Here is a 115343-nt window from a genome sequence, read left to right as displayed (position 1 = left end):
CGAGGTGCTGTCGGGTCGCAGTCCCTCGCGGTCGGCGCCGGCGTCACCCCCGAGGAGGAGGAAGGTGTAGTACCCGTCGACCGGTTCGACCGGTGCGGTCTGGGCGAAGATCGAGCCGATCGTGCCACGTGCGGAGCCCGCCACGACCGCACCATAGCCCGCTGTCCCGGCGACCGCGACGAGTGCCAACGTGGCGAAGAGCGCGACGCCGAGCCGCGCGTTCGGAGAGGCCCGCACGAGGCGGACGAGGCGCAGCGTGTCGAGGGTGAGGACGACCCACAGGACGGCGTAGAGAGCGAGGAGCACCTGCACGGCGGTCAGGGTGAACCAGTTCGTCGCGACGGTGATGACCGGGGCGGGCCAGAGCAGGTAGGCGACGACGGCCACGATCGCCACCACCCAGAGCGACAGGGTGCAGAAGAGTCCGAACCGCCCGAGCTTCCGGTTGCCGGCGAGCACCTGCGCGGAGCCGGGGATCAGGAGGTTGAGGACGACGAGCCACCAGGCACGCTTGGTCATCACCTCGCGTGAACGGGTGTCGGGAAACCGCATCGGCTTCGCGGCGGTGGCTGCACTCGTCATAGCTGCGCTTTGAGGTTCCGGTTCTTCTCCTCGACCGAGTCGGCGAGGGCCTCGGCGTAGGCGACGAGCGCCTGGTGCAGGGCGTCGTCGGCCGTGGCGAGGATCTTGACGGCGATCAGCGCCGCGTTCTTCGCGCCGCCGATCGACACGGTCGCGACCGGCACGCCCGCGGGCATCTGCACGATCGACAGCAGTGAGTCGAGACCGTCGAGGCGTGACAGTGGGACCGGGACGCCGACCACCGGGAGGGTGGTGACGGAGGCGAGCATCCCGGGCAGGTGGGCTGCACCACCGGCACCGGCGATGACCACCTTCACCCCGCGACCGTGGGCGGCTTTGCCGTAGGCGATCATCTTCTCGGGCGTGCGGTGGGCCGACAGCACCTCGACCTCGAACGGCACGCCGAAGTCGCGGAGCACCTGCGCCGCATCGCTCATGACGTTCCAGTCGGAGTCCGAGCCCATCACGACGCCGACGAGCGGCGGGGCGTCAGGGGACGGGGCGGAGTTCTCGGGCATGAGCACCATCGTAGATCGCAGTGTCTGAAGATCGGCTCAGGACGCACCGCAGCTGCTGGACAAGCCCTCGCCCGGCGACCCCAGTCCGGGGACGTCTCCGTGGCGCGCGGCGCACCGGTCGACGGGCGTCTGGGACAATCGGCGGATGAGCGAGTCGACCACGAACGGATCCGCGTCCCGCCAGGAACCACCCAGCCAGCGCGAGCTGCGGCGCTGGCGCGGGTACCTCGCCGACGAACGCGCCGAGGCCGCCGTCTACCGGGATCTCGCTGGCCGGCGGAGCGGTGAGGAGCGCGACATCCTGCTCGCGCTCGCCGAGGCCGAGAAACGCCACGAGTCGCACTGGATCGCCCTGCTCGGCGACGACGCCGGCAAGCCGCAACGCGGTGACCTGCGGACCCGACTGCTGGGCTGGCTCGCGAGGCGGTTCGGATCCGTCTTCGTCCTGGCGCTCGTCCAGCGAGCCGAGTCGCGCTCGCCCTATGCGACCGAACGGGCGGCCACCGAGCGGATGGCCGCCGACGAGCAGATCCACGAGGAGGTCGTCCGGGGCCTGGCCGCCCGTGGACGCAACCGCCTGTCCGGAACCTTCCGGGCGGCCGTGTTCGGAGCGAACGACGGACTCGTCTCGAACCTCGCTCTCGTCATCGGCATGAGCGCCACCGGGGTCGGCAACGGCGTCGTCCTCGCCGCCGGGCTCGCGGGCCTCCTGGCGGGTGCGCTGTCGATGGGTGCCGGTGAGTACGTCTCGGTCCGGTCGCAGCGCGAGCTGCTCGAGGCGTCCAGCCCCAACCCGGCGGCCGACGACGCCCTCCCCCACCTCGACGTCGACGCGAACGAACTCGCGCTCGTCTACCGGGCCCGTGGCATGGAGGTCGGCGAGGCCGAGGCACACGCCGCGGACGTCCTGGCCCGCGTCGGTGCGGGGACCTACGAGCGCGAGGCCCGTGCGGCGATGGAGCACGAGGCCATCGGGACCGGGCTCGGAGCCGCGCTCTCGAGCTTCTGCTTCTTCGCATCGGGCGCCGTGATCCCGGTCCTGCCCTACCTGTTCGGGCTGCAGGGTGTCGCGGCGCTGTTCGTCGCCGCACTCCTGGTCGGGGTGGCCCTGCTCGGAACCGGCGCCGTCGTCGGGCTCCTCTCCGGCGGTCCACCGCTCCGCCGGGCACTGCGACAACTCGCGATCGGATACGGGGCGGCCGCGGCGACCTACGTGCTCGGCCTGCTCTTCGGCGCGAACGTCGGCTGACCCGATCGTCGGCCGTCCGCCGTCGACACCCGAAGCCGAAGCGAACCGGTCATCTGCCGTCCACGAGTGCGTCACCGGCGTTCCCTACGCTGAGCCCGCCGTCCGTCGACCCGGACGGCGGAGGAGACCGCGTGAGGCAGGTGCAGGAGCGGACCGGCGCGTCTCCCCTCCTCGGAGCGGTTCCGCGCACACAACCCGACATCCAGCTGCTCCGCGCAATCGCCGTCCTGTCCGTCGTGGTCTTCCACCTGTCGTCGAGCCTCCTGCCCGGTGGGTACGTCGGCGTCGACGTGTTCTTCGTCGTCAGCGGCTATCTGATCACGAGCCACCTCGCACGCCAGGCCACCGAGACGGGCCGCATCGACCTCCCGGCGTTCTGGGCCCGCCGCATCCGGCGACTCCTGCCGGCCGCGCTGCTCGTCCTCGCCGTCACCGCGATCCTCGTCTGGCGGTTCGCTCCGCCGAGCGCCTGGACGCAGTTCTTCACCGAGACCGTGGCGGCCGGGACCTCCTGGGAGAACTGGTTCCTGGCCGGGAGCTCCGTCGACTACCTCGCGCAGGGAAGCGCCGCGTCGCCGGTCCAGCACTTCTGGTCGCTGTCCGTCGAAGAGCAGTTCTACCTCGCCTGGCCACTCGTCGTCGTGCTGTGCGTGTGGCTCACCCGGCGGCGAGCGTCGGACCTCCGCCGCACCCTCGGTGTGGCGCTCGGGATCATCGGTGCCGCCTCACTCCTGTGCTCGATCCTGTACACGGCGGCGGACCCGGCACCGGCGTACTTCGCCACGCCGACCCGTGCCTGGGAGTTCGCGGCCGGCGGTCTCCTCGCGCTGCTCGGGCCGGTCGTGGTCGTGCACCGCACCCGTTGGCGGACGGCTTCCGGTGTCCTCGGCGTCGTCCTCCTGGCGGTCGCGCTGGTCGCCTTCACCGAGCGGACGGCGTTCCCCGGGATCGCCGCCGCCCTCCCGGTGCTCGGGACGCTCCTCGTGATCGTCGGTGGGTCGTCGACCCACCGGTGGTCCGTGACGACCCTCGCACGGACGCGTGCGTCGCTCCTGCTCGGCGATCTCTCCTATTCGCTGTACCTGTGGCACTGGCCACTCATCGTGGTCGCACCGTGGGTGCTCGGCGTGCCCCTCGCGCTCGACGACCCGCTCGGTTGGGCGATCGCGGCCGCTCTCCTGGTCGTCGCCGTGGTCCTCGCCGCGCTGACGAAACGGTTCGTCGAGGACCCCGTCCGACGAGCCCCCGTCCTCGCGCACGCCCGCCCCGCCCGGACCGTCCTGTCGGCCGGCGCGGCGACCGCACTCGTGCTCTGCATCCCGACGGCGGGGTTGCTGACCGTCGCCGCCGAGGAACGCACCCTCGCGAGCACCGTGGACGCCTACGTCGCAGACGGTGAGCCGTGTTTCGGTGCCGATGCGGCCGTGTCGGGCTGCACCAATCCGGCGTTGGCGGATGAACTCCTGCCGCCGCTGTCGGTGCGGACCGAGGACACGGGCGACACCTTCCGGTGTTCCGCAGCCGCCGACGCGCCGGACTTCCCCGGCTGCACCTTCGGTTCGGATCGCCCGGACGCCACGCGGGTCGCGCTCACCGGGAACTCCCACGCCACGATGCTCATCCCAGGCCTCGTCGACCAGCTCGAGGCACGCAACTGGCGGCTCGACGTGTACGTCGGCAAGGGCTGCGAGTGGCGGGCACCGGGACCCGACGACTCGGCGGCCTGCGACGCCCGGCGGACGCTCATGCAGGAGGCGTTCACGGGTGGGCGGCCGTACGACATCATCCTGGTGACCTCCAAGAGTCCGGACGAGACCTCGGTGGCCGAACAGGCCGCGATCCGAGGCGCGACGCTCGCCGCGTGGACACCGGTGCTCGAGCAGGGGACGTCGATCGTGGTGCTGCGGGACAATCCCCGCGTGCCGACCGAAGCCGCGGCCTGCGTCGACCGCGCGAGCGCCGCAGAGCTCATCGCGGGGGCGTGCGCCTTCCCCGTAGCCGACGCGTACCCGACGTTCGACCTGAACACCGCTACGGCGGCGATGACCGACGGCGCCGTGCCGGTCGTGGATCTCGGCGAGCTGTACTGCGCCGCAGGGACCTGCCCGCTCGCCGTCGGGAACGTGCTCGTCTATCGCGATCTGCACCACATCACGGCCACCTGGTCGCGGACCCTGGGCCCGTTCCTCGTCGACCGGGTCCGAGCCGCCACCTCCCGGGGGTGACCAGTCCGCGATCGGGTGGAGTGCCAGCGCGGTGCGCTGACGTGAGGGTGTCGAACCCGGCGCCGGCGCGGTGCGCTGGCGCGAGCGCGGGGGAACCGGCACGACCGCGAGGCACACGCGTGAGCGCGCCCCTCTGGAGACCCGCGCTCACGTCCCCGACCCGCGGTGACGTCAGCGCACCGCGCTGGCGACCCACCCAAGACAGCCGGGGCGCGGGAGCGGTCAGGCGGAGGTGGGCTCGTACTGCCGGCGGTCGCCGACGATGCCCGCGAAACGGAACGGCGCACCCGTCTCGCGCGGACGGTCGGAGTCGTGGACGTCGGCCGACGCCGCGTCCTCGAGGAGCTGCAGGTAGCGGGCGTCGTCGACGACCGTCCGCGCATCGAGCTGCGCACGGTTCAGGTCGCTCCGCAGAGCCGAGCGGTAGCCCGGACGCACGATGCCGCTGAAGCACTCCGCGACCGCACCCGATCCGTAGCTGAGGAACGCGATGCGCCGACCGGTGAGGTCGTCGTCACCGTCGAGCAGCGCGAGCAGCGCGAGGTACACGGAGGCCGTGTAGCTGTTCCCGATCCGGCGGTTGTACCCGGTCGTCGGCTCGATCTGTGCGTCCAACTCCTCCTGGGTGCGCCCTGCGCCGAGCGACTTGGCCAGGTGCCGGTGCGCCTTGATCGCCATCTTCGTGAACGGCTGGTGGTAGCAGAAGTGGTCGACCTCGGAGAAGTCCGCTCCGCCGCGTGACCGGTAGTCCGCCCAGGCACCCTCGATGGCGTCCTGGTAGGCGGAGATGGACAGCTTGCCGTCGACGATCGCCGTCGCACTGTGGTTCGGGCGCCAGAAGTCCATGACGTCCTGCGTGTAGACGCCGGTCGCGGTCTCGAGCTCGAGGATGGCCGGATCGGCGGCAACGAGCATGGCGACGGCCCCGGCGCCCTGCGTCGGCTCGGCGTTGGAGTGCAGTTCGTACCGCGCGACGTCGCTCGCGATGACGAGCACGGTCTCCTCGGGGTTCCGTGCCACGAGTGCAGCCGCGAACTGCAGCGCCGCGGTGGCCGAGTAGCAGGCCTGCTTGAGCTCGACCACGCGGACCGCCTGCGGCAGGCCGAGCAGCCGGTGCACATAGACGCCCGCGGACTTCGACTGGTCGATCCCGGACTCGGTGGCGAACAGGACGGTCCGGAGCCGGTCGCTGCCGTGCCGTTCGATGATCGGCGCTGCGGCTGCGGCGGCCATCGTCACGATGTCCTCGTCGGCGGCCGGGACGCTCATCTCGCTCTGGCCGAGACCGACGTAGTACTTGGCGGGCTCGACGCCGAAGCGCCCCGCGAGCTCGGCGAGGTCGATGCGGTTCGCACCGGTCGCGAAGGCGATGTCGTCGATGCCGACGGCGGGGCTGGTGGTCTGGCTGGTGTTCACGTGCGGGGTGCTCCGTTCGAGCGTCGACGATGCACCGGTCCCCCGGTGCGGTGGGAGGGTCAGGCGGGCGCGCCGGCCGCGGTCTGCGCGCTACGTTCGAGCTTCAGGTGGGCGGCCATGAGCTCACCGGGGTTGGTCTGCGCGGCGAGGAGTGACAGTTCGCCGCACCAGACGGCGGCAGCACACAGGACGGCGAGTCGCCGGGCGTTGGCGCCGGGTTCACGGTCCTCTCGGCACCCGAGGCGGGTGAGGTTCTCCTCGACGAAGCCGAGCCCCTTGCCGTTGCCGACCGTGCCGACGATGAGGTTCGGCAGGGTGCAGGAGAAGTAGAGGTCGCCGTCGTGGACCTCGGCGTGCGTGACGCCCTGCGAGCCCTCGACGATGTTCGCGGCGTCCTGGCCGGTCGCCAGGTAGAACGCGAGCAACATGTTGGCGTAGTGGGCGTTCGCGCTACGCAGGCCACCGGCGAGGATCGTCCCGACGAGGTTCTTGCGCACGTTCAGCTGCACGATCTGCTCGGGCGTCGTGTGCAGGAACCGCTCGACGATCGCCCGCGGGATCGTCATCTCGGTGACGACGTTCTTGCCACGACCCAGGATGCCGTTGACTGCGGTCGCCTTCTTGTCGGAGCAGAAGTTGCCGGAGATCGAGCCGTACCGGAGCATCGGCCAACGCTCCATGATGTACGGCATGAGACGGTCCGCCGCGAGCGTGACCATGTTGTGCCCGGACGCGTCACCCGTGCGGAACTCGAGGCGCAGGAAGAGCAGGTTGCCGGCGATCTGCGAGTTGATCTCGATGAGTTCTGCGAAGTGGCTCGACTGTGCGACGACGGCCTGCAGCTCGGGGAGGCTGCGCTCGATCTCGCGGAGCGCCTGCAGGGCGTCGCCGGCGGAGTCGACCTCGAACAGGACGGAGCGGCTCATCCGCTCGTCGACGAGCGTCGCGCGGATGCCGCCGGGGACCATGGAGGAGATGCGGGCGCCCCGACGGACCGACGGCCAGAGCGGGCTCTCGTAGGTGGCGAGCGGGACCTCCTGCTCGCCCTCCATGACGTTGCCGCTCAGGTGGAGCGGACCGATCCACTTGAGTGGGACCGGTGCGACGCCGTCGGGTTCGTTGCTCATGCGTGGTGTTCCGTTCCGCCCCGGAGGACGTCGTGCTGCTCGGCGAAGGCACGAGCGTAGGTGGATCTGATGGATTCGACCGCGTCGTCGTCGGTACGGCTGATCTCCGCCGGCCCCCACGGGCTGTGGGCGGCGTCGATGAGTCCGGTCGGCGGATGCACCGTGAGCGGGAGCCGCTCGATGCCGTGCGCCGACCAGTCGTCTTCGAGGGCGGCGGTGGAGACGGACTGGCCGATGAACGCGATCCCGCAGTCGCCACCACCGGCACCGGACGACTTGGCCGCCCCGCCGAGACGCTCGGCGGCGTCGCAGAGCTGAGCAAGCGCGGCGGTCTCGATGTCGACGCCGGCGTCGCGTCCGAGACCGGCGAGCGTCGCGCGCGCGGAGCGGACGGCACCGAGCACGAGGGCCGGGTCCTCGTCGTTCAAGCCGATCGTGAGGGCGTCGACGGCGGCCCGACTGGCCGCGAGGAACGAGGTGTAGTGGGCGGTCTCCGCCCATTTGCGGGACTGCAGTTCGTCGACGAGACGCGTGGTCGAGGCGGGCTCGCCGGTCCAGCCGACGAGGAGCCGGAGCGAGGTCGGCGGCGACAGTCGCTCGAGTCCCAGCTCGGCCCAGGGGTCGCGGAGGGCGGCGAGCACCCCTTCTCGGTGGCGCACCTCGCGCAGCCGAGCCCGATCGGGTGAGGTGTAGCGGAGCCAGCCGCCGAACATGCTCGCCGCGAGGTCGCCGCCGGAGGCTGCCGGCGCGACGTCGATGGTGGCGAGGATCGCGAGCTTGAGCATCTGCGTCCGGGTGAGGTCGAGCTGGTAGAACTCGTCGAGGGCGCGGATGGTGGCGGTCGTCACGGCGGCACTCGAGCCGAGGCCGAACTTCCTGCCGCTCGCATCGTCGAGCTCACTGGTGATGGACAACGCGGAGAACCGCTGCGCCACGCCGAGCTCGGCGACGAGGGTCTCCATCGTGCTCACGGCGGAGAGGACGTGGTCGAGCGGGCGTTCCTCATGCTCGACGACGACCCCGTTGCGGTTGCGACGCCAGATGATGGGCGCTCGGCCGTACTGGTCGGAGAAGATGCGGCCCTCGTGCTCGCTCGCTTCGAGTCGGACGGTGACGCACCGGTCGACCGCGACGAGGATGGAGGGGTGCCCTGGTTCGACGACGGCGTACTCGCCGGCCACGAAGAGCTTGCCGGGCGCCTTGATCTCGATCATCGCGCTCCTTCCGTTGTCTGCTCGCCCACCGATCCGCCGGGCTCCGAGGTGATGAGCCTCGCGCCCCGTCCGGCTCTGGCGGGGATGACGCCGATGTCGGGCTGCGCCTCGAGGATCCGAGTCGCTAGCTCGTCGACCGCGTCGGCTCGACACAGGATCTTCACGTTCGGGCCGGCGTCCATCGTCGCATAGCATTCGAGGCCGTCGCCTCTGAGGTTTGCGACGAGATCGAGCAGTTCCACGCTCGCCGGTCCCCAATACCTGACCGGCGGCTCGGCGCCGAGCATCGTGGCGTGCATCCGCATCGCGTTCCGCTCGGCGATCGTGCCCACCGCGGTGAAGTCGGCGCGGGCGATCGCGGCGAGCATCTCCTCGAGTTCGACGGGGGTGCGTTCGACCCAGGCGGGGTAGTACGGGGAGGTGTCGACCGTGCGGCGCATGCCGTCGCGACTGGAGACCGACTTGGCCCGGGCGTCGAGGACGGTGAGGACCATGCCGAGCTCGAGTCCGCGCGCGGGCACCGCCTCGGCGAAGGAGCTCTCGTCGTCGTGCCCGGCGTGCCAGACGGCGATCCCGTCGAAGATCGAGCGGGAGGCCGATCCCGAGCCACGGCGCGCCAGCCGGGAGAGGGCACGGCGATCGAGGTCGAGTCCGAATGCGGTCGATGCGGCGAGCGCCAGTGCGGCGAAGCCGGAGGCCGAGGAGGCGAGGCCGGCGCCCGTGGGGATCTCGTTGTGGGAGTCGACGGTGACGCGCTCGTCTCGGTCGGCGAGCGCGCGCACGAGGTCGATGAAGCGTGTGACGCGGGAGCGGGCGGTGCCCTCGAGGGCTCGTCCGCCGAGGAGCACGACGTCGTCGGCTGCGTCCGTCAGTCGCACCGTCGTCGTCGTGGGCGCCGCGTCGAGGGTCAGTGAGAGGCTTCCGGTCCACGGGAGGATGAGCGCCTCGTCCCGCTTGCCCCAGTACTTGACGAGGGCGATGTTGGGGTTGGCCAGCGCGGTCGCGGCGCCGTCGGCCGACGCGGTCTCGGCGTGCTGTTGCGGGGTCAGGGTCACGCGTAGTCCTCCGCGTCGATCGTCCAGGTGCCGAGTGCTCCGGCCTCGAGGAGGGCTTGCGAGATGCGTCGGGCTGACGCGGGGTCCGCGGCGAGGGTGATGATGCATCCACCCTGCCCGCCGCCCGTGAGCTTCGCGCCGAGGGCGCCGTTCGCCGTGGCGACCTCGATGAGCGCGGTGATGGCGGGGTGGCCGGCGCCGAGTTCGTCGAGGACGACCTGCGCCGTGTTCATGCGGGTCCCGAGGTCGTCGCGGCGGTCCGCGGCGAGGTCTGAGACGCCCGCCAGGGTCCCGCGTTCGAGCTCGGCCAGGAGCGCCCGGCCGCGCTCGGGGTGCAGCTCGACGAAGGTGCGGACGTCGGCGACCGCCTTCCGGGTCGACCCGCGCGCACCGGTGTCGGCCACGACGAAGCTGCCGCCGAAGCGGATCGGCGGATGCTCGACCCGGCCGGCGGTGAAGAGGATGGGTGTCGAGGCGCTCGTGGCCCGGGCGTCGAGACCGCTGGGCGTCCCGTGGGCGACGCGTTCGCCGCGCTGCACGAGCTCGAACCGGTCGGCGTCGTCGAGCGCCACACCGTGGAGGTCGGCGACGGCGTCCACGATCGCGTTGGCCGCTGCGGCGCTCGAACCGAGGCCCCGTCCGATCGGTAGCGTCCCGCGGACGACGACCTCGACGCCGGCCGGGGCCGCACCGACGTGCGCGAGGGTCTCGAGGACGGTGGTCCCGAGCGGATCGGAGGCGTCGAGCGGGCCGAGCGAGATCTCGGTGTCGAGGACCGAGGCCCCGTCGATGCGCCGGGCGGTCGCCTCGACCCGGAGCGACGGGATGGGCAGGGCGACGGCTGGAGAACCGTAGACGACGGCGTGCTCGCCCAGCAGGATCGCTTTGGCGTGCGCGAAGCCGCGACCGGTCGCAGCCGTGTGCTCTGTCGTCATCTCACCATTCTGGTCCGAAAAACATGCAGCTGGCTGCACATCGGTCGTCCGGTCGCGATCCGATCCACCACGGGCCGGCTCGTGAGCCGCCCCGCAGCGCATCCGGGCGCTGCGCGATGGGCCGTCGACGGGAGCCGCCGGAGCGCTCACGGCGTGTCCCATACGTACCGGAAACACCCAGCCTACGCCGATCGGCCGGGTTCGGCTCGTTACGGTTGAGTGGGCGGGACGGCCCGGTTAGGATCGGAACACCTCCATTCATGCAGACGACGGCCGCCGCACCCAGCGCCCGCGTCGACACGGACCCAGCCTCCAGCGACGTAGATCCGGTCCCGTCATCTCACCGTCTCCGGGCCGTCCAGCGCCCGCATTCCGAGGGGTACCCCGTCGTGATCTCGTCTTCCGTTCCACCGCGCCCGCGCACCGCAGCACCATCGCCCCTGCCCGACCTCGTCGATCGCCAGACCGACAAGAGCGACTGCGGCGTCGGCTTCATCACCCGTAAGGACGGCGTGCAGAGCCACGACGTCATCGCCCTCGGCGACACCGCCCTGTGCGCCATCCCCCACCGCGGCGGCATGTCCTCCGAGGGTGTCGGCGACGGAGCGGGCGTGCAGATCGACCTCTCGGTCGACTTCTTCAGCTCCCTCGTCGGCAAACCGCTCGTCGCCGGGCGGTTCGGCGTCGCGAACGTCTTCCTCCCGGTCGACCACGGTCGGATCGGCGACGCCGAGGCTCTCATCGAACGCTCGCTCGTCGAGGCCGGCTTCACCGTGCTGCTCGCCCGTGCCGTGCCGACGGTCGACGCCGTCCTGCGCCCGAAGGCCGTGCAGTACCAGCTGCCGATCCGGCAGTGGATCTTCGAGCCGTCGGACGACGCCTCCACGGAGGACCTCGACCGGCGCGCGCACGCGGCCCTGCTCGCGATCGAGGCCACCGCCTACACGGACCTCACCCTCGACGGCCTGTACCCGCTGTCGCTCAGCACGCGCACGCAGGTCCTGAAGGGACGCCTCAACTCCGGCGAGGTCATCCCCTACTTCGCCGACCTGGCCGACCCCCTGCACCGGGTGAGGACCCTCGCCTTCCACACCAGGTTCTCGACGAACACCGCTCCCCACCCGTCGATGGCGCAGCCCTTCCGCCTCATGGCGCACAACGGCGAGCTCAACACCGACCGCAAGAACCGCCTGTCCGAGACGGCGCTGGCGGCATCGCGGGGCCGGAAGATCATCCGGGCCAGGGGCCAGTCGGACAGCTCGCGCCTCGACCAGACGCTGCACAGCCGCGTCGTCGAGGACGGCCTCGAACTGCTCGAGGCGGTCGTATCGGTCATGCCCCCGGCCTGGGAGAACGATCGCACGCTGAGCCGCGAGGTTCGGGCGATGCTCGAGTACTTCTCGCTCGTCGAGGAGAAGAACGACGGCCCGGCCGCCCTCATCTTCAACGACGGCACGACCGTCGGCGCCCGGCTCGACCGCCTCGGCCTGCGCCCGCTGCGCAGCGTCGAGACGGCGGACTACCTCTGCGTCACCTCCGAGGCGGGGCAGCTGCCGTTCCCGGACGACGAGGTGGTCCACCGCGGTCGCATCGAGGCCGGCGGCATGCTCGCCTACGACCACCGCACGGGCACGCGCCTCCGAACGGGCGAGGCGCTCGAGCTCCTCGCGGCACGCAAGGACTACCCGGCGATGCTCGCCGCATCGGCCACCGACCTCGACGCGCTCGAGGACCGGGGCGTCCCGGTGTCCGCACCGACGGCCTCGGCGGACGACGCGTTCGCCTACCGCGGTGGGCTGAGCCAGGTGCAGCGCTACGTCGCCTACTCCCTCAACCAGGAGAGCTTCCGGTTCATGACGGACCCGATGCTCGCCTCTGGCAAGGAGCGGATCTCGGCGATGGGCTACGGCAACGCCATCAACGCCCTGTCCGACCAGGAGGGCGGCCTGGCGAAGTACTTCTCCCAGCGCTTCGCCCAGGTGACCAACCCGCCGCTCGACAGCATCCGTGAGGCTGACGGCATGACCCTGCGGGTCGCGCTCGGTCCGAAGCCCGGTAGCGGCACGGTCGGCACGAAGCAGCTCGTCCTCCGATCCCCCATCGTCAGCGAGGACGAACTGCGGCGCCTCAGCGCTCAGCACGAGTCGCCGGTCGCGTGGTTCGACATCCTCTACCGGCCCGAGGTGGACGCGCAGGCGAACGCCGACGCGCTCGAGGCCGCCGTCGAGCGCGTGGCCGCGGAGGTCGCCGGGTTCGCCGCAGAGAACGGCGGCATCGCGATCCTCAGCGACCGCGGCGTCCACGCGGAGGGTGCCGCCCTGCCGCTCATCCTCGTCGTGGCGGCCGTCAACCAGCGACTCATCGACGACGGCCTCCGGCTCCGCGTGTCGCTCGTGGTCGACAGCGGCCAGCTGCCGTCCTCGCACCACGTCGCCTCCGCCCTCGGCTTCGGTGCGTCGGCGGTGCACCCGCTCGCGGTCCGCCTCCGCGCCGAGCAGCAGCACCCCGACGAGGTGGAAGCCGCGTTCCGACGGTTCGCGTACGCCGCCGAGAAGTCGCTCCTGAAGACCATGGGTCGGGTCGGCCTGTGCACCGTCGAGAGCTACATCGGCGGAGAGTTCTTCGAGCCGAACTACCTCGACACGAGCGACCCCGTGCTCGCGCGCGCCTTCCCGCACCTCCGCGCCCCCGTCGGCGGCGTCGGGTTCGCCGGGATCGCCCGGACGGCGAGCGCCTGGCACCAGCGCGCCCTGACGACGTCGAGCGACGCGGACGTCCCGCTCCTCGGCCTGTTCAAGGAACGCGCCGAGGGCGCCGGCCACTCCTACGGGACGACCGCGGTCCGCGGCTTCGTCGACCTCACCGAGGAGCCCGTGCAGCTGCCGCGAGCGGGCACGACCGCCGTCGACCGCGACGGCGGTACGCTCGGCGACGACCCGCTGCGCCTCCACACCATCGGGAACCTCGAGGACGCGTTCGGGATCGACGACGACGCCTACCAGCACACCTCCTTCGACGCCCTCGACGACGACGAGATCGACGCCTTCACCATCACGCCCGGCTACCGCTCCTTCGTCCAGTCGATGACCACCGAGCGGCGCCGTCGCCCGGCCGCCCTCCGCGACGTGCTCGTGCTGCCCGAGGACATCACCCGGCTGACCACCCCGGAGGAGTTCGCGCGCGAGCTCGATCGGCTCGGCCCCGTCGGCAACTCCTCGATCGTCGTCCGCGGCCTGCGCGCGACGCGGACCGAGCAGGGTCGGCACCGGCTGCAGCTCACGGGACCGCTCGCGGGCGACCTCACCCGGGTCTCGGCGCTCGGCGAGTACTACGTCCACCGCTTCGGCGGCGAGGTGACGGGGCACTGGATCTCCGGTGGCGACCTCATCGTGGAGGCGACGGGGTCCGCCGACGACTACTTCTCGATGCTCGTCGAGGGGGCCGAGAGCATCTCGACCGACCTCGTCCAGCCGGCGAGCGAGATCACCCGATCCCTCGCATCCGGGGCGATGAGCCACGGCGCCCTCGTGGCGACCGCCCACGAGGCGGTCGCGCACGGCACCAACATGGTCGGCGGGATGTCGAACAGTGGCGAGGGCGGCGAGCACCTGTCCCGCTACGGCACCATCCGCGGCTCGCGCATCAAGCAGTTCGCCTCCGGGCGCTTCGGCGTCTGGGCCGGCTACCTCGCCGACCCGATGCTGCAGGAACTCGAGATCAAGATCGGCCAGGGCGCGAAGCCCGGCGAGGGCGGTCAGCTCCCGGCTCCCAAGGTGACGGTGGACATCGCCGCCGCCCGGGGTGGCACGCCCGGCATCGAGCTCGTCTCGCCGCCGCCGCACCACGACACCTACTCGATCGAGGACCTCGCGCAGCTCATCCACGACTGCAAGGCGGCACGGGTCCGCGTCGTCGTCAAGCTCGTCTCCTCCGAGGGCATCGGCACGATCGCCGTCGGCGTCGCCAAGGCCGGTGCCGACGTCATCAACGTGGCCGGCAACACCGGTGGGACCGGCGCAGCCGCCGTGACGAGCCTCAAGTACGCCGGACGCAGCGCCGAGATCGGCATCGCCGAGGTCCACCAGGCCCTCAGCGCGAACGGTCTGCGGTCGAAGGTCACCCTGCGCTGCTCCGGCGCGCACCAGACCGGTCGCGACGTCGTCATTTCCGCCCTGCTCGGCGGCGACAGCTTCGAGTTCGGGACCACCGCGCTCATGATGCTCAAGTGCGTCATGGCGAAGAACTGCAACGTGAAGTGCCCGGCCGGTCTCACGACCAACCCGGAGACCTTCGACGGCGACCCGCGCGCGCTCGCGCAGTACCTCCTGAACATCGCACACGACGTCCGCGAGCGGCTCGCCATCCTCGGCCTCCGCTCGCTCCGCGAAGCCCGCGGTCGCACCGACCTCCTCCACCTCGTCGACCACCCGGCCGCCGTCGCGGACCTCGACCTGCGGGCCATGCTCGCGGTCGTCCCCGAGGTCGTCGTCACCGACCCCGTCTACCTGGAGAAGGACTTCACGCTCGACGACGCCCTCATCGAGCGGGTACGGGCAGGACTCTTCGACGACGGCCGGACGACGCTCGACCTCGGAGCCGAGGACGCCGACGGCGGGATCCGCCTCGGCAACCGCTGGCGTTCCGTGGGCGGGCAGCTCGCGATCGACCTCGAGCGCATCCTCAACCACGAGCTCGACGACGCCCAGGCGGCGGCGATCCCGTCCGTCGTCACCGACGACCGCGGCCACCGTTCGCTCGCCGCCGACACCGTGACCATCCGCACCGAGCACTCCGCGGGGCAGTCGTACGCGGCGTTCTGCGTCGACGGCCTGCACTGGCGGCACACCGGCACCTGCAACGACGGCGTCGGGAAGAGCGCCTCCGGTGGCACCATCGCGATCCTCTCCCCCGGCGGAGGCAGCTCGGAGGACGGCGGCAACGTCCTCATCGGCAACTTCGCGCTCTTCGGGGCGACCGGCGGACGCACCTTCGTCCAGGGCGAGGCCGGCGACCGCTTCGCCGTCCGCAACTCGGGCGCAACCGCGGTCGTCGAGGGCGTCGGCGACTACGCCTGCGAGTACATGACCAACGGCGCCGTGCTGAACCTCGGCGGCTTCGGTATCGGCTTCGGCAACGGGATGAGCGGTGGCTTCGTCTACCAGTACGACCCGCGGGGCGAACTGCCGAGCAAGGTCAGCGCGGACTCGCTCCTCCTCGGATCGATCACCGAGGGCGATCAGGCGGCGTTCCACGAGGCCGCCGTGCTCCTGCTGCTGGAGTGGCACGTCGAGGCGACCGGCTCGCCGCTCGCCTCCCGGTTGCTCGCCGAGTGGGACACGGCGAGGCACCAGTTCGTGTTCGGCATGCCCCGCGCACTGCTCCTCTACCAGGACAGCGACGCGATCCTCGCGGCCAAGAGCCGGAAGGAACTCCTCGACGAGCTCGGCGCGGCCCTCGCGGCACAGCAGCTCCGCACCTTCAAGCTCGACTACCGCGACCGCCGGCCGGTCCGCGGCGGTCGTGCCCCCGGACTCGGCGAACCGGCGGCGGACCCGCAGGACGTCTACGCACTCCTCACGAGCTACACGGTGCTGAAGCTCGCCCAGGAGGTCGCGCTGTCCCGCACACCAGGCGTCGACGACCCGTCGCACCCGCTCGTGCAGGCGAGCGTGCGCACGCTCATCCTCACCGAGGACTTCTTCGTCATGCAGCGGGTGCAGCGGGCGGCTCGAGAGCTGCTCGAACGGTACGACGACGGGGCGCTCGCCGCCATGATCGCGTCGAAGCGACTCCACGACTACACGGAGGCCCTGCGGCTGCGGAACGTGCGGTCGATCGACCACCCGGGCACCACGGGGTGGATCATGCACCAGCACGCCAAGAACCGTGCCCGATCCGCAGCGACCGGTGGCACCGAAGCACTCCTTGCATCGGCCGCTCTGGCCGAACTGACGCTGGCGGGTGGCCGATGAACGCGCCCGGCCCGGAGGGGATCATGACCGAGACACGGACACCGACGGCGATCGGATCGAGCCCGGTGCTCTTCGAGGCGCTCGCCGCGCTCGGCAGCAGCGCCGACGACCCGTTCATCCCGGCGGACGCACCGTTCAGCCCCGAGCAGCGTGTCTGGCTCGCCGGTTTCCTGGCCGGTGTCCGCTCCAGCGCGATCGACGCCACCGACGCAGGTGGCCGCACGCCGCAGCTCGCCCTGCACGTGCTCGTCGGGACGCAGACGGGCACCGCGGAGGCCATCGCGGAGGATCTCGGCCGAGCCGCCTCCGGCTACGGCGTGGCGGTGACGACGATCGGGCTCGACGACGTCGAGGTCGACCGGCTCCCGACGATGGGACACGTCGTCGTCATCACCTCCACGTACGGCGAAGGTGAGATGCCCGACAACGCCGGACTGTTCTGGGAGACGCTTCAGGCGAGCACCGCACCACGCCTCGACGGCCTGAAGTTCTCCGTGCTCGCGCTCGGCGACTCCGGATACGACGGGTTCTGCCAGGCGGGCAAGCTCATCGACACGCGCTTGGAGCAGCTCGGCGCGGAACGCATCCTCGCCCGCGTGGACTGCGACGTCGACTACGAGGAGCCCGCCGCGGCGTGGACCACGCAGGCGCTGTCGCTGTTCGGCGCCCTCGCCCCGACGGATGCCGATGCGGCACCCGCTCCCGCGCCGGCGGCCAAACCGGCGAAGAAGCCCGGCCGCACGCGTTCACCGTGGACCCGCAAGACGCCGTACGGCGCGACCCTCGCCGTCAACCGCGTCCTGTCCGGGCCCGCCTCGTCGAAGGAGATCCGGCACTACGAGTTCGACCTTGGCGACAGCGGCATCGAATACGCGGCCGGCGACGCCCTCGGCGTCATGCCGAGCAACGACCCGGCGCTCGTCGACGCCATCATCGCCGAACTGGACGCGACCGCGGACGAGTCGGTCGATGGCTCGACCCTGGCGGACCGGCTCACCAACGGGTTCGAGATCCGCACCCCGTCGAAGGACCTCGTGGCCGAGCTCGCCGACCGCGCGCCGGGCTCGGAGCTGGCGGGGATCCTCGCGCTCGCCCAGGCGGAGACGCTCGACTCCTGGTTGCGCGACCGCGACATCCTCGACCTCCTGCGATCCACCGCGGTCCGGTTCGACGCCGCCTCGCTCCTCGACGTGCTGCGTCCGCTCCAGCACCGCGCGTACTCGATCTCGTCCAGTCCGCTGGCGGCCGACGGGCGCGTGCACCTCACCGTCGCGAGCGTCCGGTACGCGGTCGGCGACCGTCTGCACGGCGGCGTCGCGTCGACGCATCTCGCCGACCGGGTCGCGGAGGGTGCCACGAGCGGGATCTTCGTCTCCGCGAACGCGGGCTTCCGGGTGCCGTCGGACGACGATGCACCGCTCATCATGGTCGGCCCGGGAACCGGGATCGCGCCGTTCCGCTCGTTCCTCCAGGAGCGCCGCGAGCGCGGGGCGACGGGTCGGAACTGGCTGTTCTTCGGCGACCAGCACCGAGCGCACGACTTCATCTACGAGGACGAACTCGGCGAGCTGCTCACCGGAGGGGTGTTGGACCGTCTGGACCTCGCGTTCTCCCGCGACCAGCGCGAGAAGGTGTACGTCCAGACCCGGATGCGCGAGAACGGCAAGGAGCTCTACGCCTGGCTCGAGGAGGGCGGCCACTTCGCCGTCTGCGGTGACGCCTCACGGATGGCGAAGGACGTCGACCAGGCGCTGCACGAGCTCATCGCCGAACACGGCGGGCGTTCGACGGAGGCCGCGGCCGAGTACGTGCACACGCTGAAGCGCGAGAAGCGCTACATCCGCGACGTGTACTGAGGCGCTGCGGGCTCGTGAGCAGGGCCCTTCGACAGGCTCAGGGACCGGTCACCGATCCCCGGGCGGGCCCCGCCCGGTCCCTGGGCTCCCCGGCCCGGTCCCTGAGGCCCTCACCCCGCCCCTGAGGCCCTCACCCGGCCCCTGAGGCCCTCACCCGGCCCCTGAGCTTGTCGAAGGGCGGTCAGGCGTTCTCGGCTCCGAGCAACGCCGCGGCGGCCCGTGCCTCGTACACGACGTCGTCGAGGTCGTCGCCGGCGACGTTGACGTGGCCGACCTTACGCCCGGGGCGCGGGTCCTTGCCGTAGTTGTGCACCTTCGCCAGCGGGTGCGCACCGAGGACCTGCGGGTACCGGTCGTCGAGCGTCCCCTCCGCGGGCCCGCCGAGGACGTTCACCATGACGGTCCAATCGCGGTGGCAGCCCGTCCAGCCGAGGGGCAGGTCGAGGACGGCCCGCAGGTGCTGCTCGAACTGGCTCGTGACGCTGCCGTCCTGCGTCCAGTGCCCGCTGTTGTGCGGACGCATGGCGAGTTCGTTGATGAGCAGGCGGTCGTCGTCGGTCTCGAAGAGTTCGACGGCCAGGACGCCCGTCACCCCGAGCGCGGTCGCGACGGTCATGGCGATCTCCTCCGCGGTGTCGGCGAGCCGACCAGCCGAGCCGGGCGCCGGAGCGATGACCTCGCTGCACACCCCGCCGAGTTGGACGGTCTCGACGACGCGCCACGGCACCACCTCGCCGGACGGGCGCCGGGCGACGAGCTGGGCGAGCTCGCGCCGGAACGACACCAGCTCCTCGACGAGCAGTGCTCCGCCGTTGGCGTCCTCGGAGAGCGCCGTGAACCAGTCGTCGACCTCGTTCGGTCCGTGGACGACGCGGACGCCCTTGCCGTCGTAGCCACCACGTGGCGTCTTCACGACGCCCTTCCCGCCGTGCTCGGCGAGGAAGGCGGCGAGCTCCTCCTGATCGTGCACGCGCGCCCAGTCGGGCACCGGCAGTCCGAGCTCCGTGAGGCGTTCGCGCATGAGCAGCTTGTCCTGGGCGACGGCGAGCGCGTCCGGTCCCGGGTGTACCTGGACACCGGCATCGACGAGCGCCCGCAGGACCTGCTGTGGCACGTGCTCGTGGTCGAAGGTGATGACGTCGACCGTCTCGGCGAAGGCGAGCACCGTGTCGGCGTCGCGGTAGTCGCCCACCTCGACGGTGGCGAGCCGGGCGGACATACCCTCCTGCTCGGCGAGCACCCGGATGTCGAGTCCGAGGTTCACGGCCGCAGGCACCATCATCCTGGCCAGCTGACCGCCGCCGATCACTCCGACGCGAATGCTCATGGGTTCACTCCAGCTCTCCGGCGACCGGCCGGCGGGTCTCGTTTCGGCAGGCGGGACGGGCGGATCCTGAGGCGGATCAACGGGTGCCCCGACTCGAACATCGTACCGGCCGGGCGCGCCCCGCACCGGTCAGCGTCGGACCGGTGGCTGCTGCATCGGAGGCGGTGCTGCCGGGTACGGCGCGGCGATGCTCTGGTTCTCCGCGACGAGCTCGTGCAGGGCGTTCTGGACGAGGACCGCACCGGGCACGTCCCGCAGGACGACGGGCACCTCGCCACCGCTCGTCACCCGGACGTTGCCGCTCCCGAAGGCGCTCTGCACCCAGCTCTTGTGCACCGTGATGCCGTAGCCGCGGGCGTGGTAGAGCTCCTGGCGCGTCCGCACGAAGAACCCGCGACGGACGATCAGTCGCCGGGTCGTGATCACGTAGCGGACCGACAGCCAGGCGATGAACGGCAGGACGCAGGCGACCAGCACGATCACCCCGCCGCCGATGAGGACGGCCCAGTTCTGCCACTCGAGGTCGAACGAGCCGAAGAAGTACGCACCGGCGCCGCTCACCGCGATGAGCAGGAGGGCGGGGAGCAGGAGCCGCCGGGCATGCGGACGCAGGCGTGCGACCACACGTTCGGTCGCCGCCGCGGGAGGAGCCGGCCTGCCCGGCCCCGTCATACCGGGATCAGCCATACTCCCATTCTTAGCAGTCGCGGCAACCCGCCGCCTGCTCCCACCCCGCCCGTCGGCGATCCCGAGCATGCGTGCATCGGCCGCCCGGCTAGCATGAAGGCGTGAAACCGGCCGACAGCACCGCACCGACGGCGCAGCACCCCGGCGTCGTCGGGTCGTTCCTCGAGGGGATCGGCATCCTCTTCGGCGGGTTCCGCCTCTGGGGTACCTCGCCGAAGCGCATGCTGCTCGGCATGGTCCCCGCCGCGATCGTGGGCGTCGTGTTCATCGCGCTGCTCGTCCTCCTCGGCGTCAACGCCGCCACGATCGTCGACTGGGCGACACCGTTCGCCGACACCTGGGACGAGCCGTACCGCTCGTCCATCCGGGTGGCCGCAGCGGTGGCATTGGTGGCCGTCGCCGTCGTGGTGATGCTGTACGCCTACGCCGCAGCGACGCTCCTCGTCGGCGACCCCTTCTACGAGCGGATCTGGGCCGACGTCGAACGCACCCTCGGCGACGCTCCTCCGGAGTCGGGTGAGTCCGCCTGGCGCGGACTCCTCACCGGTGTCACCCGGGCACTCGGCCTGCTCATGCTCACCATCCCGACGGCGGCCGTCCTCTTCCTCCTCGGCTTCGTCCCGGTGGTCGGCCAGACGGTGGTCCCGGTGCTCGGGCTCGCCGTGAGCGGTTGGTTCCTCGCCCTCGAGCTGACGGGCTACGCGTTCGACGCGAGGGGATTGTCGTTGCGCGACCGCCGCCGGACCCTCGCGAGGAGACGCGCCCGCACCCTGGGCTTCGGGATGACGGTCGCGGTCCTCTTCCTCGTGCCGGTCCTGTCCGTGCTGGTCATGCCGGCAGCCGTCTCCGGCGCGACGGTACTCGCACGCCGGTCCCTCACCGAACAGGCGGGAACGCTCAGCGCACGTGCGTGACGTCGCCGGCCGCCACCGCGACCGGCGCACCACCGTCGGTCGGTCGGACGACGAGCCGCCCGTCGGCGTCGATCCGCTCGGCCGTCCCGGTCAGGATGTCGCCGCCGGGGAGTTCCACCCGCACCGAGCTGTCCAACGTCACGCATCGCTCGGTGACCGCAGCTCGGAGCCCGCTGGCCTCGGCGTCACCGCACGCCGCCAGGTAGGCGTCGTACAGTGTGCCGAACGCGCGCAGGTAGCCGACGAGGACGGTGTCCGGGTCAGGATCGACGAGACCGGCGAGCGCGAGCGAGGTGGACCGGTCGGTCGGCAGTTCCTCGGCACGCTGACGGAGGTTGACACCGGTCCCGAGGATCACCGCGTCCCCACTCGGCAGCAGCTCGGCGAGGATGCCGGACACCTTCCGACCGCCGATGAGCACGTCGTTCGGCCACTTCACGTCGGCGGGCACCCCGAGCTCCCGGAGCGACTCCGCGAGCGCCGCACCCGCGAGGAGCGGGAGCCAGCCGTAGGCCTGCAGCGGGAGCGGATCACCCGACGGAGTGACCGGCCGGAGCAGGACCGAGACGGCGAGTGACGTGCCGGGTGGCACCGTCCACACGCGACCGAGGCGGCCTCGTCCCCCGCGCTGGTCGTCGGTGACGACGACCGCGCGGTCCGGCCACGCGGCGCCGCCGTCCTCGCGCACGCGTCGGGCGAGTTCGTCGTTGGTGGAGCCGGCGTAAGCGAGGATCTCGAGGCGTGGGACGAGGGCGGCGGCGAGGGGCAGATCCATGGCACAACCCTACTGAGGCCGGTCGTCGGTGCCCGCGTCGCCCACCGGCATGCTTGGACGATGCCGACAACGGATCAGCGCGCCGCTTGTACCCGATCGTCAACGGGTCGGCCGGGGGACCACCGGGTAAGGTGAAAGCGTGACCGACGAAACCACCTCCGGCCCTGACCTGTACACGACGGCCGGGAAGCTCGCCGACCTCAAGAACCGCTATCACGAGGCCGTGACGGCGAGCGGCGAAGCCGCCATCGAGAAGCAGCACAAGAAGGGCAAGCTCACCGCGCGGGAGCGCATCGAGCAGCTGCTCGACCACGGCAGCTTCGTCGAACTCGACGAGTTCGTGCGGCACCGCACGACCGCCTTCGGCATGGACCGCTCACGGCCGTACGGCGATGCCGTCGTCACCGGCACCGGCACCATCCACGGCCGCCAGGTCGCCGTGTACTCGCAGGACTTCACCATCTTCGGCGGTTCGCTCGGCGAGGTCGCCGGCGACAAGATCATCAAGATCATGGACCTCGCGTTGAAGACGGGCGTCCCGATCATCGGCATGCTCGACTCCGGCGGCGCGCGCATCCAGGAGGGCGTCGTCGCGCTCGGCAAGTACGGCGAGATCTTCCGACGCAACACGCAGGCCTCCGGGGTCATCCCGCAGATCTCCATCATCATGGGTCCGGCGGCCGGCGGTGCCGTCTACTCCCCCGCACTCACCGATTTCGTCATCATGGTCGACAAGACGAGCCAGATGTTCGTCACGGGGCCCGACGTCATCAAGACCGTCACGGGCGAGGACGTCGGCATGGAGGAGCTCGGCGGCGGGTACACGCACAACACCCGCTCGGGCGTCGCCCATTACCTCGCGAGCGACGAGCCGGACGCGCTCGACTACGCCCGGACCCTCGTCGGCTTCCTGCCCGACAACAACCTGTCCGAGGCCACGGTCTTCGACGTCGAGGTGGAGCTGGAGACGACGGACGAGGACCGCCGACTCAACACCCTCATCCCCGACTCGCCGAACCAGCCCTACGACGTGAAGACCGTCATCGAGCACGTCGTCGACGACGCGGACTTCCTCGAGGTCCAGCCGCTCTTCGCGCCGAACATCGTCATCGGTTTCGCGCGCGTCGAGGGACGGTCGGTCGGTGTCATCGCGAACCAGCCCTCCCAGATGGCCGGGACGCTCAACATCGAAGCGGGCGAGAAGGCGAGTCGGTTCGTCCGGTTCTGCGACGCGTTCAGCATCCCGATCCTCACCCTGGTCGACGTCCCCGGCTACCTGCCCGGCACCGACCAGGAGTGGACCGGCGTCATCCGCCGCGGCGCGAAGCTCCTCTACGCCTACGCCGAGGCCACGGTGCCCCTGGTGACCGTCATCCTGCGCAAGGCCTACGGCGGCGCCTACATCGTCATGGGCTCTAAGCAGCTCGGGGCCGACATCAACCTCGCCTGGCCCACGGCCGAGATCGCGGTCATGGGCGGGCAGGGTGCCGTCAACATCCTGTATCGCGGCGAGATCAAGCGGGCCGAGGAGGCCGGCGAGGACGTCGCCGCCGTGCGCACGCGCCTCGCGAACGAGTACACCTACAACGTGGCGAGCCCGTTCCTCGCCGCCGAGCGCGGCGAGCTGGACGGCGTCATCGAGCCGGCTGCCACGCGGGTCTCGGTCATCAAGGCGCTCCGCGCACTCCGGACGAAGCGTGCGAGCCTGCCCGCCAAGAAGCACGGGAACATCCCGCTGTGAGCACCGAGCCGAGCACGACCGAGCCGTCGTCGATCGATCTGCGGATCGTGCGCGGTGCGCCCACAGACGAGGAACTGGCTGCGCTGACCGCGGTGCTGAGCGTCGCGATCGCCGAACAGGCGCTGCGCGACGCCGACACCGCCCCGGCGCCCCGTGTCCCGTCGACGTGGGAGCGGACGAGGCGGAACCTCCGTACGGGGATCACCGCGGGCCCCGGACACTGGCGCGCGTTCACGGGCTGATCCGCCTGGGCGGACGACCACCGGTTGCCCCTCGTGGCGCGCGGTGCTGTCCCCCGTTCGTGTCCTCCATAGTGCCGACTGTCGGGGGTACCCCTGATGGGGGATGATCATTCTCGACAGTTGAGTCTCATCGAGACCACTTCACCAGCTCCTGCTCCATCTAGGGTAAGCGGGCAGGAGTTCGGGGGCGGGTCAGAGCGGTATTCGGGTTACCGCTCTGACCCACGAACGTCACGGAGGGCCAGCATCGGGTGCTGGCCCTCCTTTCGTTTGACCTCTCCCGCCGCCTGCGCGACTTCCCCCGGGTCCCTGAGCATCCTCCCCGGTCCGGAGCACCCCCGGTCCCTGAGCAACCTCCTCCGATCCGGAGCACCCCCGGTCCCTGAGCAACCTCCCCCGGTCCTCTGAAGCATCCTCCCCGGTCCGCTGAGCACCCTCCCCGGTCCCTGAGCTTGTCGAAGGGCGCACGGAGGCACTTCGACAACCGCAGTGACCGGAGGAGGAGGTCCATCCGGTTTCCCTCCGGCTCTGGGCAACCCTTTCCCGGTCCACGAGCGACCCTTCCCCGGTCCCTGAGCCTGTCGAAGGGCACACGAGGAGACTTCCACATCCGAGACGACTTAGCATCTGGAATGTCAGTGGTCCATGGTGGACTTGTCCCATGACCGAGACCACCCTCACCGCGATGCGCGCGAGCGACGAGCACGCCGCACGCCTCGCGGAGTTCTCGGACGAATACGCAGAGATCCAACGGCTGCGGGCAGCCCTCGACGCGCGTGAGGCCCGCCTCCTCGCTCGCTCCGCCGCCTACGCGGACGCCTTCGCCGACGCCACGGTCCCGGCGATCTTCCCGCCGGCGGAACGCCGGACCCTCTTTCGCCGATCCACCTGCGCGGCTCTCGCGATGGCGACGCGCACGCCCGAGCAGACGGTCCAGCGGGCGACAAACGACGCCGAGCGGCTCGTCAACGACGCACCGGCCGTGCTCGCCTCCCTTGAAGCGGGCCGGATCTCGGCCAGGCACGCGCAGACGATCATCGACCAACTCAGTGACGTGCCGACCGCGGGGCGGGCGGTGTTCCTCGCGGAAGTCCTGCCGGTTGCGGAAGCGTCCACCAACGCGAACCTCCGCAGGCACGCCCGAGTGCTCCGGGAGCGGCTCCACCCCGAGTCCATCACCGCTAGAGCGGTCCGCTCCGAGGCCGACCGCCGGGTCGAGTTCGAACCCGCAGCGGACGGCATGGCCTGGGTGCATCTCTTCACCACGGCGCCCATCGCGCAGGGCATCGTCGAGCGGGTCGAGGCGGCCGCGGCCGAGTCACGCTCGGCGGGTGACACCCGCACCTGCGCACAATTGCAGGCTGACGCCCTCGCAGCCCTCGCGCTCACCGGCGACACACCGGACGACGTCATGTCGAGCCCGGTCCTCCCGCACCCGATCGAGGTCCAGGAGCACATCAAACCGACCGTGCAGATCACGGTCCCGGCACTCAGCATGGCCGGTGTGAGCGATGCCCCGGCCGTGCTCGACGGCTACGGGCCCATCGACCCGGAGACCGCAGCACGTATCGCGGTGAACGCCCCCAGCTTCACCCGGATCCTCATTCAGCCAGAGACGGGTGCGATCCTCTCCGTCGGCCGCAACCAGTACCGCGTCCCGGCCGATCTGCAACGGGCGGTGCGCCTGCGGGACGGCACCTGTCGGGCACCTGGCTGCGGGAGGCGTGCTCGGGCGTGCGACCTCGATCATTCGGTCGCGTGGGAGGACGGCGGCACGACGGATGTCGGCAATCTCGCCTGCTTGTGTCGACATCATCACCGGATGAAGCACCTCCCGGGGTGGAACCTCGACCACGGACCCGGCGGAGTGCTCGAGTGGACGACACCCGACGGCAAACACCACCGGACGGCACCCGATCCCGCACCGTTCTGAACCCGCCGGCGAAGGGTTCCTCGTGGGCACTTCGACAAGCTCAGTGACCGGAGGAGGTGTGTCCGCGCCGTTCCGGTCCCTGAGCCTGTCGACGGGCGCTGCCCTCGTCGGAGCGGTTCAGTCCTCGTCGGACACGCCGACCGCACCCACGCCAGCACGGGAGCCGTCGCGCGGGATCTCGAGCCAGACGTCGAGTTCCTCGTCGTCGTCGTCCGGACCCGCAGCCGCGCCCGGTTCCCGGTGCACCGCACGCAGGCCGACCACGGTCACCGCGACGCGTTCGTCGTCCGGGACGCTCCGCACGATGAGGCGCGTCGCGTGCGAGGCGGCGAGCGCTTCGGCGATCTGCTCGTGGATCGCGTCGAGGACGCCGGCGTCCAGCTCCTCGAGGCCACCTTCGTCCAGCATGTTCACGATCGCGCCGCGCCGCCGGGCCGCGAGCACCTCGGACCGGACCGGGTCGCTCAGGAGGTGGCGGCCACGGATCTCGTCGCGGAGACTGGCCTCGAGCGTCCGGCACTCCGTGCGATCGGCCACCGACAGCCTGCCGCCGTTGGCGATGATCGTACGGAGCATCGGGGTCGCCAGTCGGCCCGTCTGGCTGAGGCGTCGTCTCCGCTCGTGCACGTGCGCGTACTGCGCAGCCTGCCAGTCCGAGGTCGCATGCTCCGCCTGTGTCAGGCGCTCGGCGTCATGCTGCGCCCCGGCGATCGATCGGGTGAGCACACTCGCGAGGACGACCCAGATCAGGCTGCCCGTGACACCCATCCCGAGCGCCAGTCCCGGACCCGCCCAGAGGAGCGACTGGACCGTGAGGAAGACGATCCCGATGTAGGCGACCGCCTCCCGCTGCCGGACCACGGTGATCGTCATCAGTGTTCCGATCGACGCGACGTGCCAGGTGGCGTAGCCGTTGTTCCGCGTGGGGTCGAGCTGGCTGGTGACGAGCAACGGGACGACGATCGCGGTCGCGAGGTTGATGCTCGCGAGCCACGACGGCATGCGCGTCGTGCCCATCGGCCAGAGGCTCAGGACGCTCGCGACGGCGTAGACGAGCATCGCGATGAGGACGGGGACGACGTCGCGGGGTGTCTCGAGCGTCAGTGCCGCGCGGAGCAGGTGGTACGCCGAGAACAGGGCGGCGAGGATGACGAGGGCGTACCGCGGTGCCGGGGTCACGAGTCGTGCTCCGGTGACCACTCGATGCGGATCACGGCACCCTCACCTGGACGGGAGATCACCGTCGAGCGTCCGCCGACCGCGGCGACCCGCTCGACGATCGAGACCTTCAGCCCGAGCCGCTCCTCGGCGACCTGCTCGGGGCAGAACCCGACGCCGTCGTCGCCGACGATGACGCAGACGCCGCCGGAGACCGTGCCCTCGATGGACAGGCTCCGCGCCACTCCCGAACCCGCGTGCTCGACGCTGTTGACCATCGCCTGCACCGTCGCCCAGTAGACCGCGTTCGCGACCGTGACGGGCAGGACCCGGCCGGACGCCCCCTCGACCGTGACGGAGAACGGTTCACCGAGCATCGACGCGGCCGCACGCAGCCGTTCGATGAGTTCGGCGAGACCGGTGACCTCGTCCTCGTTCGTCATCGGCGCTCCGACACCCTCGAGCTGTTCGATCGCGACCCGCGCCATCATGACGGCGAGCGCCTCCGACTTCGGGGTCAGCGCCCGATCCGCGGCGAGCAGGGAGGCGAGGACGCTGTCGTGGACGATCGAATCGACCTCGACGCGCTCCACTTCCGTGGCGTGCTGCTTGACGGCCGCGTCGTAGGTGGCGAGGGCAGCCGCCCTTGCGATGTCGACCCGACCGGCCAGCACACGGAACAGCCCGACGAGGACGACGATGAGCCCTCCGATGATCGTCGCGTACGAAGCGTCGAGCGCACCGATCTCGAAGGACGCCGGCGCGAAGTCGGCGTCGATGACGCGGTTGACGCCGTACATGACCGAGGTCACGACGAGGTACACGATGGCCCCCCGCAACTGCAGCGGGATGCAGGCGAACGCGACGGCGATCGTGCAGAGGTACCAGATCCACGGTTCCTGGTTGATGTCCGCCGACGCCTGCGCGTTCACCGCCGGCCAGATGAGGAGGGCCACGAAGAACACGGCGGCGAAGACGCCGGAGGCGATGCGGTGGTGCCACAGGAAGAGGCAGCAGATGATGGCGCCGAACATCGTCCCGAAGACGAGCGAGACGTAGACCACGCCGAACCAGCCGGTGATCTGGACGCCCTGACCGAGCGTGGTGAACGCGGTCTGCAGTCCGAAGACGAGTCCGATGATCGCGACCGACCGGCCGAGGAGGCGTTCGAAGTTCGCGGTGTTCAGCATCCGGCGCTGAACCTGGACATCTCTCGTGGTCGCGGGGATCGCGGGATGCCTGGTCGGTGCCCGGAAGCTAGGAGACATCCGTCCCGCCTTGATCGAGGCCGGGGAGGATCCCGTCCTCGACCGCTCGGCGGAGCAGGTCGACCTTCGTCGGTGCCGGACGCCCCACCTCGACGTACTTCACCCGGATGCGGTCGATGTGCTCTCGGGCCGTGGAGTAGGCGATGCCGAGCTGCATGGCGACGGTCTTCAGCGGCAGGCCGGACGCGTAGAGGTGCAGGACGTCGCGCTCGCGACGACCAAGCTGCGCCCGCGCGAAATCGCTGTCGGCGTCGATCGCACTCGCCCACTCGATGTTGTTCAGGGCCTCGCCACGGGCCACCGTGCCGATGGCGGCGATGACCGTGTCCGTCGGCGACGACTTGGGGATGACCCCGGACGCTCCGGCGGCCAGCGCCTCGCGCACCAGTGCGACCCGATCGGCGATCGAGTGGATGAGGACGTGTGCCCCCACAGCCTGCACCGCGTGGATGTTCGAGGTCGGCGTACTGCCGTCGGAGAGCGAGAGGTCGAGGACGACCACGTCGGGCACCACACCGTTCAACGCGGCGATGCACTCGACGGCGGTCGGGGCACTCGCCACGACCTGATACCCGGCGTGCGCACACACCGCTTCGATCCCGAGCCGCACGGACTCGTGATCATCAATGATTGCGACGGTCACCACGGCACCATCGTAGCGAGTGACGGACCCGCCGGGCGCGACGGCCGGATCGCGAGTCGCCTCCGTCGGCTCGGGCCCGCTCAAGCCGTCCGTGAGAAGCCCGCGACGGCCTCGAGGTGGTGCGTGTTGGGGAAGAGGTCGTAGGCCGCGAGGTGGTCGAGCTCGTAGCCCTGCTCCGCCAGGAGGGCGACGTCGCGGGACAGCGCGATGGGGTCGCAGGCGACGTAGACGATCGACGCGGGCCGCAGCTCGCCGAGCATGGCGACGATCTCCGCGCCGGCGCCCGAGCGGGGCGGGTCGAGCACGACGGTCGCGGTGGCGTACCGGGACCGCTCGATCCGACTGCCCGTCGCGATCTCCGACCGCAGGAAGGCGTCGACCTTCGCGGTGACGGCCTGTGCGCCCACCCACTCGGACAGGTTCTCGCCCGCGTACTCGGTGGCGCGTTCGTCACTCTCCACGGTCGTGATGCGGGTGGTCGCGCCGAAGCGGTCCCCCACGCCCGCGGCCAGGAGGCCGACGCCGCCGTAGAGGTCGAGGTTCGCGGCGCGCGGGTCGAAGCGCGCGTCGTCGATGGCCGCGGATACGGCCTGCTGGAGGGTCGTCGCCGCCTGACGGTGGACCTGCCAGAACCCGTTCGCGTCGACGATGAACTCGCGCTCGCCGACGAGCTCACGGATCGGGTCCGCTGCGGGACGGACCGGCTTCGGTCCCCCGCGTCGACCTCGCCCGCCACCGCGTCGGCGGTCGCCGCCTCCGACCTCGTCCGTACGAGTCAGGACGCGGACCGCCCCGGTCGAGGAGGCGACGATGTCGATGGACGTGGTGCCGTCCGGCAACTCCTCGAGCTTGGCCGCTCCAGCGACCGCTTCGATCGCGAGCGGCAGGTCGTCGACGGGGACGACGTGGTGGGACCGCGAGGCGTAGGGACCGATGTTGCCGTGCTGGTCGACGTGCAGGGAGACCCGCGTCCGCCATCGGGTGCCGTCGGGCGTCTCGCCCTCGACCGCGGCGACCGTGAACTCGGGAGCGACTCCGGCGAACCGCTCGAGCCCCTCGGCGAGGACCTGGTGCTTCAACGCACGCTGGTGGGCGAGCTCGATGTGTCCGAACTCCGCTCCTCCCGCCCGCTCGCTCGGCTCGCGGTCGACGGAGGCCTCGGCCCAGACGTGCGGACGGCGGTGCTCGGACGGCGTGAGGACCTCCAGCGTCTCCGCCCGCCAGAAGCGCTTCTCGTTCTCGTCGACGATGCGCGCCCGCACGCGCTCGCCGGGGAGCGTGTCGGGGACGAAGACCACCCGGCCCTCGTGCCGGGCGACGAAGACACCCCCGTGGGCTACGTTGGTGATGTCCAGTTCCACGGTGCGTGCAGTCGTCGTGCTCATGCGTCGAGCATGTCACACGGGCGGCTGCCGGGAGTCCACCGTCCACTGCAGAAGGAACCGTCATGCGCCTCACGCTCGCCTCCACGTCACCGGCCAGACTCGCCCTGCTGCGGTCGAGTGGCATCGAGCCGATCGTCGTCCCGTCGTCGGTCGACGAGGAACGGGCCGTCGACGACGCGACCCTCGCCGCGGGTGCACCGCTCGCCCCCGACGAGGTGGTGGCACTCCTCGCCCGTGCGAAGGCGGAAGCCGCTCTGGCCGTCGTGCGCGAACGCGGCGAGGCGGCCGACCTCATCCTCGGCGGCGACTCGGTCTTCGTCCTCGACGGCGTCGTCCACGGCAAGCCCCACACACCCGAGCGCGCCCGCGAACGCTGGCACGCCCAGCGCGGGAGGACGGGGACCCTGTACTCCGGTCACTGGCTCATCGACTGCACCGGCGCCTCGCCGGTCGGGATCGGCGCGGTCGCAAGCGCCGAGGTGTCCTTCGCCGACGACCTCGACGACGCCGAGATCGACGCCTACGTCGCATCGGGGGAACCCCTCGCGGTCGCGGGTGCCTTCACGATCGACAGTCTGGGCGCCGCCTTCATCACCCGCATCGAGGGTGATCCGTCGACCGTCGTCGGCCTCTCGCTCCCGACCCTGCGGCGTCTCGTCCGCACGCTGGGACACGACTGGCACGAGCTGCGCAACCGGCGCGGCGCCCTCTGACGACCGGTCCTTGTAGAGGCGACACGTCGTTCCTGCGGCTTTTTTGTGCGTGTGAGCCAAAGGCTCACCCGGGCCTCCCGGTAGGCTCGTGGACTGTGCCACGTATAACCAAGGTCCTCATCGCCAACCGTGGCGAGATCGCCGTCCGCGTCATCCGAGCCGCGAAGGACAGCGGGATCGCCTCCGTCGCCGTCTACGCCGACCAGGATCGCGACGCCATGCACGCCCGTCTCGCCGACGAGGCCTACGCCCTCGACGGGACGACGAGCGCGGAGACGTACCTCGTCATCGACAAGCTCCTGTCCATCGCCCGACGGTCCGGCGCCGACGCCGTCCACCCGGGCTACGGCTTCCTCGCCGAGAACGCGGACTTCGCGCGTGCCGTCATGGCCGCAGGGCTCATCTGGATCGGCCCGTCGCCCGAGGCCATCGAACGGCTCGGCGACAAGGTCTCCGCCCGCCACGTGGCCGAGAAGGTGGGCGCTCCGCTGGCCCCCGGCACGCTCAACCCCGTATCGGGTGCCGAGGAGGTGCTCGACTTCGTCGACGTCCACGGCCTGCCCGTCGCCATCAAGGCGGCGTTCGGCGGCGGCGGTCGCGGCCTGAAGGTCGCCCGTGAGCGCGAGGAGGTCGCCGAGCTCTTCGAGTCGGCCACCCGCGAGGCCATCGCAGCGTTCGGCAGGGGCGAGTGCTTCGTCGAGAAGTACCTCGACCAGCCACGCCATGTCGAGACGCAGTGCCTCGCCGATGCGCACGGCAACGTGGTCGTCGTCTCCACCCGAGACTGCTCGCTGCAGCGTCGCCACCAGAAACTCGTCGAAGAGGCACCGGCGCCCTTCCTCTCGGACGACCAGGTGGCGGAGCTCTACCGCGCGTCGAAGGCGATCCTCAAGGAGGTCGGCTACCTCGGTGCCGGCACCTGCGAGTTCCTCATCGGCAAGGACGGCACCGTCTCCTTCCTCGAGGTCAACACCCGCCTGCAGGTCGAGCACCCGGTCTCCGAGGAGGTCACCGGCATCGACCTCGTCCGCGAGCAGTTCCGTCTCGCCGAAGGCGGCGTCCTCGACTACGACGACCCGCAGCCGAGCGGCCACTCCTTCGAGTTCCGCATCAACGGCGAGGACCCGGGACGCGGCTTCCTCCCGCAGCCGGGCCCGATCCACGTGTTCAAGACCTTCGGCGGCCCCGGTGTCCGGCTCGACTCCGGTGTCACGGCCGGCGACACGATCTCAGGCGCGTTCGACTCGCTGCTCGGCAAGATCATCGTCACGGGACGTACCCGCGAGGAGGCGCTCGAACGGAGCCGTCGCGCACTCGACGAGTTCGAGGTAGCCGGCCTCCCCACCGTCATCCCCTTCCACCGGAAGATCGTCCGCGACCCCGCGTTCACCGCGGAGGACGGCACCTTCGGCGTCTACACCCGATGGATCGAGACGGAGTTCGTCAACGACATCGAGGCCTGGGACGGATCCATCGATGCGCAGCAGGCACCCGCTGCCCGCTCGACGGTGGTCGTCGAGGTCGGCGGCAAGCGTCTCGAGGTCAGCCTTCCGGGCGGACAGCTGGGACTGAACGTCGGTGCGCCGGTCGCCGCTCCCGCTCCGCACCGCCGCGGTGGTGCAGCGGTGGTCTCGGGTGCGACGGGTGACTCCGTCTCGGCGCCCATGCAGGCGACCATCGTGAAGCTCGCGGTCGCCGAGGGCGATGTCGTCGTGAAGGGCGACCTCGTCGTCGTCCTCGAGGCGATGAAGATGGAACAGCCCATCACGGCGCACAAGGACGGCACGGTCGGCGCGATCGACGCGACGGTCGGTGCCACGGTCTCGTCAGGTCACCAGCTCCTCACCATCAGCTGACCCGACCGGCGCCTTCGGGCGTCGCATCGGACCCGGCGACGATACGCTGAGCAGGTGTCAGCAGCCGACCTCCTCGAAGATGCGTTGGATCGTGTGGCGGACTTCGACGCCGCCGGTGCGATCGCACTGCTCGAGGCGGAGCCCGGCGCTGCGTCCGATCCCCGCGTCCTCGCCCTCCTGTCATACGCCCGGTTCACCACCGCCGACTTCGCGGGTTGTCGCCGGGACGCGGTGGACGCGCTCGCCGCCTCGACGGGCTCCGATCGGACGACCCGCCTGCTCGTGCTCGGAGCCGCCGGGCTGGCCCTCGGGTCGGACCGCTCGTCCGGCTCGGAGCTGGAGGGGTGCTTCGCGGAAGCGGACGCCCTCGTCGACGACGGCGGGGACCTCGACCCGACCCTGGCCTGGCTCGTCGGGTACCTGCTCGTCGAGGGTGCCGTCGTCAACGTCCTGATCCACGCCGCCCGGCGCTTCGCCGACGCGTTCGCCGACGACATCGCCGCCACCCCGGGGCGCTTGTACCGGACACTCGTCGACGGGGTCCTCGCCCGCCTCCTGCTCAACGAGGGACGCGTCGCCGAGGCCGAGGCCGCCGCGCTCGCGATGTTCGAGCGGGCCGGGAGCGGACCGACCGCGCTGTACGCGGAGGCCGTGCAGTGCCTCGTCGCCGGGAACCGTGCCGAGCAGGGGGCGACCAGGACGCTCGCCCGCCGCGTCCGTCAGGCCATCCCCGAACCCACGGGCGCCTTCCAGACGACGTGCTACCTCCTCGTCGGCTACGGTCTCGCAGCCCTCGCGGACGACCACGGCGCCGCGGCCCTCGCCCGCAGCGCTTCGGGGAACGACTTCAGCGGCCTGTCCGTCCAGGACCGGGCCCTCGCGATCGAACTGCTGGTCTCGAGCGCGTTCCTCGACCGCGACATCGTCGAATCGGAACGCCTCATCGGCTTCATCGCCGCCGACGTCGACCGCAGGGTCCCCGGGCCGGCCATCCTCCGGATGCAGTGCAAGCTCGAACTCCTCCGTGGGCGCCCCGCCGAGGCGCTGGCGCTCGCGCGCACGGCGACCACCCGCGCGTTGGCCGACGGCCGCATGCTGGAAGCCGGGATCGGCGAGATCCTCGCGACGCGCGCCCTGATCGCCATGTCCGACCGGACGCAGGCCGTCCGCGAGTTGGCCGCGCTCGCCGAGCAGGCGGTCCGCGGCGGACACACCGCCGCGACCCGCTCCGCCGCCCGGGAGCTGAAGGCGATCGGTCGACGTCTCGCGCCGGTCGCGGGATCCGGTTGGGACGGACTGTCGCCGCGCGAACGCGAGGTCGCCCTGCTCTCCGCGGAGGGCAACTCGACGGCGGAGATCGCGTCCGTCCTCCAGCTCTCCTCGCGCACGGTCGACGCGCACGTCACCCGGGTGCTCGCCGCGTTCGGGATCGTGTCCCGCCGCCAGCTCCCCTCACGGCTCCCGGCCACACTGCCGTTGACCGCCGTCCCCGTCCCGACCGCACCGCTCACGCCCCGACAGCGGGACCTCACCGAACTCGTCGCGGACGGACTGTCCAACGACGAGATCGCGACGGCCCTCGGCATCTCCCGCAAGACCGTCGAGAAGCATCTCAGCGCCGTCTTCCACGCCTGGGGCGTGCGCTCGCGGGTCGCCGTCGCGCGCATCGTGCTCGCGGACCGCGATCGGTGACGTCCAGCTCCTCGGCGACGGTTCGACGAGGACGACGTCTATTCGACGATGTGCATGGCGCGCGCCGCGTCGGTGATCGACCCGGTGAGTGACGGGTAGACCGTGAAGGCACGCGCGACCTGGTCGACGTTCAGCCGCTGCTCGACCGCGAGGGCGAGCGGGAAGATGAGCTCGCTGGCCTTCGGGGCGACGATGACCCCGCCGATGACCGTCCCGCTGCCGGTCCGCGCGAACAGCTTGACGAAGCCGTCCTTGATGCCCATCATCTTCGCGCGCGGGTTCTGGGCGAGCGGCAGCTTGTAGATCTCGCCCTGGGCGATGCCGTCCTCGATCTGCTTCTGGGTCCAGCCCACGGTCGCGATCTCGGGCTGCGTGAAGATGTTCGCGGCGACGTTGCGGATCTCGGTCGGGTTCACCGCGTCGCCCATCGCGTGCAGCATCGAGGTGCGACCCTGCATCGACGCGACGGACGCGAGCGGCAGGAAGGTCGTGCAGTCACCGGCTGCGTAGATGTTGGGGACGCTCGTGCGCGCCACCCGGTTGACGCGGATGTGTCCGGAATCGGTCAGCTGCACGCCGGCCTCCTCGAGACCGATCCCGGCGGTGTTGGGCACCGAACCGACCGCCATGAGACAGTGCGACCCCTCGACCGTGCGGCCGTCGGAGAGCGTGGCGACGACGCCGGTCTCGGTCCGCGTGACGGAGTCGGCCCGCGACTTCGACAGGACCGTCATGCCGTTGCGCTTGAAGACGTTCTCGATGACCGCCGCCGCATCGGCGTCCTCACCGGGCAGCACCTGGTCGCGGCTCGAGATGAGCGTGACCTTGGAGCCGAGCGCCGTGTAGGCGGAGGCGAACTCGGCGCCGGTGACGCCCGAGCCGACGACGATGAGGTGCTCGGGGACGGAGGTGAGGTTGTAGAGCTGCGTCCAGGTGAGGATGCGCTCGCCGTCCGGCAGGGCGGAGGGCAACTGGCGTGGGCTCGCGCCGACGGAGACGACGACGGTGTCGGCCTCGATGCGGTCGAAGTCGGTGCCGGCGGACAGATCGGTCGAGACGATGACCTCGTTCGGTCCGTCGAGCCGCCCCTGACCGTTGACGATGCGGACACCGGCACGGATGAGACTCGCCCGCATGTCCTCGGACTGCTGGCGGGCCAGTCCGAGCAGTCGCTTGTTGACGGCGGCGAGGTTCACCGCGACCTCGGGACGGCTGGGCTTGCCGGTGGTCTCCGAACGGACGAAGAACTGCACACCGAGGTCGGCGGCCTCGCCGATGGCCCCGACCGCGTCGGCCGTGGCGATGAGGCTCTTGGACGGGACGACGTCGGTGATGACGGCCGCTCCGCCGACGCCCGAACGCTCCACGAGCGTGACGTCGGCCCCGAGCTGCGCCCCGGCGAGGGCAGCCTCGTACCCGCCGGGTCCGCCTCCGATGATCGCCACTCGCTGCTTGCGTTCGAACTCGTAGGCCATGCCTCCATTCTCGCGCGCCACCAGGGGCGGGACCAAACCCGTTCGGGCCTGCGGCGGCCGGGATCGTGCGCGGATGAGCGGGGTCGCCACGGTTGGGCGGCGGCCCCGCCCCTGTCTAGAGTGAGAGGATGTCCGAAACCTCTGCGAACCCACTCGATCTGTCCGATGTCGATCCCTTCGAGATCGCCCGCGAAGCCGCCGGCCAGATCGCCGAGAAGACCGGCGTCGACCGCCACGACATCGCGCTCACCCTCGGCAGCGGCTGGGGCAAGGCGGCCGATCTGATCGGCGAGACGACGGCGACGATCCCGGCCTCGGAGATCGTCGGCTTCTCGAAGCCGGCGCTCGAGGGCCACGTGGGCACCCTGCGCTCGATCCTGCTCCCGAGCGGCAAGCGTGCGCTCGTCATCGGCGCCCGGACGCACTACTACGAGAACCACGGTGTCCGCCGCGTCGTGCACAGCGTCCGGACGGCTGCGGCTGCCGGTGCCCGCGTCATGGTGCTGACGAACGGCGCCGGCGGCATCAAGGACCACTGGACGCCGGGGACGCCCGTGCTGATCAGCGACCACATCAACCTCACTGCCGACTCACCGCTCGAAGGTGCGACCTTCATCGACCTCACCGACCTCTACGCCAAGCGGCTGCGGGACATCGCGCACAGCGTCGCTCCGGAGCTCGACGAAGGCGTCTACACGCAGTTCCGCGGTCCGCACTACGAGACCCCGGCCGAGGTCCAGATGGCGAAGGCGATCGGTGGTCACATCGTCGGCATGTCGACCGCGCTCGAGGCGATCGCCGCACGTCAGGCCGGCATGGAGGTCCTCGGGATGTCGCTCATCACGAACCTCGCCGCCGGCATCCAGCAGACACCGCTCAGCCATGCCGAGGTCATCGAGGCCGGCCAAGCGGCCGAGCCGGTGATCAGCAAGCTCCTCGCGCAGATCGTCGCGGCCCTGTGAGCGAGGCGACGAGCCTGCTCGCGACCGCCGAGGCCTGGCTCGCCCAGGATCCCGACGACGAGACCCGGGCCGAACTGGCAGGCCTCGTCGAACGCGCCCGCGTGTCCGACGACGTGGCCGTCGCAGAACTGCACGACCGCTTCGACACCCGTCTGCAGTTCGGCACGGCCGGGCTCCGCGGACGCATCGAGGCCGGTTCCAACCGGATGAACCGGGTCCTCGTGTCGCAGGCCGCGGCCGGACTCGCCGCCTACCTGCTCGAGCAGGCACCGGAAGGCGTGACGCCGAGCGTCGTCATCGGCTACGACGGCCGGAAGAACTCCGCCGTGTTCGCCGGGGACACCGCCGAGCTGATGGCCGGTGCCGGCGTCCGCGCCATCCTGCTGCCACGGCTCCTGCCGACGCCCGTCCTCGCGTTCGCCGTGCGATTCTTCGACGCCGCGGCCGGCGTCATGGTGACCGCGAGTCACAATCCGCCCGCCGACAACGGCTACAAGGTGTACCTGGGCGGCGAGCACCACGGGTCCCAGATCGTCTCCCCCGCCGACGCGGCCATCGCCGCCCACATCGGGCGCATCGCCGAGACGGCGCTCGTCCAGGACCTCCCGCGCAGCGACGGGTTCGAGATCGCGGGCGAGGACGTCGTCGACGCCTATGTCGCCGAGACCGCAGCCGTCGCTCCCGCCCCGGCGGGCGGCCAGCTGCGCGTCGTCTACACGGCCATGCACGGCGTGGGTTGGGAGACGACCCGACGCGTCCTCGAGACCGCCGGGTATCCGGCACCGGAACTCGTCACCGAGCAGATCGATCCCGATCCCACCTTCCGGACCGTCAGCTTCCCGAACCCGGAGGAGCCGGGCGCACTCGACCTGTCCTTCGCGACGGCGCGAGCAGTCGGCGCCGACCTCATCATCGCCAACGACCCCGACGCCGACCGCCTGGCGATCGCGATCCCCGACGACGCGGCCCCCTCGGGGTTCCGTCGACTCACCGGCAACGAGGTCGGTCTCCTCCTCGGCTGGCGGGCCGCCCAGGCCGCCAGTGCCGCACTCGACGGCGATGCGGCTCCCGAGGGCACGCTCGCGTGCTCGATCGTCTCCTCCCCCGCCCTGCGCCTCGTCGCCGAGGCGCACGGCCTCGAGTTCCGCGAGACGCTCACCGGGTTCAAGTGGATCTCCCGGACGCCGGGCATGCTCTTCGGTTTCGAGGAGGCCCTCGGCTACCTCGTGAACCCCGGGACCGTGCGCGACAAGGACGGCATCTCGGCCGCCGTCGCGTTCCTCGGTCTCGCGACGGCGTCGGCGCAGGCGGGCGAGAGCGTCGCGGGGCTCCTCGACCGGTTCGCGGACACCTTCGGCTCCTTCGGCAGCGACCAGATCTCCATCCGCTACACCGAACTCAGCCGCATCGGCGAGGTCATGGCCGGGCTGCGGGCGCTCCCGCCGACGGAGCTCGCGGGAGCTCGGGTGACCCGGATCGACGACCTCGCCGACGGGTTCGAGGCGCTCCCGCCGAGCGACGTCCTGCGCGTCTGGCTCGACGACGGCACCAGGGTCATGATCCGGCCGAGCGGCACGGAGCCGAAGCTCAAGGTGTACGTCGACGTCCAGTCCGCCGACGGCGACGCCGCCGAGCGGGCGGCCACGGTCACCGCACGGCTCGCCGCTCTGCGGACGGACCTCACCGCGCTCGTCTCCTAGCCCCTCGACGGGCTCGGCGCCCGGTGGTGTGCGGCCCGGAGACCGGAGCGCACACCACTCAGCCGATGGCGCGTTCGAGCTTCTCGGTGAGTTCGGCGAGGTCGAAGTAGTTGTCGATGACGACGACGTCGGCGAAGGTCTTGCCGATGCGCTCGACGAGCTCCGGCGAGGTCAGGATCACCTGGGCGTCGGCCGCGGTGGTGCCGAGGCTCTCGATGTCGCCGGCGACGACGTCGGCCTCGAGGTCGAGGCGTTCGAGCGCGCGTTCGGCGTTGAGCTTGAGGATGGCCGAGGAGCCGACTCCCGAACCGCAGACGGCGACGATCTTCATGCCTGGCCTCCGCCGGACAGCGGCGACGCACCGAACACGGCTCGCACCTCGTCGAGCGTCGTGGCCGCAGCGAGCCGCGGGATGGCGGTCTCGTCGTTGAAGACGTTGGCGATCTCCGCCACCCAACCCACGTGTGACTCAGCGGTAGTGACCGCGAGGCCGAGGACCACCGAGACGGGGTCGTTGTGGGGGTGGCCGAACCGCACCGGAGCAGCGAGGGTCGCGACGACGAGGGCGTCCTCGTGGACGTCGGCACCCGGTCGGGCGTGCGCGAGCGCCAGGCCCGGCGCGATCACGACGTACGCGCCGAACTCCTCGACGACGTCGATCATCCGTTGCGTGTACGCGACGTCGGTCGCGCGGGTGTCGGACAGCAGCGCTCCGGCTACGCGGATCGCCTCGCGCCAGTCGTCGGCATCGACGTGGAGCGCGACGCTGGCTTCGGACAGTTCTGGGAGTGGCATCGCTTCAATCAGAGGATCGGTCGACCCGAGTGGATCGGAACCATCGTAACGCTCCGAGGCTGGAAGCCTGCCGCGCAGGTGCCGCCCAGGCGGTCGCCGGAACAGCACCTGCCGACATCGTCAGTCCTCGTCGTCGTCGAGGAACTCGTCGAACGCCTCCGAGATGCGGTCCGCCAAGGCCTCGCGGATCTCCAACGGCTGGAACGTCGCGGCGGCGGCGTTCAGCTGGAAGGTCTCCAGGTCGGTCAGGTCGTAGTCGAACGCCTCGGAGAGGAGCGCGAGCTCCTTCGTCAGGCTCGTGTCGCTCATGGTGCGGTTGTCGACGTTGACCGTGACGGCGAAGTCGAGCTGGTAGAGCAGGTCGAACGGGTGGTCCTCGAGCTCCTCGCCCCAGGCCGCGATGGCTCCGGTCTGCAGGTTCGACTGCGGGCTGAGCTCCAAGGGGATCTTGCGGTCGCGGACCCACTCCGCGACGGGACCGAGCGTGGCGTAGAGGGACTCGGCGTCGTCGCGCTCGATGAAGATGTCCTCGGCGATGCGGACACCGTGGCCGAGTCGCAACGCACGGCCGTCGAGCAGGGCGCTCCGGATCGACTCGATGCCGTCGGCCTCCCCCGCGTGGACGGTCACGGGGAACAGCTCGGCCGCCAGGTAGTCGAACGCCAGGCGGTGCTTGCTGGCGGGGAAACCCGCCTCGGCGCCGGCGATGTCGAACCCGACCACGCCGCGCTCGCGATGGCGCACGGCGAGCTCCGCGATCTCGAGCGCGCGGTCGGCGTGCCGCATGGCCGTGACGAGCTGGCCGATCTGGATGTCGGAGCCGGAGTGGGCCGCGTCCTTGACACCGAGCTCGATACCCTCCTGGACGGCCTCGACGACCGCGTCGAGGCTGAGGCCGCGGGTGAGGTGCTGCTCGGGAGCCCAGCGCACCTCGCCGTAGATGACGCCGTCCGCAGCGAGGTCCTGGACGAACTCGCGCGCGATGCGGACGAGCCCCTCCTCCGTCTGCATGACCGCGGTGCTGAGGTCGAAGGTCTTGAGGTACTCGACGAGCGAGCCGGCGTTGCACTGCGTGTAGAACCAGTCGGCCAGGCCGTCGGGGTCCGACACGGGGACGTCGACACCGATTGCCTCGGCCAGCTCGATGATCGTGGCCGGCCGCACACCACCGTCGAGGTGGTCGTGGAGCGAGATCTTCGGGAGCGCGCGGAGGTCGACGCCGGAGAGGGGGGATTCGTCTGCAGAGGTCACGGGGTTCACTGTACCGCTCACGCGCATCCTGCGACATGGCTCAGTCCGTCGCCTCGAGGACCGGGCGACGGACTGAGCGTCTGCGGCTGTCAGGCCTCGATGCGGGCCCGGACGATGGGGCCGCGCGGTGGCGCGGTGTCCTCGATCGTGTAGGCACCCTCGAGAGCCTCGAGCGCCCGCGGGAAGCGGGCGGCGTCGTCGGCGCTCAGCGTGAAGAGCGGCTGTCCGGCCCGGACCTCGTCACCCGGCTTCGCGTGCAGGTCGATGCCCGCCGCGTGGATGACCGGGTCCTGCTGCCTGGCCCGACCGGCACCGAGGCGCCAGGCCGCGATGCCGAACGGCAGTGCCTCCTGCGTCGCCAGCACGCCGTCGCGCGACGCCGTGACGACGTGCGTCTCCTTGGCGACCGGCAGCGGTGCGTCCGGGTCGCCGTCCTGTGCGCGGATCATGCGCTTCCAGACGTCCATGGCCCGACCGTCCGCGAGGGCGCCCTCGACGTCCGCGTCCGGCTGCCCGGCGAGGGTCAGCATCTCCCGCGCGAGGGCGAGCGTCAGCTCGACGACGTCCGCCGGACCACCACCCGCCAGGACCTCGACGGACTCGCGCACCTCGTTCGCGTTGCCGATCGCGAGGCCGAGCGGGACGTTCATGTCCGTCAACAGCGCGGTCGTCGCCACACCGGCGTCCGTCCCGAGCGCGACCATCGTGCGCGCCAGTTCCTCGGCGCGCTCGTAGTCCTGCATGAAGGCGCCGGAGCCGAACTTGACGTCGAGGACGAGCGCCCCGGTGCCTTCGGCGATCTTCTTCGACATGATGCTCGACGCGATGAGCGGGATCGCCTCGACCGTGCCCGTCGTGTCGCGCAGGGCGTACAGGCGCTTGTCCGCCGGGGCGAGACCGGAACCGGCGGCGCAGATGACCGCGCCGACGTCCGCCAGCTGCGCCATCATCTCGTCGTTCGTCAGCGCCGCGCGCCATCCCGGGATGCTCTCGAGCTTGTCGAGCGTCCCACCCGTGTGCCCGAGCCCGCGGCCCGACAGCTGCGGCACCGCGACGCCGAACACGGCGACGAGCGGGGCGAGCGGCAGGGTGATCTTGTCGCCCACGCCGCCGGTCGAGTGCTTGTCCGAGGTCGGCTTGTCGAGCGACGCGAAGCTCATCCGCTCACCGCTCGCGATCATCGCCATCGTGAGGTCGCGGATCTCGCGCCGCTCCATGCCGTTCAGCAGGATCGCCATCGCCAGCGCCGACATCTGCTCGTCGGCGACGTAGCCCCGGGTGAAGGCGTCGATCAGCCAGTCGATCTCCGGCGTCGACAGCTCACCGCGGTCGCGCTTCGTGCGGATGAGGTCGACGACGTCGAATGCTTCTACGGAACTCATGCGTGGTACTCCTCGAGTTGACGTGGTCCGAAAGCGTCCGGCAGGACCTCGTCGATGGTGCGGATGCCGGAGACGGTGTCGAGCAGCATGCCCGCCGTCGAGTGTTCGTACAGCAGCTGTCGGCAACGGCCGCACGGCATGAGGCGTTCGCCCTTGCCGTCGACGCAGGCGAACGCCACGAGGCGTCCTCCGCCCGACATGTGGAGCGCGGAGACGAGCGCGCACTCGGCGCACAGCGTCAGACCGTAGCTGGCGTTCTCGACGTTGCAGCCGGAGATGATCCGGCCGTCGTCCACGAGGGCAGCCGCGCCGACCGGGAAACGGCTGTAGGGCACGTAGGCGTGACCCATCGCCTCCCGGGCCGCGGTGTGCAGCGCCTCCCAGTCGACGGGTGGCGTGGTCGTCGTGTCGCTCACGGTCAGCCCTTCACGTAGGGCTTGCCGGCGGCCGCCGGTCCGCGGGAGATGCCGACGAGTCCGGCGACCGCGAAGATCGTCACGACGTACGGCAGCATGAGCATGAACGCGCTCGGCACCGGGGAGCCGATGGCGCTCAGCGCGAACTGGAGGTTCTGCGTGAAGCCGAACAGCAGCGCGGCGAGGGTCGCCTTGAGCGGGTCCCAGCGTCCGAAGATGACCGCCGCGAGTGCGATGTAGCCGGCACCCGCCGTCATCTCCTTGTTGAACGCACCGACCGAGCCCAGGGTGAAGTAGGCCCCACCGAGGCCGACGATCGCGCCCGCGAGCGCGACGTTCCAGAAGCGCGTCCGGTTCACGTTGATGCCCACGGTGTCGGCCGCCTGCGGGTGCTCCCCCACGGCGCGCAGGCGGAGGCCCCAGCGCGTGTAGAACAGGCAGAAGAACACCACGGCCACGGCGATGTACATCAGGTAGATGATGATCGTCTGGCGGAACAGCACGGGTCCGATGAGCGGGATCTCGCTGAGGATCGGGATGTTGATCCGGGGGAACTTCGGCGGGCTGTTGAAGAGCGCCTCGTTCTTCGTGAGCACCTGCGAGTACAGGAAGCTCGTCAAGCCGACGACGAGGACGTTGAGCACGACACCGACGATGACCTGGTCGACGAGGTACTTGATCGAGAACGCCGCGAGCAGGAAGCTCACGAGCGTCCCGGCGATCATCGCCGCGACGAGCCCGAGGAAGGCGTTCCCCGTCACCGAGGCGACGAAGGCGGACGAGAACGCGCCGGCGAGCAGCTGTCCCTCGATCGCGATGTTCACGACGCCGACCCGCTCGGAGATGACGCCGCCGAGCGCGCCGAAGATGAGCGGGACGCTCAGCGCGACCGTGCCGAGCAGGAGCCCGGTGATCGGGATCGCCTTGCCCGCGGCGGCCCACGACAGGAACCCGACCATGAACAGCACCCCGAACACGGTGATGAGCCAGAGCGGGATCTTCTTGCCCGTCGTGACGAGGTACGCGCTCAGCGCCGCGATGGCGGCCAGGAGGATCGTGACGACGATGCCGGTGACCGTGGACGGGAGCACGACCGTCGGCAGTTGGATGACGTCGCCGTCACTGGAGAGCCGGAACGTGCTGTTGCCGTCGCGGTGCCAGATGACGAACAACAGGAACGCGATGACGGTGAAGATCCCGAACGCGATCGGAGCCTTCCAGCTGCGGACGACGACCGTCTCGAGGACGATCGGGGCGTCGGGAGCCGGCTGCGGCGTCTGCTTGTCGAGCGTGAATCCACTCATGCGGACACCTCCTTCTTGGCGGAGCGACGCGTTCGGCGCGTCGAACCGTCGGGCTTCGGCAGGAAGAAGATCGCCCGCACGAGCGGCGGAGCCGCGATGAACAGCACGATGAGCGCCTGGAGGACGAGCACGATGTCGATCGGCACGTTCACGCCCTGGGTGGCCTGCATGGAGTACCCGCCGGCCTTGAGTGCACCGAACAGGATGCCGGCGATGAGGATGCCGCCCGGCCGACTGCGTCCGAGCAGCGCGACGGTGATGGCGTCGAAGCCGATGCCGGCGTCGATGCCGTTGTCGAACCCGGAGGTCACCGTTCCGAGCACCTGCGAGACGCCGGCGAGACCGATCAGTCCGCCGGAGAGCAGCATGGCGTACACGTAGGTGTTCTTCACGTCGATACCCGCGACGCGCGCGGCGTTCGGGTTCTCACCGACCGCTCGGAAGCGGAACCCGATCGACGACCGGCTGAACAACCACCACACGAACACGACCGCGAGGATCGCGATGAGGAAGCCGGCGTGCAGGTTGTAGCGGTCACCGAGGAGCTTCGGCAACACCGCGTTCGGTGCCATCGCAGCGCTCTTCGGCACGTTCGAGCCGGGAGCCTGCAACAGCCCCTGCGTGGAGAGCATGAAGGTGATGAGGTAGAACGCGACGTAGTTGAGCATGATCGTGATGATCACCTCGTGCGCACCGGTGCGGGCCTTCAGGACACCGACGATGCCGCCCCAGAACGCGCCACCGATGATGCCGGCGGCGATCGCGACGAGCAGGTGCACCACGGGCGGGAGGTCGAGCGTGAAGCCGACCCATCCGGCGCAGGCGGCGGCGATGAGCATCTGACCACGCCCACCGATGTTGAACATGCCGACCCGGAACGCCAGGCCGACACCGAGTCCGGCGAGGATCAGCGGGGTCGCGAAGGTCAGCGTCTCCGTCAGCGGGCGGATGCCGTTCAGGAAGTCCGGGCGCTTGAAGTTGTAGATCGACCCTTGGAAGAGCGCGCCGTACGCACCGGTCGCCGACTGCCAGACCGCCGCGATGGTGTCGCCCGGGCGCGCGAAGAAGTACCCGGCGGCGGTGTGGACCTTCGGATCGGTCAGCGCGATGAGGATCGCACCGACGACCATCGCCAGGATGACGGCGAGGATCGAGATGACGATGCTCGAGTTGAGGATCTCGGCGAGCACCTTGTTCGAGCGCGGCTGGGTCGTGTCGGGCTTCGCCTCACCCGGTGCCACCGGCTGGACCGTTCCGGGCGGGGTGTGGGACGTCTCGCTCATGCTGCTGCTCCTGCCGGGAGTTCGCCGGCCATCATGAGGCCGAGGACCTCTCTGGGGGTCGATGCCGGGACGATCCCGACGATGCCGCCGCGGTACATGACGGCGATGCGGTCGGCGAGCGCGACGACCTCGTCGAGCTCGGTCGACACGACGATGACGGGGATGCCTGCGTCGCGCGTGGCGACGATGCGCTTGTGCACGAACTCGATCGAGCCGACGTCGATGCCGCGGGTCGGCTGTGCGGCGACGAACAGCCGCAGCTCACGGCTGAGCTCACGGGCGAGGACGACCTTCTGCTGGTTGCCGCCGGACAGGGAGCCTGCCGGCGATTCGATGCCCTGCGACCGGACGTCGAACTCCTGCGACTTCTCGCGGGCGAACTCGTCGCGGAACCCCCGCTGGACGTTGCCGCCCTTCACGAAGGGCGCACCGGTCGATCGGTCCAGCATGAGGTTCTCGGCGATCGTGAACTGTTTGACGAGCCCGTCCTCGGACCGGTCCTCGGGCACGAACCCGACGCCGGCGTCGAGCACCTTCCGTGGGGTGGACCCGACGAGTTCGACGCCGTCGAGCTTGATGCTGCCCTTGGTGTGCGGCTGCAGCCCGAGGATCGCCTCGGTGAGCTCGGTCTGTCCGTTGCCCTGCACGCCGGCGATGGCGAGCACCTCGCCCTCGCGCACCTCGAAGCTGACGCCGTTGACGACGAGCTGGCCGAGGTGGTCGACGACGGACAGGTCCTGCACGATGAAGGTGGTGTCGCCGAGGTTCGGCGCCTCCTTGTGGACCGTGAGCTCGACGGGACGCCCGACCATGAGGGACGCCAGCTCGGCGTTCGTCGCGGTGGGCGAGGCCTCGCCGACGACCTTGCCGAGGCGGATGACGGTGATGCGGTCGGCGACTTCGCGGACCTCGCGCAGCTTGTGGGTGATGAAGACGATGGACGTCCCCTCCTCCTTGAGCTGCTTCATGATCGCCATGAGCTCGTCCGTCTCCTGCGGCGTGAGCACGGCGGTGGGCTCGTCGAAGACGAGGACGTTGGCGTTGCGGGACAGCGCCTTGACGATCTCGACGCGCTGCTGCACCCCGACCGGGAGGTCGCCGACGATGGCGTCCGGATCGAGGCTGAAGCCGAACCGCTCGGAGATGTCGATGACGAGCTTGCGGGCCGCGGCGACGTCGAGGCGGCCACCGCCCTTGGTCTGCTCGTGGCCGAGCATGACGTTCTCGGCGACGGTGAAGACGGGGATGAGCATGAAGTGCTGGTGCACCATGCCGATGCCTGCGCCCATGGCGTCGCCAGGGCCCTGGAAGTGCTGGACGACGTCGTCCAGGAGGATCTCGCCCTCGTCGGCCTGATACAGGCCGTACAGGACGTTCATGAGGGTGGACTTGCCGGCACCGTTCTCGCCGAGGAGACAGTGGATCTCCCCCGGTTCGACGGTGAGGTCGATGTGGTCGTTGGCGGTGAGTGCGCCGAACCGTTTGGTGATGCCGCGGAGCTCGAGCTTCATGGGTCCCAATCTAGTCACGTGTCGGATGTCGGCACAGGCGGTCGGGATCGCCGTCCGACCGTGCCGCGGACAAAGCGAGGGGAGGTCGCGGATCGCGACCTCCCCCCGGAGTCCCGGGCGATGGCCCGGGTGAAGAGGGACTACTTGACGGGCGAGGAGACCGAGGTCGCCTTGATGGAACCGTCGATGATCCCCTGCTTGATCGTGTCGAGTTCGTCGGCCAGGGTCGGCGAGACCTTGGACTCGAAGTCGTGGAACGGCGCGATGCCGACGCCCTCGTTCTCGAGGGTGCCGATGTACGCGGCGGCGTCGAACTTGCCGCCACCCGCCTCGGTCACGACGTCGCCGACGCCGGCCTTCATGTCCTTCAGGACGGAGGTGAGGAAGAGGTTGCCGGTGTCCGCGTTCGTGACGAACAGGTCGGCGTCGACACCGACCATCGCGATGTCCTTACCGGTCTCCTGGATCTCGGCGATCGCGCTCAGGAAGATCGGGCCACCGACGGGCATGAGCACATCGGCGTTCTGGTCGATGAGCGTGCGGGCGAGCTGCTTCGCGGTGTCGTTGGCCTCGAAGCCACCGGTGAACGAACCGGTCTGAGCTGCGACGTCCCAACCGACGACCTGGACGCTCTTGCCCTTCTGCTCGTTGTAGTACGCGACGCCCTCGGCGAAGCCGTCCATGAAGATCTGGACGGACGGGAAGGGCTGGCCGCCGAAGGTGCCGACGACGCCGGTCTTCGAGTAGTCGGCCGCTGCGTAGCCGGCGAGGAAGGCGGCCTGGACGGTGTCGAACAGGATCGGCTTGATGTTCGGGGCGTCGACCTTGCCGTCGAAGTCGTTGTCGGCGGCGTCGTCGATGATCGCGTAGTCGATGTCGGGGTTCGCGAGTGCGGCCGTGACGGTGTCGGCGGAGAGGGCGAAGCCGACGCTGACGATGAGCGAGCAGCCCTGGTCGGCCAGGCTCTGCAGGTTCGGCTTGTAGTCGTCGGCCTTGTCGGACTGGACGGTGATGGGCTCGACGCCGAGCTCCTTCGCCGCCTCGGTCAGACCCTCGTAGCCGAGCTGGTTGAACGACTTGTCGGTGAAGCCACCGGCGTCGGAGACCATGCACGGGAGGAAGTCGGATGCGGCACCGGTCGAGTCGCCGTCGCCGGTGCTGGGAGCCGATGCGCAGCCGGCGAGCAGTGCCATGAGACCGACGCCGGCGATTGCGCCCGCAGCGGCCTTCCGAGTTGAGATTGCCAAGGTAGCCTCCAAGATGCAGCCCCGCGGGTCACGGGGCGTATGGGGTTACGTTACCCAATGCGACGACTGCCGGACGGACGATCCCGGCTTCGCGACCGAAGCGTTACAGAACGGTGGCACCGGCGTCATCCGCCGGAAACACGGCGATGCGCAGACGCGCATCACCGGACCGCGCTCCTGCGCACGTGAGCAGGACGGACCCGGGCGTCGGATGCGTCTTGCGCATCGGGTGTTCGCGTGCCGCGGCCGGATCAGCGCTGCACGACGCAGAACAGGTTGCCGTCGGGATCCGAGAGGACCACGTAGTCGGCGTCCTCCTCGTACTCCCAATCCACGGGACCGGCGCCCAAGCCGAGCAACCGCTCGACCTCGGCCTCGCGGTCGTCGGCGAAGAGGTCGAGGTGGTGCCGCCGACGGTCCTCCGCGCGCGAGGAGACGAGCATGAGGGACAGCTGCACGCCGTCGCCGTCGCGGGGGACGAGCGAGGCCCAGTCGTCCTGCGGTTCGTCTCGAGGGACGTAGTCGAGCGCCCGGGTCCAGAAGGCGACACCGCGCGCGATGTCCTGCACGCCCCACACCGGGGCTCCGATCGAAAGACTCATGCCCGTATCCTCCCGGCGTCGGGGCGTGCGCGCACGGGCTTGACGGCGACGGGCGGAGGAGTCGAGGTCGGACGGCCCACCGCTCCCCCACCCGGCGTCATCACCCGAGTCGGAGCCGGTCGCCGGTCCAGCGCCGACGGAGCCACCGGTCGTGGCTCGCGATGACGACCGCACCCGGGTAATCGCCCAGCGCGTCCTCGAGCTCCGTCGCGAGCGCGAGCGACAGGTGGTTCGTCGGCTCGTCCAGGAGGAACAGATGCGGAGGCCTCGCGATGATGAGCGCCAAGGCCAGACGGCGCTGCTGCCCGACGGAGAGCCGACCGATCGGACGGTCGAGATCGCGAAGCGCCAGGAGCCCGAGACCTGCGAGCGGGGTGCGCGCTGCACGCGCCTCGCCGAGCGTCCGGTCGTAGACCTCCCGAGGTGATCGATCCGCATCCGGGAACGCGACGTCCTGCTCGAGGAGCCCCACCCGGAGCCCCTTCCGCCGGAGGAGGGTCCCCGTATCGAGACGCAGCGAACCGGCGAGCACCGACAGGAGCGTCGACTTCCCCGAACCGTTCGCCCCAGTGACCAGCACGCGCGACCGGGGCGCCAGCTGCAGGCGTTCGAGGTGCAGCCGGCCGTCGACGCGGGCGTCGGCGAGGTCGAGCAGCTGCTCCCCCTCGTCGAGGACCGTCGAGCCGCTCGGGATCCCTGCGAACGAGAGTCGGCGAGGCGGGCGCCGCACCTGCTCGCGCTCGAGGACCTCGAGTCGGAGCTGCGCGTTCCGCACCCGCCGACTGATCTGCTGCTCGACGCGGTCGCCTCGCATGCCGAACGCCATCCGGTTGTTGTCGCGGATGCCCCGATCGTGGTTGATCCGCGGGGCCACGTCGTGCACCGCGGACGCGAGCCGTCGCAGCTCGGCCTGCTCCTCCTCGTAACGCGTCGACCACCGGTCGAGTTCTGCGGCCTTCCAGCCGAGGTACTCACTGAACGGCCCGCCGAACTCCACGACGGGTGATGCCTCGCCGACGGGGACCGGGCGGGACGGATCGATGTCAACGAGCCCCGTCGCCACCTCGTCCAGGAAGGCGCGGTCGTGGCTCGCGAAGAGCACCGGGCCCGGCCACTCCGACAGGTGGCCGCGGAGGAAGGCGACCGCCTCGTCGTCCAGATGGTTGGTCGGCTCGTCGAGCAGCAGTGCGGTCGGTCTGGCGACGAGGAGCGCGGCGAGGGCGAAGCGGGATCGCTGTCCCCCGCTCACCTCACCGAGTCGTCGCGACCGTTCGATCCCGGTGATACCGAGGCCGTCGACGACCGCGTCCAACCGGGCGTCCGCCGTCCAGACGTCCGCGCGTTCCGCCGCATCGAGCGCGGCGGCGTACCGCTGCTCGGCGGAACCGTCACCGGCGGTACCCCGCTCACCGAGTGACGCCGCCGACGTCTCGAGCTCCCGCTCGACGGCCCGGACCTCGCCGAGCGCCTGCTCCAGCAGCTCGCCGACCGTCGTGTCCTGCGGGAGTTCGAGTTCCTGCATGAGGATGCCGGTGCGCACCGGGCGGACGGCCTCGCCGTCGTCCGGCTCGTCGATCCCGGCGAGGATGCGCAGCAGCGTGGACTTCCCCGCGCCGTTCTCGCCGATCAGGCCGAGACGGTCTCCGGCCGACACGACGAGGTCGACGTCGCGCAACACGACGCGGTCGCCGTAGGAGCGGGTGACGCCGTCGGCGCGGAGCTGCTGGATGTCGATGGATCGCCCGAACCTCGAAGCGGTGCGGCGGTGGACTGGTGTCGCGTGGGTCATGGGTGCTCGCATGGAGGCCCCTTTCGAGATGGGGCACGCCGCGTACGGTCGTCGTCCGACACGTCAGGAGCGAGCGCTGGGCTCGAACTCCTGGGCGGACCTGGAAGCGTCTGGCGTACCTCGATGGATTCCCGCCGGGCACATCACGTTCGTGATGGTCTGCCGCAGGCGCGGGACGTCGATTCGCTCAGTTCTTCACAGTGCCTTCAGGCTATCCGTCGGTTGTCGGCCGCCGCAAGCCCTGCACGTCACCGGTCCCGATTAGGCTGGTCGTCATGCGTGCTCCGTCGGTCCCCTCGCCCGCGCGGCGTCGCCGTGCGCACCGATCGGCCGCGGCCTCGCTGCTCGCCGCGCTCGGTATCGGTGCGCTCGTCGCACTCGGCGCACTGCCGACCACGCCGGCGACCGCGGCCGCTGCGAGCTTGCAGCTGAGCCGGACGCAGACGACGCCGACGCCCACCCCGAGTCCCTCGCCGACCACGCCCTCGACGGCGACCCCGAAGCCGACGAAGCCGGCCACGCCGGCTCCCGGCAAACCCACCCAGCCGGCGCCGCCCACGGTCCGCGGCACGGACTTCGACCCGGGCGAGATCATCAGCGACGCGAACTTCTACGACGCGAACGCCATGAGCGAGGCTGACGTCCAGGCGTTCTTCGCCTCCCAGCCCTGTACCCCGAAAGACGGCGTGCCGTGCCTGGCGGACTTCCGTGCCAGCACCGAGTCCGTCCCGGCGGCCGAGCCCGGACACTGCGAGGCCTACCGCGGCGCCGTGAACGAGTCGGCGGCGAGGATCGTCGCGAAGGTCGCCCACGCGTGTGGGATCAACCCCAAGGTGCTGCTCGTCCTCATGCAGAAGGAGCAGTCGCTCATCACCGGGCCGAGCGAATACGGCTACGCGCGCGCCATGGGCTGGGGCTGTCCCGACACCGGCCCGAACTTCAGCGCGAGCTGCGACGCGGACTACTTCGGGTTCCAGAACCAGGTCTACCGTTCCGCATGGCAGTTCCGGCAGTACACGCTGTACCCGCTCAACGTGCCGGGTGAGTCCTACCAGCGGGCGTATCACCTGGGATCGGTCTACATCCAGTACAGCCCCGACGCTGCCTGCGGCGGCACCCAGGTCGACATCCGCAACCAGGCGACGGCCAACCTCTACCTCTACACGCCGTACCAACCGAACCCCGCAGCCCTCGCGAACGTCTCGGGCACGGGCGACGCCTGCAGCGCCTACGGCAACCGCAACTTCTGGCGGCTCTACACGGAGTGGTTCGGCCCCGCGGTCTGATCGCCCCGTCGGTCCGCTCGTTCTCGGGCGAACGGACGGGTCACTCGCCGATGAGGAGTGAGACGCGGTCGTCGAGGTAGGCGTCGAGCGGGGTGAGCCCGAGGTCGTGCCCGGCCCAGCGGAGCATGACCGCGTCGTCGACGAGGCGCAACGGACCCGAACCCTCCCGGAGTGACGCCTCGTCCAGCGCGAGCTCGACGACCTCGAAGTTGACGACGTCGCCTTCGGCGAACGGGCCGCGGTGCGCCGCCTGCTGCGCGATCCGACGGTGCTCGACCTCAGAGGAGCGGTGGTTGAACCACTTCGGCTCCACCGCCCGAGTGGACTCGGCCGCGGTGAAGAGGCGACCGTCGGCCGAGAGCAGGACGACCCCGAGGCGCCACGCCCGGCCGATCGGCCGCAGCGCGGGTGCCCGCTTCACGAGCGGGAGTCCGCGGGGTGTGTAGACCTCCGCCAGAGCCTCGTCACGGACACCTGCGGCCTGGAGACGCGCGCCCGCCTGCAGGAGCAGCTCGCGCAGCGCGGTCACCGACGGTCGCCGATCAGAGGACGTCGTCGCGACCGGACAGCTTGAGGGCGTCGACGACGCTCTTCACCCGCTGCGCGTTGGCACTCGTGGTGACGAGCAGCGCGTCCGGGGTGTCGACGACGACGATGTCCTGCACGCCGATGAGGCTGATGACCCGACCGGTCTGGCTGACGACGATGCCGCTGGAAGCGTCCGAGAGCACGCGCGCGTTCTCGCCGAGGATGGCGAGGTCGGACTTGCGCCCACCGGAGTTGAGCTTGGCGAGCGAGGCGAAGTCCCCCACGTCGTCCCAGTCGAAGTGCGCCGGCACGACGGCCATGCGACCGGCGGCCGCGGCGGGCTCCGCCACGGAGTAGTCGATCGCGATCTTCTCGAGCGCCGGCCAGACGCGGTCGACGACCGGTCCGCGGGCCGCCGCGTCGTCCCAGACCTCGGCGAGTTCGAGGAGGCCGGCCAGGAGTTCGGGCTTCTGTCGGCCGATCTCCTCGAGCAGGACGTCGGCCCGCGAGATGAACATCCCGGCGTTCCAGAGGTGCTCGCCGCTCGAGACGTACCGCTTGGCCGTGGCGAGGTCGGGCTTCTCGACGAAGGAGTCGACCAGCATGACCCCTTCGGCTCCGCGGATGCCGAGGTCGCGGGCGCTCTTGATGTAGCCGAACCCGATGGCGGGCTCCGTGGGCTGGATGCCGATCGTGACGATGTAGCGCTCCTCGGCGGCCGTGACGGCCTGGGCGACCGCGGCGCGGAACAGCCGGTCGCCGCGGATCACGTGGTCGGCGGCGAACGAGCCGACGATGACGTCGGGTTCGCGGCGGACGAGGATCGCTGCGGCGAGCCCGATCGCGGCGGTCGAGTCGCGCGGCTCGCTCTCGAGGACCACGTTGGCGTCGGCGAGGTCGGGCAGCTGCTGTTCGACGGCCGCGCGGTGCGCACGCCCGGTGACGACCATGATGCGCTGGTCACCGGCGATCGGCGCGAGGCGGTCCCAGGTCGCGCGCAACAGCGTGCTGCCGGAGCCGGTGAGGTCGTGCAGGAACTTGGGTGCGTCGGCTCGCGAGAGCGGCCACAGACGACTGCCGATGCCGCCGGCCGGGATCACTGCGTAGAAGCGTTCGAGGGGCGTGGTCATCCCCCGAGCGTACCGCCAGGCTCCACCCTGAGGACGACGGCACGGAAGCGTCATCTGACGGGTTTACGATGAGCGCCAGATCGAGCATGAGAAAGAACGGTACGAGCATGGCTGGACGCAACGTCCTCGGGATCCCGATCCCGTCCTTCGGCAGCAAACAGGCTCCCCCGGTCCCCGTCGGTCCGCCGGACGCAGCGGACCTCGACGGCCGCAACAGCATCGTCAACGCCTGCATCTACCGCCACGGATCCCGCAGCTCGACGCTCACCTCGCTCGAGGACACCTTCCGCGCACTTCATGAGACCCCGGACGGCGTCGCGTGGATCGGGCTCTACCGGCCCGACGCGGGCGAGCTCGGCGTCCTGGCGGCGGAGTTCGGTCTCCACCCGCTCGCCGTCGAGGACGCCATCACCGCGCACCAGCGGCCGAAGATCGAGCGGTACGACGACGTCCTGTTCGTCGTCCTCCGGGCCGCCAACTACGTCGACGAGACCGAGACCGTCGAGTTCGGCGAACTGCACGTCTTCGTCGGCCCGAACTTCGTCATCACGCTGCGGCACGCCGAGTCCCCCGACCTCTCGCACGTGCGGGCGCGGATGGAGCAGGAGCACGAACTCCTCGCCTACGGTCCGCAGGCCATCCTGTACGCCATCATCGACGCCGTCGTCGACGGCTACGGCCCGGTGGTCGCCGGGCTCTCGAACGACATCGACGAGATCGAGGAGCAGGTCTTCGTCGGCGAGTCCCAGGTCTCCCGCCGGATCTACCAGCTCTCCCGCGAGGTCATCGCCTTCGAGCGGGCGACGCATCCGCTCAGCGATGTGATGCTGTCGCTCGAACAGGGCAGCGCGAAGTACGGCGTCGCCGACGAACTGCAACGCGGCCTCCGCGACGTCGCCGACCACCTCACGAGCGTCAACCAGCGGATCGACGCCTACCGGGAGCTGTTGCGCGACATCCTGACCGTGAACAGCACCCTCGTCGGTCAACGCCAGAACGAGGAGATGGCGAAGATGACCGAGGCGAGCCTCAAGCAGGGCGACGAGGTGAAGAAGATCTCCTCCTGGGCCGCCATCCTGTTCGGCCCGAGTCTCATCGCGGGGATCTACGGCATGAACTTCACCCACATGCCGGAGTTGTCGTGGTGGTTCGGCTACCCGATGGCGCTCGCGCTCATGGCCACCACGAGCGTCATCCTCTACAAGGTGTTCAAACGTCGGAACTGGTTGTGAACACCCGGTGTCGCCCGGTCGTCGCGCAGATGTCCGGCCTCTCTCGACGTCGAGACAGTTAGGCCAGCCTTAGCGGCGGGACGGCGCATCCCCCGCCTACACTTGGTCCAGCGCGCCGATTCGACGCACGGCAGGCAACAACCCCCGCACGGCAGAACGATCTGCCGCAGATAGCGACTATCAGGGAGGACCTCGTGACCGCGAGTCTCACGCGAACGTCACCGTTGGAATCCACGACATCCAAACGCCCGGCCGGCACCCTGTACCGGGGCCGTGAGGGCATGTGGTCGTGGGTGCTCCACCGGATCACCGGCGTCGCCATCTTCTTCTTCCTCCTCGTGCACGTCCTCGACACCGCGCTGGTGCGGGTCTCCCCCGAGGCGTACAACGCGGTCATCGGCACGTACAAGAACCCCATCATGGGGCTCGGTGAGGTCGCGCTCGTCGCCGCCATCGCCTACCACGCGTACAACGGCATCCGCATCATCCTCATCGACTTCTGGTCGAAGGGCACCAAGTACCAGCGGCCCATGTTCTGGATCGTCATCGGTCTCTGGGTCGTGACGATGCTGGGCTTCACGCCGCGCCACCTGATCAACGTGTTCAGCGAGATGGGCCACTGATGACGACGATCGCCGCTCCCCGCACCCCCGCTCGTCCCGCGCGCCGCAAGGGCGTCAACTGGGAGAAGTGGGGCTGGATCTACATGCGCGTCTCCGGCGTGATCCTGCTGGTCCTCATCTTCGGCCACCTGTTCGTCAACCTCATGGTGGGTGACGGCATCAAGGCCATCGACTTCGCCTTCGTCGGCGGCAAGCTCTCGAACCCCTTCTGGCAGTGGTGGGACGTCGCCATGTTGTGGCTCGCGCTGATCCACGGCGGCAACGGCATGCGCACCATCGTCAACGACTACGCCACGGGTCGCACGATCCGCGGCGTCCTCAAGGTCGCGATCCTCGCCGCCGTCACCATCCTCATCATCCTCGGGACCCTGGTCGTCTTCACCTTCGACCCGTGCCCCGCCGGCGCACCTGCAGACCTGCTCGCGTCGTTCTGCCCCGCCAACTGAGCAACCGAGACCGAGCAACGGAAACCGTGACTACAGAAACCACCGAGTCCACCGTCATCGACGGCATCCACTACCACCAGTTCGACATCGTGATCGTCGGTGCCGGCGGTGCCGGCATGCGCGCCGCGATCGAGGCCGGCCCCGGAGCGAAGACGGCCGTCATCTCCAAGCTCTACCCGACGCGGTCCCACACGGGAGCGGCGCAGGGCGGTATGGCCGCTGCGCTCGCGAACGTCGAGGAGGACAGCTGGGAGTGGCACACCTTCGACACCATCAAGGGCGGCGACTACCTCGTCGACCAGGATGCTGCGGAGATCCTCGCGAAGGAGGCCATCGACGCGGTCATCGACCTCGAGAACATGGGTCTGCCGTTCAACCGCACCCCAGAGGGCAAGATCGACCAGCGTCGCTTCGGCGGCCACACCCGCGACCACGGCAAGGCTCCGGTCCGCCGCGCCTGCTACGCGGCCGACCGCACCGGCCACATGATCCTGCAGACGCTGTTCCAGAACTGCGTCCGCCTCGGCATCAACTTCTTCAACGAGTACTACGCACTCGACCTGATCATGACCAACGTCGACGGCGTCGACAAGCCGTCCGGTGTGGTCGCGTACGAGCTCTCCACGGGCGAGATCCACGTCTTCCAGGCGAAGGCGGTCATCTTCGCCACCGGTGGCTTCGGCAAGATCTACAAGACGACCTCGAACGCGCACACCCTCACGGGCGACGGCGTCGGGATCATCTGGCGCAAGGGACTCCCGCTCGAGGACATGGAGTTCTTCCAGTTCCACCCCACCGGCCTGGCCGGTCTCGGCATCCTCCTCACCGAGGGAGCCCGAGGCGAGGGTGCGATCCTCCGGAACGCGAGCGGTGAACGCTTCATGGAGCGGTACGCGCCGACCATCAAGGACCTCGCACCGCGAGACATCGTCGCGCGCTGCATGGTCCAGGAGGTCGCGGAAGGCCGCGGTGCCGGACCGAACAAGGACTACGTCTACCTCGACTGCACCCACCTCGGTGCCGAGGTCCTCGAGACCAAGCTGCCCGACATCACCGAGTTCGCGCGCACCTACCTCGGCGTCGACCCGGTGACGGAGCCCGTCCCGGTCATGCCGACGGCGCACTACGCCATGGGCGGCATCCCGACGAACGTCAAGGCCGAGGTCCTGAGCGACAACAACACCGTCGTCCCCGGCCTGTACGCGGCCGGTGAGTGCGCGTGCGTGTCCGTCCACGGCTCGAACCGACTCGGCACGAACTCCCTCCTCGACATCAACGTGTTCGGCAAGCGCGCCGGCAACAACGCCGTCGAGTACGTCCAGAGCGTCGACTTCACGCCCCTGCCCGAGAACCCCGCCGGCTTCGTCTCCGGCCTCGTCGAGCAGATGCGGAACTCCAACGGCACCGAGCGGATCTCCACGATCCGCAAGGAGCTCCAGGAGGAGATGGACCGCAACGCCCAGGTGTTCCGGACGGACGAGTCCCTCGCCGGCGTCACCGCCACCATCCACAACCTGCGCGAGCGGTACCAGAACATCGCCGTCCAGGACAAGGGCAAGCGTTTCAACACCGACCTCCTCGAGGCGATCGAGCTGGGCTTCCTGCTCGACCTCGCCGAGGTCGTCGTCTACTCCGCTCGCAACCGTCAGGAGAGCCGTGGCGGTCACATGCGCGACGACTACCCGAAGCGCGACGACGAGAACTACATGAAGCACACGATGGCGTACCTGTCCGGCGACCCGCACTCGTCCGACGCGGCCGACCACATCCGGCTCGACTGGAAGCCCGTGGTCATCACGCGGTACCAGCCGATGGAGAGGAAGTACTAGCGATGAGCACTGCAACGCTCGAGAACCCGCCGGCCGCGGCACCGGAGGAGATCCAGTCCTTCACGGTCACCCTGATCATCCGTCGGTTCGACCCGGACGTGGACGCCGAGCCGCGCTGGGAGGACTTCGACGTCGAGATGTTCCCGACGGACCGCATCCTGGACGCGCTCCACAAGATCAAGTGGGAACAGGACGGGACCCTCACCTTCCGTCGCTCCTGCGCACACGGCATCTGCGGCTCCGACGCCATGCGGATCAACGGCCGGAACCGCCTCGCCTGCAAGACGCTGATCAAGGACCTCGACATCTCGAAGCCGATCTACGTCGAGGCGATCAAGGGTCTGCCGCTCGAAAAGGACCTCGTCGTCGACATGGACCCCTTCTTCGCGTCGTTCCGCGAGGTGCAGCCGTTCCTCATGCCCGGCAAGCCCGCGGAGAAGAACAAGGAGCGCGTGCAGTCGGTCGCCGAGCGTGCCCGCTTCGACGACACCACGAAGTGCATCCTGTGCGCCGCGTGCACCTCGTCGTGCCCGGTCTTCTGGACCGACGGCCAGTACTTCGGCCCGGCGGCGATCGTGAACGCGCACCGCTTCATCTTCGACTCCCGCGACGACGCCTCGCAGGTCCGCCTGGACATCCTGAACGACCAGGAGGGCGTGTGGCGCTGCCGCACCACCTTCAACTGCACCGAGGCGTGCCCCCGCGGCATCCAGGTCACGCAGGCGATCGCCGAGGTCAAGCAGGCCATGATCTCCGGCAAGGTCTCCTAGCCAGCACCCGGTTCATCCGTCCGGCCCAGCGCACCGCGCTGGGCCGGACGTGTTCGTGCGGGAAGATCCGAGCATCGAGCGAGGTCAGGCCAGCGCGGCAGCTCTCGCTTCAGCCGGCGACGCGGCGCTCAGGGCGTCCATCGCCATGGCGCGAGCCGCCTCGAGCGTGTAGCGGCGCAGCTCGCTCCGGACGTCGCCGAGCGCGGCCGGGGTGACCGAGAGACTCGTCGCCCCGAGGCCGACGAGCACGACCGCGAGGGCCGGATCCGCTGCCGCCTCCCCACAGACGCCGATCGAGCGCCCGGAGGCGAGACCGGCGTCACCGACGAGCTTGACGAGCCGCAGCACGGCCGGGTGCCACGGATCCTGGTACGGGCCGAGGGGCCCGAGGAGACGGTCCGCCGCGAGCGTGTACTGCGTCAGGTCGTTGGTCCCGATGCTCACGAAGTCCGCGACCCCGAGGATCTGCGCGGCGAGCAGTGCACTCGACGGCACCTCGATCATCGCCCCGACCGTGCGCAGCCCGAGCCGCTTGGCGAGCGTCACGAACGCCGCGGCTTCGGGAAGGTCGGCGATCATCGGGGCCATCACCCAGAGGTCCGCCTCGTGGGCGTCCTGTGCGAGCGCGAGCGCCGTGAGCTGGTCTCGGAGCACCTCGTCATGAGCGCGGAGCGCCCGGATGCCCCGCACCCCGAGCGCCGGATTGGGCTCGGCGTCGTCCGGTCGGAGGAAGGCGAGCGGCTTGTCGGCTCCGGCGTCGAACACCCGGACGACGACGCGCTTGCCCGGGAACGCCGCGAGCAACTCGCCGTAGCGGTCAGCCTGTTCGGCGACGCCAGGCGCCTCCGCGCGATCGAGGAAGAGGAGCTCGGTGCGGAACAGCCCGACCCCTTCGGCGCCGAGCGCCAGGGCACCGGCCGCGCCGGCGACGGACCCGAGGTTCGCGAGCAGGGGCACCGGGGTGCCGTCGGCGAGTTCGCCCGGCGAGCGCGGTGAGACCCGCACGCGCTCGGCCGCGGTGGACCGGGCCGACCGCACCTCGCGCTTCGTCGGCGACCCCGTGACGACCCCGGCTCCGGCGTCGACGAGGACGATCTCACCGTCCTCGAACTGCTCGGCTCCGGCGACGCCCACGACGGCGATGAGCGACTGCTCGCGCGCGAGGATGGCCGTGTGCGAGGTCGCCGAGCCGCCACTCGTCACGAGGGCCAGCACCCGATCGAGATCGAGGAGTGCGGCGTCCGCCGGAGCGAGGTCCGCGGCGACGAGGACGAACGGCTCGTCCGACTCGGGCGGACCGGGGACAGGCCGACCGAGCAACCGTGCGATGACCCGTTGCGAGACGTCGCCGACGTCGGTCGCGCGCGCCGCCATCGGCTCGCCCAGGTTGAAGAGGACCTGCTGGACCGTCGCCAGGGCCTCGAACACGGCGCGCTCCGCAGAGCGCCCCGCTGCGATGCGCGTCGCGACGTCCTCTGCCAGTGCCGGGTCGTCGGCCATGACCGCCTGCGCTTCGAGCACGTCCTGCGCATGGCCGCCGGCTCGTCGAGCCCGCTCCTCCAGGTCGACCCGCGTCGCGCTGAGTGCCGCGACGGCCCTGGCCTGTTCGAGCGTGACGTCCCCGCCGAACGGGTCGGCACTCGGTTCGGGCAACGGCTCCGGCATGCGGAGCACGGGACCGGCCACGACGCCGCGTCCGACGCCGGTGCCGGTGAACGTGCGTTGCCCCTCCGCCTCGCGCATGGTTCGACCATAGTGCACCGCCTCTCCCCCGGTCCGGCCCGCTTGTAGGCTGGTCCGGTGACCAATCCGCGTGCGCCGAGGAAGGACTCCGCCGACGCGCCGGACGTCAGCACCACCCCCAGGGCGCGGCTCCAGCAGACGCCACCTCCGCTGGTGTTCCAATGGATCCAGAACAGCGAGAACCCGTTCATCCGACGACTCGCGCCCCGCGCGGCGAGAGCGGAGCGCGCCACGACGTGGGTCATGCGCTTGAAGCCCTATCGCGTCATCCATCGGTATCTCGCCATGGACGGCAACCTCCTGGCCGCCGGGATCAGCTTCCAGGCCGTCTTCGCCGTGTTCGCAGCGGTCTACGTCGGATTCGCCATCACCGGCATCTGGCTCGGCAACAACGCCGAGGTCTTCCAAGCACTGGTGGAGATCATCAACCGCGCCGTCCCCGGCCTCATCGGCACCGACGGCGAAGGCATCATCGCCGAGGAGCAGCTGTCGAGCGCCTCCCTCCTCGGGTGGACCGGGGTCATCGCCGCCGTCGGACTCATCTGGACGGCGATCGGATGGTTGTACTACACCCGGCAGGCGGTCCGGTCGATCTTCGCGCTCCCGAAGGTCGCCGCGAGCTTCTTCCTGCTGAAGGTCGTCGACCTCGTGCTCGCGCTCGCCTTCGGCGTCCTCCTCCTCGTCTCCGCGACGCTGTCGGTCGCCAGCACCCAGGCGCTCAGCTGGCTGCTGTCGCTCGTCGGACTGGAGGGCACGTTCTGGGTGACCGTCGGCAGCCGGGTCGTCGGACTGGTCGTCGCGGTCGTCGTGAACCTCGTCACCCTCGGCGCCATGTACCGCGTGCTCAGCCGGATCCGGATCCCGTGGCGCAACCTCTTCGGCGGTGCGCTGCTCGGCAGTCTGGTGCTCTCGCTCCTGAGCGTCGCGAGCAGCGCGGTGATCGCCGGGGCCTCCCGGAACCCGTTGCTCGCGACCTTCGCGGTGTTCATCGGCCTCATGCTGTGGTTCAACCTCGTGAGCCGCGTCATCCTCGCCTCCGCCGCGTGGATCGCCGTGGGTCTCGACGACCAGGGCATCAGTGTGCGCACGACGACACCGGAGGAGCAGGCGGCCGAAGAGCTGGCGGCCAGGAGACTGATCGCCGAGGCGGAACTGCGGGAGGCTCGCGAATCCCTCCGGCGCGCCAAGGGCCCGGCGGTCTGGTTCGCCCGCCGACGCGTGCGGCACGCCGAGGAGGCCTCGGCCGAGCTCATCCGACAGCACGGCGAAGCCCCCGAGTCGCTCGCGGCGGACGCGTCGGACCCGCCCCATCGCCGACGCCCGGGCGGACGCCGGGGCCAGGGCGTTGTCGGCCCCCGCGACTAAGCTGGAGGCATGTCTGCACCCCTCCGCATCGCCAGTGTCAACGTCAACGGAGTCCGCGCGGCCTTCCGCAAAGGGATGGGCGACTGGCTCGAAGACCGCGGGGTCGACATCCTCGCCCTGCAGGAGGTCCGCGCCGCGACGAGCGACCTCGAGACGCTGTTCGGACCGGAATGGAACATCCTGCACGACGCCGCGACCGCCAAGGGGCGCGCAGGTGTCGCGATCGTCAGCCGTCGATCGGCGGGCATCCACCGCGTCGCCCTCGGAGCCGACGACTTCGACAGCGCGGGTCGTTGGATCGAGGCCGACTTCGACATCGACGGCACCCTCGTCACGGTCGTGAGCACCTACGTGCACTCCGGCGAGGTCGACACCCCCAAGCAGGTCGAGAAGTTCCGCTTCCTCGAGGCGATGCTCGAGCGGCTGCCAGCACTGCGCGAGCACAACCCACTGTCCCTCGTCGTCGGCGACCTCAACGTGGGCCACACCGAGCTCGACATCAAGAACTGGAAGGGCAACGTCAAGCGTGCCGGCTTCCTGCCCGCCGAGCGGTCCTACTTCGACCGCTACCTCGGTCCGGCGGGCGAGCCGGTGACGGGCGTCGACGGCGTGACCGGCACCGGCCTCGGCTGGGTCGACATCGGGCGCCAGTCCGCCGGCCAGGTCCCCGGTCCCTACACCTGGTGGTCCCAGCGCGGCCAGGCCTTCGACACCGACACCGGCTGGCGCATCGACTATCAGCTCGCCACTCCCGAGCTCGCAGCCCTCGCGTCCGGTTACACGATCGACCGGGCTGCGTCATACGACCAGCGATGGTCCGATCACGCCCCCGTCGTCGTCGACTACGCCGTCTGACCACCGGCACCACACCACCCAGACCACCCGTGCCCCGGCTCCGGCCGCTCATCACTCTGCGAGAACCCACATGACCAAGCCACGCCTGTACTCCGGCATGCAGCCCTCCGCCGACTCGCTCCACCTCGGCAACTACATCGGCGCCCTCCTGCAGTGGAAGCAGATGCAGCAGGAGCACGACGCCTTCTTCAGCATCGTCGACCTGCACGCGATCACGGTGCCGCAGGACCCCGCCGAGCTCCGGGAGAAGACCCGTCGCACGGCCGCCCAGTACATCGCCGCAGGCATCGACCCCTCGGCCTCGACCCTGTACGTCCAGTCGCACGTCCCGGCGCACGCACAGCTCGCCTGGGTGCTGAACACGATCACCGGCATGGGTGAGGCCGCGCGCATGACGCAGTTCAAGGACAAGTCGGCCAAGCACGGACGCGACGCCTCGTCGGTCGGACTCTTCGCCTACCCGATCCTCATGGCGGCCGACATCCTGCTCTACCAGACCGACATCGTGCCGGTCGGCGACGACCAGCGGCAGCACATCGAGCTCACGCGGGACCTCGCCGAGCGGTTCAACGCCCGCTTCGGCGACACCTTCGTCGTCCCGAAGGCGCAGATCCAGAAGGACTCCGCACGCATCTACGACCTCCAGAACCCGACGTCGAAGATGTCGAAGTCCGCCGAGACCCCGGCAGGCATCATCTGGTTGCTCGACGAGCCGAAGGTCACGCAGAAGAAGATCATGCGTGCCGTCACCGACAACGACGGCGTCATCGCCTTCGACGCGCAGGAGAAGCCCGGCGTCTCGAACCTGCTGAGCATCTACTCCGCGATCACCGGCTCCCCCATCGAGGCGGTCGTCGGCGAGTTCGAGGGTCGTGGCTACGGCGACCTCAAGAAGGGTCTCGCCGAGGTCGTCGTCGGCGAACTCGAGCCGGTCCGTGCGCGCGCGCTCGAGCTCCTCGACGACCCCGCCGAGCTCGACCGCCTGCTCGCGGTCAACGCCGCGCGCGCGACCGAGGTCGCCGAGCATACCCTCGCCGAGGTCTACGACCGCGTCGGACTCCTCCGCCGCGCCTGATCCCGCCGTCCGTTCGCAACTCCTGCTCGTCGCTGTCCGCAAGCCCGCACCCGCCGCATTCAGCGCGCAGCCCGCGAAGTGCCCGCGCGGTGAGCAGGAGTTGTGCGCACCTCCCCGATCAGACCGGTGATGGCCGCCGCGACGAGGCCGGGCTCGTACACCACATGCTGGTAGAGCGGTCGCAACGTCATCAGCCCCCGCGAGGCGGCTCTGAGGTCACGGGTGCGGTCTGAGACGGCGTGCGACCACCCCTCATGATGGGCTCGACTGTCGACCTCGATCAACAACGACTCAGCCACCAGGAGATCACCGCGTCCACCCTCCGCCAGGCGGGGCTGCACTTCGTACGACAGACCGAGGCTGCGGACGATCAAGCGCAGGAGTGTCTCCGGACCTGACTCGGCGCGTCCATCGATCAACGCCATGAGCGCGCGAAAGCGTTCGGGCACCAGGGCGAAGACTCGACGGAGGTCAGGTTCATCGACCAAGCCGAGATGGACCGCGCTGTCGAGCGTCGCAAGTGCCATACGCGGCGCCTGGCACCGGATGGACTGTGCCAGTGCGTCGATGATCGACACGTCGCAGTCGAACGTGCCGCACGGCTGGTCAAGCGGTCTCCAGTGGAGGCTGAACTCCCGTCGATCGCTGGTAGCCAGCCGTCGGTCCTCCGCCCGCGGTCCGCGAAGTCGTGAGGCGCTGCGGTCCACATGCACATGGACCCGGGTGGCGTCGAACACGAACACACCACGGGCGGCCAGGGTGGACAGACATGCTCGCCTCCCCCCGATGCGCACTGCGGCACGGATGTCATCGTGCACTCCGGGGAGCGCGTATCGATCGCGCCGCACGCGAACGATCGTTCCGTCACGCACCGCCTGGGTGATCTCACGCGGTCGCATCCCCTCCTCGAGAAGCGTCGAGCGGGCGAAGATCGTGTGACCAGAAGATGCGCTGTCCATCCATCGATGGTTGGGGCACCGATCGAGCGGGCGGTCACAAGCGATGGCTTCATCGTCGGTCGAGGACTGCCGGAACCCTGTGGAGGAGGGTCACGGCCGGGACTTCACCGTCGCGCATGGTTCACAACTCCTGCTGGCCACTGGTCAACGCTCAGGATCAGCCCCAGAGAGGCAACGCAGCAGCGACGAGCAGGAGGTGTGCGCAGATGGGACCCCCCATCTCGACGAGATGGGGGTCGGAGCGAGTCGTGCGGGAGTAGTTCGTCTGCGCAGAACTCCTGCGCCTGACAGGACCGATCGGCGCGGGCAGGCGGAATGGCGCGGTTGTTCCCGTGCCGGTCCTCAAGCTGCAGGAGTTCTGCGCAGATGCACCCTTCGGGAGCCGAGCGAGGACGGACGACGGAACGGCCCGCCCTCCGCGAGGAGGACGGGCCGTTCCGGTCGGTCGTGACTACTGCACGTCGTCGTCGACCCAGTCGAAGGTCTTCGTGACGGCCTTCTTCCAGTTGCGGTAGAGGCGGTCGCGCTCTGCGGAGTCCATGTTGGGCTCCCAGCGCTTGTCCTCCTGCCAGTTCTTCGCGAGGTCGTCGAGGTCGGACCAGAAGCCGACGGCGAGACCGGCCGCGTAGGCCGCGCCGAGCGCCGTGGTCTCCGCGACGACCGGTCGGATGACCGGGACGCCGAGGATGTCGGCCTGGAACTGCATGAGCGTGTCGTTGGCGGTCATGCCGCCGTCGACCTTGAGCTCCGTCAGCGGGACACCGGAGTCGGCGTTGACGGCGTCGATGACCTCTGCCGTCTGGAACGCCGTCGACTCGAGGGCGGCCCGGGCGATGTGGCCCTTGTTGACGTACCGGGTGAGCCCGACGAGCGCACCGCGGGCGTCCGGACGCCAGTACGGCGCGAACAGCCCGGAGAACGCCGGCACGAAGTACGCGCCACCGTTGTCCTCGACGGTCTTGGCGAGCGCCTCGACCTCGGGAGCGGAGGAGAACATGCCGAGATTGTCGCGCAGCCACTGGACGAGCGAACCGGTCACGGCGATCGAACCCTCGAGCGCGTAGTGCGGCTTCGCGTCACCGAGCTTGTAGCCGAGTGTCGTCAGCAGACCGTTCTCGGAGTGGACGATCTCCTCACCAGTGTTGAAGATGATGAAGTTACCGGTGCCGTAGGTGTTCTTGGCCTCGCCCTGCTGGAATGCGGCCTGACCGAAGGTCGCCGCCTGCTGGTCGCCGAGGATGCCGGCGATCGGCGTCTCACGGAGGAGGCTGTCGTCGGACGCGTGGCCGTAGACCTCGGAGGAGCTCTTGATCTCCGGGAGCATCGACTTCGGGACACCGAACGCCTTGAGGATCTCGTCGTCCCACTGCAGGGTCTCGAGGTCCATGAAGAGCGTGCGCGAGGCGTTGGTGACGTCCGTGACGTGCACGCCACCGTTGACACCACCGGTGAGGTTCCAGATGACCCAGCTGTCGGTCGTGCCGAACAGGAGGTCGCCCGCCTCGGCCTTCTCGCGAGCACCCTCCACGTTCTCGAGGATCCAGACGATCTTGGTGCCGGAGAAGTAGGTCGCCAGCGGCAGGCCGACGGTCTTCTTGAAGCGCTCGACGCCACCGTCCGCAGCGAGGCGGTTCACGATGTCCTGCGTGCGCGTGTCCTGCCAGACGATCGCGTTGTAGACGGGCTGACCGGTGGTCTTGTCCCAGACGACGGCGGTCTCGCGCTGGTTCGTGATGCCGATGGCCGCGATGGCGTGCCGGGTGATGTTGGCCTTGCTGAGCGCCTGGCCGATGACCTCGCGGGTGTTGTTCCAGATCTGGTTCGGGTTGTGCTCGACCCAGCCGGCCTTCGGGAAGATCTGCTCGTGCTCGAGCTGGCCCGTCGAGACGATCGATCCGCTCTTGTCGAAGACGATGGCCCGGGAACTCGTCGTCCCCTGGTCGATTGCGATGACGTAGTCCGCCATTGGATACTCCTTCGTTGCGTGCGTTGCGAGGTGAGGCACCGGAACCGGTGCCCCGGGGTGCCGCGGCGATGATCGTGTCCGGTCACCGCCGCAGCGTCAGGTCAGACGGCCGGGAGCAGCACCATCGAGGCGAGGGCCGCGAGGACACCACCGAGCAGAGGACCGACGACCGGCACCCAGGCGTAGGACCAGTCGCTCTTGCCCTTGCCCTTGATGGGGAGGAGGGCGTGGGCGATGCGCGGACCGAGGTCACGTGCCGGGTTGATCGCGTAGCCGGTCGGGCCACCGAGGGAGGCTCCGATACCGACGACGAGCAGGGCGACGGGGAGGGCGCCCAGGGCTGCGAGTCCTCCGGGCACGCCCTCGATGACCACCGCGTCGGGGCCGGTCTTGCCGAAGGACATCACGACGAAGACGAGGACGAAGGTCGCGATGACCTCGGTGACGAGGTTCCAGCCGTAGCTGCGGATCTCCGGACCGGTCGAGAAGACGCCGAGCTTCTTGCCCGGGTCCTCCTCCTGGTCGAAGTGCTGCTTGAAGGCGAAGTACGTCAGCACGGCACCGATGAAGGCACCGACCATCTGCGCCGCCCAGTAGACGAGCGCCGTACCGAAGTCGATCGAGCCCGTGGTGAGGAAGCCGATCGTGACAGCCGGGTTCAGGTGACCGCCGGAGGCGTAGGACACCGTGACACCGGCGAAGACCGCGAGGCCCCAACCGAAGTTGATGAGCAGCCAGCCGCCACCGAGGCCCTTGGATTTCGTGAGGATCGCCGTGGCGACCACACCGGTACCGAGCAGGACGAGCATCGCCGTCCCCACGGTCTCGGAGAGGAAGATGGTTCCGAGGTTCATGTCTTCATTGACCTTTCATAGGTGTGGCCGTGTGGGGGCCGACGCCGAGGCGCGAGCCCCCGCTGGGCGAGGTTGCACTGACCAGTTGCTTGTAAGGTAGCCAGCTCCTGTTGCACAGGACAAGGGCCTTGCCTGCACATTCGTGCATTATGAGAACGCCGGGGCCTCCTTGGCGGCGTCGACCCGGAGGTCGACCTGGTGGGCGTCGCGCAGGCGGTCGAGCGCTGCGGAGATCTGCGCGGTCCGTTCGGCGTCGTCCCACCCGAGGACACCGCCGACGACGCGGGCGATCTCGTCGACGAGGCCGGCGGTCAGCGATCCGGTGAACGCGAGGCTCGTGCGGCGGTGCAGCACGTCGGAGAGGTGCACGACCTGCTCCTGCTCGACGAGGTACTCCAGCTCCTGCACGCTGTAGTCGGCAGCGCCCTGCAAGCGGTCATCGCCGTGCTCGGACAGGTGCTCGAGGAGTGCGGCGGCCTTCGTGCCGTACCGGCCCAGCAGCTGCTCGGCGCGCTCGGCGCCGGTGCCGTCCTCGTGCGCGGCGACCCAGGTGCGCGTCGCGGCGTCGGTGCGCGGGAAGCCGGCGCCGCCACCGATCGCGAGTCCGAGGGTCTCCACGGGGCGCGGGGCTCCGATGGTGTTGAGCACGTCCGTGCTGAGGTGCTCGGCGAGGGCCCGGAAGGTGGTCCACTTGCCGCCGACGAGGCTGAACACGGTGGTGGACGGACGTGCAGCGGCGGCCCGGCGCTCGATCCGGTAGTCGCGCGACACGAAGCCGGGGGCCTCGTCGTCGTGCTTCGGCAGCGGACGGATGCCGGAGAACCGGTAGACGATCTGCTCACGTGAGGTCGCGATGGTCGGGAAGACGTGCTTGACGAGGTCGAAGAAGTAGTCGACCTCCTCCTCGGTGCAGACGCTCGGGGTGCTCGGGTCGGCGTCGATGTCGGTCGTGCCGACCATGACCTTGCCCTTGAGCGGGTAGATGAGGACGATGCGGCCGTCCTCGTGCTCGAAGAAGATCTCGCGCCCCTTGGTGGCCGCGTAGAGCTCCGGGTTGTCGAGGACGATGTGCGAGCCCTTCGTGCCGCCCATGTAGGTCGTCGGCTCGCCGAGGCCGGCGTTCGTGAGGTCGGTCCAGGGGCCGGAGGTGTTGACCACGACGTCGCTCGTCACGGTGAAGGTCTGGCCGGTGACCGTGTCGCGGAGCTCGACGCCGTCGGCACCCATGCCGACCGCCTCGACGTAGTTGACGGCGCGGGCGTGGGGGCCGGCGGCGAGGCCGTCCATGAGGACGTCGAGCGCGAGGCGCTCCGGGTCGTGCATGGAGGCGTCGTAGTAGGTCGCCGTGTACTTGAGGCCCGGGTTCATCTTCGGCAGGTCGGCGAGGGACTTCTTGCGGCCGTGGAAGCGGTGACGCGGCACGCTGCCACCGTCACGGGAGAAGGAGTCGTACGCGGTGAGGCCGACCTTGATGAGCAGCGCGCCACGCTCCTGCGGCTTGCCCTGCTTGTGGGTGAGGAAGCGCAGCGGTGCGGAGAGGATGCCGGAGAAGGTCGAGAAGATCGGGACGGTGGTCTCGAGCGGCTTCACGTAGTGCGGGGCGATCTTGATGAGCCCGTTGCGCTCCTGCACCGACTCCTGGACGAGGCGGAACTCACCGTTCTCGAGGTACCGGATGCCGCCGTGGATCATGTGGCTCGACGCGGCGGAGGCGCCGGAGGCCCAGTCGTTGCGTTCCACGAGCGTGACGTCGACGCCCTGGAGCGCCAGGTCGCGGAAGGTCGCGATGCCGTTGATACCGCCGCCGATGATGAGCACCGACGCCTGCGGGCGGTCGATGACGGACTGGACGGTGGAACGGGGAGCTGACGACTTGAGGGACATGAGATGCCTCGCTTCTTCGCGGTTGGAACGCGACGCTGCCGGGATTGCGCGCCGCTGAATGATGTGACTGAATACATCGTGACACCCGCTGCAACTCTGAACAGCCCTAGTGAACAAACGTGCAAGGAGACCCGATGTCGCTCGCAGACGCGCTCAGCCAGCCGGACCGGACGGCCGAGGCGCTCCGTGCCGCACAGCTGTACTACGTGCAGGACCTCACCATGGAGGCCATCGCCCAGGAGCTCCACACCTCCCGGTCGTCGGTGTCCCGCCTGCTCGGATATGCGCGGGAAAGCGGGCTCGTCGACATCCAGGTGCGCTCCCCGCACGACATGCCATCGCGGCTCGAAGCGGAGTTCCGCGACCGGTTCGGCGTGACCGCCCACATCGTCCCGGTCCCCGACCACACGAGCGACATCGACCGCCTGGAGCGGGTCGCCCTCTCGGCTGCACGTTTTCTCGGCTCCGTGTTCGACTCGAACATGACGCTCGGCCTGGCCTGGGGCTCGACCGTGAGTGCGGTGGCGAGGCACCTCACCCCCAAGCGGACCCACAACTCGCAGATCGTCCAGCTGAACGGTGCGGCCAACACGCGCACCTCGGGCATCCTCTACGCGAGTGAGATCCTGCATCGGTACGCGGACGCCTACGGGGCCTACGCGCAGCAGTTCGCGGTGCCGGCCTTCTTCGACGACCCGTCGACCAAGCTCGCCCTGTGGCGGGAGCGCAGCATCCGACGCGTGCTCGAGATCCAACGGCGCATGGACGTCGCGCTGTTCGGTCTCGGTTCGCAGCTCTCCGGCGTACCCAGCCACGTGTACGTCGGCGGCTACCTCGACGACAGCGACTTCGAGGCGCTCGCGAGCGCCGGGGCGGTCGGGGACGTCGCGACCGTCTTCTTCCGCGCCGACGGTTCGTGGCGCGACATCCCCTTCAACAACCGCGCATCCGGACCCGACCTCGACGTGCTGCGCGGGGTCTCCCGTCGGATCTGCGTGGTCGCCGGTGCCGCCAAGGTGCCGCCGCTCCTCGGGGCGTTGGCGGGAGGGCTCATCTCCGACCTCGTGGTCGACGAGGGAACCGCACGCGCGGCGATCGATCAGCATGACGCCCAGCGCTGACCCGGCCGCTTCAGGCGCTGCAACCGGGCGTCATCCGAACCGGGAATAGGGCACCCACTCAGCCCGTTGACCTAGAATCGACAACACGTAACGTGCTCCGGGGTCGGTGAGAGTCCGAACCGGCGGTGATAGTCCGCGACCCGTGTCTCGCGCAAGCGAGGCCCGGTTGACCTGGTGGAACTCCAGGACCGACGGTTATGAACGCGTCTGCTCGCAGACGGCGTTCGAGTCCGGATGGAAGGAAGCACGGGCGTCGGCCGATGGTCGACGCCGGCGAGCACCTGCCCGCGACCCCGGAACTCGTGTCAGTACCGACCGAGATGACGGACAGATGAGCGCAGGAACCGAAGCACCGCGGGCGAGTGTCCGCGAGGAGCAGGCCATGCTGCGCGCGCTCGAACTCGCCGCCAACGGCCCCGCCCGCGGCGTCAACCCCCGCGTCGGCTGCGTCATCCTCGACGCCGACGGCACCGTGCTCGCCGAGGGCTGGCACCGCGGAGCCGGCACCCCGCACGCGGAGGTCGACGCCCTGTCCCACCTCGCGCCCGGGGCGGCCCGTGGCGCGACCGCCGTCGTCACCCTGGAACCGTGCAACCACACGGGCCGGACCGGTCCGTGTGCCGTCGCCCTCCTCGAGGCCGGCGTCGAGCGCGTCGTGTTCGCCGTGGACGACCCCGGCCACCACTCCGGGGGTGGAGCGGAACGGCTCCGCGGCGGCGGCGTGACCGTCATCGGCGGCGTGCTCGCCGGACCGGCGGAGGACCTCCTCGGTGACTGGCTCACCACCGCCCGCCTCGGGCGTCCGCTCGTCACCGTGAAGTGGGCCTCCAGTCTCGACGGGCGGATCGCCGCGAGCGACGGCACGAGCCGCTGGATCACCGGCGATGTCGCGCGCGACGACGTCCACCGTCGGCGGGCCGCCCACGACGCGATCCTCGTCGGCACGGGGACGGTCCTCGCCGACGACCCGAGCCTCACCGCTCGCGACGACCACGGCGATCTCCTGCCCGAGCAGCCCCTGCCCGTCGTCATGGGGGATCGCCCGATCCCCCGGGACGCCGCCGTCCACCGCCACCCCCGGCCGGTCGTCCTCCACCACGGGCATGATCCGGCCGCGCTGCTCGCCGAGCTCCGCGCCGCGGGCGTCCGGAGCGTGTTCATCGAGGGCGGCCCGACCATCGCCACGGCGTTCCTCCGCGCAGGACTCGCCGACACGGTCCTCACCTACCTCGCCCCCGTGCTCCTCGGCGGCCCTCGCCTCGCGATCGGCGACCTCGGTGTCGACAGCATCGGCGAAGCGATCCGACTCACCACCGTCGGCGTCGAACCACTCGGCGACGACCTCCTGGTCATCACGACACCCGACCGCAGCGCCTCCGCCTCGGCCGCCCACCACCTCACCGCCTGACCCCCAGAGAACGGACCACCCATGTTCACGGGCATCATCGAAGAACTCGGCACCATCGTCGCCATCGACCACGGCGACGACTCGGCACGTTTCACCGTCCGTGGCCCGCTCGCCCTCGAGGGCACCCGGCACGGGGACTCCATCGCCGTGAGCGGTGTCTGCCTCACCGTCGTCGAGCAGACCGGTGAGACGTTCACGGCCGACGTCATGGCCCAGACCCTCGCGATGAGCTCGCTCGACGGCGTCACGGTCGGATCTCCGGTCAACCTCGAACGTGCGGCCCGCGTCGGTGATCGCCTCGGTGGACACATCGTCCAAGGGCACGTCGACGGCACCGGCACCATCCTGGCCACGGTGCCCGGCGAGGCTTGGCGCATCGTGCGCGTCTCGCTCCCCGCGGCACTCGCGCCGCTCGTCGTCGACAAGGGGTCGATCACCGTCGACGGCGTCTCGCTCACCGTCAGCGCCATCAGCGCACCGGACGCACCGGAGGCCTGGTTCGAGGTGTCCCTCATCCCCGAGACGCTGGCCGCGACGACGCTCGGCGATCGGGTCCCCGGCGACCGTGTGAACCTCGAGACCGACATCCTCGCCCGGCACGTCGAGCGCATGCTCGCCTTCAGCCGTCTCGAGTCGGCACTCCCCAGCAGCATCGGCCAGGATCCGCAGTCCGCGGACCCGGTCGGCACCACCGCCACCGGAAGGGGCAACGTATGAGCATCGCCAGCATCCCGGAGGCCCTCGAGGCACTCCGCCAGGGCCGTCCGGTCATCGTGGCCGACGACGAAGGCCGAGAGAACGAGGGCGACGTGATCCTCGCTGCGGAGTCCGCCACCCAGGAGTGGATCGCATGGACGGTCCGGCACTCCTCCGGATTCATCTGCGCACCGATGACGAACGAGATCGCCGACCGCTTGGCCCTCCCGCCGATGGTCGCGCTCAACGAGGACCCCAGAGGCACCGCGTACACCGTCACGGTCGACGCGGCCGACCGACTCAGCACCGGCATCAGCGCCGCCGACCGCGCTCACACCCTGCGCGTGCTCGCCGACCCGGCGTCCATGCCTGCCAGTCTCTCGCGCCCCGGACACATCGTCCCGTTGCGCGCCGTCGACGGCGGGGTGCGCGAGCGCGACGGGCACACGGAGGCGGCCGTCGACCTCATGAAGCTCGCGGGGCTCGTCCCGGTCGGGGCGATCTCCGAGATCGTCGCCGACGACGGCGAGATGATGCGTCTGCCCGGCCTCATCGCGCTCGGCGAGCGGGAGGGCGTGCTCGTCACGACGATCGCCGCGCTCGTCGCGTTCCTCGAGGAGAACCCCGACGCGGCCGCGGTCTGCGCCGAGGAACGCGCCGCCCAGGCGGCCATCCCCGAGTCGTCGAACGTGTCCTTCGAGGTGGAGACGACCGTCCCGACGACGCACGGCTCGTTCCGGTTGCGCGCCTACCGCGACCGCAGGACCGGTGCCGACCACGTCGCCATCATCGCCGGCGACCCGCAGGCCACCGGTGCGCTCGTGCGCGTCCACTCGGAGTGCCTGACCGGCGAGGCGTTCGGCTCGCTCAAGTGCGAGTGCGGTCCGCAGCTCGACAGCGCCCTCGACACCATCCAGCGCCACGGCGGTGTCGTCGTCTACCTGCGTGGGCACGAGGGGCGCGGCATCGGTCTCGTCAACAAGCTGCGTGCGTACCGGTTGCAGGAGGACGGGCTCGACACCCTCGACGCCAACCTCGCGCTCGGGCTGCCGGCCGACGCCCGCGACTACACGGCGGCGAGCGCGATCCTGACGGACCTCGGCATCACCTCCGTGCGCCTGCTCTCGAACAACCCGGAGAAGGAGCGACAGCTCACGAACCACGGCATCGCCGTGAGCGAGCGCGTCCCGCTGGTGGTCGGCGTCGGCCTGTTCAACGAGGGCTACCTCGAGACGAAGCGCGACCGCATGGGCCACAGCATCGGCTTCGAGCTCGCACCGGAACCGCACCCGCACCCGCACCCGCACCAGTAGTCCACCATCGCTCCTCGATTCCTTCGAGGAGCGGGAACACCACCAACCCCCGATGCGCTCGGGGGACGAAGACAGGAGACCGCATGAGCGGCGAAGGATCCCCCACCATCAGCGTCGACGGCACCGGCCTCGACATCGTCGTCATCGCCGGCACCTGGCACGAGACCATCACCGACGGTCTCATCGCCGGAGCCGTCAAGGCCCTCGATGCGAGCGGTGCCAACCACCGTCTCGTGCGGGTCCCCGGGAGCTTCGAGCTCCCGGTCGTCGCCAAAGCCGCCCTCGAGGCCGGGGCCGACGCGGTCGTCGCGCTCGGCGTCATCATCCGCGGCGGCACGCCGCACTTCGAGTACGTCTCCGACGCCGCGACGAGCGGCCTCACCCAGGTCAGCATCCAGACGGGCAAGCCCGTCGGCTTCGGCGTCCTCACCCTCGACGACGAGAAGCAGGGGCTCGACCGCGCGGGGCTCCCCGGGTCGAAGGAGGACAAGGGGGCGGAGGCCGCCGATGCCGCCGTGGCCACCGCGGTCGTCCTCCGCGAACTGCGCGGCTGACTCGAGCGCGTCGCATCACGCGGCATTCCGATATCGGCATCCGCCCTGCTGGGCAACCGAATACCGGAATGCCGCACTTCGGCGTACAGTGTCATGGTCCTGCCACAAGCGGGCGAACCTCTGATCCTGCCGTCGTCGGCGGGCGTGCGCGACCGGTGCTGATGCTTCGACGGCGTCCATTCCCGAACCGAAACGCGCACGCATGTCTCTCGAAGCAACCCCAGTCACCAAGGCCCCGGTCAATCCGCGCTCTCGTGTCGTCCTCGCCAGCCTCATCGGCACGACGATCGAGTTCTACGACTTCTACGTCTACGCGACGGCCGCCGTCCTCGTCTTCCCGCACCTCTTCTTCCCGAGTGAGGACCCGACCGCGGGTCTCCTCGCCTCCTTCGCCGTGTTCGGCGCCGCGATGGTGGCCCGCCCCGTCGGCGCCGTCATCTTCGGGCACCTCGGCGACAAGCGCGGTCGGAAGGCGACGCTCGTCGGCGCCCTCCTCACCATGGGGATCGCGACCTTCCTCATCGGCCTCCTGCCCACCTACCAGCTCGTCGGCTGGGTCGCCCCGCTGCTGCTCGTGATCCTCCGCATCGGTCAGGGCTTCGCGCTCGGCGGCGAATGGTCGGGTGCCGCCCTCGTGGCGACCGAGAACGCGCCGACCGGCAAGCGTGCCCTGTTCGGCACGTTCCCGCAGCTCGGTGCGCCGATCGGCTTCATCATCGCCAACGGACTCTTCCTGATCATCGCGGCTATCCTGCCGAGCGACGACCCGTCCATGCCGTCCGAGGCGTTCCTCGAGTGGGGTTGGCGCATCCCGTTCCTGTTCTCCGTCGTCATGGTGATCGTCGGCCTCTGGGTCCGACTCCGCCTCGTCGAGAGCAACGCGTTCACGAACGCGAAGGAGCAGGGCAAGGTGCAGCGGTCGCCGCTCGCGAGCGTCGTCAAGTTGCACTGGCGCAAGCTGCTCCTCGGCACCTTCTTCATGCTCGCCACCTACGTCCTCTTCTACCTGATGACGACGTTCTCGCTGAGCTACGGCCGTGCGCCGCTCGACGCACCGGTCGCCGGCCTCGGCTACAGCTACACGACCTTCGTCCTCATGCTCATCGCCGGCGTGGTCTTCTTCGGGATCTTCACGCTCGTGTCCGGCCCCTTCGCCGACAAGTACGGACGCCGGAGGACGCTCATCGTCGTGACGAGCGCGATCCTCGTGTTCGGGCTCGTCTGGGTCCCGCTGCTCGGCGCCGGGTTCACCGGGGTCATGATCTGGCTCATCATCGGGTTCAGCCTCATGGGGTTCACCTTCGGACCGATGGGCGCCCTGCTGCCCGAGCTGTTCCCGACGAACGTGCGGTACACCGGGTCGGGGATCTCGTACAACGTCTCGTCGATCCTCGGCGCAGCGGTCGCACCGTTCATCGCCGTCGCACTGTGGAGTGCCGGCGGCGGCAGCCCGTTCTGGGTCGGCGTCTACCTCTCGGTGATGGCCCTGATCACGCTCGTCGCCCTCATCGTCTCCAAGGAGACCAAGGACGTCGACATCGACGCCTGATCGAGGCGATCACCGAGGGCCGGTGCGTGGAGGACACCTCCGCGCACCGGCCCTTGCTGCGTCGGCGCTCGGCGCGTCGGCTTCGGGCTCGGCGCGTGCGACCGTCGCCTAGAGTTGAACCACGGTGCGCCGTCGCCATGGACGTCTCGGAGCCGCGCACCGCACCTCGGAGGAAGAGCACCATGAGCACCCCAGCGCGCCCGGCACGCAGCCGCAACCCGTTCAGCCGACCGAAGGACGACGGTCCCCGCGCGAGCCTCAAGCAGCTCATGCCGTACATCTTCGAGCACCGCTCGATCCTCATCGTCGTCATCATCCTGAGCGTCATCGGAGCGGCCGCGTCACTCGCCCAGCCGCTCATCGTCAGCCAGGTGATCGGGGTCGTCGAGGCGGGCCGGTCGCTCGGCAACCTGGCGTGGCTCCTCGTCGGGCTCGTCGTGCTCTCCGGCGTCATCAGCGGATACCAGCACTACCTGCTGCAGCGCGCAGGCACCGGGGTCGTGTACTCCTCCCGGCGCCAGCTGATCGCGCGCATCTTCCGGCTGCCGATCAGCCAGTTCGACACGCGCCGCACCGGCGACCTCGTCTCGCGGGTCGGCAGCGACACGACCATGCTCTACGCCGTCCTGACGCAGGGCTTCGTGGACGCCGTCGGCGGTGCCATCACCTTCCTCGGCGCACTCATCGCCATGGCGATCATCGACCCCGTCCTGCTGGGCCTCACCCTCCTCGTCGTCGTCGTCTCGGTCGTCGTCGTCGTCGCCCTGAGCGGACGCATCCGCGTCGCCAGCCGCGAGCAGCAGACCAAGGTGGGTGAGCTCGCCGCCGCGGTCGAGCGGGCCATCAGCTCCATCCGCACCATCCGCGCGTCCAACGCGACCGACCGCGAGATCGACGCGGTGGACGGCGTGGCCAAGGAGGTCTACGGCGTGGGCGTGCGGATCGCGAAGATCTCCTCGCTGGTCGTCCCGGTCGCCGGCATCGCCATGCAGACCTCGTTCCTGGTCGTCCTCGGCGTCGGTGGGTTCCGCGTCGCGTCCGGGGCCATCACCATCGCGAGTCTCGTCGCGTTCATCCTCTTCCTGTTCATGATGATCATGCCGCTCGGCCAGGCCTTCGGCGCGATCACGAGCGTCAACCAGGCGCTCGGAGCGCTCGGCCGGATCCAGGAGATCCTCGACCTGCCCGACGAGGGCGACGACGACGCGGCCATCGCCGCGCGGGTCGGACGTCCCGGGGCCGCCCCAGCGTCCGCTCCGGCGATCGAGTTCGACGGGGTCGAGTTCGCCTACCCGGACGCTGCGGTCATCGAGCGCGAGCGGGCCGCAGCGGAGGCACTCGCGACCGAGGCGCTGAGCGAGGGCACCAGCGCACCGGAGGTCGTCGCCGCCGACGCCGCCCGGCTCACCGAGGCGCAGTCGGCGCTCGGTCGTCAGGTGCTCCGTGGGGTGTCCTTCGCCGCGATGCAAGGCAGACGCACGGCGCTCGTCGGACCGTCCGGCGCCGGCAAGAGCACCATCCTCGGGCTCATCGAACGCTTCTACGACCCGACAGCCGGTGCCATCCGGCTGGGCGGCGTCGACATCCGCACGATCCCCCGCGCCGACCTCCGGGACCAGATCGGGTACGTGGAACAGGACGCCCCGGTCCTCGCCGGCACGCTGCGTGACAACCTGCTGTTGTCGTCACCTGATGCGAGCGACGCCGACTGCGAGCGTGTGCTGCATGCGGTCAACCTCGGTGGGGTCCTCGACCGCAACCCGCTCGGTCTCGCCGCTCCGGTCGGCGAGGACGGCATCATGCTGTCGGGTGGCGAGCGGCAACGCCTCGCCATCGCTCGCGCCATCCTCGCGGCTCCCCCGATCCTGTTGTTGGACGAGTCGACCTCGAGCCTCGACGGCGTCAACGAGCAGATGATGCGGGAAGCCATCGACGCGGTCGCGACGGGACGCACGCTCATCGTCATCGCGCACCGGCTCTCGACCGTCGTCGACAGCGATCAGATCGTCGTCCTCGAGGAGGGTCGGGTGGTCGGCGTCGGCACCCACAGCGACCTCGTGACCGAGGTCCCGCTCTACCGCGAACTCGCCAAGCACCAGCTCCTCGTGTGACCCCCCGGTTCATTCGCCCATTTTTGGGCGAATGGGTGCTCCGTCGCCCGAAAATGGGCGAATGAACGGTGTCACGGGCGCCATCCTGCCGCGATGAGGCGCTCGCGTGCTCGGTCGATCGCGACCGCGGCACCCGCTTGTAGGTGGTGTGCGAGGAAGCGGTCGTGGGACCAGCCGAGTCTGGTGACGGCATGGATCCGGTCGACGTCCTTCGCGAACTGCCCCGGGTCGGTGGCGTGCTGGCGCCCGTCGTACTCGAACGCTGCGCGATACGCCGGGTAGGCGAGGTCGAGACGTGCGATGAATCGCCCCCAGCGATCGCGGAGTTCGTGGTTGAGCACCGGCTCCGGGAGGCCGGCACGAACGAAGGCGAGTCGGAGTTCCGTTTCCTTCGGCGATTCGGAACCAGCGCGGATCTGCGGGAGCGCGGCACGGAGTGCCCCCGCGCCGAGATGCCGGGATCCGCTGAGCGCCGCTCCGAGGTCGTCGAGCGAGCAGAGCGCTGGAAGGCGCTGGTTGAGCCACCGGCCGGAGGCACCACGCTCACGGACGAGATGATCGCCGACCGCGATCAGCTCATCGATGTCGAGACTCGGTCCGAGCTGACACCACATGTCGGCGGGACTCACGACCGCGAGCCTCTCGACGAGGATCGGATCGCCGGAGAGGCCCGCCAAGCGATGGCCGACGACCCCGGCAACCCGGGGCGCTCGGTCCGGCGGCCGGACGCCGACATGCACCTCGTCCCAGCGCAGCCGCGCCGGGAGCGGAGCCTCCAGGAGATGCGCGGCCGACAGGTGCGAGAAGAACTGCGCCGGTGCCATTCGCAAGGCGTACGCCCGACACAGCTCCAGGTGCGCGAGATGACGCTGTTCGGGAGGCAGGTCCGCGCCCCTGCGCGGTGCAGCGAAGCTCCGAACCCCCGGGAACGGTGCCGGGACACGCGTCGTGCGGAGGCGCTCCGGCGAGACGCCCTGCTCAAGCGCCGAGCGGACGGAGAAGGCGTGGTGATCGGGTAGATCGGTCGGCGTCATGCTTCGATCGTCGCGCGATCGGTCGGTACGCGACCGGCGTACCCTCCTCGTATCGACGAGCCGCCGCGGTCTTCAGCCTGTGGAGCGCCCTCGTCACCGGTTCATTCGCCCATCTTTGGGCGCCTGAACCTCCATTCGCCCAAAATTGGGCGAATGGAGGACGAGGATCAGGATCGGAGGCGGTAGCGCAGGGCGGCGAGTTCCGCACGGAGGGCGGCCGGGACGCGGCTGCCGAAGGTGTCGAAGAAGGACTCGGTGAGGTCGCACTCGACGAGCCAGGACTCGCGGTCGACGGCGAACAGGGCGTCGAGGTCGGCCTCGGGCACGTCGATGCCGTCGAGGTTCAGCTCGTCGAGGAGCGGCAACCGGCCGATCGCCGACTCCCGTGCGTCGACCTCGTGCTCGAGCCGCCGCACGATCCACTCGACGACCCGGGAATTCTCGCCGAAGCCCGGCCAGAGGAAGGAGCCGTCGGCGTCCTTCCGGAACCAGTTGACCTGGAAGATCCGCGGCGCCTTGCCGTGCTCGAGTGCACCGCCCACTCGGAGCCAGTGACTCCAGTAGTCCGCCATGTTGTAGCCGCAGAACGGGAGCATCGCGAAGGGGTCGCGACGAAGCTCCCCGACCGTGCCCTCGGCGGCGGCGGTCTGCTCGGAGGAGATCGTCGCCCCCATGAACACGCCGTGCTCCCAGCTGCTGGCCTCGACCACGAGCGGGACGTTCGTGGCACGACGCCCGCCGAAGAGGATCGCGTCGAGCGGGACGCCGTCGGCCGCGTCCCAGTCGTCGGCGATCGACGGGCACTGCGCCGCCGCGACGGTGAACCGCGAGTTCGGATGGGCCGCCGGGCGCCCCGACTCGGGCGTCCAGTCCTGCCCCTGCCAGTCGACGAGGTGGGCGGGCGGCTCGGGGGTCAGTCCCTCCCACCAGACGTCTCCGTCGTCGCGGAGCGCGACGTTCGTGAAGATCGTGTTGCCCCACAGGGTGTCGACGGCTGTCGCGTTCGTGCCGGCGCCCGTGCCGGGCGCGACCCCGAAGAAGCCGGCCTCCGGGTTGATGGCGTACAGACGGCCGTCGTCGCCGGGTCGGATCCACGCGATGTCGTCGCCGAGGGTCTCGACCGTCCACCCGGGGATCGTCGGCCGCAGCATCGCGAGGTTGGTCTTGCCGCAGGCCGAGGGGAACGCGGCGGCGATGTGGAACGCACGGCCCTCCGGCGAGACGACCCGGACCAGCAGCATGTGCTCGGCCAACCAACCCTCGTCGCGTCCGATGACCGAGGCGATCCGCAGTGCGAAGCACTTCTTCGCGAGGAGTGCGTTACCGCCGTAGCCGGAGCCGAAGGACCACACTTCGCGCGTCTCCGGGAACTGGACGATGTACTTGGTGTCGTTGCACGGCCAGACCACGTCGGCCTGCCCCGCGTCGAGCGGGGCGCCGACCGAGTGGACGGTCCTGACCCACGGTTGTCCGTCGGCGATGAGCTCCAGCACGCGGTCGCCCATCCGCGTCATGATCCCCATGCTGAGCACCGCGTACGCCGAGTCGGTGATCTGCACGCCGAGCTGCGAGAGCGGCCCGCCGACCGCGCCCATCGAGAACGGCACGACGTACATGGTGCGACCGCGCATGCTGCCGGCGAAGACCCCGTGCAGTTCGTCACGCATCACCGCGGGATCCCGCCAGTTGTTGGTCGGGCCGGCGTCCTCCTCCTGCTCGGAGCAGACGAAGGTGCGGTCCTCGACGCGCGCGACGTCACGCGGATCGCTGCGGGCGAGGAAACTGTTCGGCCGCCACTCGGGGTTGAGCTTGATCAGCTTCCCCTCCTCGACGAGCTGGTGGGTGAGCCGGTGCGACTCGCTCGCGGAGCCGTCGACCCAGTGGATCGCGGACGGCTCCAGGAGGGCGGCGAGGTCGTCGACCCAGGCGTGCAGCTCGGCGAGGCCGGTCCGCTTCGGGCGCGGCACCGCTCGGAGCTCCGCGCGGGCGGCGAGGGTGGGTGCGGTATCGGGAATCAGTTCGGCGATGGACATGCGTTCCTCCGGCGTTGGTGGGACGGTCAAGAAGTGGTCGTAGAGCCACCATGCGCCTGATTCTGACGATCTTCGTGGGTGTTCACCCTTCAAGAATCGCGGTTCTTTCGATACGGTGAAGGAATGACGCCGACTCCCGCATCGACCGCCGCTGCCGAACTCCTCACGCTCGGCCATCGGATCCGGCACTTCCGGACCCGGCGAGGCCTGACCCTCGACGACCTCGGCGAACGGGTCGGGCTGGCGGCGAGCCAGCTCTCCCTCATCGAGAACGGGAAACGCGAGCCGAAGCTGTCGGTCCTGCAGGAGCTGACGACCGCGCTCGGGGTCGACCTGACCGACCTGCTGTCGAAGGAGGCACCGAACCCCCGCGCGGCACTGGAGATCGAGCTGGACCGCCTCCAGCGCAGTGCCCTCTACGGCGAGTTGACCCTGCCGATCGTCAAGCCGTCGAAAGGCATCCCCGACGAAGCCCTCCGCGCACTCGTGGGCCTGCACCGCGAACTGCAGCGGCACGCGAGCGAGGCGATCGCGACCCCGGAGGAGGCACGGCGTGCCAACACCGAGTTGCGGGAGTGGATGCGGGAGCGCGACAACCACCTGCCCGAGATCGAGGAACTCGCGGAGTCGCGCGTGCTGCGCGCCGGGCACAGCACCGGCGCACTCACCCACCGCACGGTGAGCATCATGGCGGAACAGCTCGGCTTCGACCTCATCTACGTCAACGACCTGCCGCACTCCGCCCGCAGCGTCACCGATCTCGAGAACGGGCGCATCTACCTGCCACCGGCTTCGATCCCCGGCGGACACGGCCTGCGGTCCATGGCCCTGCAGGCGATGGCGCACCGCCTGCTCGGGCACCAACGTCCGACGAGTTACGCCGAGTTCCTCCGGCAACGGCTCGAGATCAACTACTTCGCTGCGGCGGCGCTCATGCCGCAGACGGCCGCGGTGTCGTTCCTGCAACAGGCCAAGCGCGACCGCAACCTGGCCGTCGAGGACTTCCGCGACGCCTTCGGGGTCACCCATGAGGCCGCGGCGCTGCGCCTGACGAACCTGGCGACCGCCCGGCTCGACATGCGCCTGCACTTCCTGCGGGTCTCCGAGGATGGAGCGATCTCGAAGGCCTATGAGAATGACGCGCTGCCGCTGCCCGTCGATGTGACGGGCGCGGTGGAGGGCCAGATCGTGTGCCGGAAGTGGAGCGCACGGAACGCCTTCGCGCGGACGAACCGCACCACGGAGCTCTACCAGTACACCGACACCCCGGCCGGTACCTTCTGGTGCGCGACGCAGACCGGTACGACCGAGGCCGGGGAGTTCTCGATCTCGGTCGGCGTGCCCTGGGGCGAGGCGAAGTGGTTCCGCGGACGGGAGACCACGACGCGTGCGGTCTCCACCTGCCCGGACCCGACCTGCTGCCGTCGACCGCCGTCGGACCTCGCCGACAAGTGGCGGGAGCAGGCCTGGCCGAGCGCCCGGTTGCACACCCACATCCTCTCCCCGCTGCCGAGCGGCACCTTCCCGGGCGTCGACGACTCCGAGGTCTACGACTTCCTGGAGCGTCACGCGGCGGGCTGATCGCTGGGGGCGGCCACGCCGTCGCGTGTTCCCGGGGTACTGCAGAACGCCCAGGCCGGGAGGTGCCCCTGGCGGATCAGCGACCCGACGGTCGCCGCCAGCGGGTGGTCCAGCTCCTCGTCGACCAGCTCGGCGAGGAAGGCGGTCGCGCGCGTGCTCTGGCCGAGCGCCCACGACAGCCAGGCGAGCATGGCGAGCGGTGCGACGCGTGCGGACTCCGACGCTCGCGCCGCGACGCCGAGGAGCAGGCTGCTCGCTGCACGGATGCGTTGGACGTCGGGATGCGGTCCGTCGCCGACCAGCAGGTGGGCGACCCGATGGAACACCTCCGGGTCGTCCGTCCCGACCGGCAGATGCCCGTACGCGCGTTCGGCGTCGTCGAGTTCCTCGCCCAGCTCGCGCCCGAACGCCCACTGCATGAGTGCGAGATCGCTCGCCCACGGACGTGAGAGGCTCAGCAACAGGAAGGCCACTTCCCGGGCGGTCATCCCCTCGACGCCGCGGGCGAGCGCGTCCTCGAAGACCGCAGGAAGGCCGTCGAGTCGTTCCACGGCGTCTCCGACGTCGATCCGCCAGGTCATGCGGGCACGATCGGCGGCCTTCTCGAGCATGGAGGCCAGTCGCGCGCAGAGCACCCGGTACTCGAGGTCGACGGCTGCGAACGTCGCCACGTCCACCGACGGGACCTCGGTCGTGACGAGCTCCCAGGGGAGCGGTGGGACCGGCGGGACCGCCGCCGAGGCCACGATCGCCGGCGGACGCCCTCCGGCGGGGAGTCCGGGGTCGAGGTAGGAGCCCCAGCCGTCAGCGGCCGAGCAGAGGGCGTCCTTGACCGTGAAGCCCTGCGCGCTCGCCAGCTCGAGGACGGCGTCGGCGATCGTCCTGCCCGGTGGCTCCGCCCCGGCTCCGAACGCGTCGTCCGTGTAGACCACAGGCACGATGGCGTCGACACCCGGTGCCCGGCAGGCGAACCCGAGGGCGCGCTCCGCGGCGGCGTCCGCCACCTGACGTTCGACGTCCGTTCCGGCCGGCAGGTGCACCTGGAGTGCGCCGCGGCTGTGACGGCCCGCGAACAGGACGACGACGAGACTCGATCTCGGAGTGCTTCCGACGAGTCCGGGGATGAGGGCGAGGAGGTCTTCGGCCGCGTTGGCCTGCACGATGTGGTTCATGGAGCCAGCCTCCGTCGAACCCGGGTCCGACTGTCCGGCAGGCGTCACGGATGTGGAGCGGATGCTGTCGCGGCCGCACTGTGCAGCGCGGTCGCCGCGGAGTAGAGTGTGCTCGTCAGACTCCGCAGCACGGGGGTCGTTGCTCGAAAAAAGGGCGATAGCGCGGCCAGCACCGGCGAGACACACACGGAATCCCATCCGTCCACGTTCTCGAAGGTCTCCCATGTCCGAACACGCTTCGTCGACCGTTCCCACGTCGACCCGCTCCTCCACCGTCTCCGCCCGGGTGGCACAGGCACTCAGCCGCCATATCTCCGAGGTGTTCGGCGTCATGGGCAACGGCAACGCGCACCTCCTCGACGCACTCGCCGCGACCACGACCCGCTTCACCGCCATGCGTCACGAGGCCGGGGGCGTCGCCGCAGCCGACGCCTACGCCCGCGCCGGCGGCGGTCTCGCTGCCGCGACCGCGACCTACGGAGCCGGATTCACCAACACCCTAACGCCCCTCGCGGAGGCGGTGATGGCCCAGATCCCGCTGGTCCTCGTCGTCGGTGACGCCCCGACCACCGGGGCCCGCCCCTGGGACGTCGACCAGTTCCAGATCGCCGCCGGGCTCGGTGCACCGACCTTCACCGTCGGCCGTGACGACGCAACCGCGACCACGCTCCGTGCCATCGAGCACGCCGTCCACCGCCGGACCGCGGTCGTGCTCGCGATCCCCTACGACCTCGCCGCCGTGGCGTCCGACGAGCCGCTGCGGGCGGACGGCACACCGCACCACCCGGCACTCGTCCGGCCGTCCCGCGTGGAGCCCGTCGCGCGGCGCCTGGACACCGCCGCCGCCGCTCTGCGCGGCGCACACCGTCCGCTCATCCTGGCCGGGCGTGGAGCCTGGCTGGCCGACGCCGGCCCGGTCCTCGGTGAGCTCGCGGAGCTGCTCGACGCCCACACCGCGACCACGGCGCTCGGACGCGGGCTCTTCGGTTCCAGCCCCCGTGATCTCGGGGTGGCCGGCGGCTTCGCGACGGAGCACGCCGCGAGGCGTATCGCCGAAGCGGACGTCGTGCTCGTCGTCGGCGCCGGCCTCAACCAGTTCACGATGCGGTTCGGCGAGGCCTTCTCCCCCGATGCGCACGTCATCCAGGTCGACCTCGCCGACGCCCCGACGAACGCCAGGGTCGACGAGCTCATCCACGGTGACGCGGCCCTCGCAGCCGCAGGTCTCCTGGAACGGCTCTCCGACGGTGCGGGGTCCGGATGGGTCACGTCGGCCGGTCACGCCCGCCCAGCACCGCACCTCGACCGCGACCCGGGTGACGGCTCGCCCGGCGACGGACTGTGCGCCGACGGGCGCCTCGACCCGCGCAGCCTCGCGCATCGACTGGACGAGCTGCTCCCGGCCGACCGCACGGTCGTGCAGGACGGCGGCCACTTCATCGGCTGGGCGCCGATGTACTTCGACATCCCCTCCCCCGACCGCCTCGTCATGGTCGGGACGGCCTACCAGTCGATCGGGCTCGGGTTCCCGAGCGCAGTCGGTGCCGCGGCGGCCGGGCACACGGGCACCACCGTCCTCTGCACCGGCGACGGCGGCGGCCTCATGGCGCTCCCCGACCTCGACACCGTCATCCGCACGGTGCCGAGCGGCGTGATCGTGGTCTTCAACGACGCCGCCTATGGAGCCGAGATCCACCAGTACGGCTCGCGAGGACTCGACCGGGCCCCGATGCTCATCGACGAGGTCGACTTCGCCGCCCTCGCGCGGGCGTTGGGTGGCCAGGGCGTGACGATCGACACGCTCGCGGACCTCGACGGACTCACCGACTGGGTCCACGCAGGGGCGCAGGGGATCCTGCTGCTCGACTGCCGCATCTCCACGAGCGTCGTCGCCCCGTACCTCTCCGAGATGATGCACCAGGGACCACGACCGGTGGCCGTCTACTGAGCCTGCGCCGCGCCACCGCGGGTATCGTTGACGGGTGCTTCCTCAGCCTGCCCCGACCGCACCCACCTACGTCATGTCGACGGACGGCATCCGGATCGCGACGTACCTCCACGAACCGGCTCCCGGCACAGGCGACCTCGGTACGATCTTCGCGGTGCACGGCTTCGCCTCGAGCGCCGGCCTCAACTGGGACCTCGCCGGGTGGACGCGCACACTGACGCGTGCCGGGTACCGCCTGCTGAGCCTCGACCAACGCGGTCACGGAGCCTCCGACAAACCGACGGATCCCGCCGCATACCGACTCGACATCCTCGTCGACGACGTCCTGTCCGTCCTCGACGGCTACGGCGTCGACGAGCCGCACTACCTCGGGTATTCGCTGGGCTCCCGGGTGGGTTGGCGGTTGGGCGTCCGACACCCGGACCGTGTGCGTTCCCTCAGCCTCGGCGGTCTCCCCGAGGGCGACTCGCTCCGCGACTTCGACCTGGAGTCGGCCCGTCGCCATGTCAGGACCGGGACGACGATCGCGCACGCCCTGACCGACACCTACGTGACGATGGCAGAGGGCGTCCCGGGCAACGACGTGGAGGCCCTCATCGCCCTGGTGGAAGGCCTCCGCGGAGGACCCCAGCCGAGCACGGCCGAGGTGCCGCCGCTGCCGATGCTGCTCGTGACCGGAGACGACGACGCGGTCGCCGCCGGCAGTCGGCGGCTCGCCGAAGCCGCCGGTGCCCGCTACGTGGGGCTGCCCGGCCGGGAGCACTTCAACGCGGTCTCGTCGCGAGCGTTCAAGGACGCTGTGCTGGCGTTCCTCGCCGAGCAGGGGTAACCGGTCGCGTCCGCCTCGGTCAGGCCGCGTGCCGGTGCTCGACACGACCCTTCGCGAGCTTCGACGGCCACCAGATGGCGCTCCCGATGTCGTGGCTGAGGGCTGGGACGAGCAGCGTCCGGACGATGATCGTGTCGAGGAGGACCCCGAACGCCACGATGAACGCGATCTGCGCGAGGAAGAGGATCGGGATGACGCCCAGCGCCGCGAACGTGGCCGCGAGCACGAGGCCGGCCGAGGTGATCACGCCGCCCGTGATCGCCAGCCCCCGCAGCACGCCGGCCCTCGTCCCGACCCGCAGCGACTCCTCGCGGACCCTCGTCATGAGGAAGATGTTGTAGTCGATCCCGAGCGCCACGAGGAAGACGAAGCCGTAGAGCGGCACACTCGGGTCCGCGCCCGGGAACCCGAGCACGTGGTCGAACACGAGCGCGGAGACCCCGAGGGCCGCAGCGAAGGACACCACCACGCTGAGGATCAGCAGGACCGGGGCGAGCACCGAGCGGAGCAGCAGCATGAGGATGAGGAGGATGACGGCGAGCACCACCGGGATGATGAGGTTCCGGTCGTGGATGGACGCGTCGTTCGAGTCGATGGCGGTCGCCGTGACGCCGCCGACCGGCGTGTGGGTGCCGACCTCGGCGTCGAGGGTCGAGCGCAGCTGTCGCACGCTCTCCTCCGCCGTCGCGGAGTCCGGTGCCGCATCGAGCGTCGCCTGGAGAACAACGCGGCCGTCGTCGACCGTCGGTTCGGCGGACGCCACCGGGGTCCCCGGCGGCCCCGCGGCGGGAGCCGTGAACACCGCCTCCCCGTCGCTCACCGTCGCATCCGCGGTGCCCGTCGCGGCGTCGCTCGACAGCACCTGGACGCTGTCGAGACCGTCAGCCTCCTCGAGGATCCCGATGACCTGCGCGGCATCGCCCTCTTGCGTGAGGACGTACACGGGGCTCGCCGAGCCGGCCGGGAAGTGCTCACCGAGGGCGGCCTGACCGTCACGGGCCTCGGACGTGCCGAGGATGAGGTCGCTCTGGGCGACGCCGTCCGCCTTGAGCTGGAAGACCCCGAGGCTCGCGACCAGGAGGAGCAGGGTGCTCCCGATCCAGACGACGCGCGCGTGTCGGGAGATGAGACGGGCGATCCCACCCCACAGACCGGTGGTCGGCACGGCGGTGCCGTCGGTCGATGAGGCGCGCACCCGGTGCTCGCTCCCGTATTTCGGGCGCAGCGGCCAGAACGAGGTGCGACCGCAGGCCAGCAGGAGCGCGGGGAGGAAGGTGAGCGCCGCGAGGACCGAGAAGACGATCCCGATCGAGGCGACCGGCCCGAGCGCCTTGTTCGAGTTCAGGTCGCTGAGCAGCAGGCAGAGCAGTCCGGCGATGACGGTGCCGCCCGACGCGACGATCGGCTCGAACGATCCACGGAGCGCAGCCCACGTCGCATCCCACCGCCGCTCATGGTCGCGGAGGGCCTCCCGGTACCGCGAGACGTACAGCAGCGAGTAGTCGGTCGCCGCACCGATCACGAGGATGAAGAGGATGCCCTGCACCTGGCCGTTCAGCAGGACGACGCCGGCCTTCGCGAGCCACCACACGGTGAGGAGAGCGGTGCAGAGGGCGAACAACGAGGTGCCGAGCACGAGGAACGGGAGGACCGGCGAGCGGTACACGACGATGAGGATGAGGAAGACGGCGCCGAGCGCGGTCAGGAGGAGGATGCCGTCGATGCCGGCGAAGGCGTCGGTGAGGTCGGCGGTGAACCCCGCCGGTCCGGTGACGAAGACGTCGAGGCCGGCCGGGGCCGCTTCGGCGAGCTGTGCACGGATGGCCTCGACGACGTCGCCGACCTCCGCGTCGCCGCTGATCGGGACGAAGACCTCGACCGCGGCGCCGTCCTCGGAGGGGATGGCCGGAGAGACGCCGTCGGCGACGCCCTCGGTGGAGGAGAGGGCTGAGAGCTCGTCGTCGATCGCCGCCCGGTCCTCGTCGGTGATCCCGCCGTCGCGGACGAACAGCACGAGGGCCGGGATGTCGTCGCCCTCTCGGAACCCGTCGAGTGCTGTCTGCACCTCCGTCGCGTCCGCGCTCGCGGGGAGGAAACTCGTCTGGTCGTTGGTCGCGACCTCGCTCACCTTCCCGAAGTACGGACCGCCGACGCCGGCGGCCGTGAGCCAGAGGAGGATGAGGACCGCGGGGAGCACGACCCGCAGCCACCGCGGCGCACCCGCGCGGTTCCGCCGCTGCGTCCGGGTGTCCGCGTCCGTCCGCGTTCCGCCGTGTCGTCCGTGCGTCATGCGCGCGCCCCGTTCTCGCCCTGCTCGAAATAATATGCAGCTAGCTTACTATCTGCGTCGGGTACCCGGCGACGGAGTTCAGGCGGGGACGACGACTCCCCCGGCCTCGGCGATCTCGGCGAGCGCCGCATCCCCGGCGGCCTGGTCGACGGGCGCGACGAGACCGGCGAGGACGCGGACCTGCAGGCCATGCTCGATGGCGTCGAGGGCGCTGACCCGGACGCAGTAGTCCGTCGCGAGGCCGACGACGTCGACGTCGGTGATGCCCTCCTCGGCGAGGACCTCCCCGAGGGCCCGTCCCTCCGGCGTCACGCCCTCGAAGATCGAGTACCCGTGGGCACCCTGGCCCTTGCGGATGTGGGTGTCGACGCTCTTGGTGTCGAGCGCGTGGTGGTACTCGGCGCCGGCACTCCCCGCGACGCAGTGCACCGGCCAGTTCGTCTCGTAGTCGGGCTCACCCGTCGCGAAGTGACCGCCGTTGTCGCCCTCGGCGTCGTGCCAGTCACGTGAGGCGAACACGTGCACGTACTCGTCGCCGTGCTCGGCCAGCAGCCGCGTGATCCCCGCGGCGACGGCCTCGCCGCCGTCCACACCGAGCGCACCGCCCTCGGTGAAGTCGTTCTGTACGTCGATGATGAAGAGCGCGCGCGCCACGATGCCTCCGGGTTGTCGTCGTCCCGCCTCGGTGGAAGTGGGTTCCATCGAGGGTAACGCCGGGGAACCGACCGGGTGAGGTGGTTGCGCCGCGGTGACTCAGAGGCGACGTGCGCGTTCCTTGCGGCGATCGAAGAACTGCAGACCGATGTTGACACCCATCAGGACCGTGCCGAGCAGCATGGACACGAGCCCGGCGATGCGGAACCCGACGGGCAGCTCCAGGAGCAGCGCGAAGACGATCCCGAGCACGATGAGCGCGGCACCCGCGGAGAACAACACCAGATACTTCATGCCCCAACGGTACCGGCTGAGCGACGACCCCCGGACGGGACCGCGACCTAGGGTGGAGACATGAACCGTCTCCCTCGTCGCGCGCAGCTGCTCATCGCGGCGGGCGCCGCCGTCCTGCTCACGGTCACCGCCGCCGGCTGCTCCACCTTCCCGAGTGGTGCGAGCTCCGACACCGGACCGACCCATTCAGCGGGCGGGTTCCCCACGGACGTCGTCTTCGACTACCAGCTCGGCGGCGGCTACGAACCGGCGGCAGGGGTGGGCGGCGTCGCGCGCGACAGCACCGACTCCCCCGACCCCGACCGGTACTCCATCTGCTACGTCAACGGGTTCCAGAGCCAGCCGGCCGATCGCGAGGCATGGCTGGCCGAGCCCGACCTGGTCCTCACCGACGACACCGGTGAACCGATCATCGACGAGAACTGGCCCGACGAACTCATCTTCGACCTCTCCACCGACGACCGTCGTGCGCGCATCGCCGAGCGGGTCGGTGCGAGCATCACCCGCTGCGCTGAGGCGGGCTTCGACGCCGTCGAGATCGACAACCTCGACTCGTACACCCGGTCCGACGGTCGACTCACCGTGGAGGACGCGATCGCCCTCGCCACCCGGTACGCCGACCTCGCCCACGATGCCGGCCTCCTCATCGGGCAGAAGAACGCCGCCGAGCTCGGCACACGTGGTCGGGACGACGTCGGGTTCGACTTCGCCGTCACGGAGGAGTGCCACCGCTTCGACGAGTGCGCAACCTACACCGAGGTGTACGGAGGCGCCGTGCTGGACATCGAGTACACCGACGACCTGCGCGGCACCTTCGACGAGGTGTGCGCCGATCCGCAGGTCCCGTTCTCCACGATCCTGCGGGACCGCGACCTCACGCCGTCGGACGACCCCGACCACGTGTTCGAGGCCTGCGCTCCGTAGGCACCTCCCGTGCATCCGCTCCGGGGCAGGAGCCCCCGCAGCGGGGCATCCTGCTGTGGGGATCCCCGGCGCTCAGGCATATCCAGCAGGTGTCGGTACCGTGGAGGCATGATCCGGATCCACGACGCATGAACCTGGAGCAGCTGGAGGCGGTCGTCGCCGTCGTCGACTACGGCTCCTACGCCGCAGCGGCCGACGTCCTCCGGATCTCGCAGCCCTCGCTCACGAGACGCATCCAACGCTGCGAGACAGACCTCGGGCTCGCGCTCTTCACTCGGGTGGGTCGGCGCATGCAGGTCACCGATGCCGGCCGGTCCGTGCTCGGTCCGGCGAGACGGATGCTCCAGGAGGCGAAGGGGCTCCGCGCGCTCGCCGACGCGCAGCAGGCGCTCACCGCCGGCACGCTCCGGATCGGTGCACTCCCCTCGCTCGTCGCGACCCACGTCCCGGAACTCGTCGCCCGGTTCCACGCCGCGCACCCAGACGTCCGCATCGAGGTCACGGGTTCCGTCGACTCCGCCGAACTGCTCGAAGCCGTCGACCTCGGGCGCATCGACCTCGGTGTCGCCGATGTGGCCACCGCCGGCCCAGGTGTCGAGGTGCGGCTCCTGGAGGAACAGCGGTTCGCGATCGTCCTCCCCGGCCTGATGACCGTCGCCGAGCGCGAGGCCGGCCACACGCCGCCGACCATCACCGGCGACGAGCTGGCTGCGCACACCCTGGTGACCCTCCCGCGCGGGACGTCGATGCGCGCTGTGACCGACGAGGCCTACGCCCGCTTCGGTGTGCAGCCACCGCGGGTGATCGTGACCACCCAGCGCGACGCGCTCACACGGTTCGCGACCGCCGGTGTCGGGCTGACCGTGGTCCCCGAGCGGCTCGCCGACTGGGCGGCGGCGAACGGCGCCCGGGTACGCCGGTTCCCGACACCGGTCACGAGGGACATCGGCCTGCTCGTCCGCCACGACAGCCTCGGGACACCCGCCGTGAGTGCCTTCCTCCGCTTGGCGGAGCGGGTCCCACCCGGGGTCTGACGACGCCCCTCGTCAGCCGCAGAGGTCCGCGGCGGCGTTGCGGGACTCGACCTCGACGGGCGCCGGCGCGGCAGGCGGGGTCAGCGAGCCGAAGTCGTCACCGATGACGAGCACGACGTCTTCCTCGTCCGGCCCCGGTTCGCCGCTCACGACGACCGTGATCCCCAGCTCCTGGGCGAGGGAGGCGGCCGTCGCCCGAGCCGCGTCCGAGTCGCGCGCGAGCAGGACCGTCACCGGGGTGTCCGTCTCCGCGTCACCGATCGACGCGACGGTGTAGCCGAGGGCGGTCAGTCGGTCGGCCGTCGCCGTCGCGACCCCGTTCGTCTGCGAGCCGTTGAGGACGCTGACCGCCTCGACCCGCACCGGTTCGACCGGGGCGACCGGCTCCGCCGGGGACGCGTCAGCGACTCCCGCGATCGGCACCGGGACATCGGCGGCGAGGCTCGAGAAGACGATCGCCGCGTCATCGCTCGGGACGACCCGGTTGGCGTCCGACGGTGCCTCGGTCCACGGCATCGTCAGGAAGGTGATGGCCGACGCCGGCACCTGTGAGACCCGGTGCGCGAGTGAGGTCAGGCTCGCGAGATCGCCGAGCGCGGTGTCGACGGTGAGCGAGGAGGTGACCGCGTCCAGGAAGCGGATGAGGCGGTCCGGCCGGGTGAGCACCTCGGCACTCAGCGCCCGCTGCACGATCGCGGACATCACCATCTGCTGGTTGCCGAGGCGCGAGATGTCACTGCCGTCACCCACCGCGTGCCGGGTGCGGGCGAGCGCGAGCGCCTGCGTCCCGTCGATGACCTGTGCTCCGGCGGGCAGCGCGAGGTTCGAATAGGGGTCCTCCATGTCCGCCGGCAGACACACGGCCAGCCCGTCCATGCCGTTGACGATCGCCTGGAAGCCGCTGAAGTCGAGCTCGATGAAATGGTCGATCGGCACACCGGTCATCGCCTGCACCGCGGCGACCGAGCAGGCGGCACCGGAGTTCAACGCAGCGTTCACCATGCCGTAGTCGTCGGGCGTCCCCCGCCCGGTGTCCGTGCACATCGACAGGTCGGTCAGCGTGTCACGCGGAATCTGCATCGCGTCGATCCGTGTGTTGCCCTCGGAGAGGTGCACGAGCACCATCGCGTCGCTGCGCTTGGTACCGGTGTCCTCGCCGTAGTCGCCGACCTCGAGGTCACGGCTGTCGGAGCCGAGGAGCAGGACGTTGATCGCCGGGTCCGGTGCGCCTGGCTCCGCAGGCTCGGTCGAACGCCCGGTCGGGGCGGCGATGGCCTCCGAGCTGAGGTTGCCCTGCAGCCGCAGTGCGAGCGCACCGACGCCCCCGAGGAGCGCGAGCACGAGGCCGCCTGCGATGCCGGCGATGAGGCGCCGACGGCGGACCCGCGCGCTCACCCCACCGCCGTGACGGCGAGCGTGGGCGGCACGTGGACGGACGGGTGCCTCGGGGAGATCGGGTCTGCGCATCGTCCCAGTGCACCAAGCGTCGAAGCGGCGGACAAGCAGCCTGCCCGGTGCGACTCATACGCGGCGCGCATGCGTCGGAGGATCAGCTCACGGGCGAGGCGACCTCCGAGCCACGCAGTCCGGGCACCGCACGCTTACCGAACTGGCCGGTGACGACCAGGATGAGCGCCGTCGCTGCGAGGAGGATCCAGCCCGGCCAGCCGAGCAGGGTGCCGAACACACTGCCGGTGTCCTGCATCGACGTCGGGCTGGCGAACAGCAGCAGTGCCCCGACGGCGGCGTTCACCGCGCCGTGGGCGATCACCGCCGGCCACACCGAGGCGGAGCGGAGCCGCAACCAGCCGATGAGGACGCCGAGCAGCATGCACCAGCCCACCATCAGGAGCAGGCCGAGCACGTCGGTCCGCTGGTAGTTGTAGCCGAGGAGGATGAGCGGTGCGTGCCACACGCCCCAGATCGCCCCGGACAGCAGGAGGGCGGGCCAGGTGCCGAGCGGCAGGAGGTTCGGCAGCAACCAGCCGCGCCAGCCGAGTTCCTCCCCGAACGCGGACAGCGATGCCACCAGGACGCCGAGGGGCAGGGTGAGGAGCTGGACCAGGGCGACCGTGGTGAGGTCGTCCCGCCCGAGTTCGCCGGCGCCCGAGGCGGTCATGATGGCGGCCAGACCGGACAGGCCGACGAGGTCGAGCTCGATGAGCCCCATGGCCTGCCCGAGCAGCATGGAGCAGAACGCGAGGACGGGGAACCCGACGAGCGCCGCCGCGCAGAGCCCGAGGGTCCGGCCGAGGGGGCGCAGCGGCGCGAGTCCGAGCAGCCGCGGGATGCTCCTCGGCCGGGCGACGAACAGCACCACGACGAGCGCGGCGATGGTCGGGGTGTACATCATGCCGAGGGCGATGAGCTGGAACCAGGGGTTCGCGAGTCCCTCACCCGACAGCCACAGCGGCGCGGCGACGAGCCAGGCGAGGCCCACGGCGAGCACGGTGAAGACCGTGACGGCGACCCACGGGACCCTGGTGGGCAGGATCGGGGCCAGCTCGCGGTTGCGCCGGCGCTGGCGGTCCGCCGCCGACTCCGGCTGCTGCGCGAGCACGGCGCGCCCGGCGGCACCGATCACCGGAGCCGCGGCCGGTGCTGGTGCCGGCGATCCGTCGGCGAGCGGCGCCCGGATCGGTCCAGGCGCGGGCTGTCCGATCGGCGCCCAGCCGCCCTCGGTCGGTGTGTCGTCCGGTCGCTGCATGTGATCCCCCGTGGTCGCGAACAGCTTCCCACGCTACGGAGCGACGGCACGGGGCGCATCCGCCGCCCGGGGGATCACGCGGTGAGGTGACAGCCGCAGGACTCCCGCAGGAGGAGCCCGACGGGGACGACGGTGCTGCGCTCGTGCTCGCCGTCCGCGTCACCGAAGCGGGCGAGCGCCCGGGTGGCGGCCAGGCGGCCCAGGCGTGCCGGGTCCTGTTCGATGACGCTGACCGCCGGATCGAGCTGGTCGGCCATCGGGAAGTCACCGAAGCCGAGCGAGGCGATCGCCCGTGAGCGCAGCGCGGGGACGAGCGCCATCGTCACGCGCGCGTTCGCCGAGAACAGGGCCGTCGGTGGGGAGGCGAGGGCGAGGAGAGCGTCGACCACGGCGGCGGCCGGTCCGCGGTCCGTCGCGTCGAGGCTGACGAGGGCGTCGTCGAGGTCGATCCCGCTCTCGGCGAGCGCCGAACGGTAGCCCTCGAGCCGGCGACGGGTGCTCGGCGGGTGTGCCGAGTCGGCGATGAAGGCGACCCGGGTGTGCCCGTGCTCGAGCAGGTGCCTCGTCGCGAGGTAGGCGCCGCGGTGGTCGTCCTCGACGAAGCTGTCGGCGTCGAGTCCACCGGGGGCGCGGTCGACGAACACGATGGGCGTGTGCTCGGCCCACGGCGCGAGCCACGACTGGTCCTCCGCGACGGGCGCGAGGACGAGCCCCATGAGCTGTGACCGGAGCAGCGAGTCGAGCACGGCACGCTCGCGCGCCGGGTCGTCGCCGATGCTCGTGACGAGGGTGGTGATGCCCGAGACGGAACAGACCTCCTCGACGGCGCGGACGACCGCGGCGAAGAAGGGGTCGACGACGTCCGGGACCGCGACGCCGACGGAGGAGGACCGCCCGGCGCGGAAGGTGCGCGCCAGGACGTTCGGGACGTAGTTCAGCTCCCGCATGGCCGATTCGACCCGCGACCGCGTCTCGGGGAGCACGTGCGGGTCGTCGTTGAACACGCGGGAGACCGTCTTCGAGCTCACCCCGGCGAGGGACGCCACGTCCTGCATCGTGGCCATGGCTGCTCCTCGGGTGGTTCCACCTGCGTGGCGTGGTCGGATCGGACTGGTTCGCGGGCGGCGACCGAGGACGCCGCCCGCGATCCGTCAGCGACCGGCGAGCGCGGTCTCGATGACCTGCTCGAGCTCACGGAGGCGAGGCAGCGCACGGTTCGTGAGCAGTTCCTCACGCTTCGCCGACGAGATCGAAAGGCTATCCTTCCACAGCGAACGACCGGCCATCGCGCCGCCGGCACCGTTCTCGACCGCGGTGCGGACCTGGCCGACGAAGGTCTCGTGGTCGACGCCGGCGGACAGCACGGCCCACGGCACACCGGCGGCGGCCTCGGTCACGGCTGCGGCGGCCTCTGCGGAGCCCGGGTACTGGAGCTTCAGGACCTTGGAACCGGCGGCGACGGAGATCTCCGCGGCGCCGCGCACGAGCTCGGGGAAGATCTCGGCGTAGGCCTCGTCGCTCTCGCCGTCGAGCTGGTAGACGAGGATCTCGACGATGAGCAGCACGCCCTCGGCGGTGCACTCCTCCACGAGGCGGGCGATCTCGTCGATGACGACCTGCTCGGCCTCCTGCTGGTCGGAGCGCAGGTAGAAGAGCATCTTGGCGGCGTCGCCACCGAGTTCGCGGACCCGACGGGCGTCCATGCCGGGAACGTACTTTGTCCGGCGCAGACCGTTCTCGGTGTCGAATCCCGAGGAGTCCATGCCGACGACGAGACCGGTCGTGCGGGAGAGGGTGCGCTCGTCGACGACGAGCGGGAGGGCGACCTCCGGGTCGAGGAGGATGGCGGGTGCGTGGTTGCCGAGGAACCGGACGAGGTCGCTCTTGGCCTCGGCGAGTTCGTCACGGCTGATGCCGGCCGCGCCGTTCGGGGCGTCGGTCATGACGGCCTTCATGCCGTTGCGCTGGTCGCCGGCGACGATGAGCATGCCACCGCCCGGGGTGCTGATCGTGGCCATGGCGCGGCGTTCGAGCGTCGTCAGCTCGTTGGTCCTGGTGGCTACTGCGTTCATGAGGTGCTCCTTGTGCTTCGGATGGGGTCTGGTCCCGGCAGCGGTCGCGCCGGCGAGGATCGGTCTGAGTGGTCGGGTGGTCGGTCAGGGATGTGATCGGGAGGTGGCGGGTTCGAGGAGGGCCCCGGCGAAGACGGCTGCGCCGTATGCCGTGTCCTGAGACCGGTGCGACACCTGCACGCCGGGCAGGACGGCCGCTCGGGCGCGTTGCACGGACCGCATGCCGGCCCAGCCGCCGGTGAGCAGCGCCGAGGTGGCCGGGGCGACCTCGCGGTCCATCGCCGCGATGAGCACGGCGAGTTCGTCGTTGCCGTGCCGGAGCACCGCTTCGAAGATCTCGGCCGGTCCCGCGCCGTCGGCACGGACCGTGAGCTTGAGGACGCCGTCGTCGTTCCGGGCGCCCGCGACCGAGACGTCGCCGTCGCCGAGCAGCCCGCCCGCCGGGAGCGCCATGACCTCGTCGTCCAGGCGGTCGCGCCCTGCGCGGTCGGTCACCCCGACGAGCTGGAGGGTGCGACGCATGAGCAGACCGGTCTTGACGCCGGCGACGAGCACCCAGGTGCCCGGCACGACGTGACGGACGCAGTTGATGAACACCTCGGCGAGCCGCTCGCGGGCGGCGAACGGGAGTGGTTCGTCGAGGCGTCGCAGCAGGACCTCGGCCGTGCCCATCGACACGTGGTAGCGCTCGGCGGGGAACGAGCCGGTGGAGACGGCCGACACGAGGTGGTCGTGGCCGGCGACGGTCAGGGCAGCACCGGAGAAGACCGCCGGCACCCACTGGCTGCTCGCGGTGCCGAGCGGGGCACCGGCGTCGGTGAACGGCGGGAGGAACGACGCGTCGACGCCGAGGTGGTCGAGCAGTTCGGGCCACGGTTCACCGGTGTCCTGATCGAGCAGGCCGGTGCGCGACGAGAGCGAGTACTCGGCGGCCTCCTCGCCGCCGAGGGCCGCGACGAGGTACTCCGGCAGGTTGAGCCAGCGCGTCCCGGCGAGGTCGAGTCCGGCGTCACGGAGGTGGAGGAGCTTGATGACCGAGACCTGCACGCCGAGCGGCAGGCCGGTCCGACCGGCGAACTGCTCCGCGATCTCGGCGGGGAGGGCCGCGAGCTGTTCGGCGCCGCGCGGATCGAACCAGGCGATGGCGGGCGCGACGGGCCGGCCGACGGCGTCGAGGACGATCCCGGACTCCCCCATGCCGGAGACGGCGAGCGCCCGAACCCGTGCGGCCGGCCCGAACCGGTCGACGAGTTCCGCACCGACGTGGTCGAGGAGCTCCCGGACGGTGGCGATGAGGGACGCCGCCTCCATCACGGTCGTGCCGCCTGGACCGGCGAGCCACGGGGTGGGCAGCTGGTGGATGAGGACCTCGGCACCGTCGGCGTCGGTCACGAGGATCTTGACGCCGGTGCTGCCGAGGTCGAGGCCGGCGACGAGTCGATCCGAGGCCACGGAGGTGACGGCGGTCGAGTCGAGGTTCGCAGCAGGGTGCACGGCGGTGTCCGTTCAGGTTCCGACGTCCGTGTCGGCTTCCGACGATGACTCCATGTCATCGATGTCATGGCGAGCATACCTCGTTCATGTCATCGATGACATACCCCAGCGCGAATTCTTCGGAAACCGGGAATGTGATGGTGACGGAGGCCGGTGGGCTCAGTCGCCGAAGTCGTCGGCCGCGGGCTCGAAGACGATCTCGAGGTCGACTTCGAACGACTCCCCGGGCTCCACGATCCGGCCCGCCTTCCCGCGATCCGGACCGGCCGCGTGACTCGGCCAGCAGGTGCCGGGTTCGATGCCGAGGGCGTACGACCCCGCGGCCGTGCTCCGCCACACCGTGAGGAACGGCAACTGCTCCGGTCGGAACCGGACCGTGACCGTGCCGGCCTCGCCCGAGAGGGTCGCGATGGACCAGCCGTCGGGCCCGGCGACCGCGTCGAGGGCGTCGACCTGCTCGTCGGCGGCCGGCTCGGGCTCGCCGATCACCCGCCGCCAGCCGCCACCGTCCTGGCGTTCGGATACCGCCCCGCCGGGGACGTCGGCCTCGGCCGCCACGACGGCACCGCCGTGCAGCACCGGCCAGCCGAGGTTCACGTGGTAGAGCAGGCGCACCGGCTCTGCGACGAACCCCTCGTTCCGGACGACGTCGTGCAGGCGGATCCGCGCGACGCCGACCTCGGCTCGGATGCTGCGGGTCACCGTGAGGTTCTGCTGGAACACGGCGCCCTCGCGGAGCAGGCCGTCGACGAGGAGCTCGTACCGACCCGCCGCGGTCCATCGCCCCTCGCGGCGGGTGAGGGTCGCCGGGATGCGATGCGCCCGACCGTGCATCCCACCGTCCGCCTCCGCGGCCAGGCCGACCGCGGTGAGCCCGCAGGTCGTCAGCAGGCCGCCCTGCCAGCGGCGGGCCCAGCTCTCGGCCTCCGGAGCGGTCGTCGGTGCGACGAACGACACGACCTCGCCGTTCCAGGAGGCCTCGCCGAGGTCGAGGAACTGGTCGACCTCGACCGTGACCTCGAGTCCGCCGAGGTGGCGCAGCTCGACCTGGCGCCGGCCCGTCGACGGCCCGTCGTCGACGCGGACTGCACGCGGAGCCCACGCACGCTCGACCGCACCGGATCGGGCCTCGACGAAGCGTCGACGCCGTGCGCCCCACACGGCGTCGCGGTCGGCCTGGTCGTCAGGCGTCTGTTCGGGCGGCGTCGTCGTCATTGGGGGTCCTCGGGTCGGTGCGGTCGGGTCGGTATGGTCGGGTCGGTGTGGTCGGGTCGAACGGTTCGGCGGGTGGGGCCTGCTCAGAGCGCGGTGTAGCCGCCGTCGATGACGAGGCTCTGGCCCGTGAGGTACGAGGAGGCGTCGGACGCGAGCAGCAGGACGAGCCCGTGGAGGTCCTCCGGCTGCCCCATCCGGCCCGCCGGGATGTCCGCGGTCCACTCGGCGGCGAGGTCGGGGTTCGCCTCGGTGAACTCGCGGGTCATGTCCGAGAGGAAGTACCCGGGGGCGATCGCGTTGACCCGGACGCCGGAGGGTGCCCACTCGACCGCGAGCGACGACGCGAGGTGACTGACCGCCGCCTTCGACGCGTTGTAGGAGGCCTGGAACTGCGGCTGGTTCACGATGAACGCCGACATCGACGAGATGAAGACCGCCGAGGCGGGCCGGCCCGCGGCGATGGCTCGACGGGCGAAGGACTGCGCGGCGAAGAAGGTGCCGTCGAGGTTCACGGCGAGCACCTTCCGCCAGGTGTCCGCCGGCACGTCGACGCTGTCACCCCAGATGGTGATGCCCGCCGCGGTCACGAGCAGCGACGGCACGCCGAGCTCGGCCTCGGCAGCGGCGAAGGCGGCCTCGACGGCGGCGGCGTCGGTGACGTCGACCGCATGCGCCGAGGTGCGGACACCGTACTCGGACGCCAACCGCTCGGCCGACTCGTGGACGGTCGGCAGGAGGTCGAGCAACGCCACCTGGACGCCCTGCGCGGCGAGCGCCGTGGCGATCGAGTAGCCGAGCCCGCGGGCCCCGCCGGTGATGACGGCCGTACGGCCGTGGAGGTCAGCGAACATGTGTGGTCCTTCGATCGGGGCGGGCTGGTGGAGGTGTCGGCGGGCGACGCGAGTCGCTCAGATCTCCTGGTCGGTGGGCAGGACGACGAGGTCGCGGATGGTGACGTGTCGGGGTCTCGTGAGCATGAAGAGCACGGCGTCGGCGACGTCCTCGGAGCGGATGCCGGTGCGTGCGGCGATCTGCTCCTCCACGTCTGAAGCCCCCTCGGCGATCCCCCACAGCTCGTTGAGCACGACGCCGGGCGCGACCGCGCCCATCCGCACCCCGGATCCGACGAGGTTCCGCCGGGTGGTGTGGACGAACGACTGCATGGCGTGTTTCGTCGCGGAGTAGACGGGCTCCCAGTGGATGTCCTGGTGACCGGACACCGAGCTCGTCACCAGGACGTCGCCCGCACCCTGCTCGACGAGGTGCGGCAGCGCTGCGCGAACCGTCGCCATCGCTCCGAGGACGTTGACGCCGACGAGCTCCTCGATCGCGGTCATCGGGGTGTCGACGACGTCACCACCGACGTAGAGGCCCGCGTTGGCGAGGACGATGTCGAGGCGTCCGAAGGCGGCGAGCGCCAGCGCGACGGCCTGCTCGGACACGGCGGGGTCGGCGAGGTCGCCCGCCAGGAAGACGCTCGGTGTCGGCAGGGCGTCGGCGACGGCCGAGAGTCGCTCGGTGGAGCGTCCCACGAGGACCGTGCGCACCCCGGCAGCGGCGAGCGCCTGGGCGTACGAGCGGCCGATGCCCGAGGACGCTCCGGTGATGATCGCGACCTGCCCGGTGAGGTCGGTGGCGAAGGTCGGCTGGCTCATGTCGTGGTCCTTCCGTGCGCCGTCCCGGCGCGGTCGGTCGTGGATTCCTGTGCGGCGAGCGCGGCTCGACGCAGCACTTCGTCGGGTCTCGTGTCGATGCGTGCGACGGCCTCGTCGCTCAGGTACACCGGCCCGCCGGCGGCGAGTGCTCCGAGCAGCACCTGTGCGACCTTCACGGCCATCTCGGTGATCCGGAGGACCTCGGCCGCACTCGAACCGAGGGCGAACATCCCGTGGTTCTGCAGGTACACGACCTTCGGCACCCGGCCGGTCGTGGCGAGCTGCCCACGAAGCATGCGGCGGACCGCGCGGGCGAGCTCGAGTCCGGGGTCGACGTAGGGCACGAGCAGCGGGTCGGTGCCGAGGACCACGATCTGGTCGGGGAAGAGCGAACCGCGGGTCAGGGCGTCGGCCGACGGCGAGCAGAGCAGGGCGTTGACCGGCACGGGGTGGGTGTGGCCGACCGCGACGACGCCGGGCAGGTCGAGGCAGACGGCATGGAGGATCGCCTCCACCGAGGGGCGCCGACCGTTCCCCGCGAGCGCCGCGGCATCGAACAGCGCGGCCACCTCGGCGTCCCCGCCCGCGTGCGAGTCGACGAGGTCGAGCACCGGTCCGATCGCGAGACGGACCGCGTCGTCGGCGGTCGCCACGGCCATGGACGCGCCGCTCGCCTTCACGAGCATCGCCCGAGCACCGTCCTCCGGCAGGAGCAGGGAGGTGTTGCCCTCGGCCAGGAGCGCCCACGCCCGATCAGGACGCCCGAGGTCGCGCGAGAAGGCGACGAAGCGGTCGAGGAGGTCCGTCTCGGTCTCCGGCTGGTGGGTGCGGTCGGTCATGTCGGTGTCCGCTCATGGTCATGGTCATGGTCGTGATCGTCCTGGCCGTGCCGGTAGACCGCGTCCAGCGACGGCGCGTGACCGGCCGCGACGACTTGCACGGCCAGGTTGCCGAGCGCCGAAGCCTCCGCCGGGCCGGCGGTGACCGGAAGACCGGTCCGTGCCGCCGTGCGGGCACACAGGAGCCGGTTGCGCGATCCGCCGCCGACGATGCGGACCGAACGGATCGTCACCCCGGTGATCGCCTCGCAGGCCCGGACCGTCTCGGCGTAGGCGACCGCGAGGCTCTCGACCACGCTGCGCACGGTGTCGCTCCGTCCGCCCGGTGGACGCTGTCCGGTCTCCCGGCAAAGCGTCGCGATGCGTCCCGGCATGTCCCCCGGCACGAGCAGCCGTGGGTCGGCGACGTCGAACACGGCGGGCGTGACGTCCGTGGCCGCGTCTGTTTCTGCCTCCGACACGTCCGCCACGAGTTCGACGAGGTCGACCGCGCTCCCGTCCTCTGCGGACCAGGCGCGGGCGCACTCCGTGAGCAGCCACATCCCCGCCAGGTTGCGGAGGAGCAGGGAGGATCCGGCGGCACCGGCCTCGTTCGTGAAGCCGGCGTCCCGCGCGTGCTCCGTGAGCACCGGCGCCGGCAGGCACACCCCGACGAGGGACCAGCTGCCGCTCGAGACGAGGAGCTCCGCGCCGTCCGGGCGGGCGAAGGCGAGTGCGGACGCGGTGTCGTGCTCCGCGACGCGGTGGACGGGGATCGGCAGGCTCGACCCGAGACGCGCGGTGACCTCCGGCGTCGTCGGGCCGGCGACCGTCCCCGGTGCGACCACCGGCGGGAAGTCGAAGCCGTCGAGACCCCAGCGACGGATGAGCTCCGCCGCCCAGTCGCCGGTGCCCTGATCGAGCAGCTGCGTCGTCGAGGCGATCGTGCGCTCCGCTCCGACGACGCCTGTGAGCAGCCACACCCAGAGGTCCGGGACGAGCAACACGGTCGGGCGATCGCCGTCGGCTCGGCGGACGTCGAGCTCCTCGGCGCGGGACCGCAGCTGGTAGGAGGTGTTGATGGTCTGCTCCAGCACGCCGGTCACCGCGTAGGCCGTCGCGGCGTCGACGAGCACGGCGGCACGGGCCGGACCGTCGGCGTCGGCGCCGCGGTGATGCGGCACGGTCGGGAACGCGGTACCGCTGCCGACGCCCACGAGCGCGATGTCGACGCCCCAGCTGTCGACCCCGATCCCGTCGAGCACACCGCCCGCGGCCGCTGCGATCCGGACGGCCTCCGCGAGCCCGACGAGGGTCTCCTCGAACAGGCGCTCCGCATCCCACCGGAGTCGACCGTCCTGCGTGATCGGGCCGTTGGCGAACCGGTGCACCTCGGTGAGCGCCAAGCGGCCGTCGGCCCAGCGGCCGAGCATGACGCGACCGCTCGACGCACCGAGGTCCACGGCGGCGTGGAAGCGTGGAACGGCCTGATCGATCATGGCGTCGTCGTCTCGTCGCGTGGCGGCGTGGCCGGTTCGCTCAGCGGTGTCGTCGGGTCGGGGTCCTGGACGGCGACCGGTGTGGTCAGCGCCTCGAGGGAGGTGAGGATGGTCGTCGCGCTCGACACGGCGAGCGCACCCCAGGCGGCGGCCGACGCGACCGCGGCCGCCGGGTCGTCCCGGCCGTCCTCGCCGTGGAGTCCGACGAGGAATCCGGCCAACGAGGCGTCGCCGGCACCGGCGGTGTTCACGACCGTGGCTGCGACGTGCGCGTGCCACAGCCCTGCCGTGGTGCGGAGGAGCGCCCCGTCTGCCCCCATGCTCACGTAGACGAGGTCGCAGCCGGCACGGTGCAGTTCGTCGGCGGCGGAGGCGACATCGCCGATCGTCAGCAGCTCACGGCCGGTGAGCTCGGCGAGCTCGTGCACGTTCGGCTTGAGCAGGTGGACGAGGTCGAGGTTTGCGACGGCGGTCTCGAGCGCCGCACCCGCGGTGTCGACGGCCACGCGCGCTCCCCGGTCACCAGCCTGACGGAGCAACTGGATGATGTCGACGGGGCCGGTGCCGCCCTGGACCGTCGGGATCGTGCCGGAGAGGACGAGCCAGTCCGCCCCGATCCGGTCGATCTCCGTGCCGGAGGTGGCGACGACGGCGGCCCAGTCCTCGGCACGCAGCGGGATCGCCGGTTCGTTGACCTTGGTCGTTCCGGTCGCGGCGTCGAGGATGGTCGTGTTCACCCGCGTCCGACCGTCGGTCGGGACGACGGCGAGTAACGTCCGGAGCGCCGGGTCGTCGGCGAGGATCCGTCCGTCCGCACCCATCGGCACCACCGCACGGACCGGGAGCGGCGAGAGGGTGACCGCCCGCGCGACGTTGACGCCCTTCCCGCTCAGCTCGGTGGACACGCCCACCGCCCGGTTGACGTCGCCGAGTCGGAGCCCGTCGACGCGATAGGTCTGGTCGATCGCGGCCGCCGGCGTGACCGTCACGATGCCGCTCATGCGTCCGCCCCGACCGTCTCGACGCGAACGCCGGTCGAGCGGAGGCTGTCGAGGGTCGGTTCGTCGACGCCCTGATGCACCACCGCCACGTCGAGACGGGTGGCCGGGACGGAGGCCGCGAGGCCGTCGGCGCCGAACGTCGCCGGGTCGGCCAGGAGGATCGCCGTGGAGGCGAGTTCGACCGCGGCCGCGACGACCGCCGCCTCCTCCGGCGAGGCGTGGAGCAGTCGGCCGTCCGCGGAGACGCCGAGCGCCTCGACGACCGCGACGTCGAGGCGGAGGCCGGCGAGCTGCTCGCGCGCCCAGGCACCGGTGAGGACGCCGCGCCCGTCCGCCGTTCCGCCGACGAGGTGGACGACGGCCGCTTCCTCGGCAGCGGCCGCGGCCAGGGCGACCGGCACCGAAGCGGTCACGATGACGGTCCCGGCGGTCGTCGCGAGGCCCCCGGCGAGCGCTTCGCAGGCTGAGCCCGCGCCGAGGAAGACCGCTGAGCCCGGGTCGACCAGGGTCAGCGCCCGCGCGGCGAGCGTACCGGACACCCCGGAGTCCTGGCCCGGGTCGAGGTCGGTGCGCACCGCCCCGCCGTGCGCGCGGCGGAGGCGTCCGTCGAGTTCGAGCACGCGGAGGTCGCGCCGGATCGTCTCCTCGGTCACGCCGAGGTCCACTGCGAGCACGCCGACCTCGACCCGCCCGTCCTGGTCGAGTCGGGTGAGGATCTCCCGACGCCGGTCGTCCACCGGACTGGACGCGGCCGTCCCGCGGCCGCCGACGGACGCGCTCATCGTTCCACCCCGGCACGGTCGTCGCGTTCCGACGCCGGATCGTCCGGGCTCGACTCCTCAGCCCGTCGTCGCCACCAGGGGACGAGGGCATCGACGAGCTCGTCGAACGCGGTTCCGACCCCCGCCCAGTACGCCGCCGAGGCGTCCGTCGGCAGGACGGCGGGTGCGTGTCGGACGACGTCGTGCTGGGCCTGTTCCACCGACGGCAGGAGTCCGGTGGCGACCCCGGCGACGATCGCGGCGCCGAGGGCTCCGGCCTCCTCCGAGTCGACGACCGTCACGGGCGCCCGGAGGGCGTTGGCCACGAGTTGCACGTACAGCGGCGACCGCGCGAGGCCGCCGCCGAGGACGATCGGCTCGTCCCACCGGAACCGTTCACCGAGCGCCCGGGTGTGCCAACGGTGCATGAGCACGATGCCCTCGAGGGCTCCGCGCAGCACGTGTGCCCTCGTGTGCCAGTCGCGGACGCCGGCGAGCGTGGCAGAAGCCTCGGCGCCGAGTGGGGAGTCCGATTGGAAGGGCAGGACGAGCGGCACCTGCTCCTCCGGAGGGAGTGCTGCGGCCTCGGCGATCAGCGCGTCGCGGCCGGTGGCGTCGGTCACGCCCAGGAGCCGGAGCGTCCAGTCGAAGGAGGGTGATGCCGTCGCCGAGGTGGACATCGCGATCCGCAGGTCCGGGGTGATCGAGAGGCGGGACTGCCACCGCGGGTCCACGTCGGGCTGGGTCGTCGTCACGCCGTTGGTGCTGAACGAGCCGGCCACGAGGGCGAGCCGCCCGGGGACGAGTGCTCCCATGCCGATCGACGAGGCCTGCACGTCGTGGAGTCCCGACACGACCGGCGTCCCGGCGACGAGGCCCGTGACCGCGGCGGCCGCCGGCAGCACCGACCCGACGATCGTGCCGCTCGGGTTGATCGGCGGCAGCAGACGGAGCAGTTCGGCGGGCAGGCCGTAGGCGTCGAGGACCTCGGCGCTCCAGGTGGCGGTCCCGACGTCCAGGAAGGAGGCGCAGGCGTCGGAGTAGTCGGTGGAGATCTCGCCGGTGAGCCGCAGGCGGACCACGTCCTTGCAGAAGAGCATCGCGTCTGCCTGCTGGACACGCTCCGGGTCGTGGCGGAGCAGCCAGCGGAGGAGGCTGCCGGCGGCACCCGGCGTCGGCAGCTGTCCGGAGCGTTCGAGCACCACGCGCAGCCGGTCGGGATCGGAGGCGAGTTCGGCGGCCTCGACGTGCGCCCGGGAGTCCATCGCCGTGATGGCCGGGCCGACCGGCGCTCCGGCGGCGGTCACGAGGTGCAGGCCGTCGCCGTGGCCGGTGATCCCGACGGCGGCGACCAGGCTCGGGTCGACACCCGACGTCGCCATCACCTCCGACACCGCGTCGGCGACTGCGGCCCAGAGGGCGTCCTGCGACCGCTCGGCGTGCCGGGCGACGGGGCGGTCGACGGGACTCGCGCGCCGAGCGACGGCGACCGGGTGCAACCGCTCGTCGTGCAGGACGGCCTTGACGGCGGTCTGCCCGACGTCGATCCCGAGCAGGAACCGCGACCCCGACTCGTGGGGTGCGCTGTGCGGCCCGTGCTCAGCCATCGGCGGCCTTCCGTTCGTCGTCATCGTCGTCGTCGGGTGCGCCCGATCATGTTGATCTTTGCACCGATCCCACCGAATCGGAAGGGATATCGGACAGATTCGGATACGCTGGCCAGACCGGACGGAGCAGTCATGTACCCAGCAGAGCGTCACGCCGCGATCCTCGCGGGTGCCCGCGACGGCGACGGCGCCCTGTCGGTCGCCGAGCTGAGCAGCCGACTCGGCGTCACGCCGGAGACCATCCGTCGCGACCTCGCGGTACTCGAGCGACAGGGGCTCATCCGCCGCCACCATGGTGGCGCGGTCCTCGCCCGGCGACCCGCGTTCGAGCCCAGCCTCCAACGACGCCGCGAAGGCGAGCGCATCGAGCGCGCCGCCGTCGCGCGGCTCGTCGTCGAGCAGCTCCCCGAGGAGGGAGTGGTCCTCCTCGACTCCGGTGCGATGACCCTCGAGGTCGCCGCACTCCTCCCCCACGCCAGCCGACTCCTCGTGGTGACGAACAGCCTGCCGATCGTCGCCCTGCTCGGTGGCCGGCCGCGACTCACCGTGCTCGCCCTGCCGGGGCGGGTCCGCGCCGTCACCCAGGCGACCGTCGGCGCGTGGACCGTCGAACGGCTGTCGGGGCTCCACGCCGACGTCGCCGTCCTGGGCGCCAACGGGGTGGGGCTCACCTCGGGCGCCACGACGACCCTGCCCGAGGAAGCCGAGGTGAAGCGGGCGATGCTCGACATCTCCAGACGACGCATCCTCGCCGTCACCGCCGCGAAGTTCGGCACCACCTCGTTCCACCGAGCCGCGGGACTCGACGAGTTCGACCAGATCGTGACCGACGACGGGCTCGACCCGGACACCGTCGACGCACTCGCCGCAAGCGGTCCCGAGCTGCTGCTGGCCACCACCTGACCATCCCCACCGGCACCGGGTCGATCGTCCCGCGTGCACCCCGAGAGGAACCACCATGACGCTCGCCTCCACCGCCGCGCTCCTCGACGCGCAGCGCGCCGTCCTCGCCTTCAACGTCATCCAGCTCGAACACGGCGAGGCCATCCTCCGCGGCGCCGAGCTCGCGGGCCGGGGTGTGATCCTGCAGGTGTCCGAGAACGCGGCGAGGTACCACGGCGGCCTCGCGCCGATCGGGCTCGCGAGTCTGGAGCTCGCCCGCGAGGCCGGCACCGCGACCGCCGTGCACCTCGACCACGCCGAGGACGAGACGCTCGTCGACGAGGCGGTGCGTCTCGGTTTCACCTCGGTCATGTTCGACGCGGCCACCCTCCCCGACGAGGAGAACCGCGAGCGCACCGCAGTGGTCGCCCGCGCGGCTCAGGCGCAGGGCGTGTGGGTCGAGGCGGAACTCGGGGCGATCGGCGGCAAGGGTGGCGCACACACACCCGGCGTCCGGACCGACCCCGGTGAGGCTGCGGCGTTCGTCGCGGGCACCGGCGTCGACGGCCTCGCGGTCGCGGTCGGCAGCTCGCACGCGATGACGTCGCGGAGCGCGACCCTGGACTTCGGCCTCATCCGCGAACTCGCGTCGGCCGTCCCCGTCCCGCTCGTCCTGCACGGTTCGAGCGGCGTGAGCGACGAGGACCTCGTGCGGGCGGTGGACGCGGGCATGCGCAAGATCAACATCTCGACCCACATCAACGGCGTCTACACCCGAGCCGTCCGTGAGCGCCTCGACGCGGACCCGTCGCTCGTCGACCCGCGGAAGTACCTCGGCCCGGCACGCGACGCCGTCGCCGCCGAGGTCGCGCGGCTCCTCACCCTCGTCGCCTAGGACTCGTCGCCGGCCCGACCGTCAGTCGATCGAGTCGTTCACAACCAGTGGACGATGTCCGGGTCCAGGCAGACCCCGCCGAGGCCCTCGGTGGTGATGACGCCGTCCGCGAACCGGATCACCACGGCCGGTCCCTCCATCCGCACGTACTCGGCCCGGAGCCCGATTCGGAACGGGACGTCGGTCGACGCGGTGACCGCACGGCTCGCGCGTTCGGGGACCGTGATGACCAGGCGGTGGGCTCGCCCCGCCGCATCGACGACCTCGGCCTCGATCCGTCCCGGAGCATCGTCGGACAGCCGGCGCACCGCGGTCGCCGCGACGATCACCTGGGTCATGTCGCGATTCTCGCACCCCGTGGAGGGTGGCGTCGAGGCGGAGCTACCGGACACAGCGCGACGGCGCCGGAGCTCGATGCTCCGACGCCGTCGCGGTCTGGTGATGCGGAGTGGCCGGAAGGCCTAGCCGCACTTGGACTGGTAGACGGCATCCTTCGCGTCGCCGTCGACGTTGTCCTTGGTGATGATGGTGAAGCCGGTCTGGATCTTGGCCTCGACCTTGTCGCCGTTCAGCGCAGCGATCGCCTGGGCGACACCGTCGGAACCGATGGTGGCCGGCTCCTGAGCGACGAGCGCCTGGACGGTGCCCTCCTTCAGCTGCTTGACCTGGGCGGGACCCGCGTCGAACCCGACGATGGTGACCGAGTCCTCCTTGCCGGCCTGCTTGACACCGGTCGCGGAACCTTCGGCCGCGAACAGGTTCGCTGCGAAGATGCCCACGATGTCGGGGTCCTTCTGGAGCGCCGCGGTCACGATCTCGGCAGCCGTGGACGGCTCGTTGTGGCTGTACTGCACGCCGAGGTCGGTGAACTTGTCATCGCCCTTGACCGCTTCCTGGAAGCCCTCGGCACGGGCGTCCGTGGTCGAGATGCCGGGGTCGACCGAGACCACGAGGACCTTGCCGCCCTCAGGGTGCGCTTCCTTGATCGCGTCGAACGCCGCGGCGCCGCCGCCCTTGTTGTCGCTCGAGATCTGCGAGACCGCGAACGACGGGTCGTCGACGGTGGTGTCGACGAGGACGACCTTGATGCCCGCGTCGGCCGCAGCCTTCAGCGGGGCCTCCATGGCCTTCACGTCGGTCGGGGCGACCAGGATCGCGTCCGGCTTCGAGGCGACGACCGAGTCGACGAGCGGCTTCTGCAGCGTCGGGTCGAACTTCTCCGGACCCTGGGTCGTGACCGTCGCGCCGGCATCCTTCGCCGCCGATTCGATACCGCACTGCATCGAGATGTAGAACTCGTCGCCTGCGACGCCCTGGATGAACGCGATCTTGTAGCCGTCGGAACCTGCGCCTGCGCTGCTGCCGCCCGAGCTCGCGCCACCGGAACACCCGGTGAGCATGAGGCCTGCCGACGCGCCGAGCGCGAGGACTCCGAGAACTGACTTCTTCCACTTCATTGTGATTTCCCGTTTCTCTTGAACTGCTGGACTACTGGGATGGTGCGGGGGGGGTGTTGATCTGTGTAGGGGCTATTTCTTCTTCCTGCTGACGAGGGCTCGCCAGAAGCTCGTGGATCCACCGCGGGCTGCGGAGGAACGGCGGACCTGGTCGACGTAGACGGCCAGGATGAGGACGGCGCCGACCGCGACCTGCTGCCAGAAGGGCTGCACGCCGGTGATGACGAAGCCGTTCTGGAGGACGGCGGGGATGAACAGACCGACGACGGTGCCGAAGATCGTCCCGTAGCCGCCGAAGAGCGAGGTGCCACCGATGACGACCGCGGCGATGACGTTCAGGTTGGTCTGCGACTGACCGGCGATCGCGGTGGTGCCGAACTGCGACAGCGACAGGATGCCGGCGAGACCCGCGAGGCCACCCGAGATCGCGTAGATGCGGATGAGGTGACGGTCGACCTTCACGCCGACGCGTCGTGCCGCCTCCTCGCTCGAGCCCACCGCGTAGGTGTACAGGCCGAACTTCGTCTTGTGGAGGACGAGCGCACCGATGATGACGACGACGAGGGCGATGACCGAGATGATCGGGACTGCGCCGAAGATGTTGCCGTACCCGATCGAGTCGGTGAGGACCGACGGCACCTCGCGGATGTCGACGCCGCCGGTGAGGATCTGGGCGAGACCGAGCGCCATGCCGAGGCTACCGAGGGTGACGATCAGCGGCGGCACCTTCGCTTTGGAGATGAGGATGCCGTTGAACGTACCCCAGAGGATGCCGACGCCGATCGACACGAGGATGCCGACGATCGCGGTCCCCCAGTCGTCGCCGCCCATGGCCCGCATCGTCGTCGCGGACACGACGCCCGAGAAGACGAGGACGGAGCCGATCGAGAGGTCGATGCCGGAGGTGATGATGACGTAGGTCATGCCGACGCCGAGCACCGCGAGGATGGAGGCGTTCTGCACGACGAGCCGCAGGTTGGACAGCTGCGCGAAGGTGTCGGGTGCGATCGCGGAGAAGATCGCGATGACGACGAGGAGGACGATGAAGATCTGGAAGGCCTGAGCCTTGAAGAGCTTCTTGATCGGGGTCTCCCGGTCCTTCGCCGTCTCGATGGCGGTCGTCTCCGGCCCCATCTCGGCCTGCTTCACCGCGCTCATGCGACGTTCCTCGTGCTGGCACCGGTCATGAGACCGACGAGTTCTTCCATGTTCGTGTCCTTCGTGTCGACCGTCGCCGCGCGGTGGCCGAGCCGCAGCACCTGCACGCGGTCGGACACCTCCATGACGTGCGGCATCGAGTGGCTGATGAAGACGACCGCGATGCCCTTGTCGCGAACGCGGCGGATCGTCTCGAGCACGTTCTTCGTCTGACGGACGCCGAGGGCGGCCGTCGGTTCGTCGAGGAAGACGACCTTGTTGGCCCAGTGCACCGCACGGGCGATGGCGATCGCCTGGCGCTGCCCGCCGGACATCGCGCCCACCGGGTCGGTGAGCGAACGGACGGTCGCGCCGAGTTCGTCGAAGGCGTGACGCGACTGCTTGCTCATCTCCTTGACGTTCATGAGGCCGAGCAGGCCGCCGAGGCCGGGCCGCATGATCTCGCGGCCGAGGTAGACGTTCTGCACGGGGTCGAGGTGGGGCGCGAGTGCGAGGTCCTGGTAGACCGTCTCGATGCCGAGCGCACTCGACTGCATGGGCGAGGTGAGCGTGATCGGTTCGCCTTCGAACTTGATCACGCCGCTGTCGACCGCGAGGTTGCCGGAGAGTGCCTTGACCAGGGTGGACTTGCCCGCCCCGTTGTCGCCGATGAGGGCGGTGACCTCGCCGGGGTAGACCTCGAAGTCCGCTTCGTCGAGGGCGCGGACGTGCCCGAACTGCCGGGTGAGGCCTCTGGCCTCCAAGACGGGAGTCGTCATGTCGTTCTCGTTCCTTTCCAGCCGGCCCCGGTGGACGGGTCCGGCGTGTGGTGGCTGTCGTACCGCCGCTCGGGGCGGTGGTGTGTGGTGCGCTGCTGCGTGATCGTGGGTCCTGCGTCGAGGGGTGGCGTCATCGGATGCCTCCCGATGCGAGGGTCGCCGGCCAGCCCGCACCGGGGCCGGCGGCGAGCACGGTGGCCGAGCCGCTGACGGTCCACGGCCCGAACCCGGCCGGGACGGCGAAGACCTCTCCGGCGGAGAACTCGACGGCCTCGGCGCCGGTCTCAGCGACCAGTGCGCCTGCGCCGGTGAGCGCGAGGGCCACCGAGAAGCCGGCGTCCACGGGCGCGCTGCCGTCGGTGCCGGGCGCCACGGCGAAGAGCTGGAAGTAGGGGTCGGCGGCCGCGGGCAACAACGAGACCGGCGCATCCGTCCGGGCGTCGAGCTCGTGCAGCACGACGAGGTGTTCGATCTCGGACTGCGGGAGCGCCTTCGTCGACACCGCGCCCATCACGGTCTCGAACCCGAGGCCGAGGTGGGACTCGTCGCGCGTCGAGGTCGTGACCGACCACTCCAGGAGGATGGAGAGGTCGGTCGGTTCCTGCACCTCCGCGAGGAAGATGCCGCCGTCGATCGCGTGGGCCGTGCCGGCCGGCACGAGGATGCCCATGCCGCGCTCGACGACGATCCGGTTCATGTGCGACAGCATCCACTCGCTGTCCTGGGCGTCGCGACGGCGGTCGAGTTCGTCGGGATCGACGTCCTCGCTCCATCCGAGGTGGACCGCCGAGCCGGGCTCGGCGTCGAGGATGAACCAGGCCTCCGTCTTGCCGTAGGCGCAGTCGAGGTGGGAGGCGGCGAACGCCCGGTCCGGGTGGACGTGGACGGGGAGCCGCTGACGGGCATCGAGCAGCTTGACGAGGATGCCGGTGTCGGCGGCGTCGGTGCCGTGGTCCTGTCCAGCCCCGGTCCACAGCTCGGGGTCGGCCGCGACGAGGTCTCGGAGGAGGACGCCGTCGACGGTGCGGGCGAGGCCGATGGCGCCGCCGGGCTCCTGGTCGGCGCGGCTCACGGTCGCTCCGAGCCACTCCTCCGGCTGGAAATCGCTCTGCTGCTCGATACCGCGCAGGCCGGCGATGCGGTCGCCGCCGCGGTAGAAGTGTTCGATGAGGTTCGGCGCGAGTCGCGTCGGCTGGGCGAGCCTCGTGGGCTGGGTCGTGCTCATGCTGCTGGTCCTCCGACCATGCTCGTGGTGGACGCGGTGCGTGCGTCCACGGTGTGACGCGGTGCCGGGCCTGGGATCTCTCCGGAACCACGCGACACCAGGGAGGTCGGGACGACCCACTCGCGCGGTTCGTCGGCCGGTGATTCGCGCAGTTCGAGGAGTCGCTCGATCGCAGCGGTGCCGATGACGAATGGATCCTGGTTGATGCAGCTGACGGCCGGCCGCAGGACGTCGGCGAGGGTGAAGTCGCCGAACGCGATGTGCGCCGTCTCCTCGCGCCCGATGCGGTGCAGGGAGCTCGTCAGACCGATCGCCGCCTTCGCGTTCGACGCGAAGAACGCGGTGGGCGGGTCCTCGAGCCCGAGCAGGCGCTCCGTCTCGGCGGCGTAGTCGAGCGAGCCGTCGATGGTCCAGGAGACGAGTGACGGGTCGAGGTCGATGCCGGCCTCGGCCAGGACGTCGGTGTAGCCCTGGTAGCGCCGACGGATGGTGAGGAAGCGTTCGTCCCGGTCGTAGAAGGCGATGCGGGTGTGGCCGAGCTCGACGAACTGGCGGATCGCGAGCTGGGTGGCGGCGTAGTCGTCGACCACGACGCTGTCGAAGGCGGCGAGCGGACGGTCGACGGCCACGACGGGTGTCACGTTCCGGAACGCCTCGAGGTAGGGCAGCTCCGCGGCGACCGGGGCGATGATGACGCCGGCGACCTGGTGGCCGGCGATGAACCCGGTCAGCTGGTCGCGCTCGCGCCCCTCGTCGAGCCCGGTGCTCGCCACGAGGACGCTCAGGCCCTCCTTGAGCGCGCGGGCCTCGATGGCGCTCACGAGCGAGGCGAAGAACGGGTCGGCGAGCGAGTCGATGAGGACGCCGATCGCGCCGCCGGTGCCGGACTTCAGCGAGCGGGCGGCCGTGTTGGGCACGTACCCGAGGCGATCGATCGCCTCGAGCACGCGGCTTCGGGTCTCGGGGTGCACGGACGGTTCGCCGTTCACCACCCGCGAGACGGTCTTGATGCTGACGCCGGACTGCGCAGCCACATCCTTGATCCCGGGCGGCCGCATCAGCGGGTGCCCCTGACGGGAAGCGGAACGGGTCCGACGTCGCCGCCGGTCCGGAGCGATGGGACGTGCACACGTGTCCGGATCGGACTGGTCGCGGTGATCGCGGGGTTGCAGGTGCCCATGGGCTCCACCTCCTGACAGCGTTGTCATCGGTCGGGGTGGTGCAGCTGCAGAACCCCGTCGTTCCTTCGTGCGCCTATACTGACCGCAGACCGACAACGTTGTCAAGCAACGTTGTCTGAAAGAGATCAAATTCATTTGGAACTTGCATCGAAGAGGCGTTCAGCCCCCTCGGATGCGGGTCGCCATCCCGGAGTCATCGAGGAGTCAGCGTGATCGTCGTCGTCGCAGGAGCAGCCGGAAGCGGCAAGACCACCCTCGGACGTGAGCTCGCCCGGGCCCTCCGACTCCCGCTCCTCGACCTCGACACCATCACCAATCCGTTGCTCGACGGTCTCGGTCCGGTGACCGATCCCGACGGTGCCGAGCCGCTCCACTGGAACGACGCGAAGTTGCGCCCGACCATGCGTCCGGCACGGTACGCGGCCCTCCGAGCGGTCCTCGCCGACCAGCGCGACAGCGGTGTCGGCGCGGTGCTCGTCGCACCCTTCACCGCGGAGCTCCGCGGCGGCGCCGAATGGGACGCGCTCGTCGAGGCGGCAGGGGTCGCCCCGAAGGTCGTCTGGCTGCACGCCGATGCCGCCACGCTCGCAGCCCGCCGGGCCGAACGCGGTGCCGAGCGGGACACGCACATCGTGGACCCGTCGACCGACACCCCACCCGCCATCGAGCACCTGTCGATCGAAGCGGCGTTGTCCACCTCGCAGCAGCTCGCCGCCGTCCAACGCGCGCTCGGCCTCGGACGAACCATCGAGGCCTCCGCACCGATCTTCGACCAGGTCTTCGCCGCCGGACTCTTCGACCTCGACGGGACCCTCATCGACTCGACGCCGGCCGTGAACCGGTCATGGGCGCAGCTCGCCCGCGAATACGGTCTCGAGGGCGACCTGCTCGCCGCGGGACACGGCCAGCCCGCCGCCCAGGTGCTCGCCGCGATCTTCCCGCCCGAGCAGGTCGCCGAAGCACTCGCACGGATCATCGAGATCGAGGCCGACGAGGTCGCCGACGTCATCGCGCTCCCAGGGGCGGCGGAGGCACTGGCGGCGCTCGGCGACGACGCGAAGGCGATCGTCACGAGTGGCACGAGGCTCATCGCCGGCAACCGGATCACGGCCGCCGGGCTCGTGCGGCCGGAGGTCGTCGTGACCTTCGACGACGTCACGAAGGGCAAGCCGGACCCCGAACCGTTCCTGCTCGGCCGCACCCGGCTGGGCATGGAGTCGCAGCCGTGCGTCGTGTTCGAGGACGCACCGGCCGGGCTCGCCGCAGCGCGTGCCGCCGGCTGCTGGACGGTCGGCATCGCCGGGACGCACGAGGCACACGAACTCGATGCGGACCTCGTGATCGACGGCCTCTTCCAGCTGCGGCTCGAGCCGGTCGCCGAGGGCGGGTTCCGGCTCGTCCCGGCGTCACTCGACTGAGCAGCGCCCTCTGAGCGCGTCGGAACAGCCCGAGGCTGTCGATGCCCTTCAGTAACCGCGGAACCCCGTTCCCTGAGCTTGTCGAAGGGCCCACGAGCAACCTTCCCCACCGCACCTCGAGCACCGAGGACACACGTTCCCTGAGCCTGTCGAGGGGCCTCCCCGCACCTTTACAGACTCCGCGACCACCTACGGTCCCTGAGCCTGTCGAAGGGCACCCCGAGCAAGCATCAACTGTAGGATAAATACG

At 70.5% G+C, this 115343-nt stretch carries 95 protein-coding genes and 1 riboswitch (1 of these 96 running past the window's edge); of the genes, 37 read left to right on the top strand and 58 right to left on the bottom strand.

Going from position 1 to position 115343, the window contains the following annotated elements:
* A protein-coding gene (locus tag QRN44_RS13835) for an LCP family protein (RefSeq protein ID WP_285039413.1) crosses the window boundary here: on the bottom strand, positions 1-582 show its 5' portion. Its footprint begins 798 nt before the window's first position; only the first 582 of its 1380 coding nucleotides appear in the window; its start codon is at positions 580-582; its stop codon lies off the left edge, out of view.
* Positions 579-1100 carry a 5-(carboxyamino)imidazole ribonucleotide mutase gene (gene purE, locus QRN44_RS13830; protein WP_085513536.1) on the bottom strand — a complete coding sequence of 174 codons (522 nt, stop codon included), beginning with the start codon at positions 1098-1100 and terminating at the stop codon, positions 579-581. Before purE ends, QRN44_RS13835 begins: the two co-directional genes overlap by 4 nt.
* Before the next feature lie 145 nt (positions 1101-1245).
* Between purE and QRN44_RS13825 the strand changes: the two genes are divergently transcribed.
* Both QRN44_RS13825 and QRN44_RS13820 read left to right on the top strand, forming a co-directional pair.
* Positions 1246-2349: a VIT1/CCC1 transporter family protein gene (locus QRN44_RS13825; RefSeq protein ID WP_285039412.1), complete on the top strand. Its 1104-nt coding sequence runs from the start codon at positions 1246-1248 to the stop codon at positions 2347-2349.
* 131 nt (positions 2350-2480) lie between these two features.
* A complete protein-coding gene (locus tag QRN44_RS13820; protein ID WP_285039411.1) occupies positions 2481-4574 on the top strand; it encodes an acyltransferase family protein in 2094 nt (697 codons plus the stop codon).
* Between the two features lie 222 nt (positions 4575-4796).
* Here QRN44_RS13820 and QRN44_RS13815 read toward each other — a convergent pair whose 3' ends face one another.
* The 5 genes from QRN44_RS13815 to mvk are packed head-to-tail and all read right to left on the bottom strand — an operon-like array spanning position 4797 to position 10321.
* Positions 4797-5990 carry a hydroxymethylglutaryl-CoA synthase gene (locus QRN44_RS13815; RefSeq protein ID WP_285039410.1) on the bottom strand — a complete coding sequence of 398 codons (1194 nt, stop codon included), beginning with the start codon at positions 5988-5990 and terminating at the stop codon, positions 4797-4799.
* Between the two features lie 59 nt (positions 5991-6049).
* Positions 6050-7117 (bottom strand): hydroxymethylglutaryl-coenzyme A reductase family protein, encoded by a 1068-nt coding sequence (locus QRN44_RS13810; protein ID WP_079002857.1) that lies wholly within the window; start codon positions 7115-7117, stop codon positions 6050-6052.
* A complete protein-coding gene (locus tag QRN44_RS13805) occupies positions 7114-8331 on the bottom strand; it encodes a phosphomevalonate kinase (RefSeq protein WP_285039409.1) in 1218 nt (405 codons plus the stop codon). The genes QRN44_RS13810 and QRN44_RS13805 overlap by 4 nt, the downstream gene beginning before the upstream one ends.
* Complete coding sequence (gene mvaD / locus QRN44_RS13800) at positions 8328-9386, bottom strand: diphosphomevalonate decarboxylase (protein WP_285039408.1); 1059 nt, start codon at positions 9384-9386, stop codon at positions 8328-8330. Before mvaD ends, QRN44_RS13805 begins: the two co-directional genes overlap by 4 nt.
* Positions 9383-10321, bottom strand: coding sequence for a mevalonate kinase (mvk, locus tag QRN44_RS13795; RefSeq protein WP_285039407.1), 939 nt, complete (start codon positions 10319-10321; stop codon positions 9383-9385). Before mvk ends, mvaD begins: the two co-directional genes overlap by 4 nt.
* A gap of 389 nt (positions 10322-10710) precedes the next feature.
* Here mvk and QRN44_RS13790 point away from each other — a divergent pair, with 389 nt between their 5' ends.
* On the top strand, positions 10711-16293 hold the full coding sequence (locus tag QRN44_RS13790) for a glutamate synthase-related protein (RefSeq protein WP_285039406.1): 5583 nt from the start codon (positions 10711-10713) through the stop codon (positions 16291-16293).
* A 23-nt stretch (positions 16294-16316) separates the two neighbouring features.
* A complete protein-coding gene (locus QRN44_RS13785) occupies positions 16317-18149 on the top strand; it encodes a sulfite reductase subunit alpha (RefSeq protein WP_285039405.1) in 1833 nt (610 codons plus the stop codon).
* A 181-nt stretch (positions 18150-18330) separates the two neighbouring features.
* Here the strand turns inward: QRN44_RS13785 and QRN44_RS13780 are convergent, their stop codons facing one another.
* Positions 18331-19476, bottom strand: a complete 1146-nt coding sequence (locus QRN44_RS13780) for a 5-(carboxyamino)imidazole ribonucleotide synthase (protein ID WP_285039404.1) — start codon at positions 19474-19476, stop codon at positions 18331-18333.
* Between the two features lie 129 nt (positions 19477-19605).
* Entirely contained in the window at positions 19606-20163 is a 558-nt protein-coding gene (locus QRN44_RS13775; protein WP_231884331.1) for a PH domain-containing protein, read from the bottom strand.
* Between the two features lie 101 nt (positions 20164-20264).
* On the opposite strand from QRN44_RS13775, the gene QRN44_RS13770 reads away from it, so the two are divergent.
* The gene (locus QRN44_RS13770; protein WP_121291906.1) at positions 20265-21077 is read left to right on the top strand and encodes an EI24 domain-containing protein; all 813 of its coding nucleotides are present in this window, start codon (positions 20265-20267) and stop codon (positions 21075-21077) included.
* Here QRN44_RS13770 and QRN44_RS13765 read toward each other — a convergent pair.
* On the bottom strand, positions 21061-21852 hold the full coding sequence (locus QRN44_RS13765) for a biotin--[acetyl-CoA-carboxylase] ligase (RefSeq protein WP_285039403.1): 792 nt from the start codon (positions 21850-21852) through the stop codon (positions 21061-21063). The genes QRN44_RS13770 and QRN44_RS13765 overlap by 17 nt on opposite strands.
* 139 nt (positions 21853-21991) lie before the next feature.
* Between QRN44_RS13765 and QRN44_RS13760 the strand changes: the two genes are divergently transcribed.
* From QRN44_RS13760 to QRN44_RS13750, 3 genes are all read left to right on the top strand, one after another.
* Complete coding sequence (locus QRN44_RS13760) at positions 21992-23593, top strand: acyl-CoA carboxylase subunit beta (RefSeq protein WP_071262519.1); 1602 nt, start codon at positions 21992-21994, stop codon at positions 23591-23593.
* Positions 23590-23835, top strand: coding sequence for an acyl-CoA carboxylase subunit epsilon (locus QRN44_RS13755; RefSeq protein WP_285039402.1), 246 nt, complete (start codon positions 23590-23592; stop codon positions 23833-23835). Before QRN44_RS13760 ends, QRN44_RS13755 begins: the two co-directional genes overlap by 4 nt.
* A 661-nt stretch (positions 23836-24496) precedes the next feature.
* Positions 24497-25768 carry an HNH endonuclease signature motif containing protein gene (locus QRN44_RS13750; protein ID WP_285039401.1) on the top strand — a complete coding sequence of 424 codons (1272 nt, stop codon included), beginning with the start codon at positions 24497-24499 and terminating at the stop codon, positions 25766-25768.
* 117 nt (positions 25769-25885) lie between these two features.
* Here the strand turns inward: QRN44_RS13750 and QRN44_RS13745 are convergent, their stop codons facing one another.
* The 4 genes from QRN44_RS13745 to QRN44_RS13730 all read right to left on the bottom strand — a co-directional run bounded on the left by QRN44_RS13745 (position 25886) and on the right by QRN44_RS13730 (position 30222).
* Entirely contained in the window at positions 25886-26947 is a 1062-nt protein-coding gene (locus QRN44_RS13745; protein ID WP_285039400.1) for a DUF8320 family protein, read from the bottom strand.
* On the bottom strand, positions 26944-28116 hold the full coding sequence (locus tag QRN44_RS13740) for a sensor histidine kinase (RefSeq protein WP_079002866.1): 1173 nt from the start codon (positions 28114-28116) through the stop codon (positions 26944-26946). Before QRN44_RS13740 ends, QRN44_RS13745 begins: the two co-directional genes overlap by 4 nt.
* 67 nt (positions 28117-28183) lie before the next feature.
* Complete coding sequence (locus QRN44_RS13735; RefSeq protein WP_064294846.1) at positions 28184-28840, bottom strand: response regulator transcription factor; 657 nt, start codon at positions 28838-28840, stop codon at positions 28184-28186.
* Between the two features lie 77 nt (positions 28841-28917).
* Entirely contained in the window at positions 28918-30222 is a 1305-nt protein-coding gene (locus tag QRN44_RS13730) for a class I SAM-dependent RNA methyltransferase (RefSeq protein WP_071262521.1), read from the bottom strand.
* A gap of 62 nt (positions 30223-30284) precedes the next feature.
* Between QRN44_RS13730 and QRN44_RS13725 the strand changes: the two genes are divergently transcribed.
* From QRN44_RS13725 to QRN44_RS13715, 3 genes are all read left to right on the top strand, one after another.
* The gene (locus tag QRN44_RS13725; RefSeq protein ID WP_175118204.1) at positions 30285-30935 is read left to right on the top strand and encodes a Maf family protein; all 651 of its coding nucleotides are present in this window, start codon (positions 30285-30287) and stop codon (positions 30933-30935) included.
* A 95-nt stretch (positions 30936-31030) separates the two neighbouring features.
* Positions 31031-32791 carry an ATP-binding protein gene (locus QRN44_RS13720; RefSeq protein ID WP_121291919.1) on the top strand — a complete coding sequence of 587 codons (1761 nt, stop codon included), beginning with the start codon at positions 31031-31033 and terminating at the stop codon, positions 32789-32791.
* Between the two features lie 54 nt (positions 32792-32845).
* A complete protein-coding gene (locus tag QRN44_RS13715) occupies positions 32846-34483 on the top strand; it encodes a helix-turn-helix transcriptional regulator (RefSeq protein ID WP_285039399.1) in 1638 nt (545 codons plus the stop codon).
* A gap of 38 nt (positions 34484-34521) precedes the next feature.
* Here the strand turns inward: QRN44_RS13715 and QRN44_RS13710 are convergent, their stop codons facing one another.
* On the bottom strand, positions 34522-35958 hold the full coding sequence (locus tag QRN44_RS13710; protein ID WP_079002871.1) for an NAD(P)H-quinone dehydrogenase: 1437 nt from the start codon (positions 35956-35958) through the stop codon (positions 34522-34524).
* 128 nt (positions 35959-36086) lie between these two features.
* Here QRN44_RS13710 and QRN44_RS13705 point away from each other — a divergent pair, with 128 nt between their 5' ends.
* A complete protein-coding gene (locus QRN44_RS13705) occupies positions 36087-36920 on the top strand; it encodes a purine-nucleoside phosphorylase (protein WP_285039398.1) in 834 nt (277 codons plus the stop codon).
* On the top strand, positions 36917-38620 hold the full coding sequence (locus QRN44_RS13700) for a phospho-sugar mutase (RefSeq protein ID WP_285039397.1): 1704 nt from the start codon (positions 36917-36919) through the stop codon (positions 38618-38620). Before QRN44_RS13705 ends, QRN44_RS13700 begins: the two co-directional genes overlap by 4 nt.
* A 58-nt stretch (positions 38621-38678) precedes the next feature.
* Here QRN44_RS13700 and QRN44_RS13695 read toward each other — a convergent pair whose 3' ends face one another.
* The 11 genes from QRN44_RS13695 to QRN44_RS13645 form a co-directional block, all read right to left on the bottom strand.
* Positions 38679-38951 (bottom strand): PTS sugar transporter subunit IIB, encoded by a 273-nt coding sequence (locus tag QRN44_RS13695; protein ID WP_285039396.1) that lies wholly within the window; start codon positions 38949-38951, stop codon positions 38679-38681.
* Positions 38948-39415, bottom strand: a complete 468-nt coding sequence (locus QRN44_RS13690; RefSeq protein WP_064294837.1) for a PTS sugar transporter subunit IIA — start codon at positions 39413-39415, stop codon at positions 38948-38950. Before QRN44_RS13690 ends, QRN44_RS13695 begins: the two co-directional genes overlap by 4 nt.
* Before the next feature lie 120 nt (positions 39416-39535).
* Positions 39536-40693 carry an adenosine deaminase gene (locus QRN44_RS13685; protein WP_064294836.1) on the bottom strand — a complete coding sequence of 386 codons (1158 nt, stop codon included), beginning with the start codon at positions 40691-40693 and terminating at the stop codon, positions 39536-39538.
* A gap of 62 nt (positions 40694-40755) precedes the next feature.
* Complete coding sequence (locus QRN44_RS13680; protein ID WP_121291929.1) at positions 40756-42048, bottom strand: thymidine phosphorylase; 1293 nt, start codon at positions 42046-42048, stop codon at positions 40756-40758.
* Positions 42045-42464 (bottom strand): cytidine deaminase, encoded by a 420-nt coding sequence (locus tag QRN44_RS13675; RefSeq protein ID WP_064294834.1) that lies wholly within the window; start codon positions 42462-42464, stop codon positions 42045-42047. Before QRN44_RS13675 ends, QRN44_RS13680 begins: the two co-directional genes overlap by 4 nt.
* A gap of 2 nt (positions 42465-42466) precedes the next feature.
* Entirely contained in the window at positions 42467-43768 is a 1302-nt protein-coding gene (locus QRN44_RS13670; protein ID WP_064294833.1) for an ABC transporter permease, read from the bottom strand.
* Positions 43765-45051: an ABC transporter permease gene (locus tag QRN44_RS13665; RefSeq protein ID WP_285039395.1), complete on the bottom strand. Its 1287-nt coding sequence runs from the start codon at positions 45049-45051 to the stop codon at positions 43765-43767. The genes QRN44_RS13670 and QRN44_RS13665 overlap by 4 nt, the downstream gene beginning before the upstream one ends.
* On the bottom strand, positions 45048-46562 hold the full coding sequence (locus QRN44_RS13660; RefSeq protein WP_285039394.1) for an ABC transporter ATP-binding protein: 1515 nt from the start codon (positions 46560-46562) through the stop codon (positions 45048-45050). Before QRN44_RS13660 ends, QRN44_RS13665 begins: the two co-directional genes overlap by 4 nt.
* A gap of 140 nt (positions 46563-46702) precedes the next feature.
* Positions 46703-47809 (bottom strand): BMP family lipoprotein, encoded by a 1107-nt coding sequence (locus QRN44_RS13655; protein ID WP_064294831.1) that lies wholly within the window; start codon positions 47807-47809, stop codon positions 46703-46705.
* Between the two features lie 251 nt (positions 47810-48060).
* Positions 48061-48411: a VOC family protein gene (locus tag QRN44_RS13650; protein WP_175118194.1), complete on the bottom strand. Its 351-nt coding sequence runs from the start codon at positions 48409-48411 to the stop codon at positions 48061-48063.
* A 100-nt stretch (positions 48412-48511) separates the two neighbouring features.
* Positions 48512-50212: an ABC-F family ATP-binding cassette domain-containing protein gene (locus QRN44_RS13645; RefSeq protein WP_285039393.1), complete on the bottom strand. Its 1701-nt coding sequence runs from the start codon at positions 50210-50212 to the stop codon at positions 48512-48514.
* A 263-nt stretch (positions 50213-50475) separates the two neighbouring features.
* On the opposite strand from QRN44_RS13645, the gene QRN44_RS13640 reads away from it, so the two are divergent.
* The gene (locus QRN44_RS13640) at positions 50476-51486 is read left to right on the top strand and encodes a LasA N-terminal domain-containing protein (protein ID WP_285039392.1); all 1011 of its coding nucleotides are present in this window, start codon (positions 50476-50478) and stop codon (positions 51484-51486) included.
* Between the two features lie 40 nt (positions 51487-51526).
* Here QRN44_RS13640 and QRN44_RS13635 read toward each other — a convergent pair whose 3' ends face one another.
* Both QRN44_RS13635 and QRN44_RS13630 read right to left on the bottom strand, forming a co-directional pair.
* Positions 51527-52015: a hypothetical protein gene (locus QRN44_RS13635; protein ID WP_079002879.1), complete on the bottom strand. Its 489-nt coding sequence runs from the start codon at positions 52013-52015 to the stop codon at positions 51527-51529.
* A gap of 13 nt (positions 52016-52028) precedes the next feature.
* Entirely contained in the window at positions 52029-53144 is a 1116-nt protein-coding gene (locus QRN44_RS13630; protein WP_064294827.1) for a mannose-1-phosphate guanylyltransferase, read from the bottom strand.
* Between the two features lie 107 nt (positions 53145-53251).
* On the opposite strand from QRN44_RS13630, the gene corA reads away from it, so the two are divergent.
* The 5 genes from corA (at position 53252) to QRN44_RS13605 (ending at position 58044) form a co-directional block, all read left to right on the top strand.
* On the top strand, positions 53252-54376 hold the full coding sequence (corA, locus tag QRN44_RS13625; RefSeq protein ID WP_071262530.1) for a magnesium/cobalt transporter CorA: 1125 nt from the start codon (positions 53252-53254) through the stop codon (positions 54374-54376).
* A 194-nt stretch (positions 54377-54570) separates the two neighbouring features.
* A complete protein-coding gene (sdhC, locus tag QRN44_RS13620; RefSeq protein ID WP_255376691.1) occupies positions 54571-54999 on the top strand; it encodes a succinate dehydrogenase, cytochrome b556 subunit in 429 nt (142 codons plus the stop codon).
* Entirely contained in the window at positions 54999-55445 is a 447-nt protein-coding gene (locus QRN44_RS13615) for a succinate dehydrogenase hydrophobic membrane anchor subunit (RefSeq protein ID WP_064294824.1), read from the top strand. The genes sdhC and QRN44_RS13615 overlap by 1 nt, the downstream gene beginning before the upstream one ends.
* A gap of 26 nt (positions 55446-55471) precedes the next feature.
* Positions 55472-57274, top strand: a complete 1803-nt coding sequence (gene sdhA, locus QRN44_RS13610) for a succinate dehydrogenase flavoprotein subunit (protein WP_071262531.1) — start codon at positions 55472-55474, stop codon at positions 57272-57274.
* Positions 57275-57276: 2 nt separating this feature from the next.
* Positions 57277-58044: a succinate dehydrogenase iron-sulfur subunit gene (locus QRN44_RS13605; RefSeq protein WP_064294822.1), complete on the top strand. Its 768-nt coding sequence runs from the start codon at positions 57277-57279 to the stop codon at positions 58042-58044.
* Between the two features lie 84 nt (positions 58045-58128).
* Here QRN44_RS13605 and ptsP read toward each other — a convergent pair whose 3' ends face one another.
* Positions 58129-59787: a phosphoenolpyruvate--protein phosphotransferase gene (ptsP, locus tag QRN44_RS13600; protein WP_121291937.1), complete on the bottom strand. Its 1659-nt coding sequence runs from the start codon at positions 59785-59787 to the stop codon at positions 58129-58131.
* Positions 59788-59844: 57 nt separating this feature from the next.
* On the opposite strand from ptsP, the gene QRN44_RS13595 reads away from it, so the two are divergent.
* The 3 genes from QRN44_RS13595 (at position 59845) to trpS (ending at position 63082) form a co-directional block, all read left to right on the top strand.
* Complete coding sequence (locus QRN44_RS13595) at positions 59845-61152, top strand: YihY/virulence factor BrkB family protein (RefSeq protein WP_285039391.1); 1308 nt, start codon at positions 59845-59847, stop codon at positions 61150-61152.
* A gap of 9 nt (positions 61153-61161) precedes the next feature.
* Positions 61162-62007 carry an exodeoxyribonuclease III gene (locus QRN44_RS13590; protein ID WP_285039390.1) on the top strand — a complete coding sequence of 282 codons (846 nt, stop codon included), beginning with the start codon at positions 61162-61164 and terminating at the stop codon, positions 62005-62007.
* Positions 62008-62077: 70 nt separating this feature from the next.
* The gene (gene trpS, locus QRN44_RS13585) at positions 62078-63082 is read left to right on the top strand and encodes a tryptophan--tRNA ligase (protein WP_285039389.1); all 1005 of its coding nucleotides are present in this window, start codon (positions 62078-62080) and stop codon (positions 63080-63082) included.
* Between the two features lie 59 nt (positions 63083-63141).
* Here trpS and QRN44_RS13580 read toward each other — a convergent pair whose 3' ends face one another.
* The 4 genes from QRN44_RS13580 to QRN44_RS13565 form a co-directional block, all read right to left on the bottom strand.
* On the bottom strand, positions 63142-64041 hold the full coding sequence (locus tag QRN44_RS13580; protein ID WP_285039388.1) for a hypothetical protein: 900 nt from the start codon (positions 64039-64041) through the stop codon (positions 63142-63144).
* A gap of 451 nt (positions 64042-64492) precedes the next feature.
* Positions 64493-66007: a glycerol kinase GlpK gene (glpK, locus tag QRN44_RS13575; protein ID WP_064294818.1), complete on the bottom strand. Its 1515-nt coding sequence runs from the start codon at positions 66005-66007 to the stop codon at positions 64493-64495.
* A 101-nt stretch (positions 66008-66108) separates the two neighbouring features.
* Entirely contained in the window at positions 66109-66861 is a 753-nt protein-coding gene (locus tag QRN44_RS13570) for an MIP/aquaporin family protein (RefSeq protein WP_079002885.1), read from the bottom strand.
* A gap of 147 nt (positions 66862-67008) precedes the next feature.
* On the bottom strand, positions 67009-68745 hold the full coding sequence (locus tag QRN44_RS13565) for a glycerol-3-phosphate dehydrogenase/oxidase (RefSeq protein ID WP_285039387.1): 1737 nt from the start codon (positions 68743-68745) through the stop codon (positions 67009-67011).
* 134 nt (positions 68746-68879) lie between these two features.
* On the opposite strand from QRN44_RS13565, the gene QRN44_RS13560 reads away from it, so the two are divergent.
* The 7 genes from QRN44_RS13560 to QRN44_RS13530 all read left to right on the top strand — a co-directional run bounded on the left by QRN44_RS13560 (position 68880) and on the right by QRN44_RS13530 (position 77497).
* Entirely contained in the window at positions 68880-69866 is a 987-nt protein-coding gene (locus QRN44_RS13560; RefSeq protein ID WP_064294816.1) for a sugar-binding transcriptional regulator, read from the top strand.
* 89 nt (positions 69867-69955) lie between these two features.
* Positions 69956-70117, top strand: a riboswitch (FMN riboswitch).
* 80 nt (positions 70118-70197) lie between these two features.
* The gene (gene ribD, locus QRN44_RS13555) at positions 70198-71274 is read left to right on the top strand and encodes a bifunctional diaminohydroxyphosphoribosylaminopyrimidine deaminase/5-amino-6-(5-phosphoribosylamino)uracil reductase RibD (RefSeq protein WP_121291947.1); all 1077 of its coding nucleotides are present in this window, start codon (positions 70198-70200) and stop codon (positions 71272-71274) included.
* Positions 71275-71295: 21 nt separating this feature from the next.
* Positions 71296-71991, top strand: coding sequence for a riboflavin synthase (locus QRN44_RS13550; RefSeq protein ID WP_121291949.1), 696 nt, complete (start codon positions 71296-71298; stop codon positions 71989-71991).
* Complete coding sequence (gene ribA, locus QRN44_RS13545) at positions 71988-73283, top strand: GTP cyclohydrolase II (protein WP_285039386.1); 1296 nt, start codon at positions 71988-71990, stop codon at positions 73281-73283. Before QRN44_RS13550 ends, ribA begins: the two co-directional genes overlap by 4 nt.
* An 83-nt stretch (positions 73284-73366) precedes the next feature.
* Entirely contained in the window at positions 73367-73837 is a 471-nt protein-coding gene (gene ribH, locus QRN44_RS13540; RefSeq protein ID WP_064294813.1) for a 6,7-dimethyl-8-ribityllumazine synthase, read from the top strand.
* Positions 73838-74039: 202 nt separating this feature from the next.
* Complete coding sequence (locus QRN44_RS13535) at positions 74040-75386, top strand: MFS transporter (RefSeq protein ID WP_064294812.1); 1347 nt, start codon at positions 74040-74042, stop codon at positions 75384-75386.
* 182 nt (positions 75387-75568) lie between these two features.
* Positions 75569-77497, top strand: coding sequence for an ABC transporter ATP-binding protein (locus QRN44_RS13530; RefSeq protein WP_285039385.1), 1929 nt, complete (start codon positions 75569-75571; stop codon positions 77495-77497).
* 71 nt (positions 77498-77568) lie between these two features.
* On the opposite strand, the gene QRN44_RS13525 is transcribed toward QRN44_RS13530, so the two are convergent.
* A complete protein-coding gene (locus tag QRN44_RS13525; RefSeq protein WP_285039384.1) occupies positions 77569-78321 on the bottom strand; it encodes a putative endonuclease domain-containing protein in 753 nt (250 codons plus the stop codon).
* A 377-nt stretch (positions 78322-78698) separates the two neighbouring features.
* Complete coding sequence (locus tag QRN44_RS13520; protein WP_285039459.1) at positions 78699-80564, bottom strand: phosphoenolpyruvate carboxykinase (GTP); 1866 nt, start codon at positions 80562-80564, stop codon at positions 78699-78701.
* A gap of 123 nt (positions 80565-80687) precedes the next feature.
* Here QRN44_RS13520 and QRN44_RS13515 point away from each other — a divergent pair, with 123 nt between their 5' ends.
* The gene (locus tag QRN44_RS13515) at positions 80688-82145 is read left to right on the top strand and encodes a helix-turn-helix transcriptional regulator (RefSeq protein WP_064294809.1); all 1458 of its coding nucleotides are present in this window, start codon (positions 80688-80690) and stop codon (positions 82143-82145) included.
* Here the strand turns inward: QRN44_RS13515 and QRN44_RS13510 are convergent.
* Positions 82130-83317 (bottom strand): DUF4192 family protein, encoded by a 1188-nt coding sequence (locus QRN44_RS13510; protein ID WP_285039383.1) that lies wholly within the window; start codon positions 83315-83317, stop codon positions 82130-82132. The genes QRN44_RS13515 and QRN44_RS13510 overlap by 16 nt on opposite strands.
* 223 nt (positions 83318-83540) lie before the next feature.
* Here QRN44_RS13510 and QRN44_RS13505 point away from each other — a divergent pair, with 223 nt between their 5' ends.
* Positions 83541-85265, top strand: a complete 1725-nt coding sequence (locus QRN44_RS13505; RefSeq protein ID WP_285039382.1) for a thiamine pyrophosphate-binding protein — start codon at positions 83541-83543, stop codon at positions 85263-85265.
* Positions 85266-85299: 34 nt separating this feature from the next.
* Positions 85300-86094, top strand: a complete 795-nt coding sequence (locus QRN44_RS13500) for an alpha/beta fold hydrolase (RefSeq protein WP_285039381.1) — start codon at positions 85300-85302, stop codon at positions 86092-86094.
* Between the two features lie 19 nt (positions 86095-86113).
* Here QRN44_RS13500 and QRN44_RS13495 read toward each other — a convergent pair whose 3' ends face one another.
* The 3 genes from QRN44_RS13495 to QRN44_RS13485 form a co-directional block, all read right to left on the bottom strand.
* Entirely contained in the window at positions 86114-88384 is a 2271-nt protein-coding gene (locus QRN44_RS13495) for an MMPL family transporter (RefSeq protein ID WP_285039380.1), read from the bottom strand.
* Positions 88385-88462: 78 nt separating this feature from the next.
* On the bottom strand, positions 88463-89038 hold the full coding sequence (locus tag QRN44_RS13490) for an isochorismatase family protein (RefSeq protein WP_121291961.1): 576 nt from the start codon (positions 89036-89038) through the stop codon (positions 88463-88465).
* A gap of 99 nt (positions 89039-89137) precedes the next feature.
* Positions 89138-89332 (bottom strand): hypothetical protein, encoded by a 195-nt coding sequence (locus tag QRN44_RS13485; protein WP_064294803.1) that lies wholly within the window; start codon positions 89330-89332, stop codon positions 89138-89140.
* 60 nt (positions 89333-89392) lie between these two features.
* Between QRN44_RS13485 and QRN44_RS13480 the strand changes: the two genes are divergently transcribed.
* Both QRN44_RS13480 and QRN44_RS13475 read left to right on the top strand, forming a co-directional pair.
* A complete protein-coding gene (locus QRN44_RS13480; RefSeq protein ID WP_285039379.1) occupies positions 89393-90256 on the top strand; it encodes an endo alpha-1,4 polygalactosaminidase in 864 nt (287 codons plus the stop codon).
* A gap of 128 nt (positions 90257-90384) precedes the next feature.
* On the top strand, positions 90385-91290 hold the full coding sequence (locus QRN44_RS13475) for a LysR family transcriptional regulator (RefSeq protein ID WP_064294801.1): 906 nt from the start codon (positions 90385-90387) through the stop codon (positions 91288-91290).
* A gap of 12 nt (positions 91291-91302) precedes the next feature.
* Here QRN44_RS13475 and QRN44_RS13470 read toward each other — a convergent pair whose 3' ends face one another.
* From QRN44_RS13470 to QRN44_RS13410, 13 genes are all read right to left on the bottom strand, one after another.
* The gene (locus QRN44_RS13470) at positions 91303-92757 is read right to left on the bottom strand and encodes an LCP family protein (protein ID WP_285039378.1); all 1455 of its coding nucleotides are present in this window, start codon (positions 92755-92757) and stop codon (positions 91303-91305) included.
* Positions 92758-92839: 82 nt separating this feature from the next.
* Positions 92840-93997 (bottom strand): CPBP family intramembrane glutamic endopeptidase, encoded by a 1158-nt coding sequence (locus QRN44_RS13465; RefSeq protein WP_285039377.1) that lies wholly within the window; start codon positions 93995-93997, stop codon positions 92840-92842.
* A gap of 74 nt (positions 93998-94071) precedes the next feature.
* Complete coding sequence (locus QRN44_RS13460; RefSeq protein WP_285039376.1) at positions 94072-95061, bottom strand: LacI family DNA-binding transcriptional regulator; 990 nt, start codon at positions 95059-95061, stop codon at positions 94072-94074.
* Positions 95062-95148: 87 nt separating this feature from the next.
* On the bottom strand, positions 95149-96069 hold the full coding sequence (locus QRN44_RS13455) for a hypothetical protein (protein ID WP_285039375.1): 921 nt from the start codon (positions 96067-96069) through the stop codon (positions 95149-95151).
* 84 nt (positions 96070-96153) lie between these two features.
* Entirely contained in the window at positions 96154-97563 is a 1410-nt protein-coding gene (locus QRN44_RS13450) for an FGGY-family carbohydrate kinase (RefSeq protein ID WP_199687170.1), read from the bottom strand.
* 159 nt (positions 97564-97722) lie between these two features.
* Positions 97723-98778, bottom strand: a complete 1056-nt coding sequence (locus QRN44_RS13445; protein WP_175118165.1) for a DUF4432 family protein — start codon at positions 98776-98778, stop codon at positions 97723-97725.
* A gap of 83 nt (positions 98779-98861) precedes the next feature.
* On the bottom strand, positions 98862-99629 hold the full coding sequence (locus QRN44_RS13440; RefSeq protein WP_121291973.1) for an SDR family oxidoreductase: 768 nt from the start codon (positions 99627-99629) through the stop codon (positions 98862-98864).
* 57 nt (positions 99630-99686) lie between these two features.
* Positions 99687-100433 (bottom strand): SDR family oxidoreductase, encoded by a 747-nt coding sequence (locus tag QRN44_RS13435; protein ID WP_285039374.1) that lies wholly within the window; start codon positions 100431-100433, stop codon positions 99687-99689.
* Positions 100430-101272, bottom strand: coding sequence for a class II aldolase/adducin family protein (locus QRN44_RS13430; protein ID WP_285039373.1), 843 nt, complete (start codon positions 101270-101272; stop codon positions 100430-100432). Before QRN44_RS13430 ends, QRN44_RS13435 begins: the two co-directional genes overlap by 4 nt.
* On the bottom strand, positions 101269-102750 hold the full coding sequence (locus tag QRN44_RS13425) for a rhamnulokinase (protein ID WP_285039372.1): 1482 nt from the start codon (positions 102748-102750) through the stop codon (positions 101269-101271). Before QRN44_RS13425 ends, QRN44_RS13430 begins: the two co-directional genes overlap by 4 nt.
* Complete coding sequence (locus QRN44_RS13420) at positions 102747-103751, bottom strand: 1-phosphofructokinase family hexose kinase (protein ID WP_285039371.1); 1005 nt, start codon at positions 103749-103751, stop codon at positions 102747-102749. The genes QRN44_RS13425 and QRN44_RS13420 overlap by 4 nt, the downstream gene beginning before the upstream one ends.
* The gene (locus QRN44_RS13415) at positions 103748-104533 is read right to left on the bottom strand and encodes a DeoR/GlpR family DNA-binding transcription regulator (RefSeq protein ID WP_285039370.1); all 786 of its coding nucleotides are present in this window, start codon (positions 104531-104533) and stop codon (positions 103748-103750) included. The genes QRN44_RS13420 and QRN44_RS13415 overlap by 4 nt, the downstream gene beginning before the upstream one ends.
* Positions 104530-106119, bottom strand: a complete 1590-nt coding sequence (locus QRN44_RS13410; protein WP_285039369.1) for an FGGY-family carbohydrate kinase — start codon at positions 106117-106119, stop codon at positions 104530-104532. The genes QRN44_RS13415 and QRN44_RS13410 overlap by 4 nt, the downstream gene beginning before the upstream one ends.
* Before the next feature lie 132 nt (positions 106120-106251).
* Between QRN44_RS13410 and QRN44_RS13405 the strand changes: the two genes are divergently transcribed.
* Together QRN44_RS13405 and QRN44_RS13400 are read left to right on the top strand one after the other, a co-directional pair.
* Positions 106252-107022 carry a DeoR/GlpR family DNA-binding transcription regulator gene (locus QRN44_RS13405; protein WP_158596613.1) on the top strand — a complete coding sequence of 257 codons (771 nt, stop codon included), beginning with the start codon at positions 106252-106254 and terminating at the stop codon, positions 107020-107022.
* A gap of 55 nt (positions 107023-107077) precedes the next feature.
* Complete coding sequence (locus QRN44_RS13400) at positions 107078-107896, top strand: class II fructose-bisphosphate aldolase (RefSeq protein ID WP_285039368.1); 819 nt, start codon at positions 107078-107080, stop codon at positions 107894-107896.
* Between the two features lie 38 nt (positions 107897-107934).
* Here the strand turns inward: QRN44_RS13400 and QRN44_RS13395 are convergent, their stop codons facing one another.
* The 6 genes from QRN44_RS13395 to QRN44_RS13370 form a co-directional block, all read right to left on the bottom strand.
* Positions 107935-108234 carry a hypothetical protein gene (locus QRN44_RS13395; RefSeq protein ID WP_285039367.1) on the bottom strand — a complete coding sequence of 100 codons (300 nt, stop codon included), beginning with the start codon at positions 108232-108234 and terminating at the stop codon, positions 107935-107937.
* A gap of 123 nt (positions 108235-108357) precedes the next feature.
* Positions 108358-109353, bottom strand: a complete 996-nt coding sequence (locus tag QRN44_RS13390) for an ABC transporter substrate-binding protein (RefSeq protein ID WP_064294787.1) — start codon at positions 109351-109353, stop codon at positions 108358-108360.
* Positions 109354-109425: 72 nt separating this feature from the next.
* Positions 109426-110511, bottom strand: coding sequence for an ABC transporter permease (locus tag QRN44_RS13385; protein ID WP_064294786.1), 1086 nt, complete (start codon positions 110509-110511; stop codon positions 109426-109428).
* Positions 110508-111269, bottom strand: a complete 762-nt coding sequence (locus QRN44_RS13380; RefSeq protein WP_079707372.1) for an ATP-binding cassette domain-containing protein — start codon at positions 111267-111269, stop codon at positions 110508-110510. Before QRN44_RS13380 ends, QRN44_RS13385 begins: the two co-directional genes overlap by 4 nt.
* A gap of 130 nt (positions 111270-111399) precedes the next feature.
* Positions 111400-112494, bottom strand: a complete 1095-nt coding sequence (locus QRN44_RS13375; RefSeq protein WP_285039366.1) for a class I mannose-6-phosphate isomerase — start codon at positions 112492-112494, stop codon at positions 111400-111402.
* On the bottom strand, positions 112491-113528 hold the full coding sequence (locus tag QRN44_RS13370) for a LacI family DNA-binding transcriptional regulator (RefSeq protein WP_158596614.1): 1038 nt from the start codon (positions 113526-113528) through the stop codon (positions 112491-112493). Before QRN44_RS13370 ends, QRN44_RS13375 begins: the two co-directional genes overlap by 4 nt.
* Before the next feature lie 356 nt (positions 113529-113884).
* On the opposite strand from QRN44_RS13370, the gene QRN44_RS13365 reads away from it, so the two are divergent.
* Positions 113885-115093, top strand: a complete 1209-nt coding sequence (locus tag QRN44_RS13365; RefSeq protein WP_285039365.1) for an HAD-IA family hydrolase — start codon at positions 113885-113887, stop codon at positions 115091-115093.
* Positions 115094-115343 lie beyond the last annotated feature (250 nt).

Origin of the sequence: Plantibacter sp. lyk4-40-MEA-4, from assembly GCF_030209415.1 — a bacterium.
Classification (GTDB): domain Bacteria; phylum Actinomycetota; class Actinomycetes; order Actinomycetales; family Microbacteriaceae; genus Plantibacter; species Plantibacter flavus_A.
Note: the sequence above shows the minus strand (reverse complement) of the source record. Positions and strands in the feature narration are given on the sequence as shown.

Bases quoted from the DNA above. Each gene is read 5' to 3' on its own strand.
- purE (WP_085513536.1), bottom strand. From the start codon at position 1,100: ATGCCCGAGAACTCCGCCCCGTCCCCTGACGCCCCGCCGCTCGTCGGC.
- QRN44_RS13825 (WP_285039412.1), top strand. From the start codon at position 1,246: ATGAGCGAGTCGACCACGAACGGATCCGCGTCCCGCCAGGAACCACCC.
- QRN44_RS13810 (WP_079002857.1), bottom strand. From the start codon at position 7,117: ATGAGCAACGAACCCGACGGCGTCGCACCGGTCCCACTCAAGTGGATC.
- QRN44_RS13805 (WP_285039409.1), bottom strand. From the start codon at position 8,331: ATGATCGAGATCAAGGCGCCCGGCAAGCTCTTCGTGGCCGGCGAGTAC.
- mvk (WP_285039407.1), bottom strand. From the start codon at position 10,321: ATGACGACAGAGCACACGGCTGCGACCGGTCGCGGCTTCGCGCACGCC.
- QRN44_RS13785 (WP_285039405.1), top strand. From the start codon at position 16,317: ATGACCGAGACACGGACACCGACGGCGATCGGATCGAGCCCGGTGCTC.
- QRN44_RS13780 (WP_285039404.1), bottom strand. From the start codon at position 19,476: ATGAGCATTCGCGTCGGAGTGATCGGCGGCGGTCAGCTGGCCAGGATG.
- QRN44_RS13775 (WP_231884331.1), bottom strand. From the start codon at position 20,163: ATGGCTGATCCCGGTATGACGGGGCCGGGCAGGCCGGCTCCTCCCGCG.
- QRN44_RS13765 (WP_285039403.1), bottom strand. From the start codon at position 21,852: ATGGATCTGCCCCTCGCCGCCGCCCTCGTCCCACGCCTCGAGATCCTC.
- QRN44_RS13750 (WP_285039401.1), top strand. From the start codon at position 24,497: ATGACCGAGACCACCCTCACCGCGATGCGCGCGAGCGACGAGCACGCC.
- QRN44_RS13740 (WP_079002866.1), bottom strand. From the start codon at position 28,116: ATGCTGAACACCGCGAACTTCGAACGCCTCCTCGGCCGGTCGGTCGCG.
- QRN44_RS13730 (WP_071262521.1), bottom strand. From the start codon at position 30,222: ATGAGCACGACGACTGCACGCACCGTGGAACTGGACATCACCAACGTA.
- QRN44_RS13725 (WP_175118204.1), top strand. From the start codon at position 30,285: ATGCGCCTCACGCTCGCCTCCACGTCACCGGCCAGACTCGCCCTGCTG.
- QRN44_RS13710 (WP_079002871.1), bottom strand. From the start codon at position 35,958: ATGGCCTACGAGTTCGAACGCAAGCAGCGAGTGGCGATCATCGGAGGC.
- QRN44_RS13705 (WP_285039398.1), top strand. From the start codon at position 36,087: ATGTCCGAAACCTCTGCGAACCCACTCGATCTGTCCGATGTCGATCCC.
- QRN44_RS13695 (WP_285039396.1), bottom strand. From the start codon at position 38,951: ATGAAGATCGTCGCCGTCTGCGGTTCGGGAGTCGGCTCCTCGGCCATC.
- QRN44_RS13690 (WP_064294837.1), bottom strand. From the start codon at position 39,415: ATGCCACTCCCAGAACTGTCCGAAGCCAGCGTCGCGCTCCACGTCGAT.
- QRN44_RS13685 (WP_064294836.1), bottom strand. From the start codon at position 40,693: ATGCGCGTGAGCGGTACAGTGAACCCCGTGACCTCTGCAGACGAATCC.
- QRN44_RS13680 (WP_121291929.1), bottom strand. From the start codon at position 42,048: ATGAGTTCCGTAGAAGCATTCGACGTCGTCGACCTCATCCGCACGAAG.
- QRN44_RS13670 (WP_064294833.1), bottom strand. From the start codon at position 43,768: ATGAGTGGATTCACGCTCGACAAGCAGACGCCGCAGCCGGCTCCCGAC.
- QRN44_RS13665 (WP_285039395.1), bottom strand. From the start codon at position 45,051: ATGAGCGAGACGTCCCACACCCCGCCCGGAACGGTCCAGCCGGTGGCA.
- QRN44_RS13660 (WP_285039394.1), bottom strand. From the start codon at position 46,562: ATGAAGCTCGAGCTCCGCGGCATCACCAAACGGTTCGGCGCACTCACC.
- QRN44_RS13650 (WP_175118194.1), bottom strand. From the start codon at position 48,411: ATGAGTCTTTCGATCGGAGCCCCGGTGTGGGGCGTGCAGGACATCGCG.
- QRN44_RS13645 (WP_285039393.1), bottom strand. From the start codon at position 50,212: ATGCGAGCACCCATGACCCACGCGACACCAGTCCACCGCCGCACCGCT.
- QRN44_RS13640 (WP_285039392.1), top strand. From the start codon at position 50,476: ATGCGTGCTCCGTCGGTCCCCTCGCCCGCGCGGCGTCGCCGTGCGCAC.
- QRN44_RS13630 (WP_064294827.1), bottom strand. From the start codon at position 53,144: ATGACCACGCCCCTCGAACGCTTCTACGCAGTGATCCCGGCCGGCGGC.
- corA (WP_071262530.1), top strand. From the start codon at position 53,252: ATGGCTGGACGCAACGTCCTCGGGATCCCGATCCCGTCCTTCGGCAGC.
- QRN44_RS13615 (WP_064294824.1), top strand. From the start codon at position 54,999: ATGACGACGATCGCCGCTCCCCGCACCCCCGCTCGTCCCGCGCGCCGC.
- QRN44_RS13605 (WP_064294822.1), top strand. From the start codon at position 57,277: ATGAGCACTGCAACGCTCGAGAACCCGCCGGCCGCGGCACCGGAGGAG.
- ptsP (WP_121291937.1), bottom strand. From the start codon at position 59,787: ATGCGCGAGGCGGAGGGGCAACGCACGTTCACCGGCACCGGCGTCGGA.
- QRN44_RS13590 (WP_285039390.1), top strand. From the start codon at position 61,162: ATGTCTGCACCCCTCCGCATCGCCAGTGTCAACGTCAACGGAGTCCGC.
- trpS (WP_285039389.1), top strand. From the start codon at position 62,078: ATGACCAAGCCACGCCTGTACTCCGGCATGCAGCCCTCCGCCGACTCG.
- QRN44_RS13580 (WP_285039388.1), bottom strand. From the start codon at position 64,041: ATGGACAGCGCATCTTCTGGTCACACGATCTTCGCCCGCTCGACGCTT.
- glpK (WP_064294818.1), bottom strand. From the start codon at position 66,007: ATGGCGGACTACGTCATCGCAATCGACCAGGGGACGACGAGTTCCCGG.
- QRN44_RS13570 (WP_079002885.1), bottom strand. From the start codon at position 66,861: ATGAACCTCGGAACCATCTTCCTCTCCGAGACCGTGGGGACGGCGATG.
- QRN44_RS13565 (WP_285039387.1), bottom strand. From the start codon at position 68,745: ATGTCCCTCAAGTCGTCAGCTCCCCGTTCCACCGTCCAGTCCGTCATC.
- QRN44_RS13560 (WP_064294816.1), top strand. From the start codon at position 68,880: ATGTCGCTCGCAGACGCGCTCAGCCAGCCGGACCGGACGGCCGAGGCG.
- ribD (WP_121291947.1), top strand. From the start codon at position 70,198: ATGAGCGCAGGAACCGAAGCACCGCGGGCGAGTGTCCGCGAGGAGCAG.
- QRN44_RS13550 (WP_121291949.1), top strand. From the start codon at position 71,296: ATGTTCACGGGCATCATCGAAGAACTCGGCACCATCGTCGCCATCGAC.
- ribA (WP_285039386.1), top strand. From the start codon at position 71,988: ATGAGCATCGCCAGCATCCCGGAGGCCCTCGAGGCACTCCGCCAGGGC.
- ribH (WP_064294813.1), top strand. From the start codon at position 73,367: ATGAGCGGCGAAGGATCCCCCACCATCAGCGTCGACGGCACCGGCCTC.
- QRN44_RS13535 (WP_064294812.1), top strand. From the start codon at position 74,040: ATGTCTCTCGAAGCAACCCCAGTCACCAAGGCCCCGGTCAATCCGCGC.
- QRN44_RS13530 (WP_285039385.1), top strand. From the start codon at position 75,569: ATGAGCACCCCAGCGCGCCCGGCACGCAGCCGCAACCCGTTCAGCCGA.
- QRN44_RS13525 (WP_285039384.1), bottom strand. From the start codon at position 78,321: ATGGCACCGGCGCAGTTCTTCTCGCACCTGTCGGCCGCGCATCTCCTG.
- QRN44_RS13520 (WP_285039459.1), bottom strand. From the start codon at position 80,564: ATGTCCATCGCCGAACTGATTCCCGATACCGCACCCACCCTCGCCGCC.
- QRN44_RS13515 (WP_064294809.1), top strand. From the start codon at position 80,688: ATGACGCCGACTCCCGCATCGACCGCCGCTGCCGAACTCCTCACGCTC.
- QRN44_RS13510 (WP_285039383.1), bottom strand. From the start codon at position 83,317: ATGAACCACATCGTGCAGGCCAACGCGGCCGAAGACCTCCTCGCCCTC.
- QRN44_RS13505 (WP_285039382.1), top strand. From the start codon at position 83,541: ATGTCCGAACACGCTTCGTCGACCGTTCCCACGTCGACCCGCTCCTCC.
- QRN44_RS13495 (WP_285039380.1), bottom strand. From the start codon at position 88,384: ATGACGCACGGACGACACGGCGGAACGCGGACGGACGCGGACACCCGG.
- QRN44_RS13485 (WP_064294803.1), bottom strand. From the start codon at position 89,332: ATGAAGTATCTGGTGTTGTTCTCCGCGGGTGCCGCGCTCATCGTGCTC.
- QRN44_RS13480 (WP_285039379.1), top strand. From the start codon at position 89,393: ATGAACCGTCTCCCTCGTCGCGCGCAGCTGCTCATCGCGGCGGGCGCC.
- QRN44_RS13475 (WP_064294801.1), top strand. From the start codon at position 90,385: ATGAACCTGGAGCAGCTGGAGGCGGTCGTCGCCGTCGTCGACTACGGC.
- QRN44_RS13470 (WP_285039378.1), bottom strand. From the start codon at position 92,757: ATGCGCAGACCCGATCTCCCCGAGGCACCCGTCCGTCCACGTGCCGCC.
- QRN44_RS13465 (WP_285039377.1), bottom strand. From the start codon at position 93,997: ATGCAGCGACCGGACGACACACCGACCGAGGGCGGCTGGGCGCCGATC.
- QRN44_RS13460 (WP_285039376.1), bottom strand. From the start codon at position 95,061: ATGGCCACGATGCAGGACGTGGCGTCCCTCGCCGGGGTGAGCTCGAAG.
- QRN44_RS13455 (WP_285039375.1), bottom strand. From the start codon at position 96,069: ATGAACGCAGTAGCCACCAGGACCAACGAGCTGACGACGCTCGAACGC.
- QRN44_RS13445 (WP_175118165.1), bottom strand. From the start codon at position 98,778: ATGACGACGACGCCGCCCGAACAGACGCCTGACGACCAGGCCGACCGC.
- QRN44_RS13440 (WP_121291973.1), bottom strand. From the start codon at position 99,629: ATGTTCGCTGACCTCCACGGCCGTACGGCCGTCATCACCGGCGGGGCC.
- QRN44_RS13435 (WP_285039374.1), bottom strand. From the start codon at position 100,433: ATGAGCCAGCCGACCTTCGCCACCGACCTCACCGGGCAGGTCGCGATC.
- QRN44_RS13430 (WP_285039373.1), bottom strand. From the start codon at position 101,272: ATGACCGACCGCACCCACCAGCCGGAGACCGAGACGGACCTCCTCGAC.
- QRN44_RS13425 (WP_285039372.1), bottom strand. From the start codon at position 102,750: ATGATCGATCAGGCCGTTCCACGCTTCCACGCCGCCGTGGACCTCGGT.
- QRN44_RS13420 (WP_285039371.1), bottom strand. From the start codon at position 103,751: ATGAGCGGCATCGTGACGGTCACGCCGGCGGCCGCGATCGACCAGACC.
- QRN44_RS13415 (WP_285039370.1), bottom strand. From the start codon at position 104,533: ATGAGCGCGTCCGTCGGCGGCCGCGGGACGGCCGCGTCCAGTCCGGTG.
- QRN44_RS13410 (WP_285039369.1), bottom strand. From the start codon at position 106,119: ATGGCTGAGCACGGGCCGCACAGCGCACCCCACGAGTCGGGGTCGCGG.
- QRN44_RS13405 (WP_158596613.1), top strand. From the start codon at position 106,252: ATGTACCCAGCAGAGCGTCACGCCGCGATCCTCGCGGGTGCCCGCGAC.
- QRN44_RS13400 (WP_285039368.1), top strand. From the start codon at position 107,078: ATGACGCTCGCCTCCACCGCCGCGCTCCTCGACGCGCAGCGCGCCGTC.
- QRN44_RS13395 (WP_285039367.1), bottom strand. From the start codon at position 108,234: ATGACCCAGGTGATCGTCGCGGCGACCGCGGTGCGCCGGCTGTCCGAC.
- QRN44_RS13390 (WP_064294787.1), bottom strand. From the start codon at position 109,353: ATGAAGTGGAAGAAGTCAGTTCTCGGAGTCCTCGCGCTCGGCGCGTCG.
- QRN44_RS13385 (WP_064294786.1), bottom strand. From the start codon at position 110,511: ATGAGCGCGGTGAAGCAGGCCGAGATGGGGCCGGAGACGACCGCCATC.
- QRN44_RS13380 (WP_079707372.1), bottom strand. From the start codon at position 111,269: ATGACGACTCCCGTCTTGGAGGCCAGAGGCCTCACCCGGCAGTTCGGG.
- QRN44_RS13375 (WP_285039366.1), bottom strand. From the start codon at position 112,494: ATGAGCACGACCCAGCCCACGAGGCTCGCCCAGCCGACGCGACTCGCG.